This window comes from Pseudomonas sp. NFIX28 (genome assembly GCF_900107395.1).
In the GTDB taxonomy this organism is placed as follows: domain Bacteria; phylum Pseudomonadota; class Gammaproteobacteria; order Pseudomonadales; family Pseudomonadaceae; genus Aquipseudomonas.
The window spans coordinates 272,447-384,521 of record NZ_FNPW01000003.1 but is presented as its reverse complement, the minus strand read 5'-3'; the positions used below and the strand labels follow the sequence as shown (position 1 = coordinate 384,521).

Sequence of the window (112,075 nt, the reverse complement as noted above, 5' to 3'; positions counted from 1 at the left end):
GATCGGCGCGGTTCGCTGGATGCCGAGCTCAGCGCCAGCCTCAATCAGCTCAGCGAGGACGAATTGCTGCCGGTGGCGCGGGCGTTCAACCAGTTCCTCAACCTGGCCAACATCGCCGAGCAGTACCAGCTGATTCACCGCCGCGAGGAGTCGCAGCCGGCGCCGTTCGAGTCGCGGGTGCTGCCGGAACTGCTGGCGCGCCTGCGAGCCGAAGGCCATGGCGCCGAAGCGCTGGCGCGGCAGTTGGGGCGGCTGGAAATCGAGCTGGTGCTGACTGCCCACCCCACCGAAGTTGCCCGCCGCACGCTGATCCAGAAATACGATGCCATCGCCGCGCAACTGGCCGCCCAGGACCATCGCGACCTGACCTCGGCCGAGCGCGCGCAGATCCAGGCGCGCCTGCAGCGCCTGATCGCCGAAGCCTGGCACACCGAGGAAATCCGCCGGACCCGGCCAACGCCGGTGGACGAAGCCAAGTGGGGCTTCGCGGTGATCGAGCATTCGCTGTGGCAGGCCATCCCCAACTACCTGCGCAAGGCCGACCAGGCCTTGCACGCCGCCACCGGCATGCACTTGCCGCTGGAGGCGGCGCCGATCCGCTTCGCTTCGTGGATGGGCGGCGACCGCGACGGCAATCCCAATGTCACCGCGGCCGTGACCCGCGAGGTGCTGTTGCTGGCGCGCTGGATGGCCGCCGACCTGTACCTGCGCGATGTCGATCAGCTGGCTGCCGACCTGTCCATGCAACAAGCCAACGCGGCGTTGCAGGCCCTGGCCGGCGACAGTGCCGAGCCGTATCGCGCGGTGCTCAAGCAGTTGCGCGAGCGCCTGCGGGCCACCCGCAATTGGGCGCAGGCCTCGTTGAGCGGCACCGCGCCGGCGACTGCCCAGGTCTTGCAGAACAACCGCGAGCTGCTGGACCCGCTGGAGCTCTGCTATCAGTCGCTGCACGAATGCGGCATGGGCGTGATCGCCGACGGTCCGCTGCTCGACTGCCTGCGCCGCGCGGTGACCTTCGGCCTGTTCCTGGTGCGCCTGGACGTGCGCCAGGACTCCACGCGCCATACCGCGGCCATGACCGAAATCACCGATTACCTGGGCCTGGGGCGCTACGGCGACTGGAGCGAGCAAGAGCGCATCGATTTCCTGATGCGTGAACTGGGCAACCGCCGGCCGTTGCTGCCTGGTTATTTCAAGCCATCGGCCGACACCGCCGAAGTGCTGGCGACCTGCCGGGAAATCGCCGCGGCCCCGGCGGCTTCGCTGGGCTCCTATGTAATCTCCATGGCCGGCGCGGCTTCCGATGTGCTTGCCGTGCAGCTGCTGCTCAAGGAAGCGGGCGTGCTGCGGCCGATGCGCGTGGTGCCGCTGTTCGAAACCCTGGCCGACCTGGACAACGCCGGCCCGGTGATCGAGCGGTTGCTGCTTTTGCCGGGGTATCGCGCGCGCTTGCAAGGCCCGCAGGAAGTGATGATCGGCTATTCCGACTCGGCCAAGGACGCCGGCACCACGGCCGCCGCCTGGGCGCAGTACCGGGCCCAGGAAAAGCTGGTGGACATCTGCCGCGAGCAGCAGGTCGAGCTGCTGTTGTTCCACGGTCGCGGCGGCACCGTGGGCCGCGGCGGCGGTCCGGCTCATGCGGCGATCCTGTCGCAGCCGCCGGGGTCGGTGGCGGGGCGCTTCCGCACCACCGAGCAAGGGGAAATGATTCGTTTCAAATTCGGGCTGCCAGACATTGCCGAGCAGAACCTCAATCTCTACCTGGCGGCGGTGCTGGAGGCGACCTTGTTGCCTCCGCCCCTGCCGCAGCCAGCCTGGCGCGACTTGATGGACGAACTGGCCGCCGATGGGGTGAAGGCCTATCGCGCGGTGGTGCGGGAGAACCCGCAGTTCGTCGAGTACTTCCGCCAGTCCACGCCAGAGCAGGAGCTCGGCCGCCTGCCCCTGGGCAGCCGGCCGGCCAAGCGCCGCGCCGGCGGCATCGAAAGCCTGCGGGCCATCCCGTGGATTTTCGGCTGGACCCAGACCCGCCTGATGTTGCCGGCCTGGCTGGGCTGGGAAACCGCCTTGAGCAAGGCCCTGGAACGTGGGGAAGGCGAGTTGCTGGGGCAGATGCGCGAGCAGTGGCCGTTTTTCCGCACGCGCATCGATATGCTGGAGATGGTGCTGGCCAAGGCCGACGCGGATATCGCCCGTTCCTACGACGAGCGCTTGGTCGAGCCGGCACTGCTGCCGTTGGGTGCGCATTTACGCGACTTATTGTCGCAGGCGTGTTCGGTGGTGCTGGGGCTGACCGGGCAGTCGCAGTTACTGGCACATAGCCCTGACACCCTGGAGTTCATTCGCCTGCGCAACACCTACCTCGACCCGCTGCATCTATTGCAGGCTGAACTGCTGGCCCGTTCGCGACGCCAGGATGGCGCCCAGGACAGCCCGGTGGAACAGGCGCTGCTGGTGTCTGTGGCAGGGATTGCCGCCGGTTTGCGCAACACCGGCTAAGGTATTTGCCGGGCTTTTCAGTGGTTTGGCGCGGTACTTCGGTCGCTGTCCCGAAAGGCTCGGCGACCGTCGCCAGGCGACACTTTGTTACGGGGTTGCGACCAGCAATACCTTGTCGCCAGGGCATAAAGGCGGTGGGTTGCTCCGACTTTCGGCTGCTTGTGTGCGCTGTGTCGGCTGTGTATCTTGATCAGCCTTTGGCCGTTTGGGCGGCCACTATCCCATTTCCGAGATTGGCCCCACGAGGCGAATCCGAGCGTTTCTAAATAAAAAATTGAGGAGCACATCGATGCGCGTAATTCTGCTGGGAGCTCCCGGGGCCGGTAAAGGTACTCAGGCAAAGTTCATCACCGAAAAATTCGGCATTCCGCAAATCTCCACCGGCGACATGCTTCGCGCAGCGGTCAAGGCCGGCACCGAGCTGGGCCTGAAGGCCAAGAGCGTGATGGACGCCGGTGGCCTGGTCTCCGATGACCTGATCATCAACCTGGTCAAGGAACGCATCAGCCAGGCGGATTGCGCCAAGGGTTTCCTGTTCGATGGCTTCCCACGCACCATTCCTCAGGCCGAAGCGCTGGTCAAAGCCGGCGTCGAGCTGGACAACGTGGTCGAGATCGCCGTCGACGACGAAGAAATCGTCCAGCGCATTGCCGGTCGCCGCGTGCACGAGGCCTCTGGCCGCGTTTACCACACCGTCTACAATCCGCCGAAAGTCGCCGGTAAAGACGACGTCACCGGTGAAGACCTGGTCCAGCGTAAAGACGACACCGAAGAAACCGTGCGTCATCGCCTGTCGGTCTACCACTCCCAGACCAAGCCGCTGGTGGAGTTCTACCAGAACCTGGCCGCTACCCAGGGCAAGCCGAAGTACAGCCACATCGCGGGCGTCGGTTCGGTTGAGTCGATCACCGGCAAGGTGCTTGAAGCGCTGAGCTGACAAGTCGTACCGGCTTCATCTTCAACGGCCCGCTTGCGGGCCGTTGCTGTTTATAATGCGTCACTTTTTTCAACTCCCTCTGCCTTATGGATACATCGATGAGCACCTTGCTGGCCCTGGACACCGCGACTGAAGCTTGCTCCGTTGCCTTGCTGCACGACGGCAAGGTGACGAGCCATTACGAGGTGATCCCGCGCCTGCATGCGCAAAAGCTGCTGCCGATGATCCAGAAACTGCTGGCCGATGCCGGCACCAGCCTGCAGGCCGTCGACGCCATTGCCTTCGGGCGCGGGCCGGGGGCCTTTACCGGTGTGCGCATCGCCATCGGCGTGGTGCAGGGCCTGGCCTTCGCCCTGGAGCGCCCGGTGCTGCCGGTGTCGAACCTGGCGGTGCTGGCGCAGCGCGCATTGCGCGAGCACGGCGCGACCCAGGTGGCTGCCGCCATCGATGCGCGGATGGATGAGGTTTACTGGGGCTGCTACCGCGAAGTCGCGGGTGAAATGCGCCTGGCAGGCGTTGAAGCGGTGCTGCCGCCGGAAGCCGCCGCATTGCCGGCGGACGCCAGCGGCGACTGGTTCGGCGCGGGCACCGGCTGGGGGTATGCCGAGCGTATCGGGGTGCAGACCAGCGGCCAGGACGCGGGCATGCTGCCCCATGCCGAAGATTTGCTGGCCCTGGCGCGTTTTGCCTGGGAACGCGGCGAGGCAATCCCCGCGGACCAGGCGCAGCCGGTGTATCTGCGGGACAAGGTGGCCACGCCGAAAGCGCGCTGACAGGCCGTTGCAGAGCTGTTCGCCACTGCCAGCGCGCGTGGCGAGCGTGTCAATCGTCAGGTTTTCGTGCCAGTTTCCGGCAGCTTTTAAACCTTTCGCATTTTCTGTGTTCTAGTTATCACTCGGCATTTGCGTAGTCGGCGAGGTGCCGCTAAATTGCCATCATCGATATCGAGCATGTGATTATGCGCATAGACGGCATTTCCTCTCAGTCCTACCCCATCAAGCGCAAGCCTCGCAAAGGCAGCGTGCTGCTGGACGACTCCCTCGAGGATGCAGATGCCGTCGAAGTCCAACCCGACACGCCAGCCCAGTCGCGTTCCCAGGCTTCGGCCGGGCGCACCAGCAACCTGCCAGCCCGTCCGCAGGACATGATCTTCCAGCGCGCCATGAAAAGAAGCGTGGCCAATGCCTTGGCCAGCTACCTGACCACCGCCGGTTTCGTCGATTGGGATATGGAAGTGGTGGGTCTCGACCTGCACATCTGATGGTGCTGCCTTATTACCTCGGTTGTCCTTCCTGGAGCGAAAACGCCTGGCGTGAGTACCTGTACCCGGAAAGCGCGCGCCCGACGGATTTCCTCGGCCTGTATTGCCAGGTCTTCAATGCGGTGGAAGGCAATACCACCTTCTACGCGCGCCCCGCGCCGGCCACGGTGCAGCGCTGGGCGCAGACCATGCCCGAACATTTTCGCTTCACGGCCAAGTTTCCCGGCGACATCAGCCACGGCGGCGACCTGCGCGAGCAACTGAGCGCGGCGCAGAGCTTCCTGCAGTTGCTCAGCCCGCTGGGCGAGCGTGTGTCGCCGCTGTGGCTGCAACTGCCCGCGAGTTTCACGCCGCAACGCTTGGCGGAGCTGGCGGGCTTTATCGACGCCCTGGAGCGGCCGCTGGCGGTGGAAGTCCGGCATCGGGATTTCTTCGCCAAGGGCGATGCCGAGCGCATGCTCAATCGCCTGTTGCTGGAGCGTGGCGTGGAGCGCATCTGTCTCGACCCGCGCGCCTTGTTCAGTTGCACTTCCAGCGAGCCTTCGGTGCTCCATGCGCAATCGAAGAAGCCCAAGGTGCCGCCGCGTCCGGCGGCGTTTACCCGGTTTCCCCAGGTGCGCTTTATCGGCCATCCGCAGCTCGAGGCCAACGACCCGTTCCTGGTGCCCTGGATCGACAAGGTTGCCAGCTGGATCGAGGAAGGGCGAACGCCCTACATCTTCCTGCACACCGCCGATAACCGCCTGGCCGCTGAGCTGGCGCGGCGTTTTCACACGCGCCTGATGGCGCGCCTGCCTGGATTGCCAGCCTTGCCTGAGCTATACAGAGAGCCCGCTGCGGAGCAACTCGGCTTGCTCTGAGCGGGATCATTTCCCTGCCCAGGAGTCCGCCAATGGATGCGCAAACCCTTCGTGCCCACACCTTCAAGGCCCTGCATGAACGTGATCGGGCTTTCGTGATTCCCAATCCCTGGGATGCAGGCTCCGCCAAGATGCTGGCGAGCCTCGGCTTCGAGGCCCTGGCGACCACCAGCGCCGGTTTCGCTTTTTCCCTGGCACGCCCCGACGCTGAAGGCGCCTTGTCCCTGGACGACACCCTGGGCAATGTGCGCGCCATCGTCGGGGCCAGCAGCCTGCCGGTGGCGGTCGACCTGGAAAACGGTTTTTCCGACAGCCCGGCAGGTTGTGCCAACACCCTGCGCCAAGCGGCTGCCTGCGGCGCGGTGGGCGGCTCCATCGAAGATGCCACGGGCCGGGCCGACGATCCTATCTATGACTTCACCCTGGCGGTCGAGCGTATCGAGGCTTCGGTCGCCGCGGTCCGGCAATTGCCTTTTCCCTTTGTGCTCACGGCGCGGGCGGAGAACCTGCTGCATGGCCGGCAGGATCTGCCGGACACTATTCGCCGCCTGCAAGCCTACGCCGAGGCCGGTGCCGATGTGCTGTATGCGCCCGGGCTGCGCTCGGCCGAGGAGATCGTCGCGGTGGTTCGTGCGGTGGCGCCCAAGCCGGTCAACGTGCTGATGTCCGGCGGCTTGAAACTGACCCTGGCACAGCTGAGCGAGCTGGGGGTGAAGCGGATCAGCGTTGGTTCGGCCCTGGCGCGAGCGGCCTACGGCGCCTTTTACCAGGCGGCCCGGGAAATCCGTGACCACGGCAGCTTCGACTTTGCCGACCGGGCCTTGCCGTTCGGGCAGATCAACGATTTGTTCAAGGGCTGAGCAGGGGAGGCGCTGTGCGGGCGGGCAAAGTAGGGGCGCTGTTGTTGCTGCTGGTCGCGGCCGGGCTGGTGAGTGTCTGGCGCGGCTGGCTGCCGCTGCCTGCTGCATTGAATCCCTGGGCGCCGTTGCAGGTCAGCGACCCGCCCAACCTGTTGACGCGCTTCAAGCTCATGCGCCTGCGCGATGACCCGCAGTTATGCGACCAGGTGCTGAGGAATTCAGGCTTGCGGGTGAGCCGCCAGCAGGACAGCCCTCCAGACGCGGCCTGCCCCTTGTGCAATGTGCTGCGCGTGCAGGGCGGGGATATCGCCCTGAGCAGCAGCTTTGTTGCCAGCTGCCCGCTGGCCGTGGCTTTTGCCCTGTACCAGCGCCATGGACTGCAGCCCGCGGCCCAGGCCGTGTATGGGCAAGCGGTAAGCCGTATCGAGCATTTGGGCAGCTTCGCCTGCCGCAACATGTACAGCCGCGAGAACGGTTCCCGCAGCCAGCATGCTACGGCCAGTGCCCTGGATATTTCGGCTTTTCGCCTGGCCGACGGGCGCCGTATCAGCGTGCTTAAGGATTGGTCGGGAGACGATGCGGATGCGCGTTTTCTGCGCCTGGCCCGGGACGGGGCCTGCGATGCGTTCAATGTGGTGCTGAGCCCGGATTACAACGCCGCCCATCGCAACCATTTCCATCTGGATGTGGGGCCCTGGTGGATCTGTCGTTGAGTCGGGCTTGAGGCTTAGGCGGCGATCCGCAGGTTCTGCAGGATCAGCGGGCGCGCCCAGCCAGTATCGAAATCGAACTGTTTCTGCTGCTCGATGAGTTCTTCTGGCGGGAAGGGCGGAAAGGGTTTGTCCAGCAGGTCCAGCTCGAACTCGGCGATCGGCAGGTGCAGCGGCCGTGGTTGCGGCGCCGGGCCCGGTTCGGGCTGAGGGTGGCCGGCATTCAGGACGATGGGCCGCACCCAGTCGCTTTCGAAGTCTTGCTGGCGTTGCTGGGCGACGATCTCTTCCACGGGGAAAGGCGGGGCCGGCTTGTCCAGCAGCTCGGTCTCGAATTCGGCGATCGGCAGGAACAACGGCTCCGGTGGGCGGATCTCTGTGTCCTGGACGTCGCAGTGACGCTGGGTCACGATTTGCGCCAGCAGGTCGCTGCCACCGTGGGGTTCGATCGGGCCGTCCACCGCCACCGGGGCGCTGTCGTCAGTGACCTGCGTGCCATCGCCGCGTTGCTCGGCCAGCGCCTGGGCAAAAAAATCCTGCCACAGATGGCTGACGCCGCTCAGTGCCTGGGAATTTTTGAGGCCGTAATCGCCGTGGGGCGATATGACGCCAATGGATAGGCTTCGAATGTCTGACATTTCTCTCGGGTCGACGCTCAGCTCTGGCAAAATGCCGGATAGTTCTTTTATCGGCAGTTTTTGCCGATCATTAATTTTTTGAGCGTGTTTTCAGATGAGTGAGCAACCAGCGGCCTGCCGCATCAAAGTCGAGGCCTTGGCCGAGGCATTCCAGCCGCAGGCGGCGCACTGGGCCGAGCGACTGGGGTTGCCGTTGCGGATCGACGAGGCGGAGTTCGCCCTGCAGGTCGGCGAGCAGGGCTTGCAGTTGCAGCAGCTCGGCGCGGATGCGCCAGGGCCGGTGCGCGTTGACTTTGTCGAGGGCGGCGCGGCGCACCGGCGGCTGTACGGCGGCGGCAGCGGGCAGATGATCGCCAAGGCGGTGGGCATCGCCCAGGGCGTGCGTCCGCGGATCCTGGATGCCACGGCGGGGCTCGGCAAGGATGCGTTCGTCCTGGCTAGCCTGGGCTGCGAGATGAGCCTGATCGAACGCCAGCCGCTGATCGGCGCCTTGCTCGAAGACGGCTTGGCCCGGGCGGGAGAGGATTTCGACGTGGCGCCGATCGTGGCGCGCATGCGCCTGCTCAAGGGCAATTCGATCGAGGTCATGCGCAATTGGGAAGGCGAGCCGCCCCAGGTGATTTACCTGGACCCGATGTTCCCGCATCGGGAAAAGACCGCGCTGGTGAAGAAGGAAATGCGCCTGTTCCGACCGCTGGTGGGCGACGATCCGGACGCCCCGGCGCTGCTCGAGGCCGCTCTGGCACTGGCCAGCCATCGGGTGGTGGTCAAGCGTCCGCGCAAGGCGCCCTGTATCGCCGGCCCCAAGCCGAGCCACGCGCTGGACGGCAAATCCAGCCGTTACGACATCTATCCGAAAAAGGCGCTCAAGGGCTGAGGCCCTGAGCGCGCCCGGCTCAGGCCGGCTCCGGCCGGTAGGCGCGCATGAACAACCCCACCACTTCCTGCACATGCGCCTCGGCGGCTTCGTCGCTCAATGGCTCGCCGTAGCCGTAGAGCAGGCGAAAGTTCGCCGCGCCCTTGAGCAGGCAGAAGAAGTGCTCGGCGGCATTGCGCGGTTTGTCGATGCTCAGGGCGCCGCTCTGGTCGATCCTGGCCAGCAACCGCTCCATGCCTTGCAGCATGCGCTGCGGTCCCGCCTCGAAGAAAATCTGCGATAGCTTCGGATCCTGGCTGCCCAGGGCCATGATCAGGCGGTGCAGGTTCAAAGACTCCTCGCTATTGATCAGCAAATGAAAGCCCCGGGCGATGTTCAGCAGCACGCTTTCGATCGGCATGCCGGCCGGCAGTTCGAAGATCAGCGTCGGCAACTGTTCTTCGCATTTGGCCATCACCGCGGCGGAGAAGAGCGTCTCCTTGTCGTTGAAATGGCTGTACACGGTCAGCTTGGAAACACCGGCTTCGGTAGCCACCGCATCCATGCTGGTATTGGCGTAGCCATTGCTCAGAAACAGCGCTTTCGCGGCTTCGAGGATGGCCTGGCGTTTTGCCAGGTCCTTGGGGCGGCCGGGGCCGTTTGAGGTGGAAAGATTGTCGGACATTCTTCGCTTTTAATACTGGACTGGTGAGTTTGCTATTAATAACATACCCGCCAGTATAATTATTTGAAGCACCCTTAGCGAAAGGTCCCTCACCATGTTCCGCTATGCCTTACCCCTCGCGTTGCCAGTCAGCCTGGCCGTTCTGCTGTCCGCGTGCGGGCATGAAGAAGCGGCGCAGACCACCGTTCGCCCGGCCATGGTGGTACAGCCAGAACCCGCGGCACAGTCAGTAGACAGCTACCCCGGCGAAGTTCGCGCGCGTTACGAACCGGACCTGGCTTTCCGGATTGGGGGCAAGGTCAGCCGACGACTGGTCGAAGAGGGGCAGCGAGTGAAAGCCGACCAGCCGTTGGCCGAGCTCGATCCGCAGGACGTGCGGCTGCAACTGGAGGCTACCCGCGCCCAGGTGGCGGCGGCCGAGGCCAACCTGAACCTGGTGCGTTCCGAGCGCGACCGCTACAAGACCCTGATGGAGCGGCAACTGGTCAGCCGCTCCCAATACGACAACGCCGAAAACCTGTATCGCTCGGGCCTGGCCCGGCTCAAGCAGATCAAGGCCGAGTTCGACGTGGCCAGCAACCAGGCCGGCTACGCGGTGCTGCGCGCGCCCCAGGATGGTGTGGTGGCCCGGCGTACGGTCGAGGTCGGCCAGGTGGTCGCCGCCGGCCAGACCGTCTTCACCCTGGCCACCGACGGCGAGCGTGAAGTGCTGATCAGCCTGCCGGAGCAGGGTTTCGGCCGTTTCCGCATCGGCCAGCCGGTGTCGGTGGAGTTGTGGAGCCAGCCCGACCAGCGTTTCGCCGGGCAGATCCGCGAGCTGTCGCCGGCCGCCGACCCCCGCTCGCGCACCTTCGCCGCGCGCATCGCCTTTACCGCCGGCAAGGTCCCGGCCGAGCTGGGGCAGAGCGCCCGGGTGTTCATTCAAGCCGCGGCCCACGTGCCGTTGTCGGTGCCGCTGTCGGCGGTGACCGCGGAAAACGGCGCCGCCTATGTCTGGCGGGTCGATGCCAACAACACCCTGAAAAAGACCCCGGTGCGCCTCGGCGCCTTCGGCGAGAAGAACGTGCCGGTGCTCGAGGGCCTAGGGGCCAATGACTGGGTGGTGGCGGCGGGTGTGCATGTGCTCCATGAGGGGCAGCAGGTACGCCCGGTGGATCGCTCCAACCGCGTGGTCAATCTGGCGGCCAAGGAGTAATCCCCGATGGGTTTCAATCTTTCCGAATGGGCGTTGCGCAATCGCCAGATCGTGCTGTTCCTGATGTTGCTGCTGGCCATAGTCGGGGCGCTGTCCTACACCAAGCTGGGCCAGAGCGAAGACCCGCCCTTTACCTTCAAGGCCATGGTGATCCGCACCAACTGGCCGGGCGCCACGGCCCAGGAAGTTTCCCGGCAGGTCACCGAACGCATTGAAAAGAAGCTGATGGAAACCGGCGAGTACGAGCGCATCGTCTCGTTTTCCCGCCCGGGCGAGTCCCAGGTGACGTTCATGGCGCGCGATTCGATGCATTCGGACCAGATCCCCGAACTCTGGTATCAGGTGCGCAAGAAGATCAGCGATATTCGCCATACCTTGCCGCCGGGCATCCAGGGCCCGTTCTTCAATGACGAGTTCGGCACCACCTTCGGCAATATCTACGCGCTGACCGGCGACGGTTTCGACTACGCCGTGCTCAAGGATTACGCCGACCGCATCCAGATCCAGCTGCAACGGGTCAAGGACGTAGGCAAGGTCGACCTGCTGGGTTTGCAGGACGAGAAGGTCTGGATCGAGCTGTCGAACGTCAAGCTGGCGACCCTCGGCTTGCCGCTGGCGGCGGTGCAGCAGGCCCTGGAGGAACAGAACGCGGTGTCCACCGCGGGGTTCTTCGAGACCAGCAGCGAGCGTCTGCAACTGCGGGTGTCGGGTAACTTCCAGAGCGTCGAGCAGATCAGCAATTTCCCGATCCGGGTGGCCGACCGCACGTTCCGTATCGGCGATGTGGCGGACGTACGTCGCGGCTTCAACGATCCACCGGCGCCGCGCATGCGCTTCATGGGCCAGGACGCGATTGGCCTGGCGGTAGCGATGAAGGACGGTGGCGACATCCTGGTGCTGGGCAAGGCGCTGGAACTGGAGTTCGCCCGGATCCAGAAAAACCTCCCCGCCGGCATGGAGTTGCGCAAGGTTTCCGACCAGCCGGCCGCGGTGAAGACCGGTGTCGGCGAGTTCGTCCGGGTGCTGGTGGAAGCCCTGGCGATCGTGCTGCTGGTGAGCTTCTTTTCCCTGGGCGTGCGCACTGGCATGGTGGTGGCCCTGGCGATTCCGCTGGTGCTGGCGATGACCTTCGCCACCATGTATTACCTGGGGATCGGCCTGCACAAGATTTCCCTCGGCGCGCTGGTGTTGGCGCTGGGCCTGCTGGTGGACGATGCGATCATCGCGGTGGAGATGATGGCCATCAAGATGGAGCAGGGCTACGACCGGCTCAAGGCCGCCAGCTACGCCTGGACCAGCACCGCCTTTCCGATGCTCACCGGTACCCTGATCACCGCCGCGGGCTTCCTGCCGATCGCCACGGCGCAGTCCGGTACCGGCGAATACACCCGCTCGATCTTCCAGGTGGTGACCATCGCCTTGTTGGCTTCATGGATCGCCGCGGTGGTGTTCGTGCCCTACCTGGGCGAGAAGCTGCTGCCGGACCTGGCCAAGCTGCACGCGGCCAAGCACGGCACCGCCGACGGCCAGACCGATCCGTACGGCACGCCGTTCTATCAGCGGGTACGGCGGATGGTGGAGTGGTGCGTGCGCCGGCGTAAAACCGTGATCGCCCTGACCGTGTTGCTGTTTATCGCCTCGGTGTTGCTGTTCCGCTTCGTGCCGCAGCAGTTCTTCCCGGCTTCCGGGCGCCTGGAGCTGATGGTCGACCTGAAGCTGGCCGAGGGCGCTTCCCTGAGCAACACCGCCGACCAGGTCAAGCGCCTGGAGGCCATGCTCAAGGATCACGCCGGCATCGATAACTACGTGGCCTACGTCGGCACCGGTTCGCCGCGCTTCTACCTGCCGCTGGACCAGCAATTGCCCGCGGCGAGTTTTGCCCAGTTCGTGGTGCTGGCCAAGACCATCGAAGAGCGTGAAAGCCTGCGCAGCTGGCTGATCGCAACCCTCGATGAAGAGTTCCCGACCCTGCGCTCGCGGGTCACCCGCCTGGAAAACGGCCCGCCCGTGGGCTACCCGGTGCAGTTCCGTGTCACCGGCGAGCACATCGAGGAGGTGCGGGCCCTGGCGCGCAAGGTGGCGGCCAAGGTTCGCGAGAACCCTCATGTGGCCAACGTGCACCTGGATTGGGAAGAGCCGAGCAAGGTGGTTTATCTCAATATCGACCAGGACCGAGCGCGGGCACTGGGCGTGAGCACGGCCAACCTGGCGAAGTTCCTGCAAAGCTCGCTGACCGGTTCCAGCGTCAGCCAGTACCGCGAAGACAACGAGTTGATCGAGATCCTGCTGCGCGGCACCTTGCATGAGCGGACCGAGCTGTCGCTGCTGTCGAGCCTGGCGGTGCCCACCGACAACGGCACGAGCGTGGCGCTGTCGCAGGTCGCGACCCTGGAGTACGGCTTCGAGGAGGGCATTATCTGGCACCGCAACCGCCTGCCCAACGTCACCGTGCGCGCCGACATTTATGGCAAGGAACAACCGGCGACCCTGGTGCAGCAGATCCTGCCGACCCTGGAGCCGATCCGCGCCGAACTGCCGGACGGTTACTTGCTCGACGTCGGCGGCACCGTGGAAGACTCGGCGCGCGGGCAGAATTCGGTGAAGACCGGTGTGCCGCTGTTCATCGTGGTGGTGCTGACCCTGCTGATGCTGCAACTGCGCAGCTTCTCGCGCACGGTGATGGTGTTCCTCACCGCGCCACTGGGGCTGATCGGGGTGACGCTGTTCCTGATGGTGTTCCGCCAGCCGTTCGGCTTCGTGGCAATGCTGGGCACCATCGCGCTGTCGGGGATGATCATGCGCAACTCGGTGATCCTGGTGGATCAGATCGAGCAGGACATCGCCGCCGGGCTCAAGCCGTGGCAGGCGATCATCGAGGCGACGGTAAGGCGCTTCCGGCCGATCGTGCTGACCGCCCTGGCGGCGGTGTTGGCGATGATCCCGCTGTCACGCAGCGTGTTCTTCGGGCCGATGGCGGTGGCGATCATGGGCGGGCTGATTGTGGCGACGGCGCTGACCCTGCTGTTCTTGCCGGCGCTGTATGCGGCGTGGTTCCGGGTCAGGAAAACCTGATTCGCCTGTAGGAGCGAGGCTTGCCCGCGATTTAGACACCGCGGTGTGTCAGGCACACCGCAGCGAGGCCATCGCGGGCAATCGAGCGTCGACCGGCCGCTCCTACGGGTAGGGGTTACAGGGTGCCGAAAACCTTCTTCGCCAGGCCGGTGGCTGCCGCCGCCGGGTTCTCGCGGATGGTCGCTTCCTGCTTGCCGATCATTTCGAACAGGCCGTTGAGCGCCTGCTCGGTCACGTAGCCTTCAATGTTCGCGTTCTTCGTATCCAGTACGCCCAGGGTCGCGGCCTGGCTGGCGAAGGCGTTGTATTGCTGGGCCAGGCCCACCTGGTCGGTGGCCTGTTTGACGATCGGCAGGAACTTCACGCGGATCTGCTCGCGGCTGGTTTTGCTCAGGTACTGGGTGGCGGAGTCCTTGCCACCGCTGAGGATGCCCTTGGCGTCATCCACGCTCATCTTCTTCACGGCATCCACCAGCAGCGCCTGGGCCTGCGGCACGGCGGCCTCGGCGGCCTTGTTCATGCTGGTCTCGAGTTCCTCGACCTGGGCGCCCATGCCGAACTGCTTCATTTTCTTCGCCACTTTGCCGAGGTTGCCCGGCAGGCCGATGCGCACGTCCGGGTTGTTGCTGAAACCGCCCGCGGTGCCCAGCTGTTTGACCGCGACCTGGGCACTCTGGGTCAGGGCGTCCTTGAGGCCGCCGGTGGCGTCTTGCTGCGACAGGTCGCCGAGGGACAGCGCCAGGGCGCTGGCGGAGATCAGCAGGCCAGCGCACAGGCTGGTAAAGCGAAGGGAAGAACGGAGCATGGCAGCTTCCTTGTTCAAGAAAAGGGATTAACGAACCGCGTCGACACGGATTTTCAGTGGTTGCGGATCGCTGCCGTCCAGCTTCACCCCGTGGTGTTCGGTGGTGGTGAACAGCAGCTTGCCGGCCATTTCGATCCGCGCGCTGACCGAGTACCGGTGCCCGGGCTTGACCTGGGCCGGGTCGTAGTTGAGATGGAAGGGCAGTGGCACCTGGCCTTTGACCGGGCCCTTCTGTTCGGCCAGGACCACCGCGGGGGCGTCGGCCAGCGACACATCCTGCAGGCTGACGCTCAGAGTGGCGGCCGGTGGCAGGGCGATGCGCTGCAGATAGAAGACTTCGCCATCGAGGCTGGCTTTGCTGGCAGGTTGCATGCTGTTACAGGCCCCGAGCAGGGTGGTGAGGGCGAGCAGGGTGAGCTTTTTCATGAGGGATCTCCGTATCGGGGGCGCCAGAAACCACCTGGCGCCGATAAGAATTTAGTCGCTTTGCAACGGGGCAGCGACTTGTTCGGCGGCATCTTCGCTGCGATGCAGGGCCACCTGGCGGATCGACAGGCGAATCTCCGCCGGCAGCACGCGCTTGGCCGCGCCCTCGGCCAGTTCGCCGAGCAATTCGTGGTAGCTCAGCTTGCCGGCCTCGTCGCGGCGCAGCACGTCGAGGTCGAGCAGGGTCTGGATGAAGTGGCGGAACAGGCTCTTGTCGAAGAACTCCGGGGCATTCAGGCCATGCAGGATCGACAGGCGCTGGGCCATGACCGTGCACAGGTCTTCCAGCTCTTCGGCGCTGATGCTGCGCTGGCCGCTGTTGAGCAGCAGCGAGATGGCCATGTAGAAGCGCTGCAGGGTCTGGGCGATGCTCTTGGACAGCAGGGTCAACAGCACGAAGTGCCGCGAACTCGGCGCCGGGCGCAGGTACATGTCCTTTTCGAAGCGCAGCAGGCCTTGCTCGACGAAGGCCTCTAGCCATTGGTCGATCACCGCGTCCAGTTCTTCCAGCGGCCAGCGGATGAACAGCTCCGACTGCAGGTAGGGATACAGCGCCCGGGTGTAGCGCAGGATCTGTTCGCGGCTCATGCGCGACGAGCTCTGGAAGAAGCTCGCCAGCAACGCCGGCAGGGCGAAGATGTGCAGCACGTTGTTGCGGTAGTAAGTCATCAGGACGGCGTTCTGCTCGTCCAGATAGAGGATCTTGCCCAGGGCATCGCTCTGCTCGGACAGCAGGTCCATGTCCTTCACATGCTCGATCAAGGCCCGGCCGTCGCCTTCCGGCAGGGTGGTGTGGGGCGAGTAGGGGACCTTGCGCAGCAGCGCCAGGTACAGGTCCAGGACCCGGGCCATGGCGCGATCGTCGAGGGCCAGGCGGCTGGTGGACAGCAGCGCCAGGGCCACCAGGTTGACCGGGTTGATCGCTGCCGCCTCGTTCAGGTGCTGGGCGACTTTTTCACCCAGGCGGTTGGTGGTCTCGTTGAGCCACGCCGGCTTGAACTGCGGGCCCAGTTCCTGGGCGCGCCAGCCTGGCTGTTCCTGGTCGAGGAACTCGGCCAGCTTGATCGGTTCGCCGAAGTTCACCGCCACCTGGCCGAAGCGCTGCTTGAGGGCGCCGATGACCTTGAAGATGTCGAAGATCGACTCTTTCTTCTTGCTCGCGCCGCGCAGTTCGCCCAGGTAGGTACGGCCTTCCAGCACGCGTTCGTAGCCGATGTACACCGGCACGAAGACGATCGGCATGCGCGAGGAGCGCAGGAAGCTGCGCAGGGTGATGGCCAGCATCCCGGTTTTCGGTTGCAGCATGCGCCCGGTGCGCGAGCGCCCGCCCTCGACGAAGTACTCCACCGGGAACCCCTTGGTGAACAGGGTGTGCAGGTATTCATTGAACACCGAGGTGTACAGCGGGTTGCCCTTGAAGGTGCGGCGCATGAAGAACGCTCCCCCCCTTCGCAGCAGGCTGCCGATCACCGGCATGTTCAGGTTGATCCCGGCGGCGATGTGCGGCGGGGTCAGGCCATTGCGGAACAGCAGGTAGGACAGCAGCAGGTAGTCGATGTGGCTGCGGTGGCAGGGCACGTAGATCACTTCGTGGCCCTGGGCGACTTTCTGCACGCCTTCGATGTGGTTGACCTTGATCCCGTCGTAGATCTTGTTCCAGAACCAGCTCAGCACCACTTCGAGGAAGCGGATCGCGGTGTAGGTGTAGTCCGAGGCGATCTCGTTGCCGTAGCGCAGGGCCACGGCCTTGGCTTTTTCCGGGGAGATCTTTTCCCGTTCGGCTTCGTCGAGGATCGCCTGCTTGACCAGCGGCTGGTTCAGCAGGCCCTTGACCAGATTGCGCCGGTGGGAAATGTCCGGGCCGATCACCGCGGCCTTCAGGTTGCGAAAGTGCACCCGCAGGATGCGCTGGGCCATGCGCACGGTGCGCTCGTGGCCCTTGTTGTGTTCGATCAGTTCGCGCAGGTGGATCGGCGCGGAGAATTGCACCCGGGTCTTGCGGCCCAGGATCATGATGCTCAGCAGCCGGCGCAGGCGCCCGGTGACTGCCCAGCTGTCGGCGAACAGCAGCTTCCAGGGGCTCGATTCGCTGTCGGGCGATTGGCCCCAGAACACGCTGACCGGAATGATCTGCGCGTCTTCGGCGGCATTCTGGCTCAGAGCGCTGACCAGGCGGGTCAAGGTGGGGGGCGCGCCGCGCTTGTCCTGGCGACCGAGCCAGTCCGGCGCTGGGGTCAGGTAGAAGAACGCGGCCGGCTCCAGCAGGTTGCCCACCGAGACGGGCAGCACCGGGCGCGGCAGCCCGGCCTTGGTGCATTCGGTATCGACCACGGCGAGGTCGGTGAGGGAAGGATTTTGCAGGACGTAGAACACCGGACGGCTGCGGTCGAGGTTGAGGGTGAAGGACGACTGGTTGATCGTCTCGGAGCGAACCCAGAGGTACAACAGTCGGCGCAAGGTGCCAAACACAAGACGGCGGAACGGGGAGCGGGTCATACGGCTTCTGCTTTAGTGGAAAAAACCGAGCAGTTGCTCGGGGCGGCTAGTGTGCCGGATTCGCCGAAAATCGGCAAAAAAGCAGCAAACAAGATTGAGTTGAGAGTTTTTGCGCCTGTCATATACTCGGCCGACTGACGCATGGGCATGCAGGGTCCCTCAATAGACCCAGGCCCAGGTGAAAGTTCTCACGGCTTCGTTTCAGTAAGCCGACTGATAATAAAAAGACGGAGGATGGATTGATGGCAACTCGCGAGACCGGCAGCGTGAAGTGGTTCAACGACGCCAAGGGCTACGGCTTCATTCAGCGTGAAGGTGGTGCCGATGTGTTTGTCCACTACCGTGCTATTCGTGGTGAAGGCCACCGCTCGCTGACCGAAGGGCAGCAAGTTGAATACGCCGTGGTAGAGGGGCAGAAAGGTTTGCAGGCAGAGGATGTAGTCGGCTTGTAAGCGCTGCGCCTTGTAGGAGCGAGGCTTGCCCGCGATCGCGTGGTATCAGGTAAAACGCTATCGCGAGCAAGCTTCGCTCCTACAGTAATCCGAGTCAGGCGGTACGCCAGGTAATCTCTTCTTCGCCGTCGGCGCTGATGCGAATCCAGCGGTCGGCCGATTCCTCACCTTCTTCCTCGACCCAACTGCCCGGTGCGCAGCGCACCTCGACATTCAGCGCGGCGAAGGCGGCGCGGGCACAGGCGATGTCGTCGTCCCACGGCGTCTGGTCGCTTTCCAGGTACAGGCTGTTCCACTTGCCCACGGCTTTGGGCAACCAGGTCACGGGCACGTTGCCGGCCTTGCATTTGTAGGTCTGGCCTTTCTGCACCCAGTCGCTGCATGGGCCCAGGGCCGCGCCGAGCCAGGCAGCAATGGCTTTGTGGTCGACGTCGGCGTCTTTCAGGTAAATCTCGATATCCGGTTGGCGCATGGATGTCCTCACTGCGGGTCTGAAAAATCCATTCGCGGATTTATTCGGCCTCGGATCGGTGTTCGAGGCCGTGGATTAATGGGTTATTGCAATACGAAGTAATCGTAGCGCATCGACACGCTGACCTCGAAGGGCTCGGCCTGCTCGATCACGCTGGCCCGGCGTTCGGCGCTGGCGCGCCAGCCGTGGGGCGTCATGGCCAGCAAGTTGGCGCGATCTTGCGGATTGCTCAACGTCAGCTTGAAGTCCAGGGTTTCGCTGTGTTGCAGGGCCATGCCTTCAGGCACCAGCGCCAGGTGTTTGTCGTCGGTGTATTGGCGAACCTCGTCGTACAGGCGTTCGCGCAATTCCATCAGGTGGCCGCTGGTCGGCCCGACTTTCATCAGGCCGCCGCCCGGGCTGAGCAGGCGCTTGGCTTCCTGCCAGTCCAGCGGGCTGAAGACACTGGCGAGGAACTGGCAACTGGCGTCGGCCAAGGGCACCCGGGCCATGCTGGCGATCAGCCAGGTCAGCTGCGGGGCGCGGCGACAGGCGCGCTTGACCGCTTCGCGGGAGATGTCCAGGGCGTAACCGTCCGCCTGGGGCAGGGCCTGGGCGATCTGCGCGGTGTAGTAACCCTCGCCGCAACCGATATCGACCCAACGCTGCGGGGCGCGCTCGGCGGCCAGCTCGGCCAGGCGCTTGGCCACCGGTGCGTAATGGCCGGCATTGAGAAAGTCGCGGCGGGCTTCGACCATGGCCTGGTTGTCGCCCGGGTCGCGGCTGTTCTTGTGCTGCACCGGCAGCAGGTTCAGGTAACCCTGGCGGGCGCGGTCGAAGCGGTGCCCGGCCGGGCAGGCTACGCCGTTGTCGACGGCGCTCAAAGGCGCCGCGCAGATAGGGCAGGCAAGCATCAGGCGAGCAACTTGATCAGGGTCTGGTAGTAGATTTCGGTCAGCACATCGAGGTCGCTGGCCAGCACTCGCTCGTTGACCTGGTGAATGGTGGCGTTGACCGGGCCCAGCTCGACCACCTGGGTGCCCAGGGTGGCGATGAAACGCCCGTCGGAAGTGCCGCCGCTGGTGGAAGCCTTGGTCTCGCGGCCGGTGACGTCCTTGATGCTGGCCGACACCGCGTCGAGCAGGGCGCCCGGTTCGGTGAGGAACGGCAGGCCCGACAGCGCCCACTCCACGTGCCAGTCCAGGCCGTGCTTGTCGAGGATGGTGGCCACGCGTTGCTGCAGGCCTTCGACCGTGGATTCGGTGGAGAAACGGAAATTGAACACGGCCACCAGCTCGCCGGGGATCACGTTGGTGGCGCCGGTGCCGGAGTTCAGGTTGGAGATCTGGAAGCTGGTCGGCGGGAAGAAGGCATTGCCATCGTCCCAATGTTCCGCGGCCAGTTCGGCCAGGGCCGGGGCGGCCAGGTGGATCGGGTTCTTGGCCAGGTGCGGGTAGGCCACGTGGCCCTGCACGCCGCGCACCGTGAGCTTGGCGCCGAGGGAGCCGCGACGGCCGTTCTTGACCACGTCACCGACCAGGCTGGTGCTCGACGGTTCGCCGACGATGCACCAGTCCAGGCGCTCCTTGCGCGCTGCCAGGCGCTCGACCACGGCCTTGGTGCCGTGGTGGGCCGGGCCTTCTTCGTCACTGGTGATGAGGAAGGCCACCGAGCCTTTGTGGTCCGGGTAATCGGCGACGAAACGCTCGGCGGCCACCAGCATTGCCGCCAGGCTGCCTTTCATGTCTGCCGCGCCACGCCCGCAGAGCATGCCGTGCTCGTCGATCACGGCATTGAACGGGTCGATCTGCCAGGCGCTCACCGGACCGGTCGGTACCACGTCGGTATGGCCGGCGAAACACAGCACCGGGCCTTCGTGCTTGCCGTGGCTGGCCCAGAAGTTATCCACATCCTCGATGCGCATCGGCTCCAGCTTGAAGCCGGCATCGCCCAGGCGCTGCATCATCAGCTTCTGGCAGTCGGCGTCGACTGGCGTCACCGACGGACGGCGAATCAAATCACAGGCGAGTTGCAGGGTCGGCGAAAGGTCGGCGTGGGCCGTCATGGGGAAACTCCGGTGCAAGGCGTTATAGGTAGGAGCGAGGCTTGCCCGCGATGGCCGCGACACGGTTTGCCTGTGGCAGCGCAGGATTTCCATCGCGGGCAAGCCTCGCTCCTACGGTAATGGGCAAGGCGCGCAAAATGGCGGATATCTTAAAGCAAAACGGCGGCCAGAGGCCGCCGTTTAGTGCTTTGCAGCGATTTATGCCGCCGCCACCGGCTCGCTTTGGGCAGCAGGTTTTGGCAAGGATGACAGGAACGCCATGACCAGCGCCGCCACATATGGCAGCGACTGCACCAGCAGCATGGCCACCCAGAAGCGCATGTCGTTGCTCGGCAGGCCGCCTTGCACCAGGTAGATGCCCAGCGCAGCGCCCCACAACAGCAGCATGATGAACAACTCTTCCCGAGCTTCCGAAATCGCCACCCAGAAACCGTGGTTGTCGGCGTTCTTCGGTGTGCGGAAGAATGGAATGCTGCTGGTGAAGAAGCCGTACAGCACTGCCTTGGCGATGGTATGGGACAGCGCCAGGCCCGCCACGGCCGCGCAGAACGCGTCCTTGAGGTTGACCCCGACCGCCCGGCGGTAGAGGAAGATGATCTTGCCGACCTTGAACACGAACAGCGCCAAAGGCGGGATCGCGAAGATCAGCAACGGCGGATCGACGCGCTGCGGCACGATGATCATCGCCGCCGACCAGAGCAGGGCGCCGAGGGTGAAGAAGATATTCATGCCGTCCGCCACCCACGGCAGCCAGCCCGCGAGGAAGTGGTAGCGCTGGCCACGGGTCAGCTCGGTGTCCTTGCCGCGCAGCAGGCTGGCGGTGTGGCGCTTGATGATCTGGATCGCCCCATAGGCCCAGCGGAAACGCTGTTTCTTGAAGTCGATGAAGGTATCCGGCATCAGGCCTTTGCCGTAGCTGGTGTGGTAATACGCTGCCGACAGGCCTTTCTCGAACACCCGCAGGCCCAGCTCGGCGTCTTCGCAGATGCACCAGTCGGCCCAGCCCAGTTCTTCCAGGACCGAACGACGGGTCATGGTCATGGTGCCATGCTGGATGATCGCGTCACGGTCGTTGCGGGTGACCATGCCGATATGGAAGAAGCCTTTGTATTCCGCGTAGCAGAGCTTCTTGAAGGTGCTTTCGTTCTGGTCGCGGTAATCCTGCGGCGATTGCACCACGGCGATTTTCGGGTCGGCGAAGTGCGGCACCATGTGCTTGAGCCAGTTGCGGTCGACGCAGTAATCCGAGTCGATCACCGCAATCACTTCGGCGTCCTTGGCGGTATGCGGGATCAGGTAGTTCAGCGCGCCGCCCTTGAAGCCGGCCAGGGGCGCGACGTGGAAGAACTTGAAGCGCGGGCCGAGGGTTTCGCAATAGGCCTGCACCGGCTCCCAGACCGCCGGGTCCTTGGTGTTGTTGTCGATGATCAGGACTTCGAAGTCCGGATAATCGAGGTTGGCCAGGGCATTGAGGGTCTGTTTGACCATCTCCGGCGGCTCGTTGTAGCACGGCACGTGGATCGAGACTTTCGGCCGATAGCTGGAATCGCCCTCGACCGGCAGGAACTCGCGCCGGCGCTTCTTGACCCAGACCGCCTCGGCCAGCTCATGGGCTTCAGTGAGCAACACGATGAACACCCCGAGTGCACCCAGGGCGAGCAGGAAGCCCACCGTCAGGCTGAACCAGGTGCTGTATTGCTGGCTGTAGTCGTAGCCGATCCACACCAGCACCGAGCCGCAGAGGAAGGCGATGAAGGTCAGGAAGGTCCGGCCACGCTGGCGCAGGGCCGAGCCGTCGATCATCAGCAAGGTCAACGACAGCAGCGCCAGGACCACCGAGCCAATGGCCAGTACGCGCCATTGCGGGATTGCCACCACCGGGCCTTCGAAGTTGAATTTCTGCTGGCGCGCCGCGTTGAACACGCCCCAGTAGGCGCCCACCGAACCTTCGTCGCTGGCCTTCCACGGCTGGTCGAAGGCTTCGATCACGAAGTAGTTGTAGCCCTGGCGGTTGAGTTTGTTGACCAGGGTACGCAGGTAGATCGCCTGGTCCGCCGGGCTCGCGTCGGCACCGCCACGCATGCGGCCGTTGCTCGGCCAGCCGACTTCGGACAGCAGCAGCGGTTTTTTCGGGAACATTTTTTTCAGGTCGCGGGCGCGGTCGAGGACGAACTGCCCGGCCTCGTTCATCGGGATGAATTCCCAGTAGGGCAGGACGTGGGCGGCGATCAGGTCGACGTGCTGGGCCAGTTCCGGGTGTTCCTGCCAGACGTGCCACTGCTCGGAGGTGGTGACCGGTACCTTGACCGCGGCCCGCACGCGATCGAGCAGGACGCTCAATTGGTCGGCGGTGATTTCCTTGCGGAAGATCGCTTCGTTACCGACCACCACGCGCACGACACTGCGCGAATTGTTGGCGATATCGATGGCGCGGGTGATTTCACGCTCGTTGCGCTCCAGGTCCGGGCTGATCCAGATCCCCAGGGTCACGCGCAAGCCGAACTCTTCCGCCAGCTTGGGGATGTTCTCCAGTGCGCCGTCGACCGAGTAGGTCCGAATGTTGTCGGTCAGCTTGCTCATGATCTCCAGGTCGCGACGCATTTCATCGTCGGTCGGGAACTGGTCTTTCTGCGGGAACTGGCCCAGCTGGAAAGGCGAGTAGGAAAAGCCGGAGATTTGTGCGGGCCAATTAGGGGCGGAAACCGGGCGGTTGACCAGTGCCCAGAAACCGGTGAACAGGGCGGCGATTGCCAGAACCACCACCAGGTTGAGTCCAAATTTACGCGATGACATAGCTATTTCGGGTTCCAAAGGGTGTGGAACGGGGGAACGGTCGGCATGCGCCAAGCGGCGCGCATCCTACACTGGCCTTCGACTGAGCGTATAGCGGACAGGGAAAAGCCGCAGGTTGGGCAATTCAACTCGGTTTAAGTTCTCGGCGACGAAACTTTCAGATTGTTCTCTCATTAAAGCAGCCTGACTGCCGTTCACAGGCAAAGATGCTCTTGGCGGGCATCGGCCCTATAATGCGCGCCGGTTTTTGGGGTAATGGTCATGAGTACAGAAGATCCGCGGTTTGCTGGCGTCGCCCGTTTGTATGGCATCGAGGGGCTGGAACGCTTGCGCGCCGCCCATGTGGCGATCGTCGGCGTCGGCGGCGTCGGTTCCTGGGCGGCGGAAGCCATCGCCCGCTGTGGCGTGGGCGAGATCTCGCTGTTCGACCTGGACGACGTCTGCGTCAGCAACAGCAATCGGCAGTTGCATGCTCTGGACAGCACGGTCGGCAAGGCCAAGGTCGAGGTTATGGCCGAGCGCCTGCGCGGTATCAACCCGGATTGCACCGTGCATGCGGTAGCGGACTTCGTCACCCGTGAAACCATGGCCGAATACATCACGCCGAACATCGACTGCGTGATCGACTGCATCGACAGCGTCAATGCCAAGGCGGCGCTGATTGCCTGGTGCAAGCGGCGCAAGATCCAGATCATTACCACCGGCGGCGCGGGCGGGCAGATCGACCCGACGCTGATCCAGGTCTGCGACCTGAACCGGACCTTCAATGACCCGCTGGCCTCGAAAGTGCGTTCGACCCTGCGTCGCGACTACGGTTTTTCCCGCACCGTGACCCGTCATTACAGCGTGCCTTGCGTGTTTTCCACCGAGCAACTGCGCTACCCGAAACCGGACGGCAGCATCTGCCTGCAGAAGAGTTTTGTCGGCGATGGCGTGAAGCTCGACTGCGCCGGCGGTTTTGGCGCGGTGATGATGGTGACCGCGACCTTCGGCATGGTCGCCGCGACCAAGGCGGTGGACAAGCTGGTGGCTGGCGTGCGGCGCCCCGCGGACCGGGCCAAGCCCGCAGGCTGATACCGTAGGAGCGAGGCTTGCCCGCGAAAGCTGTGGGTCAGGCACACCGCTATCGCGGGCAAGCCTCGCTCCTACGGGGGGCTGGCCAGCTGGCGCATCCGTTGCAATACCGCATTCAGGCCATTGCTGCGCGATGGCGACAGCTGGCGCGACAGGCCCAGCTGATTGAACCAGTCCGGCAAATCCACCCGTTGCAACTCCTCGGCGGACAAGCCGTTGACCCGCGCCAGCAGCAGGGCCACCAGGCCACGGATCAGGCGTGCATCGCTGCTGGCGGCAAATTGCCAGTGACCATCCTGCAAAGTGCCCACCAGCCAGACCTGGCTTTCACAGCCATGCACCCGGTTGGCCTCGACCTTGTCGGCTTCCGCCAGCGGCGCCAGGCGCTCGCCCCATTGCATCAGCAAGCGTGCGCGCTGTTCCCAGCCGGGAGCGTCCTGAAAACTCTCGAGGGCGGCCAGGGCTTCGGCGGGCAGGCTCATCGCAACAGCTCCAGGGCTTGGTCGAGGGCGTCGAAGAAGCGCTCCAGGTCCTCGGAGTCGTTGTACAGCGCCAGCGACACGCGGATCGCACCCGCCAGGCCGAAGCTTTTCAGCAGCGGCATGGCGCAGTGGTGACCGGCGCGCACGGCGATGCCTTGTTCGGTCAGCAGGTGCGCCAGGTCGGCATTGTGCACGCCATCGACCACGAAACTGACCAGCGCCAGCTGCGGCTTGCCCAGCAAGCGCAAGCCTTTGCGCGCCAGCAGGCCGTGCAGCAGGTAGTCATGCAGCGCGGCTTCGTGGGCGTTGACGGCGTCCTGATCCAGGCCGCTGAGGTAGTCGAGGGTCGCGCCCAGGCCAATCACGCTGGCGATCGGTGGCGTGCCGGCTTCGAAACCCAGGGGGGCAGGGCGGAAACTGGCGTGCTGGTAATCGGCCTGCTGGACCATCTCGCCACCAAACTGCCAGTGACGCAGGCCGCGCAGCGGCTCATTGCGCCCATAGAGCACGCCGAGGCCGTCCGGGCCGTAGAGCTTGTGGCTGGAGAACACATAAAAGTCGCAGCCCAGCGCCTGTACATCGTGGCGACCATGGACCACGCCCTGGGCGCCGTCGATCACGCTCAAGGCGTCATGTGCCTTGGCCAGGGCCAGCAGTTGCGGCAAGGGCTGCCAGGCACCGAGCACGTTGGACAGCTGGCTGACCGCCAGCAGGCGGGTGCGCGGTCCGATCAGGCCAGCTGCAGCGTCCAGATCGATCAGGCCGTCGTCGTCCAGGGGTAGGACCACCAGGTTGAGGCCGCGCCGTTGCGCCAGTTGCTGCCAGGGCAGCAGGTTGGCGTGGTGTTCCAGGGCGCTGATGACGATGTCGTCGCCCGGGTTGAATTGGTGTTCCAGGCCATAGGCCAGGAGGTTCAGCGCGGAGGTCGCGCCGTGGGTAAAGATGATCTGCCCGCTGTCACCGCTATTGAGCCACTGCGCCACCTTGTGCCGGCTGTTCTCGAACGCCTGGGTGGCGTGGGCGCCGGGCAGGTGCTGCGCGCGATGCACATTGGCCGCGCCATTGGCGTAGTAGTACGCCAGGGCGTCTAGCAGGGCTTGGGGTTTCTGCGTGGTGGCGGCGTTGTCCAGGTAAGTCTGGTCCTGCCGTTGCAGGGCGGCGATGGCCGGGAAGTCGGCACGCCAGGGAGAAGGAATCATCATGCTGTCGGGCCCTGGTGAACTTGGGCGGGTATACGCCGGACCTGTAACCGGAAGAAGCGAGGCTGGCCCTGAAGGGGGCCTTGAGGCAGCCCAAGGTTTCGCGGGCAAGCCTCGCTCCTGCCGATATAGGTACGTGACGCTTAGTTGTGAGCGTGCAGCGCTGCGTTCAGTTCGATGGCCGATTTGTGGGTCTTGCATTCCACGGCACCGGTCTCCGAATTGCGACGGAACAGCAGGTCAGGCTGGCCGGCCAGCTCGCGAGCCTTGACCACCTTGACCAGCTGGTTGTTCTCGTCGAGCAGTGCCACCTTGGTCCCGGCGGTCACGTACAGGCCCGACTCCACGGTATTGCGGTCGCCCAGCGGGATACCGATACCGGCGTTGGCGCCGATCAGGCAGCCTTCGCCGACCTTGATCACGATGTTGCCGCCGCCCGACAGGGTGCCCATGGTCGAGCAGCCGCCGCCCAGGTCGGAACCCTTGCCGACGAATACGCCAGCGGAAACCCGGCCTTCGATCATTCCCGGGCCTTCGGTGCCGGCGTTGAAGTTGACGAAACCTTCGTGCATCACGGTGGTGCCTTCGCCCACATAGGCGCCCAGGCGGATACGCGCGGCGTCAGCGATACGCACGCCAGCCGGCACCACGTAGTCGGTCATTTTCGGGAACTTGTCCACCGAGAACACTTCCAGCAACTCGCCGCGCAGGCGCGCTTCCAGTTGGCGTTCGGCCAGCTCGGCAAGGTCGACCGCGCCCTGGTTGGTCCAGGCCACGTTCGGCAGCAGCGGGAAGATCCCGGCCAGGTTCAGGCCGTGCGGCTTGACCAGGCGGTGGGACAGCAGGTGCAGCTTCAGGTAGGCCTCCGGCGTGGAGGTCAGTTGCGCGTCCTCGGCCAGCAAGGTGGCGACCAGTGGCTTGTGGCTCTCGGCCAGGCGGGTCAGCAGCGCGGCCTGGGTGGCGTCGATGCTTTTCAGTGCATCGGCCAGTTGCGAGGCCTGGGTGGTGGTGAAGGCGATGGCCTGGTTGCCTTCGCTGTAACCCAGCAGCGGAGCGATGGCGGCAACGATCTCGGCCGATGGCTTGAGCAGTGGCGCGGCGTAAAACACTTCCAGCCATGCGCCTTGACGGTTTTGAGTGCCGACACCAAAGGCCAGGCTGAACAGGGTAGTGGACATGCTGTTACCTCTTACAAAAATTGAACGGGCAGGCGTTATTTGATTTCTGCCGCGTAGATATCGGGCTTGAAGCCAATCAGGGTTCGGTCGCCGAGATCGAGCACCGGGCGCTTGATCATCGAAGGTTGTGCGAGCATCAGTTCGATTGCTTTCGCCTGGTCGAGATCGGCTTTGCGTTCGTCGTCGAGTTTGCGAAAGGTCGTGCCCGCACGGTTCAACACCACCTGCCAACCGTGCTCGTTGCACCACTGGGCCAGGTGTTCACGGTCGATTCCGGCCGCTTTGTAGTCATGGAAGTCATAGCTGACAGCGTGTTCATCGAGCCAGGTGCGCGCCTTTTTCATGGTGTCGCAGGCTTTGATGCCGAAAAGGTGCAACGTTTTGCTTGAAGCGGTCAAGGAATTGCCCCCTTTTGAGATGCTGAAGTCAAAGGTCACGGATTATGCCATGCCCGCGCCGGTTCGGCGTCGGCGAAGGCCCGGCTTTGTAGCTTTGTGTGACAGCAGCTTGGGTCGCTTGCGACTTTTGTGCAGCGGCAGGGCGCCAGCTTAAGCGGCTAATATGGCACTTCGACGGTAACCTGTTGCCTGAAGCCTGCTGTTGATCGATGGGGAAAACCGCTTTATGCAAACCGCTTATACCGTCCTTATCCTGCTGATGCTGGTGAGTCTATCGCGGCTGGTCGGACGGGTGATTCCGCTGCCGTTGCCGCTGCTGCAGATCGCCGCCGGAGCCTTGCTGGCCTGGCCCACGCTGGGGCTGCACGTGGCCCTGGACCCGGAATTGTTTCTGTTTCTGTTCCTGCCGCCGCTGCTGTTCTCCGACGGCTGGCGCATGCCCAAGCGCGAGCTGTGGCGCCTGCGTGGCCCGATCCTGACCCTGGCCGTGGGCCTGGTGTTGTTCACCGTGGTAGGCGCCGGTTACTTCATTCACTGGTTGCTGCCGACTATTCCCTTGCCGGTGGCCTTCGCCCTGGCGGCAGTGCTGTCGCCGACCGACGCCGTGGCGGTCTCGGCGATTTCCCAGAACCGTCTGCCGACGCCCCTGATGCATATGCTCCAGGGCGAGGCGCTGATGAACGACGCCTCCGGCCTGGTGACCTTCAAGTTCGCCCTGGCGGCCGCCGTGACCGGAGTATTTTCCCTGGCCAATGCCAGCCTGACCTTCGTCCTGGTGGCCGTGGGCGGCCTGGCGGTCGGCGTGGCCCTGAGTTGGCTGGTGGGGCGCTTGCGGGCCTGGATGATCGCCCGTGGCTGGGATGACCCGGCGACCCATGTGGTGTTCATGCTGTTGCTGCCGTTTGCCGCCTATGTATTGGCCGAGCGCCTGGGGGCCTCGGGCATTCTCTCGGCGGTGGCGGCGGGGATGATGCAGAGCTGGCTCGATCTGTTGCCCCGGCAGACCAGTACCCGCTTGCTCAACCGCAGCGTGTGGTCGCTGCTGGAGTTCGCCTTCAACGGGTTGATCTTTCTGTTGCTGGGCCTGCAACTGCCCGACATCGTCAAGGCCGTGGTCAGTCACGAAACCACGTTGTGGCCGACGCTTTTTTATCGCTGCCTGGATGTAGGGGCTATCTTCCTGGTCCTGCTGGTGCTGCGTTTTATCTGGGTGCAAAGCATCTGGCGCCTGTCCGGGCTGTTGCGGCGCTGGCGCGGCAAGGGCGAACTGACCCTGGTGCCGACCGCGCGTTCTTGCTGGTTGCTGACGGTGGGCGGGGTACGCGGCGCGGTGACCCTGGCCGGCGTCATGTCGGTGCCGCTGTTGCTGGGGGCGGGCGAGGCCTTCCCCGAGCGCGATCTGCTGATCTTCATTGCCGCCGGGGTGATCCTGTTGTCGCTGGTGGCTGCCTGTATCGCCTTGCCGCTGTTGCTGCGCGGCATCCAGAAGAGCCCTGACGAGAAGCGGCATGCCGAAGTGCGCGATGCCTGGCGCAAAACCGCCGAGGCGGCGATCCATGCCCTGGAGGCCGAGGAAGTGGCCGATGGCGCCAACTCAGCGGACGCCGCCCAGGCTGCGCTGGCCACCGAGCTCAAGGGCCGGCTGATGTCGGAATATCGCCATCAACTGGAGGTGTTCAACGATTCCGCCGAAGCCCAGGCGCTGGCGTTTCAGATGGACTTGCTGGAGCGCAAGTTGCGTTTGAAGGCGCTGCGGGCGCAGCGGTTGGAGTTGTATCGGTTGAGCCGCCACCACCAGATCGGCGACGACGTGCTGCGCGAGGTATTGGGCGAACTGGACCTCAGCGAGGCCAATCTGGGGCAGGTGAAATGACCCCAGCTTTGTAGGAGCGAAGCTTGCTCGCGATGAACGATAACGCGGTGTATCAGTTGTACGGCGTTGTCTTTATCGCGGGCAAGCCTCGCTCCTACGGGGCGTGAGTTATTTGCGGCGCTGAACGAAATCGCGAATCCGCTCGGCCGCTTCCACGCATTCGGCCAATGGCGCCACCAGGGCCATGCGCACCCGACCGGCGCCCGGGTTGCTGCCGTCGACGTCGCGTGACAGGTAGGAGCCCGGTACCACGGTCACGTGCTCCTCTTCGTACAGGTCGCGGCAGAACGCCGTATCGTCGCCCGCCACGTTCGGCCACAGGTAGAAGCTGCCGTCCGGGCGCTGCACGTCGAGCACCGGAGCGAGGATCTGCAGCACCGCATCGAACTTCTCGCGATACAGCGCACGGTTGGCCCGCACATGCACTTCGTCGTTCCAGGCGGCGATGCTGGCCAGCTGGGTCTGCACCGGCATGGCGCAGCCGTGGTAGGTGCGGTACAGCAGGAAACCCTTGAGGATCTCCGCGTCGCCGGCGACGAAACCGGAGCGCAGGCCCGGCAGGTTGGAGCGCTTGGACAGGCTGTGGAACACCACGCAACGCTTGAAGTCCCGGCGGCCCAGCTCGGCGCAGGCGCTGAGCAGGCCGGGGGGTGGAGTCTGTTCGTCGAAATACAGCTCGCTGTAGCACTCGTCGGCGGCGATCACGAAGTCATGTTCGTCGGCCAGGGCAATGAGTTTTTTCAGGGTTTCGATCGGAATCAGCGCGCCGGTCGGGTTGCCCGGGGAGCACAGGAACAAAATTTGGCAACGCTGCCAGATGTCGGCCGGTACCGCGTCGAAGTCCGGGTTGAAGCCGTTTTCATCCAGGCAGGGCAGGTAGTGCGGCTTGGCCCCGGCAAGGAAGGCCGCGCCTTCGTAGATTTGATAGAAGGGATTCGGGCTGACTACCAGCGCGTCGTCGCCACGGTTGACCACGGTCTGGGTGAAGGCGAACAGCGCTTCGCGAGTGCCGTTGACCGGCAACACATTGCGCGCCGGGTCGATCCAGCCTGCGGGCACGCTAAAGCGCCGTTCGCACCAGCTGGCGATGGCCTCGCGCAGGGCTGGCAGGCCCAGGGTGGTCGGATATACCGCCATCTGGTCGAGGTTATTGGCCAGGGCTTCGGCGACGAAGCTTGGCGAGCGGTGCTTGGGTTCGCCAATGGACAGCGCGATAGGGCGCTTGGCGGGGTTGGGCTGGACGCTACCGAGCAGGGCGCGAAGTTTCTCGAACGGGTAGGGCTGCAGCTGGTTCAGGGCGTTGTTCATCGGTGCGGTGTCTCACTCAAAGCGGGTCGTGGCGCGTGGTCAGATGCTCAGGCGCGTCAAGGCGGTAGGCGGTTCGTGGCTGACGCTCAGCTGTTCGACGATGGCGTCCTGCAGTCGGCTGCACAGCTGGGGATCGGACAGCTGCTGGTTGTTCGCGTCGGTAATGAAGAACACGTCTTCCACGCGTTCGCCCAGGGTGGCGATCTTGGCATTTTGCAGCGACAGGTCGAATTCCAGGAAGATCTTGCCGATGCGCGCCAGCAAGCCGGGGCGATCGGGTGCGCTCAGTTCGAGCACGGTGACCGGGCGCTGGGCGTCGTTGTGGATAGTCACTTGCGGTGGGAAGGCAAAGTGCTTGAGCTGACGCGGTACCCGACGCTGGATGATGGTCGGGTAGTCGTCAGGGTTGCGCAGGGCCTCGGTAAGGCCGTCGCGGATTTGCTTGACGCGTTCCGGGTTATTGCCGATGGAGCCGCCGTCATTGTCGAGCACGATGTAGGTGTCGAGGGTGAACTGGCTGCTCGAGGTGATGATCCGGGCGTCGTGGATGTTCAGGTTCAGCTGGTCCATCGCGGCCACGGTCACGGCGAAGAAGTCGTGCTGGTCCGGAGCGTAGATGAAGATCTGCGTACCGCCCTCGAACTCGCGCTGGGTGGTTTCCTTGATCAGCACCAGCGGGCCGCCGTCGGCCGGTTGCTGGAGGATCGCGTCACTGTGCCAGGCGACGTCGCCAGCGGTGTGGCGCAGGAAATAGTCGTCACCCAGCTGTGCCCAGAGCTGCTCGACGTCGTCCGGATCGGTGCCGGCGCGGACCAGGATGTCCAGGGCCGCGCTTTGGGTCTGGCGGATCTGCTCTTCGCGGTCCACCGGGTTTTCCAGGCCGCGGCGCAGGGCGCGCTTGGTCTCGGTGTAGAGCTGGCGCAACAGGCTGGCGCGCCAGGAGTTCCACAGCGTCGGATTGGTCGCGTTGATGTCGGAAACCGTCAGTACATAGAGATAGTCCAGGCGGGTCTGGTCGACCACGATCTGGGCGAAGTCATGGATGACCTGCGGGTCGGACAAGTCCTTGCGCTGGGCGGTGGTCGACATCACCAAGTGGTTCTGCACCAGCCAGACGATCAGGCGGGTGTCCCACAGCGGCAACTGGTGGCGGATGCAGAAGGCTTCCGCGTCCACGGCGCCGATATCCGAGTGGTCGCCGTGCCGGCCCTTGCCAATGTCGTGATAGAGCCCGGCCAGGTAGATCAGCTCGGGCTTGGGCAGCTTGGCCATGAGCTTGCTGGCCAGCGGGAATTTTTCCGACACCTGGGTGTACTGCAGTTTGCGCAGGTGCTTGATCAGGTTCAGGGTGTGGGCGTCGACCGTGTAGATGTGGAACAGGTCATGTTGCATCTGCCCGACGATATGCCCGAACTCCGGCAGATAAAGCCCGAGAATACCGTAGCGGTTCATGCGCCGCAGGTTGCGGTGGATGCCGATTTCGCACTTGAACAGTTCGATGAACAGGCTGGTATTGCGGATGTCATTGCGGAAATCGTCGTCGATCAGGTAACGATTCTCGCGTAACAGGCGGATGGTGTCGGCGCGTACGCCCTTGATCTCCGGGTGCTGGGCCATGAGCACGAAGATTTCCAGCATGGCGAATGGCGTGCGGCGGAACACATTGGCGTTGATCGCCTCGATATAGCCGTCGTGCAGCTGGAAGCGCGAGTTGATCGGCTGCGGCGGCGCTTCGTCTTCCGGAGCGAGGATGACTTCCTCGAAGTGCTGGATGATCAGGTCGCTAAGCTGGGCGATGCTCATCACCACCCGGTAATACTGCTGCATGAAGCTTTCGATGGCCTGCTTGGCGTCATTGCCTTCGAAGCCCAGCAACTTGGCGATCGAGCGCTGGTGATCGAACAGCAGGCGGTCTTCGGCGCGCCCGGCCAGCATGTGCAGGGCGTAGCGGACTCTCCACAGGAACTCCTGGGAAGAGGCCAGCAGCGAGTTTTCGCTTTCCACCAGGAAACCTTCGCCGGCCAGGGCTCGCAGGTTCAGCGTGCCGTACTGGCGACGGGCGACCCAGAGAATGGTCTGGATATCCCGCAGGCCGCCGGGCGAGCCTTTGACGTTGGGTTCCAGGTTGTACTCGGTGTCGTTGTACTTGTGATGCCGCGCTTTCTGTTCCGCGCGCTTGGCCAGGAAGAAGTCCTTGCTCGGCCACATGTGCGCCGTGCTGGTGACATCCAGCATGCGCTGGCGCAGGCGCTCGGGGCCGCAGATGGTGCGGCTTTCCATCAGGTTGGTGACCACCGTCAGGTCGGCGCGCGCCTCTTCGGCGCATTCCTCCACCGAGCGCACGCTTTGCCCGACTTCCAGGCCAATGTCCCAGAGCAGGGTCAGGAAGCGTTCGATGGAATCGCGAAAAATCTCGTGGTCGGCGCTGTCGAGCAGGATCAGCAGGTCGATGTCCGAGTAGGGGTGCAGCTCGCCGCGACCGTAGCCGCCGACCGCCACCAGGGCGATGTCGGCGTCTTCGCTCCAGTCGAACTGGTCCCAGGCCTTTTGCAGGATGTTATCGATGAACCAGGCGCGGTCCTCGATGAGCCGGCGGATGTCCCGTCCGCTGCGAAAGCGTGCGTCGAGCACTTCACGTGCCTGGCGGATAGCTTTCTTGAAGGCGGCGATAGGGCTTGCCTTCAGGGCCAGTTCCGCCTGGAACTGGCCGCGGTCGAACAATTCGGGATCCACCTGCGGCATCGATTGGCTTTCCTTTCTATCTATAAGGTCAGGGCGCAGCTGCGTGGGTCAGGCCGAAACGCGCGCGATGGTGTCATCGCTGCGCAGGGTGAAGATCTCGTAGCCGGTCTCGGTGACCAGCAGGGTGTGCTCCCACTGCGCGGAAAGCTTGCGATCCTTGGTGATCGCGGTCCAGCCATCGCCCAGCACCTTGGTGTCGGCCTTGCCCTGGTTGATCATCGGCTCGATGGTGAAGGTCATGCCGGCTTTCAGTTCCATGCCGGTGCCGGCGCGGCCGTAGTGCAGGATCTGCGGCTCTTCATGGAACACCTTGCCGATACCGTGGCCGCAGAACTCGCGAACCACCGAGAAACCGTTCTTCTCGGCATGCTTCTGGATGACTTCGCCGATGTCGCCCAGGCGGCAGCCCGGCTTGACCAGTTCAATCGCCTTGTACATGCATTCCTGGGTGATCTGCGACAGGCGCTCGGCCCAGACCGGCACGGTGCCGACATGGAACATGCGGCTGGTGTCGCCGTGGTAGCCGTCCTTGATGACGGTCACGTCGATGTTCAGGGTGTCGCCATCCTTCAGCGGCTTCTCGTTCGGGATGCCGTGGCAAACCACATGGTTGATCGAGGTGCAGATGGACTTTGGGAACCCCTTGTAATTCAAGGGCGCAGGAATCGCATGCTGCACATTGACGATGTAGTCGTGGCAGATGCGGTCCAGCTCTTCGGTGGTCACGCCGGGTTTGACATGCTCGGCAATCATTTCCAGCACTTCGGCGGCCAGTTTGCCGGCGACACGCATTTTTGCGATGTCCTCGGGAGTTTTGAGGGTGACGGTCATACAGGCTCTCTTGACGCTCAGTGGCGCGGATAAACACGGAATGGCTTGAATACGGCGTATCGAAGGCTGAACCCGCTTTGGGGGTCGCCGCGCATTCAAAATGCCTCAAAAGTGCGATTCTAACAGAGGCCCGGGGTAAATCTGAGGCTCTGTGCATCGCTTCTTTCTATAACAGTGGCGCATTCTGGCCCGATTCCAAGGGGGGAGTAAAAAAGCGCTCCGGGGGAAATGAGAATCCGGGTTCCGTTTTTGCCCTCCTTGTGGTATAAAATGCGCCGCTTTCCGGGGATGCCCCGAAAAGCCTAAACCCACACACGTGTCGACACGATGACCTGGGTGCCCTCAGCACAAGCTGTTGGTTGGTCATTGGGATACGTGGAGGCCTAACCCGACTTATTAAGGAACTATCATGTCCCAAGTCAACATGCGCGATATGCTGAAGGCCGGTGTGCACTTCGGTCACCAAACCCGTTACTGGAATCCGAAAATGGGCAAGTACATTTTCGGCGCGCGCAACAAGATTCACATCATCAACCTTGAAAAAACCCTGCCAATGTTCAACGAAGCTCTGACCTTCGTAGAGCGTCTGGCCCAGGGCAAAAACAAGATTCTGTTCGTCGGCACCAAGCGTTCCGCTGGCAAGATCGTTGCTGAAGAAGCAGCACGTTGCGGTTCGCCGTACGTCGATCACCGCTGGTTGGGTGGCATGCTGACCAACTACAAGACCATCCGTGCTTCCATCAAGCGTCTGCGCGACCTGGAAGTTCAGTCGGAAGACGGCACTTTCGCCAAGCTGACCAAGAAAGAGGCGCTGATGCGCACTCGCGATCTGGAAAAGCTGGATCGTAGCCTGGGTGGTATCAAGGACATGGGCGGTCTGCCTGACGCGCTGTTCGTGATCGACGTTGACCACGAGCGCATCGCAATCACCGAAGCCAACAAGCTGGGCATCCCGGTCATCGGCGTTGTCGATACCAACAGCAGCCCGGAAGGCGTTGACTACATCATCCCAGGCAACGATGACGCCATTCGCGCCATCCAGCTGTACATGGGTTCGATGGCTGACGCCGTGATCCGTGGCCGCAACAACGTTGCTGGCGGCACCGAAGTATTCGCTGAAGACGCTCCAGCGCCGGCAGCTGAAGCCTGAGTAGCTAACGCTTAGCGTTTACTCAGTACGCAAAAAGGGGGCTTGGCCCCCTTTTTGCCACCTCGAAAATCATTTGCCGATGGCGCCCCAGTAGTTCTTGTCATGTGTGGCGGCTATCAAGGGTTTTCGAGAGCGCAGCTCAAGAATTGATCGCCCGTTGAGTCGGGTGGAATGGTTGAAAACCTATCCAAGAGGAATTTGAAAATGGCAGAGATTACTGCAGCGTTGGTTAAAGAACTGCGCGAGCGTACCGGCGAAGGCATGATGGACTGCAAGAAAGCCTTGACCAAGGCTGGCGGCGACATCGAGAAAGCCATTGATGACATGCGTGCTTCGGGCGCCATCAAGGCTGCCAAAAAAGCAGGCAACATCGCTGCTGAAGGCGCCATCGCCATCAAGGACGACGGTAAAGCCGCCGTTCTGCTGGAAGTCAACTCGCAGACCGACTTCCTGGCTCTGCAGGACGACTTCAAGGCATTCGTTGCTGCCAGCGTGGAAAAAGCTTTCGCTGACAAGCTGACCGACGCCGCTCCGCTGATCGAAGCTCAAGAAGCCGATCGTCTGGTTCTGGTTGGCAAGACTGGCGAGAACGTCAACATCCGTCGTCTGGCTCGCGTTGAAGGTGACGTGGTCGGTACTTACCTGCACGGTAACAAGATCGGTGTTGCGGTTGTCCTGAAAGGCGGTTCCGTAGAACTGGCCAAAGACATTGCCATGCACGTTGCTGCAAGCAACCCAGAGTTCCTGCTGCCATCGCAAGTTTCCGCTGAAGCCATCGAACGCGAGAAAGCCGTGTTCCTGCAGCTGAACGAAGACAAGATGAAAGGCAAGCCAGCTGAAATCGTTGAAAAAATGATCGCTGGCCGTATCAGCAAGTTCCTGGCCGAAGCCAGCCTGGTTGAGCAAGCTTTCGTCAAGGATCCAGAAGTCACCGTAGGTGCCCTGGCCAAGAAAGGCGGCGCAGAAATCGTTTCGTTCACCCGCTTCGCGGTAGGTGAAGGCATCGAGAAGAAAGAAGACAACTTCGCTGAAGAAGTTGCCGCACAACTGGCTGCTGCCAAGCAACAGTAAGACGGTTTTTCAACTGTCGCCCGAAAGAGGCTGCCCGCTCACGCGCGCAGCCTCTTTTCAAATGGGGTAACCAATTTATTGGGTTGCCTTCGGAACCGGTTTACAAAGTCGTGTTCTGATGGCGCTGTGACAGCGTCAAGCTAGAGTGAACGCAGGCTGTAAACAGCTTGCAAAGAATTTTTAAAATACGCCGCAGGAGAGATTCGCAATGGCTCAGCAGGGCAGTGGTTATCAGGCTCGCTATAAACGCATTCTACTCAAGCTTAGCGGCGAGGCCCTGATGGGCTCGGAAGAGTTCGGCATCGACCCTAAGGTCCTCGATCGCATGGCGCTGGAAGTCGGCCAGTTGGTTGGCATCGGTGTTCAGGTCGGCCTGGTCATCGGCGGTGGCAACCTGTTCCGTGGCGCGGCGCTCAGTGCGGCCGGCATGGATCGGGTAACGGGCGACCACATGGGCATGCTGGCCACTGTGATGAACGGCCTGGCCATGCGCGACGCGCTGGAACGTGCGAATATCTCCGCTATCGTCATGTCGGCCATTTCCATGGTGGGTGTGACCGATCACTACGACCGTCGCAAGGCGATGCGTCACCTGAACTCCAAGGAAGTGGTGATCTTCGCTGCCGGTACCGGCAACCCGTTCTTTACCACCGATTCCGCGGCATGTTTGCGGGCGATCGAGATCGATGCCGACGTAGTGCTCAAGGCAACCAAGGTTGACGGTGTGTACACCGCGGACCCATTCAAAGACCCGCATGCCGAGAAGTTCGATCATCTGACCTACGATGAAGTACTGGATCGCAAGCTGGGTGTGATGGATCTGACGGCGATCTGCCTGTGCCGTGACCATAAAATGCCGTTGCGCGTATTCAATATGAACAAGCCCGGCGCCCTGCTGAACATCGTGCATGGCGGCGCTGAAGGAACCCTGATCGAGGAAGGCGAACAATGATCAACGAAATCAAAAAAGACGCTCAAGAGCGCATGAAGAAGTCCCTGGAATCCCTGGCGCATGCATTCAGCCGCATCCGTACCGGCCAGGCTCACCCAAGCATCCTGGCGGGTGTGATGGTGCCTTACTACGGCGCTGATACCCCGATCAACCAGGTGGCCAACGTCACGGTAAAAGACGCTCGCACCCTGCAGGTCGTTGCTTTCGAGCGCAACATGCTGGCGGCTGTGGACAAGGCGATCCAGAGCTCCGGCCTGGGCTTCAACCCGACCAACCTGGGTGAGCTGCTGCTGATCAGCATGCCGGCACTGACCGAAGAAACCCGCAAGGGCTTCACCAAGCAGGCTCGCGAAGCGGCCGAAGATGCTCGTATTGCCGTGCGCAACGTGCGTCGTGACGCGCTGAGCCAGTTAAAGGACTTGGTCAAAGAGAAAGAAATCAGCGAAGACGACGAGCGTCGCGCAGCCGATGAGATCCAGAAACTGACTGACAAGTTCGTGGCGGAAATCGAAGTCGCTGTGAAGCAAAAAGAAGCGGACCTGATGGCCGTATAAGGGTCAGGACGTTTTCATGGACAAGACCAAGCAACCTGTACCGTCTTCGGTGCCGCGCCATGTCGCGATCATCATGGATGGGAACAATCGCTGGGCAAAAAAACGCTTTATGCCGGGTGTTGCCGGGCATAAAGCGGGTGTCGATGCTGTTCGCGCGGTCATCGAGGTGTGTGCCGAGGCCAAGGTCGAGGTGCTGACGCTGTTCGCCTTCTCCAGTGAAAACTGGCAGCGACCGGCCGATGAAGTCAGTGCCTTGATGGACCTGTTCTTCAAGGCGTTGCGCCGCGAGGCCAAGCGCCTCAATGAAAACAACATCAGCCTGCGCATCATCGGCGACCGCTCGCGCTTTCATCCCGAGTTGCAGGCGGCGATGCGCGAAGCGGAGTCGATGACGGCGGGCAGCGAGCGTTTCATCCTGCAGATCGCTGCCAACTATGGCGGCCAGTGGGATATTGCCCAGGCCGCTCAGCGCCTGGCGCGGGAAGTCCAGGCAGGGCACCTGCGTCCTGACGACATTACCCCGGAGCTGTTGCAAACCTGCCTGGCGACGGGCGATTTGCCATTGCCGGACCTCTGTATCCGTACGGGGGGCGAGCATCGCATCAGCAATTTCCTGCTTTGGCAGCTGGCTTATGCCGAGCTGTATTTCTCCGACCTGTTCTGGCCGGACTTCAAACACGATGCCATGCGCGCTGCGCTGGCCGATTACGCTTCTCGCCAGCGCCGCTTCGGTAAAACGAGCGAGCAGGTCGAGGCTGGAGCCCGGGTTTAATGCTCAAACAACGAATCATTACTGCGCTGATCCTGCTGCCGATCGCCTTGTGCGGTTTTTTCCTGCTCGAAGGTTCCGCCTTCGCCCTGTTTATCGGGCTGGTGGTGACCCTTGGGGCCTGGGAATGGGCGCGCCTGGCGGGTTTCGAGGCTCAGCCGACCCGTATTGCCTATGCGGTAGTGGTCGCTGCGCTGTTGTTCCTGATGCATCTGCTCCCGGGTATCGCGCCTTGGGTGCTCGGTGCAGCAGTGCTCTGGTGGGGGCTGGCGACTTTCCTGGTGCTCACCTATCCGCGTACCAGCGAACATTGGGCCGGGGCCGCGGCCAAGCTGGTCATCGGCCTGCTGATTCTGCTGCCGGCCTGGCAAGGCCTGGTCTTCATCAAGCAGCAGCCTTTGGGCAACTGGTTGATCATGGCGGTGATGGTGCTGGTCTGGGGGGCTGATATCGGTGCCTATTTCTCCGGCAAGGCTTTCGGCAAGCGCAAGCTGGCGCCGCAGGTCAGTCCGGGCAAAAGCTGGGAAGGGGTGTACGGCGGCCTGCTGTTGAGCCTGCTGATCACGGCCGTGGTTGGTCTGGTTACGGACTGGTCGGCAGGACAGATCATCCTTGGCCTGCTCGGAGCGGCTGTCGTGGTATTCATCTCGGTGGTTGGCGACCTGACCGAAAGCATGTTCAAGCGCCAGGCCGGGATCAAGGACAGCAGTAACCTGCTGCCGGGCCATGGAGGTGTGCTCGACCGTATCGACAGCCTGACCGCGGCCATTCCGGTATTCGCCGTGCTGTTGTGGATGGCCGCATTGTGAGCCGCCCACAACAGATAACCGTCCTGGGGGCTACCGGCTCCATCGGCCTCAGTACCCTGGACGTTATTGCCCGTCATCCCGAGCGCTATCAAGTCTTCGCCTTGAGCGGCTTCAGCCGTCTGGCCGAACTCCTGGCCCTGTGCATTCGTCACGCTCCGCGTTTTGCCGTCGTCCCGCATATCTCCGCCGCGCGCAGCCTGCAGGAAGATTTGCGTAACGCCGGCTCGCGCACCCGGGTGCTGGTGGGCGAGGAGGGCTTGTGTGAAGTCGCTTCCGATCCTGAGGTCGATGCAGTCATGGCGGCCATTGTCGGCGCCGCCGGCCTGCGTCCGACCCTGGCTGCCGTCGAGGCTGGCAAGAAAATCCTTTTGGCCAATAAAGAAGCGCTGGTCATGTCCGGCGCCTTGTTTATGCAGGCGGTCGGCAGGAGCGGTTCAGTGCTGCTGCCCATCGACAGCGAACACAACGCCATATTCCAGTGCATGCCCACGGACTTCTCCCGCGGCTTGAGCAGTGTGGGTGTGCGGCGCATTCTGCTGACCGCTTCCGGTGGCCCATTCCGGCAAACCCCGCTGGCTGACCTGGAGCAGGTGACGCCCGAGCAGGCATGTGCCCATCCCAACTGGTCCATGGGGCGCAAGATTTCGGTCGACTCGGCCAGCATGATGAATAAAGGGCTCGAGTTGATCGAGGCCTGTTGGCTGTTCGATGCCAAGCCTGCCCAGGTCGAGGTGGTGATTCATCCGCAAAGCGTGATTCACTCGCTGGTCGATTATGTGGACGGTTCGGTGCTGGCCCAACTGGGTAATCCGGATATGCGCACGCCTATCGCCAACGCCCTGGCCTGGCCGGAGCGGATCGACTCGGGAGTGCCACCGCTGGACCTGTTTGCCGTGGCGCGCCTGGATTTCCAGGCGCCCGACGAAGAGCGGTTCCCCTGCTTGCGCCTGGCGCGTCAGGCTGCCGAGGCTGGCAACAGTGCTCCGGCCATGTTGAATGCCGCCAACGAGGTGGCTGTTGCCGCGTTTCTCGAACGGCGCATCCGCTATCCCGAGATCGCGAGTATCATCGAAGAAGTTTTAAACCTTGAGCCGGTTGTTGCAGTCGATGAACTGAGCGCCGTGTTCGCGGCGGACGCCAAAGCCCGTGCCCTGGCTGAGCAGTGGCTGGGTCGCAATAGACGGTAAATTGCGACAAGCCCGAGCGTATCGGTACTGGATAGGATTGCGGAGAAAGTAGATGAGCGCGCTCTATATGATTGTCGGCACCCTGATTGCCCTGGGTGTGCTGGTCACCTTCCATGAATTCGGTCACTTCTGGGTGGCTCGTCGTTGCGGCGTCAAGGTTCTGCGTTTCTCCGTGGGCTTCGGCATGCCGCTGCTGCGTTGGCATGACCGGCAAGGTACCGAATTCGTGATTGCCGCCATTCCTCTGGGTGGCTACGTGAAGATGCTCGACGAGCGTGAAGGCGAAGTGCCGGTCGATCAGCTCGATCAGTCATTCAACCGCAAGTCGGTGCGCCAGCGTATCGCCATCGTCGCTGCCGGGCCTGTCGCCAACTTCCTGCTGGCACTGGTGTTCTTCTGGGCCCTGGCGATGATTGGTACCGAGCAGGTGCGTCCGGTCATTGGTGGTGTCGAGGCTGGAAGCATTGCCGCCAAGGCTGGCCTGAGTTCCGGCCAGGAGATCGTCGCAATCGACGGCGAGCCGACCGTGGGATGGTCAGCGGTCAATTTGCAGTTGGTTCGGCGCCTGGGCGAAAGCGGTACCTTGCAGTTGTTGGTGCGCGAGCAGGGTTCGACTGCCGATTCGCCCCGTGAACTGGTGCTCGATAACTGGCTCAAGGGCACCGATGAGCCTGATCCTATTCGTTCCCTGGGTATTCGCCCTTGGCGCCCTGCGCTGGTTCCTGTTCTGGCCGAGCTCGACCCGAAAGGTCCGGCCCAGGCGGCTGGCCTGAAGACCGGCGATCGGTTGCTGGCGCTCGATGGTCAGGCGCTGACCGATTGGCAGCAGGTCGTCGACTGGGTACGTGTACGTCCTGATACCAAAATTGTGCTGCGCATCGAGCGTGATGGTGCTCAAATCGACGTCCCGGTGACCCTGGCCGCACGCGGCAAAGAGAAGGTCGCCAGTGGTTATCTGGGGGCTGGGGTGAAGGCGGTCGATTGGCCGCCGGAAATGCTGCGCGAAGTCAGTTATGGTCCGCTGGCTGCCATTGGCGAGGGTGCCCGGCGTACTTGGACCATGAGCGTGCTGACCCTCGATTCACTGAAGAAAATGTTGTTCGGCGAGCTCTCGGTAAAAAACTTGAGTGGACCGATAACCATTGCTAAAGTGGCGGGCGCTTCTGCCCAGTCGGGCGTTGCTGATTTCTTGAATTTCCTTGCTTATCTGAGTATTAGCCTAGGGGTTCTGAACTTGCTGCCCATTCCTGTATTGGATGGGGGGCATCTGTTGTTTTATCTGATCGAGTGGGCGCGTGGTCGTCCCTTGTCGGATCGGGTGCAAGGTTGGGGGATACAGATCGGTATCAGTTTGGTGGTCGGGGTGATGTTGCTTGCCTTGGTCAACGATTTGGGTCGTCTGTAACGCTTCGCTGAATTGCGAATCTGCCGCATTTTGCGGCAGTTTCTTTATTGCCAGTTGGAATAAGAAAGGACTTCATGAAACGTCTGCTGCTAACTGCGGTTCTCTCCGTATTGATGATCGCCGAAGTTCACGCCGAGTCCTTCACTATCTCCGATATCCGCGTCAACGGCCTCCAGCGGGTCTCCGCGGGTAGCGTCTTTGGTGCCTTGCCGTTGAACGTCGGTGAGCAGGCGGACGATCGTCGTCTGGTGGAATCCACTCGTGCGCTGTTCAAAACCGGCTTCTTTCAAGATATCCAGCTGGGCCGCGATGGCAATGTCCTGGTCATCACGGTAGTCGAGCGTCCATCCGTCGCCAGTATCGAAATCGAAGGCAACAAGGCGATTTCCACTGAAGACCTGATGAAAGGCCTCAAGCAATCCGGTCTCGCGGAAGGCGAAATCTTCCAGCGTGCGACCCTTGAAGGTGTTCGTAACGAACTGCAGCGCCAGTACGTGGCACAGGGTCGTTATTCGGCCACCGTCGATACCGAAGTGGTCCCGCAGCCGCGCAACCGTGTGGCGTTGAAGGTCAATATCAACGAAGGCACCGTAGCGGCCATCCAGCACATCAACGTCGTGGGCAATACCGTATTCCCGGACGAAGACCTGGTCGAACTGTTCGAACTCAAGACCACCAACTGGTTGTCGTTCTTCAAGAACGACGACAAGTATGCCCGTGAAAAACTCTCCGGTGACTTGGAGCGCCTGCGTTCCTACTACCTGGATCGTGGCTATATCAATATGGATATCGCTTCGACCCAGGTTTCGATCACTCCAGACAAGAAGCATGTCTACATCACTGTGAACGTCAACGAAGGCGAGAAGTACAGCGTTCGTGACGTGAAACTCAGCGGTGACCTCAAGGTGCCTGAGGAGCAGGTCAAGTCGCTGTTGCTGGTCGAGAAGGGCCAGGTGTTCTCGCGTAAATTGATGACCACCACTTCCGAGCTGATCACTCGTCGTCTGGGTAACGAAGGCTATACCTTCGCCAACGTCAACGGCGTTCCACAGCCTCACGATGAAGATCACACCGTCGATATCACTTTCGTGGTCGATCCTGGCAAGCGTGCCTACGTGAATCGCATCAACTTCCGTGGCAACACCAAGTCCGAAGACGAAGTGCTGCGCCGTGAAATGCGTCAGATGGAAGGTGGCTGGGCTTCGACCTACCTGATCGATCAGTCCAAGACCCGCCTGGAGCGTCTCGGCTTCTTCAAGGAAGTCAACGTCGAAACCCCGGCCGTGCCAGGTGTGGACGACCAGGTAGACGTCAACTACGCAGTAGAAGAGCAGGCTTCCGGTTCGATTACCGCCAGCGTCGGTTTCGCCCAGAGCGCTGGTCTGATCCTCGGTGGTTCGATCACCCAGAACAACTTCCTGGGTACCGGTAACAAGGTCAGCATCGGTCTGACCCGAAGCGAATACCAGAGCCGCTACAACTTCGGTTATGTCGACCCCTACTGGACTGCCGATGGCGTGAGCCTGGGCTACAACGCCTTCTATCGCACCACTGACTACGACGACCTCGATGTCGACGTGGCGAGCTATGCGGTAGACAGCCTCGGTGCCGGCGTGAGCGTTGGCTACCCGATCAGCGAGACTTCGCGTCTGACCTTCGGCCTGACCGCGCAACAAGACAAGATCAAGACCGGTCGTTATACCGTCGACGAGATCTTCGACTTCGTGAATCGCGAAGGTGACAACTATCTGAACTTCAAGGCTTCGGCCGGTTGGTCCGAGTCGACCCTGAACAAAGGTGTCCTGGCGACTCGTGGTCACTCGCAAAGCCTGGTGCTGGAAGCCACTACTCCAGGTAGCGACCTGTCGTTCTTCAAGCTCGACTACCGCGGCCAGTTGTTCCAGCCGCTGACCGATACCTACACCATGCGCCTGCACACCGAGCTGGGTTATGGCGACGGTTACGGTTCGACCGACGGCTTGCCGTTCTATGAAAACTACTATGCTGGTGGCTTCAACTCGGTTCGTGGTTTCAAGGACAGCACTTTGGGTCCTCGCAGTACTCCGAGTCGTGGTGTGCTTGAGACCGGTAACGCCGGTACTTCGGCTGACCCGGACCAGGATCCGCTGCCATTCGGTGGCAACGTGCTGATCCAGGGCGGTGTCGAAGTGCTGTTCCCGATGCCGTTCGTCAAGGACCAGCGTTCGCTGCGCACTTCCGTGTTCTGGGATGTGGGTAACGTGTTCGACTCCAAGTGCGAGAAGACCATCAATACCAATGGCTCCTCGTCCAACACGCAGTGTAACGACGTCAGCCTGAGCAATCTGGCCAGTTCCGTGGGTGTCGGCGTGACGTGGGTAACCGCTCTGGGTCCGCTGAGTTTCGCTCTGGCGATGCCGATCAAGAAACCTGACGACGCTGAAACCCAGGTGTTCCAATTCTCCCTCGGTCAGACTTTCTAATAGCCTGACCCAAGATAACGACAATGGATTTTGTAGGAGTGCATCGTGCGTAAGTTGACTCAATTGGTTCTCCTGGCGACTGTCCTGGTAGCAGGCCCTGCCTTCGCCGACATGAAAATTGCCGTACTGAACTATCAGATGGCTCTGCTGGAATCCGATGCTGCGAAGAAGTACGCAGTGGATGCGGAGAAGAAGTTCGGCCCGCAGTTGAACAAGCTGAAAACCCTGGAAAGCAGCGCCAAGGGCATCCAGGATCGTCTGGTTGCCGGTGGCGACAAGATGCAGCAAGGCGAACGTGAGCGCCTGGAGCTTGAGTTCAAGCAGAAAGCCCGCGACTTCCAGTTCCAATCCAAGGAGCTGAACGAAGCCAAGGCCGTTGCCGATCGTGAAATGCTCAAGCAACTGAAGCCAAAGCTCGACAGCGCAGTGGAAGAAGTCATCAAGAAAGGTGGTTTTGACCTGGTGTTCGAGCGTGGTGCAGTGATTGATGTCAAGCCTCAGTACGACATCACTCGCCAGGTTATCGAGCGCATGAATCAGCTGAAGTAACCCATGACAGCGACTATAAAGCTCGGCCAGCTGGCCGAGTTCCTCGGAGCCACCTTGCGTGGTTCCGCAGAGAAGGAAATCACTGGGCTAGCCACCTTGCAGGAGGCTGGCCCAGCTCAGTTGAGCTTTTTGGCAAATCCCCAATACCGCAAGTATCTGGCTGACAGCCAGGCTGGAGCCGTGCTGCTGAAGGCGGCGGATGCCGAAGGTTATGCCGGCGATGCCTTGGTAGTGGCCGATCCCTACCTGTCGTATGCGCGGATTTCCCACCTGTTCGATCCCAAGCCCAAGGCCGTGGCCGGTATTCATCCGACCGCAGTTATCGCCGAGGATGCACAGGTCGATGCGGCGGCCAGCATTGGTGCCTTTGCGGTCATCGAGAGCGGTGCGCAGATTGCTGCCGGTGTCACTATCGGTGCTCATTGTTTCATCGGCGCCCGCTGCCAGATCGGCGAGGGTGGCTGGCTCGCTCCACGCGTGACGCTTTACCACGATGTGCGCATCGGCAAGCGTGTGGTGATTCAGTCCGGTGCGGTACTTGGTGGCGAAGGTTTCGGTTTTGCCAACGAGAAGGGCATCTGGCAGAAAATCGCGCAGATTGGTGGCGTCACCATTGGCGACGATGTCGAGATTGGCGTGAATACCGCTATTGATCGCGGGGCACTGGCCGATACCGTTATTGGCAATGGCGTGAAGCTGGACAACCAGATTCAAATTGCCCACAACGTCCAGGTCGGTGATCACACCGCCATGGCCGCCTGCGTGGGTATTTCCGGCAGCACCCGGATCGGCAAGCATTGCATGCTCGCTGGTGGTGTCGGGCTGGTTGGCCACATCGATATTTGCGACAACGTTTTCCTGACCGGGATGACCATGGTGACCCACTCGATTACCGAGCCGGGTTCCTACTCTTCCGGTACAGCCATGCAGCCTGCAGCCGAGTGGCGCAAAAGCGCGGCACGCATCCGTCAGCTCGATGATCTCGCGCGACGCCTGCGACAGCTGGAAAAGCGCGTAGGGGACGTGACCCCCGACGGTAAAGCTTCATCAGATGGCTGATACCATTTCCATATCAAGTGTGCACAGCCGTTAGACTGCCTCCTTGATTTGCTAGAGGAGTGTGCGTTAGTCGCATGCTCCCAATCTTTACTACAGGCTTCCCCCCGAAATGATGGACATCAACGAGATTCGCGAATACCTGCCTCACCGTTACCCGTTCCTGTTGGTGGACCGGGTAGTGGACCTGGATGTTGAGGGCAAGTGCATTCGTGCCTACAAGAATGTCAGCATCAACGAACCTTTCTTCAATGGTCACTTCCCCGCGCATCCAATCATGCCGGGCGTGCTGATCATCGAAGCCATGGCTCAGGCTGCGGGCATTCTTGGTTTCAAGATGCTGGACGTGAAGCCGGCTGATGGCACCCTTTATTACTTCGTCGGTTCCGACAAGCTGCGCTTCCGCCAGCCGGTACTGCCAGGTGACCAGTTGATCCTGGAAGCCAAGTTCATCAGTTGCAAGCGCCAGATCTGGAAATTCGAATGCCAGGCTTCGGTCGACGGCAAGCCAGTCTGCTCTGCTGAAATCATCTGTGCGGAACGCAAACTATGAGTTTGATTGACCCTCGCGCAATCATCGATCCGACGGCCATCCTGGCCGACGACGTTGAGGTTGGCCCGTGGTCGATCGTTGGCGCCGGTGTGGAAATCGGCGAGGGTACGGTGATCGGGCCTCATGTGGTTCTCAAAGGCCCGACCCGGATCGGTAAGCATAATCGTATCTACCAGTTCTCCTCGGTAGGCGAAGACACTCCCGATCTGAAATACAAAGGCGAGGAAACCCGCCTGGTGATTGGTGACCACAACGTCATTCGTGAAGGCGTGACCATTCATCGTGGCACTGTCCAGGATCGCTCCGAAACCACCCTTGGCGATCACAACCTGATCATGGCATATGCCCATATCGGTCACGACAGTGTAATCGGCAACCATTGCATCCTGGTCAACAACACGGCGTTGGCCGGCCATGTGCATGTGGACGACTGGGCCATCCTGTCCGGCTTCACCCTGGTTCACCAGTATTGCCATATCGGCGCCCACAGCTTCTCCGGCATGGGGACGGCGATCGGCAAGGATGTGCCGGCCTTTGTCACAGTGTTCGGCAACCCGGCCGAGGCACGCAGCATGAACTTCGAGGGCATGCGCCGTCGTGGTTTCAGCGAAGACGCGATTCACGCCCTGCGTCGAGCCTACAAGGTGGTATACCGCCAAGGCTTGACCGTCGATCAGGCGCTCGCCGAGCTGGTAGAAGCTGCTGCACAATTTCCCGAAGTCGCGGTATTTCGTGACTCGATCCAGTCTTCGACTCGCGGCATCACCCGTTAATCATGGACAAACTGCGTATTGCGCTGGTGGCTGGCGAAGCTTCCGGCGACATTCTTGGCGCCGGTTTGATGCGCGCGCTCAAGGCCCAGCATCCCGCCGTTGAATTTATCGGTGTCGGTGGCCCGCTGATGCAGGCCGAGGGGCTGACCTCCTATTTCCCCATGGAACGCCTGGCGGTCATGGGACTGGTGGAAGTCCTTGGGCGCTTGCGTGAACTGCTGGCCCGGCGCAAGAAGCTGGTTCAGACGCTGATTGCCGAGAAGCCGGATGTATTCATCGGCATCGATGCCCCCGATTTCAACCTGAACATCGAGCTCAAGCTGCGCCAGGCCGGCATCAAGACCGTGCACTACGTCAGCCCTTCGGTCTGGGCCTGGCGGCAGAAGCGTGTCCTGAAGATCCGCGAAGGTTGCGATCTGATGCTGACGCTGTTTCCGTTCGAAGCCAGATTCTATGAAGAGAAAGGTGTGCCGGTACGGTTCGTCGGGCACTCCCTGGCCGATGCCATTCCGCTGGAGGCTGATCGGGCCGCGGCTCGCGCCGAGCTGGGCTTGCCCGATGGCCCGCTGGTAGCTCTGATGCCGGGTAGCCGTGGCGGCGAAGTCGGGCGCCTGGGGGGCTTGTTCCTCGATGCCGCGCAGCGCCTGCGCGCCTTGCGTCCCGGGGTGCGTTTCGTCATGCCTTGCGCCAGCCCTGAGCGGCGTATTCAGCTGGAAGAACTGCTGGCCGGTCGCGACCTGCCGCTGACCCTGCTCAACGGCCAGTCGCACCAGGCGTTGGCGGCTTGCGATGCGGTATTGATCGCGTCCGGCACTGCAACCCTCGAGGCGCTGTTGTACAAGCGGCCGATGGTTGTCGCCTATCGCCTGGCGCCGCTGACCTTCTGGATTCTCAAGCGCATGGTCAAGAGCCCTTATATTTCCCTGCCGAACCTGCTGGCTCAACGCCTGCTGGTTCCCGAGCTGCTGCAGGACGATGCTACTGCACAAGCCCTGGCCCAGACCTTGTCGCCCCTGATCGAAGACGGCCAGGAGCAGACGCGCGGGTTTGACGAAATTCATCGCACCCTGCGCCGGGATGCCTCCAACCAGGCGGCTGAAGCGGTGTTGAACCTGATTGGCAAACCGGTATGAGTAACGAAAAGATGCAGTTGGGACTGGATTTCTCGCTGGTAGCTGATGCTGAAGACCTGGTTGCCGGCGTCGACGAAGTAGGACGCGGCCCCTTGTGTGGCGCGGTAGTCACCGCTGCGGTCATTCTCGATCCGAAGCGGCCGATTCTCGGCCTGGACGATTCGAAGAAGCTCACCGAGGCCCGGCGCGAAAAGCTCTACGATGAAATTTGCGAAAAAGCCCTGAGCTGGTGCATCGGCCGCGCCGAAGTCGAGGAAATCGACGAGTTGAATATCCTGCATGCCACCATGCTGGCTATGCAGCGCGCCGTGGAAGGGCTGAGCGTGACCCCGAAACTGGCGATGATCGATGGAAATCGTTGCCCGAAACTGTCGATGCCTGCCGAAGCCGTGATCCAGGGCGATGGCAAGGTTCCGGCGATCGCCGCGGCGTCGATTCTGGCCAAGGTCAGCCGGGATCGCGAGATGGCGGCGTTCGAGCTGATCTATCCCGGTTATGGCATTGGCGGGCACAAGGGCTACGCGACGCCGGTGCATCTGGAAGCGCTGGCCCGCCTGGGGCCGACACCGATTCACCGACGTTCGTTCGCGCCGGTGCGCGAAGCCTACGAAGCGCGTGAGAGTGCGGGCGAGGTTCAGTCCTGAGGCTGATGTTTTAGCCAAGGCCCGGTACAATCCGGGCCTTGTTGTTTTTGCGCTCATTACAGGATCACTATGCCGGCTTCATTCGTTCATCTACGCCTGCACACTGAATATTCCCTGGTTGACGGTCTGGTGCGGATCAAGCCGCTGGTCAAGACGTTGGCCGGCATGGGCATGCCCGCGGTGGCGGTTACCGACCAGAACAACATGTGTTCGCTGGTCAAGTTCTACAAGGCCGCCATGGGCGCCGGGATCAAGCCGATCTGTGGTGCCGACCTGTGGCTGTCGAACAAGGATCCCGATAACCCGCTGAGCCGCATCAGCCTGCTGGCAATGAATGCCGTTGGCTATCGCAACCTGACTGAGCTGATTTCCCGAGGCTTCATCGACGGTCAGCGCAACGGCCAGATCATTATCGAGCGCGAGTGGGTGGCCGAGGCCGCCGAAGGCCTGATCATGCTCTCGGCCGCGAAGGAGGGCGAGATTGGTATCGCCCTGATCTCAGGTGATCTGCAAGAAGCGGAAACCCTGGCTCGAGAGTGGATGGCAGTCTTCCCGGACCGTTTCTACCTGGAAGTCCAGCGCACCAACCGTCCTAACGATGAAGAGCAGTTGCACGCCGCTGTGGCGCTGGCGGACAAGATCGGCGCGCCGCTGGTGGCGACCAACGATGTGCGCTTCATCAAGCGAGAGGACTTCGAGGCCCATGAAACCCGGGTCTGCATTGGTGAAGGCCGCGCCCTCGACGACCCGCGCCGCTCCAAGAACTACAGCGATCAGCAATACCTGAAAAGCGCCGAGGAAATGGCCGAGTTGTTCAGCGACCTGCCTGAAGCCCTGGAAAACACGGTCGAGATCGCCAAACGCTGCAATATCGAAGTGAAGTTGGGCAAGCACTTCCTGCCGGACTACCCGATTCCCGATGGCATGACCATCGACGAGTATTTCCGCAAGGTGTCGTTCGACGGGTTGGAAGAGCGCCTCAGCGTGCTGCTGCCCAAGGACACCACCGAAGACTACGAAGCCAAGCGCCAGGTGTATGTCGACCGGTTGAATTTCGAGCTGGATATCATTATCCAGATGGGGTTCCCCGGTTACTTCCTGATCGTTATGGACTTTATCCAGTGGGCCAAGAACAACGGCGTGCCTGTAGGCCCCGGCCGTGGATCGGGTGCCGGGTCGCTGGTGGCCTATGTGCAGAAGATCACCGACCTCGATCCGCTGGAATATGACCTGCTGTTCGAACGTTTCCTCAACCCGGAACGGGTTTCCATGCCCGACTTCGACGTCGACTTCTGCATGGACGGTCGTGACCGCGTCATCGACTATGTGGCCGAAAAATATGGCCGCAACGCGGTAAGCCAGATCATCACTTTCGGTTCCATGGCGGCGAAGGCTGTGGTCCGGGACGTGGCGCGCGTGCAGGGCAAGTCTTACGGCCTGGCTGACCGTCTGTCGAAGATGATCCCCTTCGAAGTCGGCATGACCCTGGAAAAAGCCTACGAGCAGGAAGAAATCCTGCGCGACTTCATCAAGGTCGATGAAGAAGCGGCGGAAATCTGGGAAATGGCGCGCAAGCTCGAAGGCGTGGTGCGTAACGTGGGCAAGCACGCCGGTGGTGTGGTTATTGCGCCGACCAAACTGACTGACTTCTCGCCGATCTATTGCGACGAAGAAGGCGATGGCCTGGTAACCCAGTTCGACAAGGACGATGTTGAGGCCGCCGGCCTGGTGAAGTTCGACTTCCTCGGTCTGCGGACCCTGACGATCATCGACTGGGCGCTCAAGACCATCAATCGCGATCGCGCCAAGGTGGGCGAAGAGCCGCTGGATATCGCCTTTATCCCGCTCGACGACAAGCCGACGTACAGCCTGCTGCAAAAAGCTGAAACCACTGCGGTGTTCCAACTTGAATCCCGCGGTATGAAGGAGCTGATCAAGAAGCTCAAGCCCGACTGCCTGGAAGACTTGATCGCACTGGTGGCCCTGTTCCGTCCGGGGCCGCTGCAATCGGGCATGGTGGATGACTTCATCAACCGCAAGCACGGGCGGGCCGAGCTGGCTTACCCACACCCGGACTATCAATACGAAGGCCTGCAGCCAGTATTGGCGCCGACCTACGGCATCATCCTGTACCAGGAACAGGTGATGCAGATCGCCCAGGTCATGGCCGGCTACACCCTTGGCGGTGCGGACATGCTGCGTCGCGCCATGGGTAAAAAGAAACCCGAGGAAATGGCCAAGCAGCGTGGCGGCTTTATTGAAGGCTGCGCCGGCAATGGCATCGATGCCGACCTGGCCGGTAACATTTTCGACCTGGTGGAAAAATTCGCCGGTTACGGCTTCAACAAGTCCCACTCCGCCGCCTACGGCCTGGTTTCCTACCAGACCGCCTGGCTCAAGGCTCACTACCCGGCGCCTTTCATGGCCGCGGTACTCTCGGCGGATATGCACAACACCGACAAGGTCGTGACCTTGATCGAGGAAGTGCGGACCATGAAGCTGCGTCTGGATGCCCCGGACGTGAATACTTCCGAGTTCAAGTTCACGGTGAACGACGAAGGCCGCATCGTGTACGGTCTTGGCGCAATCAAGGGCGTAGGCGAGGGCCCGGTGGAGGCGATCACCGAGGCGCGCGAGGACGGTCCGTTCAAGGATCTGTTCGATTTCTGCGCCCGGGTGGACCTCAAGCGCATCAACAAGCGCACCCTGGACGGCTTGATTCGAAGCGGCGCCCTGGATCGCCTGGGCCCGTATTTCCACGACGAACCGAAAGCCTATCAGGCGAGCATCGACCAGAACCGTGCAGTGCTGCTGGCGGCCATGGAAGAAGCGATCAAGGCGGCGGAACAGACCGCCCGCACCCATGACAGTGGGCACGCGGACCTGTTTGGCGGCCTGTTTGTCGAAGAGGATGCCGACGTCTACGCCAGCCATCGCAAGGCCAAGGAGCTGACACTCAAGGATCGCCTGCGTGGGGAAAAAGAAACCCTGGGCCTGTACCTGACCGGGCACCCAATCGACGAATACGAAGGCGAGATCCGCCGTTTCGCCCGTCAGCGCATTGTCGACCTGAAGCCGGCGCGCGATACCCAGACTGTCGCGGGCATGATCATTGCCCTGCGGGTGATGAAGAACAAAAAGGGCGACAAGATGGGGTTCATTACCCTTGACGATCGTTCGGGGCGGATCGAGGCGTCGCTGTTTGCCGATGCCTTCCATTCGGCGCAGTCCCTGCTGCAGACCGACGCGATGGTGGTGGTCGAAGGCGAGGTCAGCAACGACGACTTCTCCGGCGGCCTGCGCCTGCGGGTCAAGCGGGTGATGAGCATGGAAGATGCCCGCACCAACCTGGCGGAAAGCCTGCGCTTGAAGGTGCATACCGAAGCGCTCAAGGGCGATCAGCTACGCTGGCTGGGGGAATTGTGCAAACGCCATCGCGGCGCTTGCCCGATCTCCATGGAGTACACCAGGGAGGACGCCAAGGCCTTGCTGCAGTTCGGCGAAGCCTGGCGGATCGACCCGGCGGATGCCTTGATTCAAGCCCTGCGTGACCAGTTCGGGCGAGACAACGTCTTCCTCCAATACCGTTGACGGTCAGGCGCCATTAAAGGCGCCGACCTCGACCCAAATTTTTAATCTCGACCTGAACGCGCCTCTCCCTTAAGGTAGGGCGCGAATAGACAACCGGCCGGCCCAAGCTCTCTTGGACGTCGACCCAAGACGGACGCCTATGAACCCGAATTTTCTTGATTTCGAACAGCCGATCGCCGACCTGCAAGCCAAGATCGAAGAGTTGCGCTTGGTCGGTAATGACAATTCGCTGAATATCGGCGATGAGATCTCCCGCCTGCAAGACAAGAGCAGCACCCTGACCGAAGACATCTTCGGCAAGCTGACCAGCTGGCAGATCGCTCGCCTGGCGCGTCACCCGCGTCGTCCGTACACCCTGGACTACATCGAGCACATCTTCACCGAGTTCGACGAACTGCATGGCGACCGTCATTTCTCCGACGACGCCGCGATCGTTGGCGGTGTTGCTCGCCTGGACGACCAGCCGGTAATGATCATCGGTCACCAGAAAGGCCGCGAAGTGCGCGAGAAAGTCCGTCGCAACTTCGGTATGCCGCGTCCTGAAGGCTATCGCAAGGCCTGCCGCCTGATGGAAATGGCCGAGCGCTTCAAGATGCCGATCCTGACCTTTATCGACACCCCAGGCGCCTACCCGGGCATCGACGCCGAAGAGCGTAACCAGAGCGAGGCGATTGCCTGGAACCTGCGGGTCATGGCGCGCCTGAAAACCCCGATCATCGCTACCGTGATCGGTGAAGGTGGTTCGGGCGGTGCGCTGGCCATCGGTGTGTGCGATCAACTGAACATGCTGCAGTACTCCACTTACGCGGTGATCTCGCCGGAAGGCTGCGCTTCGATTCTGTGGAAAACCGCCGAAAAAGCGCCGGATGCCGCCGAAGCCATGGGCATCACCGCCGAGCGCCTGAAAGGCCTGGGCATCGTCGACAAAGTCATCAGCGAGCCGCTGGGTGGCGCGCACCGTGATCCGGCTGCCGCTGCCGCACTGATCCGCGCCGAGCTGACTTCCCAGCTGGCGATGCTCAAGAAGATGGATAACGACACCCTGCTGGCTCGTCGTTACGATCGCCTGATGAGCTACGGTCTCTGATAGATCGACGCTCCGTGTAGGGGCGGGCTTGCTCGCGAGATGGATGCCTTGGCCATTCAGGTCGAGGCTTTTCAGGCATTGCGAGCAAGCTCGGTCTCTACTCAGGATTCAGTCCAGTCATGAGCTCATTCGATACATCCCTCACGCAAAAACTGCTGCAACGCCTTCTGCCCTGGCTGGATCGATCGGCCTGGCGCATCGCATTCTCTGGTGGCCTTGATTCCACCGTCCTGCTTCACCTGCTTGCCGAACTCAGGCAGCGACACACGCTTCCCCCCGTGACCGCGATCCATGTGCATCATGGCCTTCAGGCTGCGGCTGACGCTTGGCCGGCGCATTGCCAGGCGCAATGCAAAGCGCTGGGGATCCCGCTGCAGATAATGACGGTGCAGGTGCAACCCGGGGCCAGTCTCGAGCGGGCGGCGCGGGAAGCGCGTTATGCCGCATTCGAGGCGGTAACCGGCAGCAATGAATTGTTGCTGACGGCCCAGCACCGTGACGATCAGGCGGAAACCCTGTTGTTCCGATTGCTGCGCGGGGCGGGGGTCAGGGGCCTTTCCGCCATGCCGGCGTCGCGGGCGCTGGGGCAGGGGGATTTGCTGCGGCCCTTGCTCGACGTCTCCCGCGACGAGCTGGAGCGTTATGCCCGGGATCATCAGTTGCACTGGATCGACGATCCTTCCAACCAGGATCGGCAGTTCTCCCGCAATTACCTGCGCCATCAAGTGTTCCCGTTGTTGACTGCGCGCTGGCCACAGGCGGCCAATAGCATGGCGCGTAGCGCGGCGCACCTGCGCGAGGCGCGAGAGTTGCTGGATGAGTTGGCGGCTATCGACCTGCAAGAGGCCGCCAAGGGCGTTGAGTTTGAATGGCTGGGCTTGCCATCCCTCGCCCTGGCGCCTTTGCTCGATTTGTCGGAAGCGCGCCAGCGCAATGCCCTGAGCCACTGGCTGAGCCGGTTCACGCCGCTGCCCGACAGCGAGCACTGGGTGGGTTGGCAGACGCTGCGCGACGCGGCGGGCGACAGCCATCCGGTATGGCGGTTGGGGCAGGGCGAGTTGCAGCGGGCGGCGGGGCGTGTCTGGTGGTTGGCGGGTAGCTGGCTGCAACCCCCGCTATCGACGCCAAGTTGGGCCGATACCGCTGGGCCTTTGCAGTTACCCGGCAATGGTCAATTGCAATTCAGCGGTCGTGCGCCGCAAGGGCCGTTGCAGGTGCGTTACCGTCAGGGGGGAGAGGTGATGCAATTGCCAGGGCGCGGCCACCGAGACCTCAAGCGCCTGCTCAACGAGGCCGGCCTGCCAGCCTTCGTCCGTGGCAGATTGCCGCTGCTGTATCGAGGCGAGCAATTGCTTGCAGTGGCGAATCTGCCAGGCCTTGACGCAAATGCCCAGGAAGGGTGGCAATTGCATTGGCAGCCGCCTTCGAGCGATCAAGGTTTGAGCTGAAAGTCCCTTTCCGGTAGACTACGCTCCCTTCTTGATACAACTTCTGTGGATTCGCCTGAATTGCAGGAGTTGCCGATTACCAAGCAGTCTTTGCTGGGCGATTCCAAAAAATGTGTAGCGAGCAACGTACCGGTGTTTTCTCTTCCGGTCTGTCCCAACGCGGCGGTTTTTTTGAAAGGTGCACTGTGATTAATGCAGGTGATCGGGGGCTTCGGCCTTCCTTCGCTTTCCCCGGCGGCTCGGACCGCTTTAACGCAGACTTCTAGGGTTTTTCATGACGCGCTACATATTCGTCACGGGCGGTGTTGTTTCTTCATTGGGGAAAGGCATTGCCTCGGCTTCATTGGCGGCCATCCTGGAGGCGCGGGGACTTAAGGTCACCATGCTCAAGCTGGACCCGTACATCAACGTCGACCCGGGCACCATGAGCCCGTTCCAGCACGGTGAGGTGTTCGTCACCCACGACGGCGCCGAGACCGACCTGGACCTGGGCCACTACGAGCGGTTCATCCGCACGACCATGACCCAGAACAACAACTTCACCACCGGCCGTGTCTACGAGCACGTGCTGCGCAAAGAGCGCCGTGGTGACTACCTGGGCGCCACCATCCAGGTGATTCCGCACATCACCGACGAAATCAAGCGTCGCATCATCAAGGGCGCCGGCGATGCCGACGTGGCCCTGGTGGAAATCGGCGGCACCGTTGGCGACATCGAGTCGCAACCGTTCCTCGAGGCTATCCGCCAGTTGCGCGTCGAAGTCGGTTCCAAGCGCGCGATGCTGATGCACCTGACCCTGGTTCCGTACATCGCTACCGCTGGCGAGACCAAGACCAAGCCGACCCAGCACTCCGTGAAGGAACTGCGCTCCATCGGCCTGCAGCCAGACGTGCTGATCTGCCGTTCCGACCACCCGGTAGACGTTTCCTCGCGTCGCAAGATCGCGTTGTTCACCAACGTTGAAGAGCGCGCGGTGATCTCCCTGGAAGACGTTGACACCATCTACAAGATCCCGGCCGTGCTGCACGCCCAGGGCCTGGACGATTTCGTCGTCGAGCGTTTCGGCCTGCAATGCAACGGTGCCGATCTGTCCGAGTGGGAAAAGGTGGTCGACGCCAAGCTCAACCCCGAGCACGAAGTCACCATCGCCATGGTCGGCAAGTACATGGAATTGTTGGACGCCTACAAGTCGCTGATCGAAGCGATGAGTCACGCCGGCATCACCAACCGCACCAAGGTCAACCTGCGCTACATCGATTCCGAAGACATCGAGAACCAGGGCACCGCGTTGCTCGAAGGCGTCGATGCGATCCTGGTTCCAGGCGGCTTTGGTCTACGTGGCGTGGAAGGCAAGATCACCGCCGTTCAGTACGCTCGCGAAAACAAGGTGCCTTACCTGGGTATCTGCCTGGGTATGCAAGTGGCCGTGATCGAGTTCGCTCGTAACGTCATGGGCTGGAAAGATGCCAACTCCACCGAGTTCGATCGCGCCAGCGGTCATCCGGTTGTCGGCCTGATCACCGAGTGGGCTGATGCCACCGGCGCCGTCGAAACCCGTACCGAGGCCTCCGACCTGGGCGGCACCATGCGTCTCGGCGCTCAGGAATGCCTGCTCGAAGCCGGCTCCAAGGTGCACGACTGCTACGCCAAGGACGTGATCGTCGAGCGTCACCGTCACCGCTACGAAGTGAACAACAACCTGCTGCCACAACTGATCGACGCCGGCCTGAAGATTTCCGGTCGCTCCGGCGATGGCGCGCTGGTTGAAGTGGTCGAGGCGCAGGATCATCCATGGTTCGTCGCTTGCCAGTTCCACCCTGAGTTCACCTCGACCCCGCGTGACGGCCATCCGCTGTTCAGTGGCTTCGTCAAGGCAGCTTTGGCTCAACACCAGAAGAAGGCGTAACCCCGATGGCACAGAAGATCATCCGCGTCGGCGACATCGAGATTGCCAACGACAAGCCCATGGTGCTGTTCGGCGGCATGAACGTGCTGGAAAGCCGTGACATGGCCATGCAGGTCTGCGAAGAGTACGTGAAGGTCACCGAAAAACTCGGTATCCCTTATGTGTTCAAGGCCAGTTTCGACAAGGCCAACCGGTCTTCTGTGACCTCTTATCGCGGTCCTGGCCTGGAAGAGGGCATGCGCATCTTCCAGGACATCAAGCAAGCCTTCGGTGTGCCGGTCATCACCGACGTCCACGAGCCGCACCAGGCCGCGGTCGTCGCCGAGGTCTGCGAAATCATTCAACTGCCGGCCTTCCTGTCGCGCCAGACCGACCTGGTGGTCGCGATGGCCAAGACCGGCGCAGTGATCAATATCAAGAAAGCCCAGTTCCTCGCACCCCAGGAAATGAAGCACATCCTGAGTAAATGCGAAGAAGCGGGCAACGATCAGTTGATCCTCTGCGAGCGTGGTTCGAGCTTCGGCTACAACAACCTGGTGGTGGACATGCTCGGCTTCGGCATCATGAAGCAGTTCGAATACCCGGTATTCTTCGACGTGACCCACGCGCTGCAAATGCCCGGTGGTCGTGCCGATTCGGCCGGCGGTCGCCGCGCCCAGGTCACCGACCTGGCCAAGGCCGGCATGAGCCAGTCCCTGGCTGGCCTGTTCCTGGAAGCCCATCCGGATCCGGACAACGCCAAATGCGACGGTCCATGTGCCTTGCGCCTGGACAAGCTCGAACCTTTCCTGGCCCAGCTCAAGGCCCTGGACGAACTGGTTAAGAGTTTTCCGACGGTAGAGACCGCGTAAAGCCGATTTCTCCGGTAAAGTACCGCACGATTAATTGCTCGGGCCCTTGGGCCTGAGCCTTTTCGTCCGCAAGTCTGCCCCTTGTTCCCTGCTTGCCGGCGATAAAGAGATTCCCTTCAGCTGCGTCGTTTTCGTCAACTTTGGAGTGTTTACAACAATGGCAAAAATCGTCGACATCAAAGGTCGTGAAGTTCTCGACTCCCGTGGCAACCCCACCGTCGAAGCGGACGTGCTTCTCGATAACGGCATCATCGGCAGCGCCTGCGCGCCGTCCGGTGCCTCCACCGGCTCGCGTGAAGCGCTGGAGCTGCGTGATGGCGACAAGAGCCGTTACCTGGGCAAGGGCGTACTGAAGGCAGTAGCCAACATCAACGGTCCGATCCGTGACCTGCTGCTGGGCAAAGACCCAAGCGACCAGAAAGCCCTCGATCAGGCGATGATCAAGCTGGACGGTACCGACAACAAGGCAACCCTGGGCGCCAACGCGATCCTCGCTGTTTCCCTGGCCGCGGCCAAGGCGGCTGCACAGGACCAGGACCTGCCGCTGTACGCGCACATCGCCAACCTGAACGGTACCCCGGGTGTCTATTCGATGCCGGTGCCGATGATGAACATCATCAACGGTGGCGAACACGCCGATAACAACGTCGATATCCAGGAATTCATGGTGCAGCCGGTTGGCGCCAAGTCCTTCTCCGAAGGCCTGCGCATGGGCACCGAGATTTTCCATCACCTCAAAGCCGTGCTGAAGGCCCGTGGCCTGAGCACCGCCGTGGGTGACGAAGGTGGTTTCGCGCCGAACCTGGCTTCCAACGAAGACGCCCTGAAAGTGATCTCCGAAGCCGTGGCCAACGCCGGTTACAAGCTGGGCACCGACGTGACCCTGGCTCTGGACTGCGCGGCCAGCGAGTTTTTCGAAGACGGCAAGTACAACCTGTCCGGCGAAGGCCAGGTGTTCACCGCTGAAGGTTTCGCCGACTATCTCAAGGGGCTGACCGAGCGTTACCCGATCATCTCCATCGAAGACGGCCTGGACGAGTCCGACTGGGCTGGCTGGAAGATCCTCACTGACAAGATCGGCGAGAAGACCCAGCTGGTGGGCGACGACCTGTTCGTGACCAACACCAAGATCCTGAAAGAAGGCATCGACAAGAAGATCGCCAACTCGATCCTGATCAAGTTCAACCAGATCGGCACCTTGACCGAAACCCTGGAAGCCATCCAGATGGCCAAGGCCGCCGGCTACACCGCGGTGATTTCGCACCGTTCCGGCGAAACCGAAGATTCGACCATTGCCGACCTGGCCGTGGGCACTTCGGCTGGCCAGATCAAGACCGGTTCGCTGTGCCGTTCCGACCGCGTTTCCAAGTACAACCAACTGCTGCGTATCGAAGAGCAGTTGAATGGCAAGGCCAAGTACAACGGTCGCAGCGAGTTCCGCGGCTAAGCGGCAGATGGTACAAAGACACCGGATTGGGTCAGAAAAATCGCATCAGCGATGTTTTTGCCACTAATCTGATGCCTTAAGAGCACAAGCCTGGTTCTTCCAGGCTTCGTGCTGTCAGTAGGACCGAAGTTTGTTGGCATGGCTGTCTTTTTTCACTGGATACCCGATATTCGATGCGCAGTCCCAATTGGTTGTTCCTCGTCTTGCTCTTGCTGCTGGCTGGCCTGCAGTACCGCCTGTGGGTGGGGAATGGCAGCTTGGCGCAGGTAACCGACCTGACTCAGCAAATTGCCGATCAGCGCGCTGAAAACGAGCGCCTGCTGGAGCGCAATCGTGTACTCGATGCGGAAGTCATGGAATTGAAGAAAGGCATGGAGACCGTGGAAGAGCGGGCTCGTCATGAACTGGGCATGGTCAAGGAGGGTGAAACCCTCTACCAGTTGGCCCAATGATCCAGTCGCTGCCGGCCTTCTGGGCCGTTATTCCTGCCGCGGGCGTCGGTGCCCGCATGGCCGCGGACCGTCCCAAGCAGTATTTGCAACTGGGCGGACGCACTATTCTCGAACACAGCCTCGGCTGTTTCCTCGACCATCCTTCCCTGAAGGGGCTGGTGGTCAGCCTGGCGCTTGACGATCCTTACTGGCCGACCCTGGCCTGTGCCCACGATCCGCGGATCCAGCGGGTCGAAGGTGGCGCAGAGCGTTCCGGATCGGTCCTCAATGCCTTGCTCCATCTGCACGCCCAGGGCGCTGCCGATGAAGACTGGGTGCTGGTCCACGACGCCGCGCGGCCGAACCTGTCCCGGGATGACCTGGACAAGTTGCTGGACGAGCTGGCGGATGACCCCGTGGGCGGTCTGCTCGCGGTGCCGGCGCGGGACACCCTGAAGCGCATCGACAAGCGCGGGCGGGTGTTGGAAACCGTCGACCGCAGTCTGATCTGGCAAGCTTATACGCCGCAGATGTTCCGTCTTGGCGCCTTGCACCGCGCCCTGGCCGACAGCCTGGTGGCGGATGTGGCGATTACCGATGAGGCCTCGGCGATGGAATGGGCCGGCCAGGCGCCACGCCTGATCGAAGGGCGTTCGGATAACCTCAAGGTGACCCGTCCGGAAGACCTGGAGTGGTTGCGCCAGCGCTGGGCCAATCGCCGCTGAGCATAGCTTTTCGCGGCCCCCTGCAGCCGCTGCCGCAGGCTGCGAACGGCCCGGAACGGGACGCGCTTTTTGCAGTCGTCCTGTACTTCAAATCGATCGACCGCGTTGTCCGCTATGACGGCTACTGCATAGCCGATCGCAGCCTGCCGCAGCGGCTACGGATCAATCCTTGTATTCCGGCCGCTTGGCCAACCCCTCCTTGAGATAGTCCACCAGCTTGCGCACCTTGGGCGACAGATGCCGTTGTTGCGGATACAGCGCCCACACCGCTGTATTTGGCGGTTGGTGTGCCTCGAGCAGGGAAATCAGCGTGCCCTGATGTAAATGCTCCAGCACGTAGTAATCCGGTAGCTGGCACAGGCCAACGCCCTGTAACGCGGCATCCAGCACGGCTTGCCCGCTGTTGCAGCGCCAGTTGCCTTGCACTCGCTGGGAAAACTCGCGCCCGTCCTGCTCCAGTTGCCAGATGTCCGAACTGCCGATCAGGCAGTTGTGTCGGCTCAGCTCCGACAGGCTGTGGGGGCGGCCGTAGCGTTCCAGGTAGGACGGCGAGGCGCAGAGGTACATGCGCCTTGGCGCCAGGCGGGTCGCCACTAGCCGCGAGTCTTGCAGGCGGCCAAGGCGGATGGCCAGGTCCAGCCCTTCGTGCACCAGGTCCAGGGGCCGGTTGCTCAGTTCGATATCCACCCGCAGCTGCGGGTAAAGCCCCATGAAGCTGGTGACCAGCGGCACGATAAAACGCTCCCCATAGGCCACCGCGCAGGTCATGCGCAGCATGCCCTTGGGTTCGCTGGTCAAGTCGCCGACGGCGCGCAGCGCTTCCTCGCGTCCGTCCTGCAGGCGCTGGCAATGCTGCAAGAAGGTCTGTCCGGCTTCGGTCAGGGTCACCCGGCGGGTACTGCGGTACAGCAGGCGGGTTTGCAGCCGCTCTTCCAGGCGTACGATCTGCCGGCTGATATGCGAAGACGACACGCCGAGGCGTTCCGCGGCGGCAGTGAATTGGCTGCACTCGGCCACGGCGACGAACTCATCGATGCCTTCCCAGCGGTTTTCGTTCATGGCGATTATCCCTGTGCAGCAATAATGTTTTGCTTTTGTCCGGATTATTTATCGCTGGGCGCTGTTTTACACTCCCTGTCTCGTTTTTATTCGCTGGAGACCCAGGATGATCAAGTCGCGCGCTGCCGTTGCCTTCGAGGCCAAGAAACCCCTTGAGATCGTTGAAGTCGATGTCGCCATGCCCAAGGCCGGCGAGGTGTTGTTGCGGGTCGTTGCTTCCGGCGTTTGCCATACCGACGCCTACACCCTGTCCGGGGCGGATCCGGAAGGTATCTTTCCATCGATCCTCGGCCATGAAGGTGGCGCCGTGGTCGAGGCCATTGGCGAGGGCGTGACCTCGGTGGCCGTGGACGATCATGTGATCCCGCTGTACACCCCGGAATGCGGCAAGTGCAAATTCTGCCTGTCGGGCAAGACCAACCTGTGCCAGGCGATCCGCGCCACCCAGGGCAAGGGCCTGATGCCGGACGGCACTACCCGTTTCTCCTATAAAGGCCAGCCGATTTTCCACTACATGGGCACCTCGACCTTTTCCGAGTACACCGTGCTGCCGGAAATCTCGGTTGCCAAGATCCAGAAGGAAGCGCCGCTGGAGAAAGTCTGCCTGCTCGGTTGCGGCGTCACTACCGGGATCGGCGCGGTGATCAACACCGCCAAGGTCAAGGCCGGCGATACCGTGGCGATCTTCGGCCTGGGCGGCATTGGCCTGTCGGCGGTGATTGGCGCCGTGAAAGCCAAGGCCGGCCGGATCATCGCCATCGACATCAACCCGGCCAAGTTTGAAATCGCCAAACAGCTGGGCGCCACCGATTGCGTGAACCCGAAAGACTTCGACCGGCCGATCCAGGAAGTCATTGTCGACATGACCGACGGTGGCGTGGACTTCTCCTTCGAATGCATCGGTAACGTGCAATTGATGCGTGCCGCGCTGGAGTGCTGCCACAAGGGTTGGGGCGAGTCGGTCATCATCGGTGTCGCCGGTGCCGGCCAGGAAATCTCCACCCGTCCGTTCCAGCTGGTTACCGGCCGCGTCTGGCGCGGTTCGGCGTTCGGTGGCGTACGTGGCCGTTCCGAACTGCCAAGCTACGTGGAAATGGCCCAGACCGGCGAAATCCCGCTGGATACCTTCATTACCCACACCATGGGCCTGGAGGATATCAACAAGGCCTTCGACCTGATGCACGAAGGCAAGAGCATCCGCAGCGTCATCCACTTCTGAGGTCGGCCATGAGTCTGGAAAACCTGTCCTGCCAGAAAAGCTTCGGCGGCTGGCACAAACGCTACAAGCATCATTCCGAGGTGCTGGGCTGCGACATGGTGTTTGCCGTGTACCTGCCGCCGCAGGCGGAGCAGGGCGGCAAGCTGCCGGTGCTGTACTGGTTGTCCGGCCTGACCTGCACCGACGAGAACTTCATGCAAAAGGCCGGCGCCCAGCGCCTGGCCGCCGAACTGGGGTTGATCATTGTCGCACCGGATACCAGCCCGCGCGGTCCTGGCGTGCCGGGCGACCCGGATGGCGCCTGGGATTTCGGCCTGGGGGCCGGGTTCTACCTGAACGCCACCCAGCAGCCCTGGGCCGAGCATTACCGCATGCATGACTACGTGGTGCAGGAGTTGCCGGCATTGGTCGAGGCGCATTTCCCGGCCTCGGACAAGCGCGGCATCAGCGGACATTCCATGGGCGGTCACGGTGCCCTGGTCTGCGCGCTGCGCAATCCGGGGCACTATCAGTCGGTGTCGGCCTTCGCGCCGATCAGCAACCCGATGGATTGTCCCTGGGGCCAGAAAGCCTTTTCCCGCTACCTGGGCGAAGAGCGTTCCCGGTGGCGCGAATGGGATGCCAGCGTGCTGATCCAGGAAGCCAGCGAAAAACTGCCGTTGCTGGTGGACCAGGGCGATCGGGATGATTTCCTGGCCAATCAGCTCAAGCCCGAAGTGCTGCAACAGGCGGCGAAAGCCGCGGCTCACCCGCTGACGTTGCGCCTGCAACCCGGCTACGACCACAGCTATTTCTTCATCGCCAGCTTCATTGGCGACCACCTGCAACATCATGCACGCGCGCTGAGCGCCTAATGTCCGCCAAAGCAGGTAGAATCACGCCCTGACTCAATCAGGGCGTTTTTTTATGCGTATTGGCCACGGCTATGATGTGCACCGTTTCGCTGAAGGCGATTTCATCACTCTGGGCGGCGTGCGTATTGCACACAGTTTCGGGCTGCTCGCCCACTCCGACGGCGACGTGCTGTTGCATGCTCTGAGCGATGCCTTGCTGGGTGCTGCCGCACTGGGCGACATCGGCAAACATTTTCCCGACACCGATCCGCAGTTCAAGGGCGCCGACAGCCGTGCGCTGTTGCGTCATGTCGTCGCACTGATCCATGCCAAGGGCTGGAAAGTCGGCAATGTCGATAACACCATCGTGGCCCAGGCGCCGAAGATGGCTCCCCATATTGAAATGATGCGCGCGCTGATTGCCGCGGATCTGCAAGTCGAGCTCGATCAAGTGAACGTCAAGGCCACCACCACCGAAAAGCTCGGTTTTGTCGGGCGCGAAGAAGGCATCGCCGTACATTCCGTTGCCTTGTTGCTGCGCGCATGAACGAACTGCAACTGTTGGGCCCACGGGCCTATGGCGAAGCCCTGGGCAGCGCGGTACTGAAGGCCACGGCCGAAGACTTCCAGGTTGACGAAGTACTGGATATTCCGCTGACCGGCGAAGGCGAGCACCTGTGGTTGTGGGTGGAAAAGCGCGGCCTGAACACCGAAGAAGCGGCGCGGCGGATTGCCAAGGCCGCGGGCGTGCCGTTGCGCACCGTCAGCTATGCCGGCTTGAAGGATCGCCAGGCGCTGACCCGGCAATGGTTCAGCGTGCAATTGCCCGGCAAGGCCGACCCCGACCTGTCGGCCGCCGAAAATGACACCTTGAAGATCATCAAGCTGACCCGGCACAAGCGCAAGCTGCAACGCGGCGCCCATGCAGCCAATGGCTTCACCCTGCGCCTGACCGAATTGAAGGCAGACAAGGCGGGGCTCGAAGAGCGCCTGCAATTGATCGCCAAACAGGGCATCCCCAATTATTTCGGCGCCCAGCGTTTTGGCCATAACGGCGGCAACCTGGCCGATGCCCGCGATTGGGCCGCCCGCAAGGCCCTGCCGGAGCAGCGCAACGTGCGTTCGCGGCTACTCTCGACCGCCCGCAGCTATCTGTTCAACCGAGTGCTGGCGGCGCGTGTGGTCGACGGCAGTTGGCAGCGGGCCCAGGTTGGCGACTTGCTGGCTTTCACCGACAGCCGCAGTTTCTTTCCCGCCGGCGAAGCCGAATGCAGTGATCCGCGCCTGGCCATCCTCGATTTGCACCCGACCGGCCCACAGTGGGGCGAAGGCGAATCGCCTGCCTCCGGTGCGACTCAGTTGCTCGAACAGCAGGTGGCTGCCGACGAAGCGGATCTGCGCGATTGGTTGATTAAAGCCGGAATGAACCACGAACGTCGCATCCTGCGGCTGCCCATTGGCGGGTTGACGTGGCATTATCCCGAGCCTGACATTCTGCAACTGGAATTCGTCCTGCCGGCCGGATGTTTCGCCACCGTATTGGTGCGTGAACTCGTCGATCTGGTGCCGGTGGGGCAGACGGACAGCCCATGCGTATTCTGATTTCTAACGACGATGGTGTAACAGCACCCGGTCTCGCTGCGCTTCATGCTGCGCTGGCGGATTATGCCGAGTGTGTGGTGATCGCCCCGGACCAGGACAAAAGCGGCGCCAGCAGCTCGCTGACGCTCGACCGGCCGTTGCATCCGCATACCCTGAATAACGGGTTCATCAGTATCAATGGCACTCCCACCGATTGCGTGCACCTGGGCCTCAACGGGTTGCTGGAGCGCGACCCGGACATGGTGGTGTCCGGTATCAATCTCGGGGCGAACCTGGGGGACGACGTGCTGTATTCCGGCACCGTCGCCGCAGCCCTGGAAGGGCGTTTTCTGAATCTGCCGGCGTTTGCCTTTTCCTTCGTTTCGCGCCAAGTGGACAATTTGCCGACCGCTGCCTATTTCGCCCGCAAACTGGTCGAGGCCCACGGGCAGCTGGATCTGCCCCCCCGTACCGTGCTGAACGTGAATATTCCCAACCTGCCCCTCGAGCATATCCGCGGCATTCAGCTGACCCGCCTGGGCCATCGCGCCCGGGCATCGGCGCCGACGAAGATGGTCGATCCGCGCGGCAAGGCCGGTTATTGGATCGCTGCGGCCGGGGACGCCGAGGACGGCGGCCCAGGTACGGATTTCCACGCCATCATGCAGGGCTATGTCTCGATTACGCCGTTGCAGCTCGATCGCACCTTCAATGACGCCTTCAGAAGTCTGGATGGCTGGCTGGAGGGGCTGCGCTGATGGCTCGCGAGCAGGACGATTTGTTGCGCCGCGGCATCGGGATGACTTCCCAGCGGACCCGCGAACGCTTGATCCAGCGTCTTTACGACGAAGGCCTGTCCAACGCCCAGGTGCTGGAAGTCATTCGGCGCACGCCGCGGCATCTGTTTGTCGACGAGGCCCTGGCGCATCGCGCCTATGAAGACACGGCCTTGCCGATCGGCCACAACCAGACGATCTCGCAGCCTTATATGGTGGCGCGCATGAGCGAGTTGCTGCTGGCGGCGGGCCCGTTGGACAAGGTGCTGGAGATCGGCACCGGGTCGGGTTATCAGACGGCGGTATTGTCGCAACTGGTGGAGCGGGTGTTTTCGGTCGAGCGGATCAAGGTGCTACAGGACCGGGCCAAGGAGCGCCTGGTCGAGCTGAACCTGCGTAACGTGGTATTCCGCTGGGGCGATGGCTGGGAAGGCTGGCCGGCACTGGCGCCGTACAACGGGATTATCGTGACGGCGGTCGCTACCGACATACCTCAGGCCCTGCTGGACCAATTGGCGCCAGGTGGCCGGATGGTGATTCCGGTCGGTTCCGGCGAAGTACAGCAACTGATGTTGATCATTCGTGAAGAACAAGGGTTCTCGCGACATGTTCTCGGGGCGGTTCGCTTCGTTCCTTTGCTCAACGGGCCGTTGGCCTGAGCATTTGTTTGGGGCGGGTGAATTCTGTTTGATCGGCCTGGTCTTACAGCTGATCAATCGGTTAAGTAACGTTGAACTTCTGATCGATACTCCAATGCCTGCCGATTTCGCTTTGCCGGGAGTAAAGCGCGGGTGGCCGGTTATACTTGCGACATTTCATGCCTGAGCCAGGCACTATTTATTTTCAACCACCACAAAGGGAGCGGCGGGTGAGTCTCACAGTCATTGCGCAGCGTATGGGTACAAAAAGCTTTCAGCGACTGGTGATTGGCCTTGTCTTGAGTTCCCTGTTGGTCGCGTGTTCCAGCAACAAGTCCAGCAGTGCCCGGGTCGTCGATCGCAATACCGCGGTGCCGCAGCGTCCGACTGTGACCACGGGGCAATACACGGTTCGTCGCGGCGACACCCTGTTTTCGATCGCCTTCCGTTATGGCTGGGACTACAAGGCCCTGGCCGCACGCAACAATATCGCCGAGCCCTACACCATCCATCCGGGGCAAACCATCCGCTTCGACGGTCGCTCGGGTTCGGCCCCGACAGCCGTGGTTACAAAGTCGGTTTCCAGTGCATCTTCCTCAAGTAAAACCACGGTAATTCGTCGTCCGGCAGGGGCCACGCCAACGATTGCGAGCCAGCCCGCGCCAGCTCCATTACCGCCTGCAGGCCCCGCGCCAAAGGGCTGGGGCTGGCCTGCGAACGGTATTCTGATTGGAAAATTCTCTTCAAACGGTAGTTTGAATAAAGGCGTTGATATCGCCGGGGATTTGGGACAGCCTGTTTTAGCTGCGTCTGATGGGACGGTGGTTTACGCCGGGAGTGGCTTAAGGGGCTACGGCGAATTAGTCATCATCAAACACAGCGATACCTACGTAAGTGCTTACGGCCACAACCGTAGGCTGTTGGTTCGGGAGGGGCAGCAGGTCAAAGTCGGACAGACAATTGCCGAAATGGGGTCAACTGGTACAGACCGGGTGAAACTGCACTTTGAGATTCGCCGACAAGGTAAACCTGTAGATCCGCTGCAATTCCTGCCACGTCGTTGATCCGTTACCAAGCCTGTTCCGTCACGTAGAGGGAACAGGTTCCAGCGCTGCCAAGGATAAAGGCGTCGCTTGAGCCTGAGGTCGAACTCACCAAAGGACTATAACAATGGCTCTCAGTAAAGAAGTGCCGGAGTTTGACATCGACGATGAAGTTCTCCTTATGGAGACGGATATCGCCGCTGATTCGATGTCGAATGAGGGATCTGCTGTACCTTCAGTTCGTGCCAAATCCAAACACTCCGCTTCATTGAAACAACATAAATACATTGATTACACGCGGGCGCTTGACGCGACGCAGCTGTATCTCAATGAAATCGGCTTTTCCCCATTGCTCTCTCCGGAAGAAGAAGTTCATTTTGCGCGTCTTTCGCAAAGTGGCGATCCGGCCGGGCGCAAGCGCATGATTGAAAGCAACCTGCGTCTGGTGGTGAAAATCGCCCGACGCTATGTCAATCGCGGGCTTTCGCTGCTGGACCTCATCGAAGAGGGCAACCTCGGTTTGATCCGGGCGGTGGAGAAGTTCGACCCGGAGCGCGGTTTCCGCTTCTCGACCTATGCCACCTGGTGGATCCGTCAAACCATCGAACGGGCAATCATGAACCAGACCCGGACTATCCGGCTGCCGATTCATGTGGTCAAAGAGCTCAACGTCTACCTGCGGGCAGCACGTGAGCTGACTCAGAAACTCGACCATGAACCTTCCCCTGAAGAAATCGCCAACCTGCTGGAGAAACCGGTAGGTGAGGTCAAGCGCATGCTGGGTCTCAATGAGCGGGTGTCTTCAGTCGACGTCTCGCTGGGTCCGGATTCGGATAAAACCCTGCTGGACACCCTCACCGACGATCGCCCAACCGATCCGTGCGAGCTGCTGCAGGATGACGACCTGTCGCAAAGCATCGATCAGTGGCTTTCCGAACTGACCGACAAGCAGCGTGAAGTAGTGGTTCGCCGCTTCGGCTTGCGCGGCCATGAAAGCAGCACCCTGGAAGATGTGGGCCTGGAGATCGGGCTTACCCGAGAGCGGGTACGCCAGATCCAGGTCGAAGGTCTCAAGCGCCTGCGCGAGATCCTCGAAAAGAACGGCCTTTCCAGCGAGTCGCTGTTCCAGTAACGGCACGAGCAATCCTGCCGTGAAGAGCCCCGACAAGTTCGGGGCTTTTTATTGGGTGATCAATAAGAAAGTGAGTGAAGTTTTCCAGTGAACGCTCAATAGCTGAAAGAGCGTGTAAGTAAAGGCTTACTCTTTCGTAAGTGTTCGGTTTTTATACTGTATGAAAGTTGTCTGCTTGGCCCTAAGATTTTAATCATCCTATTGATTAATAAGGGTTTATTCCAAGGCGGAACGCAATGTACGACAGTTTTCCTGGCTGTCAGTGCCATTGCTCTGTCATGGAAACTCTCTAATATCAGCCCTGTGTCGACGGATAGACACAGCCATCAAGGATGATGGTCAGGACATCGCAGGACGCGATTCATCAGGACGATGAAAAGGAACACAGGGACTAGGGAAAAAAGGTGGGCGGGTCATACCGCCCCTTTTTTTTGCCTGCGCAAAAGCGAATCCGGAACAGCAAAAAGGCCCGTAACGGGCCTTTTTTGGGAACGCGGGGTAATCAGCGTTCGAGATCCTTGATCTTGCCTTTGACGCCATCCCACTCTTCTGCGTCGGGCAGGGGATCTTTCTTCTCAGTGATGTTGGGCCAGATTTCGGCCAGCTCAACGTTCAACTGAATGAACTCCTGCATCTCTTCCGGAACTTCGTCCTCGGAGAAAATCGCTACAGCGGGGCATTCAGGCTCGCACAGCGCGCAGTCAATGCACTCATCCGGGTGAATCACCAGGAAGTTCGGGCCTTCGTAAAAGCAGTCCACCGGACAGACTTCTACGCAGTCGGTGTACTTGCACTTGATGCAGTTGTCGGTGACGACGAAGGTCATTTCTAATTCTCTCCTCAGGCGGCGGCAGCGGAGCCCCTTCACGACGGGGTCGCCAGGTTCGGGAGCGATAATCTGCGAACCAGGCTAATAGTCCGCAGCATCCCAAACCGCGCGAGATTCTAACAGCTTGAAAGCATCAGCGTTAGATGCGTGTCTTCAATGTATAGAGCATTTCCAGTGCCTTGCGCGGGGTCATGTCATCCAGGTCGAGCTTGGCCAGGTCGTCGAGCACCGGGTGCGGCAGGCTGGCGAACATGTCGCTTTGCTGGGGAACCGATGGCTTGCCCGCTACCGGAGACGGCGCTTCATGGGGCAGGCTGGTGGTCTCCAGGCGACTCAGGTGCTCGCGAGCACGGACGATCACATTGCTTGGAACCCCCGCCAGCTGGGCCACGGCCAGGCCATAGCTCTGGCTGGCAGGACCCGGCAGCACATGGTGCAAGAACACGATGCGCTCATTGTGCTCGGTGGCGTTGAGGTGGACGTTGGCCACCAGAGGTTCGCTTTCCGGCAGGACAGTAAGCTCAAAGTAATGGGTGGCGAACAGGGTGTAGGCGCGCAGTTGGGCGAGACGTTCTGCCGCAGCCCAGGCCAGGGACAAACCGTCGAAAGTACTGGTGCCGCGGCCCACTTCATCCATCAGCACCAGGCTGCGGTCCGTGGCGTTATGCAGGATGTTGGCGGTTTCGCTCATTTCCACCATGAAGGTGGAACGGCCGCCGGCCAGGTCATCGCTGGAGCCGATCCGGGTAAAGATGCGGTCGACCAGCGACAGCTCGCAGCTGGCCGCCGGGACGAAGCTGCCGATATGGGCCAGCAGCACGATCAACGCTGTTTGCCGCATATAGGTGGATTTACCGCCCATGTTCGGTCCGGTAATCACCAGCATCCGGGTGTGATCGTCCAGGCTCAGGTCGTTGGCCACGAACGGCGTGGTCAGGACCTGCTCGACCACCGGGTGACGGCCCTGGGTGATACGCATGCACGGTTCGCTGACGAAACGTGGGCAATTGAGGTCGAGGTTCAGTGCGCGCTCGGCCAGGTTGCTCAATACATCCAGCTCGGCCAGCGCTCCGGCGGTGTCCTGCAGCGGTGGCAGGTGGCCGATCAGGGTTTCCAGCAGGGCTTCGTAGAGCATCTTTTCGCGAGCCAGGGCGCGGCTCTTGGCGGACAGCGCCTTGTCCTCGAAAGCCTTGAGCTCCGGGGTGATAAAGCGTTCGGCACCTTTAAGGGTCTGGCGCCGGATGTAGTCCGCCGGGGCCTGTTCGGCCTGCTTGCTCGGCAATTCGATGAAGTAGCCGTGAATCCGGTTGTAGCCGACTTTCAGGTTGGCCAGGCCGGTACGGGCTTTTTCCCGGGCTTCCAGGTCGATCAGGAACTGGCCGGCGTTTTCGCTCAGCGATTGCAACTCGTCCAGCTCGGCGTCGTAACCGGTCTTCAGCACGCCGCCGTCGCGGATCACTGCTGGCGGGTTATCGATGATGGCTTTTTCCAGCAGCGCGGCCAGTTCCGGGTAGGTACTGGTGGTCACCGCCAGTTGAGCCAGGTGCTCGGCCTCGAGCTCGGTCATTGCCACTTGCAGTTCCGGCAGCGCCGCCAGGGCATCGCGCAGGCGCGCCAAGTCTCGGGGACGAGCGTTGCGCAGGCCGATACGGGCAAGGATCCGCTCGATATCGCCGATTTCCTTGAGCTGCGGTTGCAGCCTTTCGAAGCGGTAACCGTCCAGCAGGCAGCCAATCGAAGTCTGCCGCGCCTGCAGGACCTTCAAGTCGCGCAGCGGGCGGTTCAGCCAGCGGGTCAACAGGCGGCTGCCCATTGCGGTTTGGCAACGGTCGACCACCGATTGCAGGGTATTGTCGCGGCCACCGGCGAGGTTGGTGTCCAGTTCCAGGTTACGCCGGCTAGCACCGTCGAGCACCACGGTGTCGTCCAGGCGTTCGTGGCGCAGGCTGCGCAAGTGGGGCAGGGCGGTGCGCTGGGTTTCCTTGGCATAGCTCAGCAGGCAGCCCGCGGCGCCGATGGCCAGGGTCAGGTTCTCGCAGCCGAAACCCTTGAGGTCCTGGGTAGAGAACTGCTGGCACAGACTCTTGTGGGCCGAGTCGCGTTCGAAGTCCCAGGGCGCGCGACGGCGTACGCCACGGCGTTTTTCCGCCGGCAGGCCTTGTGGCCAGTCATCCGGGATCAACAGTTCCACCGGGTTGATGCGTTCCAGCTCGGCCAGCAGGTTTTCCCAGCCCTTGATTTCCAGGACCGTGAAATTGCCACTGGTGATGTCTAGCACCGCGAGGCCGAACAGGCGCTCGTCGCCCAGCACTGCCGCAATCAGGTTATCCCGACGTTCGTCGAGCAGCGCTTCGTCGCTGACGGTGCCCGGGGTGATGATGCGCACCACCTGGCGCTCCACCGGGCCTTTGCTGGTGGCCGGGTCGCCGACCTGTTCACAGATCACCACCGATTCGCCGAGCTTCACCAGCTTGGCCAGGTAGCCTTCGGCGGCGTGATAGGGAATCCCGCACATCGGAATCGCCTGGCCCGCCGACTGCCCGCGCGCGGTCAGGGTGATGTCCAGCAATTTGGCGGCCTTCTTCGCGTCTTCATAGAAGATTTCGTAGAAGTCGCCCATGCGATAGAACATCAGCTGATCGGGGTGCTGGTTCTTGAGGCGCCAGTATTGCTGCATCATCGGCGTGTGGGAGGACAGATCGGTGAGCGCTTTATTCATCGGGTCGTCAGATTGATTCGTTGAAAGGGTGAGCAAAAGCAGAGGGCATGGGCCCGGCTTTTTCGCGATGGGCGCAAGGTTAACATGGGCGGTCCGACCTTCGCAGGGATGAACCCAGGCGGATTTTAGGTGCTTTATGCATTGATATGCATTTTAGCATTTGTCATCGGCGAAAATAACCCGCAATATGCGCGTTATGCAAAAGCGCAACGTTTCTACCGTCTTAAGAGAGCTGCTCGATCGCGATGGCATTTCCCCCACGGAACTCCATCGGCGTACCGGCGTGCCTCAATCCACCCTTTCGCGGATCCTCAGCGGCAAGATTGTCGATCCTTCGGACAAACACATCTCGCGGATCGCCGAGTACTTCCAGGTGAGCACCGATCAACTGCGCGGGCGCGCGGTTGTCACGCCTGCCCGGTCAGTTGCCGTGCACGACGATCCGCATTCGCAACTCAAGGACATAAGCCTGTGGGACGACGATACGCCCGTCGATGACGACGAGGTGTCGGTCCCCTTTCTTCGCGAGGTTGAATTGGCTGCGGGATCAGGAAGATTCGTCATCGAGGAAAGCGAGCGCTCCAGCCTGCGCTTCGGCAAGCGCAGCCTGCGGCACAACGGTGTGCAGTTCGACCAGGCCAAATGCGTGACGGTACGCGGCAACAGCATGCTGCCGGTGCTGCGCGACGGTGCCACGGTGGGGGTCAATGCCGGCAAGTGCGGTATTGGCGACATCATCGACGGCGACTTGTATGCCATCAACCATAACGGTCAACTGCGGGTGAAGCAGCTCTATCGCCTGCCGTCCGGTATTCGCCTGCGCAGTTTCAACCGCGACGAACATCCGGATGAGGACTACAGCTTCCAGGAAATGCAGGAAGAACAGATCGTCATCCTCGGCCACGTCTTCTGGTGGGGCATGTACGCCCGATAACCGCGCCCCATAACAGCAAAGCCCGCCATCGAGCGGGCTTTTTTGTGCCCCACGAAAAACTCCCGCGCCTTTGTTTATGCGGCTTCCATGCGCACGCGCATTTCTCATGCATAAATAAATGCATTTGTGCATTGACTGTATATGCATCCATGCATATTATTCGTTCCAAGCCGCCCGACAGCGGCGAGCAACACCGCTCTTTAGTGGCAAAAGCAAAGGCAGCGATGAACCGGCCTCGACGGTTCAGAGGGTTGGCAACTGACCCGGGTGTGCAGCGTAAAGCACCGTGAACAGTTATCCGGCGGGCAGGGACCGCGGTCGGAGGAACAATTTGAATGGACTCGTACCGCGCCAGTAGCGCCGAAAAGTCAGTTTCCTTTTTGTGTAGCCACTTAAAGGAAAGCGAAGGACCGCATTACTGAAAAGCCCGGGCAACCGGGCTTTTTGGAATGCCTACCTATCGTGGGTCACACCGGGATATGCACGATTGATACACAAGCCAATTGAATACCAGGCCAGCCCATTGGCCTTTTCCACTCAGGAGGAGTGACATGACAAACGAGCAACAAGCGTTGCTGGACATGCCCATCTGGCTTGTCATCGTCCTTGCCCTGGTGGGTGGGGTGTCCGGCGAAATGTGGCGCGCCGACAAGGAGGGCGCTCGCGGCTGGTTGCTGATACGGCGTCTGGCTCTGCGCTCCGGGGCCTGCGTGATCTGCGGGGTCTCGACCATCATGCTGCTGTACGCCGCTGGCGTGTCGATCTGGACCGCCGGCGCGTTCGGTTGCCTGACCGCCATGGCCGGCGCCGATGTGGCCATCGGCCTTTACGAACGCTGGGCCGCCAAGCGGCTTGGCGTCTGCGAGGTTCCGCCCAAGGATCCCCGCTCGGACGCCTGAGCAACTGCCACACGCATTCGCCAACCCACTGCGTCGCCCTTTGCGCCCTGTAGCTACCTGCCCGAGGCAGGCCACCGACTCGTGCGCCACGACACCTCATCAATCCTTCCGCCGAGGAGGAGCCAGGTACGGCCCAGCGTCGTACGCCAATTCGCTGCAAAGAGAGGCAAGCCATGATCCCAATCGACTACAACAGCTATCGCACCCTCGCGCCCTACAACAAGCGGGTGCGGTTCCTGGTGCTGCATTACACCGCCTTGAACTTCGAGGCATCGGTCAAGGCCCTGACCACTGGCGCGGCGAGTGCCCATTACCTGATCCCCGCGGTACAGGACCCTACGTACCAGGCGGCGGGTTTCCAGGAGCAGAGGATTTTCAACCTGGTGGCCGAGGAAGACCGCGCCTGGCATGCCGGCGTCAGTGACTGGGCCGGCCGCAGCGGCTTGAACGACACTTCCATCGGCATCGAGATCGTCAACGAGGCCACCGACGTCAATGGCGTCTTCACCTTCCCGGAATACCAACGCTCGCAGGTCGAGGCGCTCAAGCAGTTGGCCTTGAACATTCTCCAGCGTTATCCGGACCTGTCGCCGAAAAACGTGGTGGGCCACGCCGATATCGCCGTGGGCCGCAAATCCGATCCGGGTCCCAAGCTGCCGTGGAAAGAACTTTACAAGGCCGGTATTGGCGCCTGGTACGACGAACCGACCAAAAAGAAATACGCCCAGCAATTCCGCGCCGCAGGGCTGCCCGAACGTGCCGAAGTGCTCAAGGCTTTCGCCACCTACGGCTATGGCGTGCCGGCCGAGGTGACGGATGACTTCTTCCAGTCGCTGGTACGGGCATTCCAGATGCACTTCCGGCCGAAGAACTACGCCGGGAAACTGGATGTGGAAACCTGCGCGATTCTGTATGCGCTGAACGAGAAATACGCCTGATCCAGAGCGATCGGTTGACCCTTCGCGGCGAGCAAAAGCACTGCTCAAGCGCACTGTCCCCTCGGCTATTCCAAGCCCTGATACCTGAACAGGAAGCCCCCCTATGCCTGCTGTCATCGACAAGCCGTCGCAGCTGTTTTCCGCCATTGCCGAGACCCTGCGAGGGGCGGGCCTGGGCCTCAAGGTCGGCAGTCAGCAGGACTTCGATGCTGCGCTCGACCAGCCCTGGGTGCTGATTGCGATCGAACGCGATGCCCCGGGCATGCGCAGCCAGGAAGGGCGTATTGCCCATGTCCTGACAGTCTCGCTGCAAGGCGTGGCGGCCGTGGGGACCGAGCGTTCCGGGTTCGAGGCCTGTGATTTGGCCAGCGCGCTGAAAGACCTGGCCACGGATAACCGCTGGGGCCTGCCGGCAGCGCAATGCGATCTGCCGATGAACCTCGAGGGCTTGCCCTCGACGCTGATTCGCGGCGAGCAGCGGTACGCCGCCTGGACCCTGTCGTTTACCCAGACGCTGTATCTGGGGCCGCCATTGCTCGACGACCCGACCGGCATACCGAAGTTCGCCCGCACCTGGGAAGTGTCGAATATCGACGATCCCGACCAATACCAAGCACTGGAGGGCTGAGCCATGTTTGACGAGCTGCTGCGCCTGCAGCTGGGTCCGATCATCGAGCGGCTGGCCGAAATGGAAACCGAACTCGATGACTTGCACCGGCGCGCGGAAAACCATTGCCGGATCGGTGTGTGCCAGGCCGTCGATGCGGCCAGCAATACCTGCCGGGTCAGCCACGGAGAGCTGCTGACGCCGGCGATCCCCTTCTTCAACCCCAGCGCCGGGGCGCAAAGCGAATCGCGCATTCCTTCGGTGGGCGAGCAATGCCTGCTGCTCAATTACGGTGGCGGCGACGGCGGTGCGCAGTCGGTGGCGCTGTTCGGCCTCAACTGCGACCGCTTTCCACCGGTGTCGACCCTGGCCGCGCTGACCCGCCGCCAATACGCCGATGGCACCCAAAGCAGTTACGACGATGCCGGCCATGTCTTGAGCTGGAGCAACGGCCCGACCGCGCTGACCGCCTCCCGCGAGGCGGTCGAGTTGAGCATCGGTCCCGCCCGGCTGGCGATGAGGCCCGAGGCGATCGAGCTGCGGCTGGGCGCGGTCGGCATCTTGCTCGACAGCGCCGGCATCCACTTCAGCGGCCCCTTGGTGGAACACCAGGGCCGCGTTATCAGCCCTTGATTAAGAGGCTTCCCATGATTGGAGTCGATAGAAACACCGGCGCCGCGGTCGATGACTGGCTGCAGTTCGTGCAGCGCGCGACCCGCGCCCTGACCACGCCGCTGGGCACGCGGCAGAAGCGTCCTTTATACGGTTCGCTGATTCCCGACCTGCTGGGCCAGAACCTCGGCGATGACCTGCTGATCCTCGCCCAGAGCCATGCCGCGCAGGCGTTCTACAACGAGCAGAACGGCATCGGCGATTTCGAACCGCAAGTCATAGTCGCCAGCCGCCGCGGCGCCGGGCTGCTGCTGCGCTTCGCCGGCACCTGGAAAAACCGCCAACAGACGTTCGAGGTCGTGACATGAGCATGCTGATACCCGGTGAACACCAGTTGGCCGAGCCGGCCATTGTCACCGTCGAAGAGTTCGAGCCGCTGCTGGCCGAGTTCAAGGCCTTCGTCATCGACTACGTGGCCCAGCGTTCCCCCGCCAACGCGCAGAAACTCCAGGCCAGCCTGGCCAATGAAAGCGAGTTGCTGACCCTGGCGCTGGAAGCGTTCTGCCTGCGCCTGCAAACCCACGAGCGCAAGTACAACGCCCGCATCAAGCAGATGCTGGCCTGGTGGGCCACCGGCAGCAATCTCGATGCGCGCCTGGCGGACATGGGCCTGGAACGGCAGTTGCTCGACCCGGGCGATCCGGCGGCTTTTCCGCCAGTCCCCGCGGTCTACGAAAGCGACGAGGATGCCCGGCTGCGCTACTACCTGGCGCCTCACGCGCCGGCCGCCGGTTCGCGCATGCAGTACCGCCGCGAAGTGTTCACCCTCGGCGAGCGGCCGACAGTAAAGGTGGATTCCACCGACGCAGGCGTGGTGACCGTCACCTACACCTTCGACCCGGACGGCTACGCGGCGCGGATCAAGGATGGCAACGGGCGGCGTACTGCGCCGGGCGAAGTCCAGGTCACCGTGCTCTCGCGGGAAGGCGACGGCACGCCGTCCGAAGACTTGCTCGAAGGCGTGCGCCAGCACTTTGCGCGACCGGATGTGAAGCCGGAAACGGATCGGGTGACGGTACAGGCGGCGCAGATCAAACCCTACAAGATCCGCGTGGTGGCCAAGATCAACCCGGGGCCCGATTCGGGACTGACCCAGGTCGCTACGCAGCAGCAACTGCAGGCTTATGCGGACAGCTGCCATCGCCTGGAAGGACGGGTGGATCCGAGCTGGATCGATTACACGTTGCATACGGCAGGAGCGGTACAGCTGGAAATTCTCGAACCGTTGCAACCGATCGTGACCACGGCTTTCCAGGCACCGTATTGCACGGGTGTCGAGGTTGAGGTGCAGACGCTATGAAGGATGAAGCCGTTCACCTGAGCCTCCTACCGGTCAACAGCTCGCCTCTGGAAAGAGCGCTCGACCTGGGTTTTGCCCGCTTGCTCGAACGTGTCGCGCCGCCGTTTCCGCAGCTGATGAGTCCCGCTGCAACGCCGGTGGAGTTCTTGCCTTATCTCGCGGCTGATCGTGGCGTTGGCGAGTGGCGCTCCGAAGCGCCCGAGGCCGAAAAACGCTTGACGGTCGAACTGGCCTGGCCCACCGCCCGTCAGGCCGGTACACGCAAGGCGCTGGAAAATGCCGCCAAGGGCCTGCAATTGCGGCCCGAGGTTCGCGCCTGGTACGAGCAGAGTCCGCAGGGGGCGCCTTACAGCTTTTCGGTCAAGGCCTTTACCGAGCAGCCTTATAGCGAAGAGATCGACGCGCGCCTCGATCGGCGCCTGGCGGATGCCAAAAGTGAACGCGACACCTTGGCAATATCCGTGGGCCTGAGCGCATTCGGTTCCCACTCCATCGCGGCTGCGACCGTCTGCGGTGAGTTGACCACTATCTATCCGATCGTTGTCGAGGGGCTCGAAGCCTCGGGCCAGGCCTTCATGGCCGCCGGGCTGTACAGCGTCGAAACATCCACTATTTATCCTCAGGGGTCCTAAATGGCCGACTATTACACCCTGCTCACCAATGCGGGGATCGCCTACGAAACTGCCTGCAAGGCGGCAGGCGTACCGATCAAGCTGTCGCAGATTTCCGTCGGTGACGGCGGTGGCGCGGTTTACAACCCGGCGGCGACCGCCACCGCACTCAAGCGCGAAGTCTGGCGTGGCCCGTTGAATGCCCTGTTCCAGGACGAGAAAAACCCCAGCTGGCTGTTGGCCGAAGTGACTATCCCGCCCGAGGTCGGCGGCTGGTATGTGCGCGAGGCCGGGCTGTGGACCGATACAGGAATCCTTTACGCCATCGTCAAGTACCCGGAGTCGTTCAAGCCGGTGCTGGCGACTTCCGGGTCGGGGAAAGAGTTCTACATCCGCTCGATTTTCGAGACCAGCAATGCGTCGCTGGTGACGTTGTTGATTGACGATACGGTGGTAAAAGCGACGAGGGCTTGGGTGGCGGGTTATGTCGCTGATGAATTGGCGAAGCTCGACAGTAAACAATCGGTGCGGGCAGCTACTACGGCCAATATCGTGTTAAACGGAGCTCAAACGATCGATGGCGTCGCCGTGGTTACCGGGGACCGTGTGCTGGTGAAGGCGCAATCGCTAGCCAAGGACAATGGCATTTATGTTGTTGCCAACGGTGCCTGGACCCGTTCAAACGACGCTGATGCAAGTGTCAAGGTTACGTCTGGGCTAATCGTTTCCGTCGAGGAAGGAGCCTTGTTGGCGGACACTATCTGGCAACTGGTTACAGACGGCTCTATCGTTCTGGACACCACGGCCCTGACCTTCCAGAACATCACCAAAGGATTTGCGCCACTCAACTCACCGGTGCTGACCAACCCAACGGCGAATACCGCGCCGCAGTTCGACAATTCAAAAGCACTCGCCACTACGGAATTCGTTACGCGTGCGCTCGGGAACTTCAGAGGAGGTACCGGCATTTCAGCAAGCCGGACATTGACTGGCGATGATCTCGGTAAGCGTTTGGAATTGGCCGGCGGTGTCACGGTAGCATTGCCTGCAACTTCAACTGTACCTGATGGGGCTGCGATGTTGATATCGGCGGGGCCGCAGTCCACAAGCTCGCGGGTGACTGTCGCCGCCGGGGATCAACTGGCAATGAACAACCTAGCTGTGACAGTTCCCTACACGTTGTCGCCTGGCGGGGACTTCATTGCGATACGAGAGGCGAATGTTTGGCGTTGCCACTCAGGCAGTGAAACTCTGCGAACGTCTCCGCTCTTTGCTTCCTCATTCGGCATAACTGGATATTCAAAGGCCCCTAATGGCGCAATTGAAATGTGGGGGCTGACGGGTGGGTCAGCACCGGGTGCTGTGACGCCGATAACATTCCCGCAAGCGTTTCCCAATCGTTGTTGGAATATCCAGATGACCTACGTCGATAGCGGTGTGCAATCACCTGCAACACGCGGTGGTCCGGTACAAGTTGGTAGCTTCACGAATACGGGTTTTAGCTATTCCCACTCGGGCAGTAGTAGCGCCTCTCAACATTTCTGGCTGGCCAAAGGTAACTAAGGGGTAGTTATGAATCATTACTGTGCAGCGGATGGTGGGTTTTACAACTTGAAATTTCACGGATTTATTCCGGCCGGATCTGTTGAAGTCTCTGATGAGGATTATCAGGCGTTAACGGCTGGCCAAGAGCAAGGCAAATGGTTGGTGGCAAATGATCAAGGATATCCAGTCCTTATCGATCCTCCTCTGCAATCCCCAGAGTTTTTTGCGGGGATTGAGCGAGCTTGGCGGGACGCCCAACTTGCAGCTACCGACGGTGTTGTTTCGCGCCATCGTGATGAGCAAGAAGAGAGCATGGAAACCACATTAACTCTTTCGCAGTACATCGAACTACAGGCGTACCGTCGAGCCCTTCGCAACTGGCCGGAGTCGGGACAATTCCCGCTAAGTGAACACCGCCCTAGCGTGCCCGATTGGCTGGCTGAACAACTCCAATAAACGCCCCGCACCGACGGGGCGTTTTCTTATCTGCAAAGCAATACATAACACCCAACAGCCCCACTCACCTGGGGCTTTTTCGTATCTGGAGAGACTGAAATGGCTAACCGCCAAACCTACACCGTCCTCGTGCCATTCCCCACCGGCGGCGGCCACTGGTCGAAGATCGACCAGCAGCTCGACCTGCTCGACGTCGAGGCCAGTGCCTTGCGTGCCGCCGGCCGGCTGGAACTGACCAGCGTCCTTGCGGCGCGCCAATCGGCCGAAGCGGCCACCCCATCCACCGCGGCTAAAAAAGCTGCTGCCAAGAAGGCTGAATAACCATGGCTGAGGTTCTGAACTTCGAGCACAACGGCATTACCGTCAATGCCACCGAATCCCCCGAGGCCATGGGTGGCCTGGGTGACAACGTCATCGGCCTGGTCGGCACCGCGCCGAAGGCCGACCCGCTGATTCCGCGCAATGCGCCGTTCCGCATCAACAGCTTCACCACCCAGGCCCTGCTGGACCCTACCGGCGCCGAGTCGGGCACCCTGTTCCAGGCGGTGTACCAGATCCTCAAAGTGGTCAAGGTCCCGGTCTATGTGGTGATCGTCGAAGAGGGCGCGACCCCGGCCGACACCGTCAACAATGTGATCGGCGGCGTCGATCCAACCACTGGCCGCAAGCTCGGCCTGGCTGCCCTGGGCAGTGTCCCGGAAGACCTGACCATCATCGGCGCGCCGGGCTTTACCGGCACCAAGGCGGTGGCCGGTGAGTTCGCTGCCTTCGGCAAGCGCATCAAGGCCCGTGTGGTGCTCGACGGCAAGGATGCCGCGGTCGCCGACCAGGTGACTTACAGCAAGGAACTGGGCGGCGCGGACCTGGGTTTCGACCGCTGCCTGGTGGTGCACAACATGCCGGCCGTGTACTCCAAGGCGGCGAAGAAGAACGTGTTCCTGGCGCCGTCGAGCCTGGCCATCGCCGCACTGGCCAAGGTCAAGCAGTGGGAGAGCCCGGGCAACCAGGTGACCTTCGCCGAAGACGTCTCGCGCACTGTGGAATACAACATCCTCGACACCTCGACCGAGGGCGACCTGCTCAACCGCTACGGCGTCAGCTACTACGCCCGCACCGTGCTCGGCGGCTTCTCGCTGCTGGGTAACCGCTCGATCACCGGCAAGTTCATCAGCTATGTCGGCCTGGAAGACGCCATCAGCCGCAAGCTGGTCAAGGCCGGGCAGAAAGCCATGGCCAAGAACCTGACCAAGTCCTTCATGGACCAGGAGGTCAAGCGCATCAACGACTGGCTGCAAACCCTGGTCGCCGACGAAACCATCCCGGGCGGCAGTGTGTACCTGCACCCCGAGCTGAACAGCGTCGAGAAATACAAAAACGGTACCTGGTACGTGGTTATCGACTACGGCCGCTACGCGCCGAACGAGCACATGGTGTATCAGCTCAACGCCCGCGATGAAATCATCGAGCAGTTCCTGGAGGACGTTCTCTAATGTTTACCAACCGCGTAAGACAGGCCATCGCGGCCACCCTGCAAGGCCTGCCGTTGTCGGCGACCGTGGAAGAGTTCACCCCGCCGAAGATCGAATTCGAAATGGAAGCGATGACCGGTGGGCGCTTTATCGCCGAAGAAATGGCCAAGAGCGGCAAGGCACTCACCGCCACCCTCAAGCTGCAGGGCCTGGGGCCGGAAATCATGCTGGCGCTGGGCGTGAAGCTGGGTGACGACATCCTGCTCAATGTCCGCGAGGCGGGCCAGGACCAGGATGGCAAGACCTGGTTCACCTACCACACCGTGGGTGGCAAGCTGAAATCCCTGGCCGAAACGGCCATGAAGATGAATGAAAAACCCACCACCACCCTGGAACTCGCCTGCCGTACCTACAACCGCATCGAGAACGGCGTACCGGTGATCGACATCGATGTGCGGACCCAGAAGTTCGTGCTCAGCGGCGTCGACATCCTCGGCGACGCCCGTCGCGCGGTGCTGATGCCGTAACCCTCGCAACACCCTTTGCAATACCCCCTGCAACACTCTTGTAGGAGCGAGCTTGCTCGCGATGGCAATGCAACAACTACATCACAGTCGTCGCTCAATCCCCCATCGCGAGCAACTCGCTGCTACCCCCTTTATCAAGGAATTCATTCATGTCCTGGACGCCTCCGATCCATGTCCTGCTGTGCCCGATTACCGCTGACGATGAGTCGCAGATCGCGCAGATTCAGCTCAAGCCATTGTTCTACGCCGCGCAGAAAGAAGCGCTGGCCCGCGCCGGCGATGATGAGGACGATCAGTTCTTCGAGCTGGCGAAGCTGGCCACCGGGTTGTCGGCCAATGAACTCGACCAGCTCAAGCGGCCGGACTACGTGAGCATCGCGCAGTACGTCCATGACATGTCGACACGCCCGGCTGCGTACTTCCTCCAGCAGGGCGCCGAGCCTGAAACGGCCAGCGACACCCCTGGCGATACCTCGGCGCAGGGCGACCTGGACCAGGTGAACCTGCTGTTGCCACTTGAAGTGGCGGGCCAGCGCCTGACGTCCCTGACCCTGGAAATGCCCGCGTTGCGAGCGACCAAGGTGATGAAGAAGCTCAAGACCACCAAGGAGCGCGCCGAGTTCATCACCGCGCATTGTACCGGCCTGATGCTGCCCGACCTGGCGCTGCTCAGCGTGCCTGACTGGACGCAGCTGCAAGAGCGCATCGACGATTTTTTAAACAAACCGGCGGCCTTCTTTCGGAACGCGACATCGAAGTGATTCTCGATGTGGTGCCGCTCATTTACTCGGTAAGTGAGGCGGAAATCCTGGAGTGGGACGCTGGCAAGGCCTTGCGCCGCTACGACATCGCGATCACTCGCCTTGGCGTGAAAGAGGAGTAGAGCGAATGGCGAACAATCAGTTTTCGCTCAAGAACGCCACCGTGCAACAGCACGGGCTGGCGCCCGCCGGCGTCATGCAGCCAGGTGCCCCTGTGGCGAGCCCGGCGGATGCCGGCCTGTCATCCAGCAGCTTCGTCCTGGCCCTGAATGCCGCCAGCGTGGACATTCGCTTGCTGACCACGGCCATCGACTCGTTGAAGTTGACGCTGTCGTCGCAACGTTCGTTGCCGCTGGCATTCGCCGGCAGCGCCAAGGCCGAGGCTAAAGCCCCCGACAAGGCCGCTGGCGGGCTTCAAGCACCTGACCTGTTCAAGTCGGCGATGGCGATGGATGCGGTGCTGGCCGATCTGGGGAGAGTGGTTTCTCTCCCCGGCAATGAGCGTGAGGAACTTGCGCAAGACAACTACCGCATGGCCAGTTATCCAGGCATCGCCGCGGGTGGAACCACGGCGGTTGATCTGGCGAAGCTTGAATACGCCGCTGCCAAGGCAGGGATCGAGAACGATAAAGGCGCGTCCCGACGGCAGACCCTGACGGCATTCGGCGGTGATGCCGCGCTCATGGCAACCGCGTTCAAGATGCCGGGCAAGGATGCCGGGGACATGCTGGCCGGTTGGCGCACCTCGATGAAGCTGGACCGCAATCAGGCCCTCGATCTGGCGGATGCGACCAACCACCTCGGCAAGCGTCCGGGAGACGCCGAGGCGGCCGATATCGGGGTGATCCTGCAACGGCATGGCGCTGCCGCCACGACGGCGGGGCTTGCCCCGGAGCAGGCGGCGGCACTGACGGCGGCCTTGCTCAACACCGGCACACAAAAGGCCGATGCTGGAGCCGCACTGAAAGGCATCACTGCCGTGCTGGGCAAGGGCGAACCGAAGTCCCAGGCGCAGCAAGCGGCCTTGCAACGGTTGAATATCGACCCGCTGAAGCTGGAGGGGGCTGGCGCCCTGACCGACCTGCTCAAGGCGCTGCAAGCGCCCGATTTGTCGAGCCGGGAGCGCTCCACGCTGGCCGGCGCGCTGTTCGGCAGCGCGGATGAAGCGGCGTTGCGCCTGGCGCAACAACTGCCTGAAGTTCAAAAGGCCTTGGCGCAGGTCGCCGACAAGCAGCAGTACGCCACCTCGGAGCTGGGCGACAAAGGCTCGGTACGCCAGTCCGCATCGGCCCAGGCGAATACCTTCGACGCCCGCTTGAACCGGATGAACACCACGTTCGGTTCCGCCCTCGCGCCGGTGGCGGAAGGGGCGATGGTGCCTATCGGTGGGGTGGTCGATGGTTTGAGCAGCCTGGCTACGGAGTTTCCGAAGATCGCTGCCGGCCTGGCCTTGGCGGGTGCTGCCATCGCACCGGTGGTGGGCCGCCTGCTCAAGTCGGTGCTGGACGAAGTCTTTACCCAGGTGGCGAAAAAGCTGTTGAGCCTGGCGGCTCCGAGCCTGCCATCGAGTATTGGCAAGCTGTTCGGCGAGGGCGGGGCCTGCTGTGGTGGCCCTCCAGGCGGCGGTGGAACCCGCGGCCAGAACAGACAAGAGCGAAGGCGACAGGAGAGGCAAGCAAAGAAAGAGCAGCAAAAGAAACAAGCCAATGCGGCAAAACCCGCCCCCAAAAACACCTCTGCAACCGCGCCACGCGCCGGGCTGATGTCGCGCATTGGCCGTGGGTTGAGAGGCAGTTTCGCCGTCGTGCGTTCCGTGTCCGGCCGGGTGGCCAGTCGGCCGCTGAAACTGCTCAGGGCCGGCCTGAATGTGTTCAGGGGTGTGCGTAACCGCGACCCCGGGGCCATTGGTTCCGGCTTGGGCACCTTGGGTGGCTCCTGGGCCGGAGGTGCATCCGGCGCCGCGCTGGGCGCGGCCCTGGGCAGCGTCGTGCCGATCCTCGGCACGGCTGTCGGCGGGTTGGTCGGCGGCGCCATTGGCGGATGGCTGGGCGGCGAGGCGCTCGGCCGGCTCGGCGGCGAGGCGGGGAACCGCCTGAAGTCTCCGGATGAAGTGAGCAAGAACCTGGTGGCCAATTCGGCTTCCAGCCAGCAGGTCACTTTCGCCCCGGTCGTCAATATCTATGGCCAGGATCAGGCCACCTCCAGGCAACTGGTGGACATGGTGATCCAGCAAATGCAGATGCAGGTCATGCCCCTGATGATGAGCAACCCGCTCGCGGTACGGCGCGACGCGGCCCTGACCGATGGAGTGATGTGATGCGACAGCAGATGGCATTGGGCAATTTCATTTTTGGCCTGTCCGCCGGGTTCGCCTACGAGCGGCTTGAGCGCAAGACGGACGGTGGCTGGGCCAGTATCGACATCGTTACCAGCAAGCCGAAGTCGCAGCAGGTGGGGCAGAAGCTGGAAACGCTGCAGATCAGTGGCAAGTCGATGTACGCCACGGGCATGGCGCGCCTGGACCAGCTGCGCGAGTTGCAGGCCGCCCGTGTGCCCTTGCCGCTGGTGGATGGTATCGGCCGCAACTGGGGGCGCTGGCGGGTCAACCTGGTGACGGAGGTGCAGACCTCCATCATCGATGACGGCACGGCGCTGGTGATCAACTGGACCATCAACCTCGAGGAGTTCGTCAATGCGTAGGGTTCGAAGTATTGCCGGCGATTCGGTCAACCTGCTGCTCTACCGCGAGGTGGGGCGTTGCGACGATGCGGTCGAGGAAGCGCTCTGGCGCCTCAATCCGCTGCTGGCCGAGAAAGGCCCGGTGCTGCCGGCGGGTGTCTGGGTGATAGTGCCCGAGATCGAGTCGCGGCCGGTGGCTGCAATGCCCGTTTCGGCCTGGGACTAAGGAGGCGTCATGAGCCTGGGATTCACCCCGAGCATTGAGCTCTACGGCGCCAATGCCGCACGCCTCAACGAACGGCTGATCAGCTGGACACACATCGACGCCGCGGGCATCGAGTCCGACCAACTCTCGCTGACCCTCGATATCGAAGGCCTGGAGGGGCTCCCCGAGCTGGGCGGGAAGGTCGGCCTGCGGGTGGGCTATCTGGAGTCGGGGCTGGTGGATCGTGGCGAGTTCGTCATCACCCGCCGCACGCCCAACCTGTTCCCGCCGCGCCTGACCCTGGTGGCTACCGCAGCTCCCTTCAAGGTGGCGGATGCGACCGGCTTCAAGCAGCGCCGCTCCGCCAGCCATGGCCCCACGACCCTCGGCGCGCTGTTTCGCCAGCTGACCTCGCGCCACGGTTTTTCACCGCGGGTGGCGCCTGAACTGGACTCGATCCCGATCCCGCATGTCGATCAGTGCAACGAGACCGACATGGGCTTTCTGACGCGTATTGCCCGCCCGCACGATGCCGTCACCAAACCATTCAACGAGATGTATGTACTGGCGCTGCGCGGGCAGGCGAAGTCGCTCTCCGGAAAGATCCTTTCGCCGGTGCGTTTGAGCGTGACCCGGGATAACCGCCCGGGGGATACGGCGTTCATCTCGGCCAGCATCGATGAAAACGGCCGGGCCAAGCACAAGGGCTGCAAGGCTACCTGGTGGGATTCGGCGGCCGGCAAGGAGCGTGTGGTCAGCCTGGGGCAGGCTCCTTTCCAGGTCCTGCGCCAGCGTTACCCGGCAGAGGGCGAGGCCCGCGGCGCAGCCCAGGGCGCCATGCGCCGCATCGAGCGCGAAGCGATCAAGTTGAAGATCGACTGCCCCGGTGATCCGGCGCTGTCGGCCGAGGGGCTGGTGTCGCTGGACAACAGCTGGCCCGGGTTCATGCAGGGCACCTGGTCGATCGACAAGGTGACCGCCAGCGGCAATCGCGAAAAAAATTATCGCTGCCTGATCGAGGCTACCTGCCTGGAGCAACAGCCCTAGTTACCGGGCCTTGCCCGGCCGTTCTGATCTTGCGCGCCGTTGTTTCCACGACTCCATCCTGTTGCCCGGGCGCCCGCTGCCTGGGCGATCGCTTGTGGCCGCGCCTGAAGGTTTCCCATTCACCCCGTTGTGGAGCTTCTTGATGAAGATCACTCCGATCCTCACGCAACTGCGCGAGCAGTGCCCCGGCCTGGCCAATCAGGTGGCCGTCGGTGTCGATCTCGCGCTTTTACAAAGCAATACCGCCTTGCCCACGCCCAGCGCCCATGTGGCGCCGATTGCCGACCTGGCCAGCCCGGGCACCGGGCAGAACGTTACCCGCCAGGCCATCCGCGACCGCCTGGTAATCACCCTGGTGCTGGATGCCAGCGATGGCCGGCAGGCCCTGGAGCAACTTGAAAGCCTGCGTGCCGAACTGTGGCGGGCGCTGGTGGGGTTCAAGCCGGACGCGCATTACAACCCGATCGAATACGACGGTGGCGAGCTGGTTTCGCTCAGCGCCACGCGGTTGTTCTATCAGCTGCGCTTTTTCGCCGAGTTCCAGCTGGGACGCAACCTGGCCAGCCAGCCGGCGGAAACCTGGCGTGAGCGTGAACTGGATGGCTTGCCGTCCTTTACCGGGGTCACGGTGCGGGTCGATGCCATCGACCCGGCGGACCCCAATTTGAAACGCCCAGGGCCCGACGGGCGCCTGGAGATGACTTTTTCAGGAGACGTAACGCAATGAGCAAACGCATCACTGTGCTGCCGGCCGCGGGCCGCGCCGTGCCGGACCCCGAAGCCGGCGACCTGTTGCCGCTGGAAGGCCGTGAAGTCAACGACAACGCCTGGTGGCGCCGGCGTCTGGCCGATGGCGATATCACCCTCAAGGCCGCGAAGGCGGCCAAACCACAAGGAGCCAAATAATGGCGATCGGATTCAGCAATATTCCGGCGGACATTCGTGTGCCGCTGTTCTACGCCGAGATGGACAACTCGGCGGCCAATAGCGCGTCGTCGGCCATGCGTCGACTGATCGTGGCCCAGGTCAACGACAGCATCGCGCCGGCCGAAACCGGCAAGCTGGTGCTGGTCTCCAGCGTTGCGCTGGCCAAGAGCATTGGCGGCCAGGGCTCGATGCTCGCCTCGATGTACGAGACCTGGCGCAAGACCGACCCGATCGGTGAAATCTGGTGCCTGCCGCTGCACAACGTCGAAGGCAGCGTGGCCAAGGCCGAGCTGAAGTTCACCGGCGTCGCCAGCGAAAGCGGCGTACTCAACCTGTATGTCGGCGGTGTGCGGGTCCAGGCCGCTATCGTCAATGCCGCCACCGCGGCCCAGGCCGCCAGCGCGCTGGCACTGAAAATCAACGCTGCCGCCGACCTGCCGGTCAGCGCCGCCGCCGTTGAAGGCACCCTGACCCTGACCGCCAAGTGGACCGGCGACAGCGGCAACGACATCAGCCTGCAGCTCAACCGCCTGGGCAAGAGCAACGGCGAAGAAACCCCGGCCGGCCTGAGCGTGGCCCTCGGCAAAATGGCCGGCGGCGCCGGCGTGCCGGATCAGGTCGCCGCGCTGGCGGCCCTGGGCGATGAGCCTTTCGAGTTCATCTGCATGCCGTGGACCGACACCGCGACCCTCAACGCCTGGCAAGCCGTCATGGATGACAGCACCGGTCGCTGGTCCTGGGCCAAGCAGCTGTTTGGCCATGTCTACAGCGCCAAGCGCGGCACCGTCGGCACCCTGGTGGCGGCAGGGCAAGCACGCAACGACCAGCACATCACCATCCAGGCCCTGGAGCCGGGCGTACCGCAACCGTTCTGGGTGCAGGCCGCCGCGCTGGCCGCGCGCACCTCGGTGTTCATCTCCGCCGATGCCAGCCGTCCGACCCAGAGCGGCAGCCTGCCAGGCGTCGACCCGGCGCCGGCCAGCGAGCGTTTCACCCTGACCGAGCGTCAGTCGCTGCTCAACTACGGCATCGCCACGGCCTACTACGAAGGCGGTTACGTGCGCATCCAGCGTTCGATCACCACCTACCAGAAGAACGCCTACGGCCAGGCCGACAACTCCTACCTGGACAGCGAAACCATGCACCAGTCGGCCTTTATCGTGCGCCGCCTGCAAAGCGTGATCACCAGCAAATACGGGCGCCACAAGCTGGCCGCCGACGGCACCCGCTTCGGCGCCGGCCAGCCGATCGTGACCCCGAGCACCATCCGCGGCGAGCTGATCGCCCAGTACGCCAAGCTGGAACTGGAAGGCCACGTGGAGAACGCCGAGCTGTTCGCCGAGCACCTGATCGTCGAGCGCGACAGCCAGGACCCGAGCCGCGTCAACGTGCTGTTCCCGCCGGACTACATCAACGGCCTGCGCGTGTTCGCGCTGCTCAACCAATTCCGCCTGCAGTACGACGCGGCGGCTTAAGCCGAGCCTCTTTCACTGCGCTTTTCCAGCCCGCCTCGCGCGGGCTCATTTTTTGGGAGAAACACCATGGGTCAACTGATTGCGGGCACCTGCTACGTCAAAGTGGACGGCGCCCAACTGACCATCAACGGCGGCTGCGAAGCGCCGCTGATGTCCGTGAAACGCGAAACCATCGTGCCGGGTTTCTACAAGGAAACCGACATTGCCCCGTCCTTCAAGGTCACGGCGCTGCACACCCCGGACTTCCCGCTCAAGCAGCTGGTGGCCGGTTCCGACATGACCGTCACCTGCGAATTCAACAATGGCAAGGTCTACGTCCTGGCCGGCGCCTACCTGGTGGAAGAGCCGGTCGCCAAGGGTGACGACGCGACCATCGAACTCAAATTCGAAGGCATCAAGGGGACCTGGCAATGAGCGATAGCGTAAAGCTGCGTGTGGCCATCGAAGCCCACGGCGAACCGCTGGCCGAACTGACCCTGCGCCGCCCGACGGTGCAGGAAGTGCGGGCGATCAAGGCGCTGCCGTACAAGATCGACAAGAGCGAAGAAGTCAGCCTCGACATGGACGTCGCGGCCAAGTACATCGCGGTCTGTGCCGGCATTCCTCCGTCCTCGGTCAACCAGCTGGACCTGGCCGACCTCAACGCCCTGAGCTGGGCAGTCGCGAGTTTTTTCATGAGTGCGGCATCGGAGCCATCAGCGACCTGATCGCGGTTGCCTATGACCTGGCCTGGTTCTGGAAGGTTGACCCCGAACAGATGATGGCCAGGCCACTGGATGTGCTCCGGGAATCCCTGGAGCACGCGCAACGGATCAATGCGATGCAGCAGGTGCAGTGATGGCGAACATCAATCAAAGCTTGAATCAGACGAGCATCAAACAGCGCCTGAGCGTGACCAATGTGCAGAGCACGGTGAACATGCTGGTGGTCATGCAAGGCATGCAGAAACTGGACGCCGAGCTGGGCGAGGTGCGTTCGAAAGTCAGCGGCTTCAAGAAAAGCATCGAAGACAGCGGCCTGGGCGGGCTGGATTTTTCCGGCCTGATCAAGGGCGGCGGCCTGGCCGCGCCGTTCGTGGCGGGGGTCAATTCCGCCATCGAATTCGAGAACCAGGCCGCGCGGGCCAAGCTGGTGGCGCAGGGCATCGAGCCGCCCAAGGATGTACTGGGCGAGACCGGCACCAACCTGAAGGCATTCAGCGATAGCGTCGACAACATCTCGCAGAAGTTCGGCAGCGCGCTGCTGCCCGCGGTCAACTCGGTGGTGACCGCCGTGCAACCGCTGCTGGGCTTTGTGGCCAAGGTCATTGAAAGCAACCCGCAGCTGGTCCAGGGGCTGGCCGCCGGCGCCTTGGCGTTCACCGCGATCCGCGGCGCCATGACCCTGGCCACGTCCGCCGTGACCCTGTTCAGCAGCGGCCTGCTGGCCTCGCCCATCGGCCTGATCGCCCTGGGGATCGCGGTCGCGGCCGGCCTGATCGTGGCCAACTGGGAACCGCTGTCGGCGTTCTTCGTCACGCTCTGGGCAGGCATCAAGGACGCCGCCATGCAGTTGTGGCAAGGGCTGAAGCAGGTCTTCGGCTGGACCCCGCTGGGGCTGGTGATTACCCATTGGGGAGCGATCACCGGCTTTTTTGCCGGTCTCTGGGAGCAGCTCAAGACGATGGCCGCGTCAGTGGTCGACTTCTTCAAGCAGGTGTTTTCCTGGACGCCGCTGGGGCTGGTGATTGAAAACTGGACGCCGCTGAGCGGCCTGTTTTCCGCGTTGTGGGAGTTGCTCAAGGCGCTGGCGGTGCCGGCGATGAGCTTTCTCAAGGGCCTGTTCGACTGGACGCCGCTGGGGCTGGTGCTCAATAACTGGGGCGCGATCGGCGGTTTCTTCGCCTCGCTCTGGGCCGACCTGCAAGGCCCGGCGCAACGGCTCAAGGCCTTCTTCATCGGGCTGTTCGACAGCTCGCCGCTGGGGCAGGTGATCAACAACTGGGGCGCGATCAGCGCCTACTTCGCCGCGCTCTGGGCCGGCCTGCAAGGTCCGGCGCAACGGCTCAAGGCGTTCTTTATCGGGCTGTTCGACAGCTCGCCGCTGGGGCAGGTGATCAACAACTGGGGGGCGATCAGCGCCTATTTCGCCGCGCTCTGGGCCAGCCTGCAAGGCCCGGCGCAACAGGTGAAGGGCTTCTTCGTCACGCTGTTCGACAGCTCGCCACTGGGGCTGGTGATCAATAACTGGGGCGCTATCAGCGCGTACTTCGATTCGCTCTGGGCCACGCTGAAAAGCGCGGCACAGGTCATCAAGGACTTTTTTGTCACCCTGTTCGAGTGGTCGCCCGTGGGGCAGATCATCGCCAACTGGCAGCCCATCAGCGAAGTGTTCGCGGCGCTCTGGGAGGTGTTGAAAGCCCTGGCGGCGCCGGCCATCGAGTTTATGCGCGGGGTGTTCGAATGGTCGCCGCTGGAGCAGATCGTCAAGAACTGGGAGCCGATCACTGAATGGTTCAGTGGCCTGTGGCAACGCTTGCAGGCGGTGATCGCGCCGATCAGGGAACTGTTCGACGGCGGTTTCGCCGGCTTCGTCGCCCGCGTCACCGGCAAGGTCGAAAGCCTGACCGAGGCGCAGCAGCAAACCAATGCCCAAGGCAAAGGCGCGCTGGCGCCGGCGTTTTTCGGGGCCGGCCAGCCGGCGCCGGGTTCTTCGGCGCTTTCCACCGGCCTGCCGCAAAGCTCCGCCTCGCTGCTGCAACAGAGCGCGGCCAACAACCGTACGCAATTGCAGGGCGGGCTGACGGTGAGCTTCGAGAACGCTCCGCCGGGCCTGCGCACCAGCGCGCCGCAAATCAACCAACCCGGCGTGGCGCTGTCGTCGCGTGTCGGCTATCGCTCACTTTCGCTAGGAGGTTCCAATGAGCTGGCGTGATCGTTTGTTGCCGGCGTCTTTTCGTGGCGTCGGGTTCTGGGTCGACCAGGCGAAAACCCCGGTCGGCCACAAGGGCCAGTTGCACGAGTATCCGCAGCGCGACCTGCCGTTCTACGAAAGCCTGGGGCGGCAGGCGCGGACCCACGACCTGACGGCCTTTATCGTCGGCGCCGATTGCCTGGAGCAGCGCGACAAGCTGCTCAAGGCATTGGAGGAGGGCAGCGGCGAGCTGGTGCACCCGTGGCTGGGGCGGTTGCAGGTCAAGGTCGGCGAGTGCGAAATGACCCAGAGCCGCCAGGACGGCGGCCTGGTGACCTTCACCCTGAAGTTCTACCCCGACCAGCCGTTGCAGTTCCCCAGTGCCACGGTCAACACCCGCCAGTTGCTGCTGGTGTCGACCGACAGCCTGATCGGTTCGGCGGTGCGCCGCTTCGAGGAGGCCATGACCCTGGTCAAGGCCGCGCGCATCGGCATCGCCGACCTGCGCAACAGCCTCAAGGAGGTCTACCAGACCATCGAGCAGGAGCTCAAGCCGCTGATCGACACCTACCGCGACCTCAACCTGCTGGTGCGGGCGATCAAGGACTTGCCCAAGGAAGTGAGCGCCGAGTTCAAGGGCTTGCTGGGAGACGTCAAGGACCTCAAGGACTATGCGCGCAACGGCTATCGCGGCGTGCTGGCCAACGTTTCGCAGCAGGTGGAGGCGGTGAAGAAGATCGACACGCCCAAACTCACCACCGGCAAGGACACCACCGCCGCGGCGCAAGCCATGGCCGACCTGGTGCAGGACGCCGTATTGGTGCGGATCGCCCAGGCCGTGGCCTCGCTGCCGGTGGCGACGCCGGCGGTCAAGCTGAGCGGCACGCCGCCTTTGGCCAAGCAGGCGATCCAGCCGGTGACCCGCGCGGAAGTGCCGGTGGCCGACGAAGTGCTGGCGCTGCGCAACAGCATCAACGAGGCGATCTGGCAGGCCGCGGAAAAAGCCGACGCCCTGCATTACGAGGTGCTCAACGGCCTGCGCCAGTTGGTCTACGGCCACCTCACCGCCGTGGCCTCGTCCGGTGTGCGGCTGGTGGTGAAGAACCCGATGCAGAGCCTGCCGACGGTGGTCCTGGCCTATCGGCTGTTTGGCGATGCCACCCGGGCGGCGGAAGTGCAGCAGCGCAACGGCGTGGCCCACCCCGGTTTCCTGCCGCCGACCAACGTCAAAGTGGCGGGGGAGTGAGCCATGGGCAACTTCGATAACCGGGTGCTGCTGACGGTGGACGGCCAGGATTACGGCGGCTGGAAAAGCGTCGAAATCAGTGCCGACCTGGAGCGCCAGTTTCGCACCTTCAAGCTCGACGTGACTTGGCAATGGCCCGGGCAGACCCTGGACCAGCGCATCCGTCCCGGCGCCAAGTGCCAGGTGCGCATCGGCGCCGACCTGTTGCTCAGCGGCCATGTGTTCAAGGCGCCGATCAGCTACGACGGCCGGCAGATCGGCCTGAGCATCGAAGGCAGTTCCCTGACCCAGGACCTGGTGGATTGCGCAGCCATCAACCAGCCCGGCCAATGGCGCGAACAGAGCCTGCTGAAAATCGTCCAGGCCCTGGCCGCGCCCTACGGCGTCGGCGTGGTCAGCGAGATCGCCGAGACCACGCGCTTGAGCAGCCACAGCATCGTGCCCGGGGAAACCGTGTTCCAGTCCATCGACCGCCTGCTGACGCTGTTCCGGGTGTTCTCCACCGACGACGCCGAAGGCCGGGTGCTGCTGGCCCGGCCAGGTAGCGGCGGGCGCGCGGTGGATGCGCTGGAGCTGGGCAAGAACATCCTCTCGGCCAGCGCGCCGATGGACTTCAGCCAGGTGTTTTCCGAATACCGGGTGATCGGCCAGCACAAGGGCAACGACCAGAAAAGCGGCGCCGCGGTCAGCGAAGTGTCGGGCGTGGCCAGCGACAGCACGGCCAGGCGCAAGCGGGTCACGGTGATCAACGAGCCGGCCCAGCTGACCCCGGAACTGGCCCAGCAACGGGCCGACTGGGAAAGCGCGATCCGCACCGGCAAGGCCCTGACCAGCACCTACAAGGTGCAGGGCTGGCGCCAGAGCAACGGCGAGCTGTGGCGCCACAACACCCTGGTCCGGGTGATCGACCCGGTGCTGGGTTTCGACCAGGACCTGCTGATTTCCAAAGTCACCTACTCGCTCTCCGAGCAGGGCTCGATCACCACCCTGCAGGTGGCGCCGCCGCATACCTTCGACGCCAGCCCGGTGCCACCTAAAACCTGATGCCGCGCTTTGCGCAGGAGTCGCTCCTGCACCAAGCGCAGGCTTCGCCGCCAAGGACATTTCCATGAGCCTACTGACACGCCTGTTGGCGCGAGGCACCGTCGTGCTCGCCAACTCGGCCAACAAACTGCAATCGCTGCAAATGCGCCTGACCGCCGGCGAAGTGAACGACGACATGGAGCACTTCGAGCCTTATGGCTTCACCAGCAATCCGCTGGCCGGCGCCGAAGGCATCGCCACCTTTCTTGGCGGCGACCGCTCCCATGCCGTGGTGCTGGTGGTCGCCGACCGCCGTTTTCGCCTCAAGGCCCTGGCCCCCGGCGAAGTGGCGATCTACACCGACGAAGGCGACAAGATTCATTTCAAGCGCGGGCGGATCATCGACATCGAGACCGCCACGCTCAATATCCGCGCCAGCAGTGCGGTGCACATCGACACCCCGACCCTGACCCAGACCGGCAAGATCGTCTCCCAGGGCGACCAGGTCGCTGGCGGCATCAGCCAGATCCAGCACGTGCATGCCGGCGTGCAGCCAGGCAGCGGGCAGACCGGCGCGCCGGCGGGAGGCCAATGATGTTTGTCAGCCAAGACCTGCACCGCGCCCTGACCCGCGCGGTGCTGATCAGCCTGTTCACCTGGCGCCGCGCCGCGGACGACGACCCGCTGGACGACGAGGAGCGCTTCGGCTGGTGGGGCGACAGCTTCCCCACGGTGGCCGACGACCGCATCGGTTCGCGGCTGTGGCTGCTGCGCCGGGTCAAGCTCACGCGCCAGACCCAGCTCGACGCCGAGTTCTATGCCCGCGAAGCCCTGCAATGGCTGATCGACGATGGCCATTGCAGCGCGATCGAGATCATCAGCGAACGTCTCGACGACCAGCGGCTGAACCTGCGCACCACGCTGGTCCTGGCCAACGGCGAACGCCTGGACATCAACCCCGATAACAGTTGGCAGGTGACCTATGCCCTTTGAAACCCCTTCGCTGCCGGTGCTGATCAAGCGCACCCAAAGCGACCTGGCCAGCGATGCGCTGCGCCAGTCCGATGCGCAAGTGCTGGCCCGCGCCCTCGGTGGCGCCGCCTATGGCCTGTATGGCTACCTGGACTGGATCGCCGATCAGATCCTGCCGGACAAGGCCGACGAGTCGACCTTGGAACGCATCGCCGCGCTGCGCCTCAACCAGCCGCGCAAGGCCGCCCAGGCGGCCAGCGGTTCGGTGAGCTTCACCGCGGCGGCTGGCGCGGTGCTGGATGTCGATACCCTGCTGCAGGCCAGTGACGGGCGCACTTACAAAGTCACCGCCGCCCGCACCACCAGCGCCGGCAACAACAGCACCACCGTCCAGGCCCTCGATGCCGGCACCCTGGGCAATGCCGAGGCCGGCCTGAACCTGATCCCGGTGCAACCGATCCAGGGTATCGGCAACACCTTCACCGTGCTCGCCCCGGGCCTGAGCGGCGGTGTGGCCGCGGAAAGCCTGGAATCGCTGCGCGCCCGGGTAATTCGCTCCTACCGCATCATCCCCCACGGCGGCTCGGCCCAGGACTATGAGACCTGGGCACTGGAATGCCCGGGAATCACCCGGGCGTGGTGCCGTGGCAGCTATCTGGGGCCGGGGACCGTGGGGCTGTTTGTGATGCGCGACGACGATGCGCAACCGATCCCGAACCCCGAGCAACTGGCGGAGGTCCAGGCCTACATCGAACCGCTGCGCCCGGTGACGGCCGAGCTGCATGTGCTGGCGCCGCAGCAGGCGCCCGTGACCTACAGCCTGCGCTTGTCGCCGGACACCAGCGCGGTGCGTGCGGCGGTCGAGGCCCAGCTGCGCGATCTGCACAACCGCGAGGCCGGCCTGGGCGACACCTTGCTGATCAGCCATATTCGCGAGGCCATCAGCAGTGCCGCCGGTGAGAACGATCACCGGCTCAGCGCGCCGGCCGCGGATGTTCCCGCCGCCAGTAACCAGTTGCTGACGTTCGGAGGTTGCGTATGGCTGGAGTAAGAACCGCCGCGCAATACCAGAGCCAGCTGCGCAGCCTGCTGCCCAGCGGCCCGGCCTGGGACCCGGAGCGGGTGCCGGAGCTTGAGGAGGTGCTTGAGGGCATTTCCCAGGAGCTGGCGCGCCTCGACGCTCGCGCGGCCGACCTGCTCAACGAAATGGACCCGGCCGGTGCCAGCGAACTGGTCCCGGATTGGGAACGGGTGATGAACCTGCCCGATCCCTGCCTGGGCCCGACCCCGCTGTTCGACGACCGCCGTCTGGCCGTGCGCCGGCGGCTGCTGGCCGTCGGCAGCCAGGCGATCGCCTATTACATCGAGATCGCCCGCAGCCAGGGTTACCCGAATGCCACCATCACCGAGCACGAAGCCCCCCGCATGGGCCGCGCGCGGTTTGGCCAGGCACATTTCGGCACCTGGCAGGCGCAATTCATGTGGACCCTCAACACCGGCGGACGGCTGCTCCTGGGGCGTCGTTTCAACGCCAGTTACTGGGGCGAACGTTTCGGCATGAACCCGGGCTCGGCCCTGGAATGCCAGATCCACCGCAGCGCACCGGCCCATACGCGGGTGCACATCAATTATGACTAGGGGATAGACCGATGGATTATCCGAAAAGCGTGCCCAGCGCGGGCCTGGTCAACGGCAGGTTCGTCGATGAGAACCCGCTGACCGGCACGCCGGGATCGTTGATTCCGGCGGATTGGGGCAATGGGGTGACCCAGGAACTGCTGGCCGTGATCACGGCCGCCGAACTGACCCCCAGCGAGGCAAACCTGACGCAGCTGCTGAGCGCGATTCGCAGCATCAGCCGCAAGAGCGCAGGGCTCGGCATTCAGCGCTTCACCGCCAACGGCAGCTTCACCGTGCCGGAGGGCGTGACGAAGATCTGGCTGAGTGGGTGTGCGGGTGGGGGTGGTGGGGGGGCATGTCCGGGAGGCACGAGCGCGACTGCTTCCGGTGGCGGCGGCGGTGGTGCCGGGCAGCCGGTTATCCGCTTTCCTGTCACCGTGACGCCGGGGCAGGTCATTCCTGTGGTGATCGGGGCGGCCGGGGTGGGTGGCAATGGCGCGGTATTGGCGACCAGTGGGGGCAATACATTGGTCGGCACAGCCGGCTCCCTGTTGTCGCTGTCTGGTGGGAATGGAGGTCCCCCTGGGGTCAATCTCTCTGGTTATGTGCCAGGTCCTCCAGGAGGCAATGGTTTTCCGGCAGGAGGTGATGCTACGGATGTCTCGCCCAATACTGTTGCCGGTATAGGAGGGGCAGGGGCTAGCGGGCCATTCGGTGCGGGTGGAGGCATCGCGAGATCGGGTACGTCCTCCGGGGTCCCAGGTAAGCCAGCCTTTGGTTATGGCGCTGGCGGTAGCGGCGCGGGTGGCTATTACATTGCGGGTGTCGGGCTTGCCCAGCCTGGCGGCAATGGCGTGCCCGGTTTCATGCTGATCGAGTGGTGAAAACATGACGAAGCAAGTTCTTTATTGCCTGGCGACCGGAGTCGTTGTCGAGTGGCAAGACACTGAGCAATTTGCCTATGCGGCCCCTTCCAGCGCCCTGGGTGTTTTGCCGGTCACGGCTGAGCAGTGGAAGTGTAAAGAGGCACTGCACTATGTGTTTGGAGGGGCCCTGAGCAGGGTCGAGACGCCCCAGCCATCAGCGGTTCACGAATGGGATGGCAGTCAATGGACAGCCGATGCCAGCCAGGTCGTGATGCTGGAGCAAGAGAAAGTGGAACATCTTTGTTCCAGGGTCGATGCAGAGGCCGACAGCGTTCGCCAGGTCCTGTTCGGCGATCCGCTGCGTGTCATGGAGTATGCCCAGGCCGCTGCCGAGGCTCGGCTGTTCAAGGAGTCGGGTTATCCAAAAAAGGTCGTGCCTCCTGCGGTCAGTGCCTGGGTGGCCAAAGGCCGGACGGCAAAGCAGGCCGCAGACGAGATGCTCGAAAAAGCGGCCGAGTCCGACAGCAAACTGCTTGCCATTCGCACCCTGCGACTGCAGGCAAAGGAGCGCATCCGAGCGCAGGCCGCCAAGGGTAAGCAGGACGCTGCGCAAGATGCCTGTGAGGCGGCGATCCAGGCGATTCGCCAGGTCGTCGACAGCTGAGCTGAATCCTTGCGCGGCTTTTTCAGGCCGCCCTCTCACAGCCGCCAAGGCAGTCAGTGATTTGATGAGCTTCAGTGCGGCGGCGCCTGCTCACCATGGGCAATCGGCTCGCGACGCACCTCATCGAAATAGCCTGCTGCCTGGAAGCCCCCTGCGCCTCTTTTATCGAAGCCATGTGCCTAGCAGGGCACGTTCGATCATTTCGCCAGCAGGAAAGAGTCATTCACTTTTCCCCCGACAACGGCAGGTATTGCCGGCGCTGCAGGACATGTTCCGGCAGGGCTTCGCAACACCCGATTCAACACAGTTCGACCAGCCCATGGTCTGGTGAACATCAACTATGAGTAGAGATTAGAGCAATGGATTATCCAACGAGGGTGCCCGGTGTCGGGCTGGTGAATGGGAAGTTTGTCGACGAAAACCCGATGGCCGGGACCCCGGGATCATTGATTCCCGCTAGCTGGGGCAATGCGGTGACACAGGAGATCCTGAATGTCATCAAATCGGCCGGTCTGGTCCCCGACGAGGAATCGACCACGCAGTTGCTGCAGGCGATCCAGAGTTTCGCTGCCCGGGATTTCAAGGATTCCGTACGTGTCGCCACCACCGGTTCCGTTGCTTTGAGCGGACTGCAAGCCATTGATGGCGTGCAGCTCACGACCTCCGATCGTGTGCTGGTCAAGGATCAGGCTAATGCGGCGCAGAACGGGCTTTATATCGTTTCGGCCGATTCCTGGTCGCGAGCGCCGGATGCGGCGCTGGATTATCAGGTGACGTCCAACTTTATTGTCGGGACGGACGAAGGGCAGGTTAACAAGTCGCGTATCTGGCAAATGACCACCACAGGACCGATTACCGTCGGGGCCACGCCCCTGGTTTTTGAACTGATGGCTGGGGCCACCGGCGTGGCTGCCGGGGAATATCGGAAAGTAGTGGTCAATGCGCGCGGCCAGGTGACTTCGGGATCGAACCCGACGACCCTGGATGGTTATGCGATTACTGATGCTTACAGCAAAACGGCGGCGAACAATGCCTTCGTCAAGCAGGGTGGGGTCGGTACCCAATTAACCAACTCGGTCTATATCGGCTGGGATGGGCAAAACGTTCTTATCCAGGTCGATGCCACCAACTTCGGCAGCCTGTGGTGTTCGCGAAACTTCGATCCTTCGAAAAAGGCCGATGTTTCCGAGGTGTACAACAAGACGGCGACCAATGGGTTGCTGGATGCCAAGATCAGTTCCGATGCTTGCTCTATTGCTGGTTTTGCCAGCGGCAATTCAGCATCGCCGTATATGCGCAATAAAAACAACAACGAATATGTGGGTCTGGCCAGGGCTGCGACTACTTTGGGTGGGTATGGCATTACCGATGCGTATACCGCGACTCAGGTTAATTCCTTTTTAGGCGACCGGATTTTAAGAGATTCGATTACTTATGCGGGGTTTGCAGGTAATGACCCCAACTCCCCTTACTTCAGAAGGGCTTCCGATAATGGCGTTTATTATCTTCAGCCACGGCTTAGCTTTACTCCGGTACGCCAGGGTGGCGGGAATGGGCAGAGCAACAATCAGGTCATGGTGGGATGGGCGGCCGATGGCTCGGGACTCAGGGTGCAAGTCGATGCTACCGATCTTGGAACCGTCTGGACCGACCATATCGGTAACTGGAAGGCGGTAACTGCGCAGGCCACGGCAGGTGCCGGCGCGGTCGGGTCTTATGCCTTGCTCGTTGTTGGCGGTGGCGGTGGTACCGGGCCCGGCGAGCTGGTAGCCGGCGTGAATTGCCGGTTTACCGCCACCGACGGTTCTGCCTGGGGCGGTGCGCCCGCGGGCACTTGGCGGATCATGGGTGCCGTCCGGAACACCGATGGCGCGAGCCCCGACTCTACAACTCTATGCTTGAGGATCTCTTAATATGATGAAGGTATTGAGTGCTCGTACGCCGTGCTGGAACGACCTGGCTCATACAACGCTTAATTTGTATGTGACTTTCGAAGAGAGCAGGGAGTCGCTTGGCGAAATCATATTTACTGCTTCTCCCGATGACCCGGAATTACATGGTCGTGAATTGTTTGATCGTGCAGTGGCTTTGGAATTTGGTGATATCGCCGAGCCGGGGGTTGATGTGATTAAGAGCAATATGTTGCTACAACGCGCCGAACTGACGGCTGTCGCCAACTCCATGATCGAGAAGTTGCAGGCCGACGTGAATATCCTGCAAGACTCCGTGGAACTTGAAATTGCCACGGATAAGGAGATCGCGGCCTTGGCCACGAAGAAGATCTCTTTGAGTACCTGGAAAAAGTACCGGGTGCTGCTATCGCGGGTGCAGGAGCAAGAGGGGTTTCCAACGGTTATCGAATGGCCCGAGATTCCTGCTGAGTGATGTAATTGAAGAGGTTAGGTGATGGATTATCCGAATAGTGTTCCAAGTGTTGGTTTGGTCGGTGGTCGGTTTGTCGATGAAAATGCGATTTCTGGTGCACCAGGATCATTGATTCCAGCAGCTTGGGGCAATGGTATAACTCAAGAAATATTGGCAGTAATAAAGAACGCAGGAATAGCACCGGATGAAAACGATAACGGTCAGTTGCTGAAGGCATTGCAAGTTATTGTTGGTAAAGCAAGCCCGATGCTTTCAGTGGTGAAAAATGTTGCGGTTTCCAGATTGCTGGAGCCTGACGAACTGGGTTTGTTACTCATCAACGGTGCGGCAGATTCGGTATCGATAACGCTTCCTCCCAGCAATGCAGGCCTGGGAGTGCGTGATGTTATCGTGCGCCGCGTCGACAACAGCGGTAACCGCTTGGTAGTGCAATGTTCGGGAACCGACAACATCAAGTTCCACACTCATTTACGTCCTGCTGGTTATCCCTTCCTGGTGCTTATGGGCGCAGGGGATTGGTGGCATCTGCGCAGCGATGGTGCTGGAAGTTGGTGGCCGGTAGGTCGGTTCGATAGTACGCCTCTGGGGCGTCCGGTCTTTGAAACGACGACCGCTTTCAGCCCCGGTGGTTATGGCGCCTTGAACGGGGCGATTCTCAGTCGCGCCGAATGGCCCTGGCTGTGGGATCACGCCAAGGTGTCGGGAATGATGTGGACCGAGGCTACGCGAGTCGGCGCGGAAGGAGGCTGGACTAGTGGTGATGGCGCGCTGACGTTTCGAGGGCCCGAAGGGCGGGGTGAGTTCCTGCGGGTTCTGGACGAAGGGCGAGGAATCGATCCGGGTCGTAATCCTGGCGTTGTCCAACGAGACCAGAATCGGGCGCACATCCATACGCCGACGGCGGTGGCGGTGGGGGAAGGGGCTGCGAATGGAGCGGTCTTCCAGACGTCGGTCTGGTCTCTGAGGTACACGCTTCCCTACCAGTTGGTTGGGACCACACCTGTGGGTACCGGTTTATCCAACGAAGGAGGCGCAGAGGCGCGTCCCCATAACGTTGCCTACCCTGGCCGGTTGAAACTGATCTGAGACGAAATGATGAACTACCTGATTGATGTATCGGGGGCTCTGATCGGCCCTGTCGAGTTTCCCCTTATTCCTGGTTTGGGCATTCAGTTACCAAATAATGCTGTAACTCTGGACCAGCAGCTCGATGAGCCAATGTCTGGTCATGTATGGGCCCTTATTGGAGGCTGGCCTCAACAAGTTCTTGATTTGCGTGGTGTGGTCTATAGCACCGATACAGGTGAATCCGTGGAGTGGTCCGAGGTGGGTGACCTGCCAGAAGGATTTACGAAAACGGCGCCACCGGGACCGTACTTCAGTTGGCACGAGGGTTCCTGGCAGCTTGATGTAAAAGCACAACAGGCAGCAGCAACACTCGCCGCTCAAAGTGAACGGGACAAACTATTGGGTGAGGCGTCGTTGCGCATGGCGCCCCTTCAATACGCCCTTGAACTGGGAGAAGCCTCATCCGAGGAACAATCTGCCTTACTGGAGTGGAAGCGCTATTGCGTTGCCTTGAACCGTATCGAGCAGCAGCCAGGTTATCCGCTTGAAGTTGAGTGGCCAGTGCTAACTCTAGATGCCCCCCGTGGACGATTGAATGCCTTGCGATCTTTCTTCCGCGCTAAATAAACCCAAGTCAGGGGGACACTAATGTCTGTGACCGAGGGACAACTCCTCAAAATAATGCCCAACGCCCGCTCCCAAGCGGGCGTTTTTGTTTCTGCGCTTAACACTGCCATGGCGCACCGTCATATCAACACACCCAAACGCATGGCCGCTTTCCTTGCGCAGGTCGGTCATGAGTCGGGGCAACTGCGGTATGTGCGGGAGCTGGGCAATGACCAGTACCTGAGCAAATACGACACCGGCAGCCTGGCGGCCCGCCTGGGGAATACCCCGGAGGCCGATGGCGACGGCCAGAAATACCGTGGCCGCGGACTGATCCAGGTCACCGGTCGCGATAACTACCGACAATGCAGCCTCGGGCTGTTCGGCGACGAGCGTTTGCTGGCCTTGCCGGAATTGCTGGAGCAGCCGCAGTGGGCCGCCGAGTCGGCCACCTGGTTCTGGCAGCAGAACGGCCTTAACGAACTGGCCGACCGTGACCAGTTCAACAGCATTACCCGGCGGATCAACGGCGGTTTGAACGGGCTGGAGGACCGCTTGCAGCTCTGGGCGCGGGCGCGGGAGGTGCTATGCCAGCCTTCAGCCTGATGCCCCTGTCTGCCCGGGCGCTCGCTGTCCTCGTGCTGCTGGCCCTGGTGGCGGGTGTCTCGGGGGGCTTGGCCTGGCAGGTTCAGGAGTGGCGCTTTGGCCGGCAACTGGCGGAGCAGGCCAGGCTGCACGGCGAAGCGCTGAATCAGCTGAACCAGGCGGCCGCTGCCCGGCAGCGGGACGAGCAGGACAAACGCCTGGCCCTGGAGCAGCAACTGCAGGCCAGCGACCAAACCCATTACCGAGCCCTGAATGATGCCCAACGTGATCAAGGTCGCCTGCGCGACCGTCTTGCCACTGCTGATCTGCGCTTGTCAGTCCTCCTCGATGCCCAGGACCGCGCCGTCGGCTGCGCAGTGCCTGCCACCGCCGCCACCGGCGGCCTGGTTCATGGAGCCCCGCGAGCCCGACTTGACCCGGCGCATGCTCAACGAATTGTCGGCATCACCGATGCCGGCGACCGGGGACTGATCGCCCTGCGGGCTTGCCAGGCCTATATCAGGGCCCTCGGGCGTTAAAACATTTTGATCCGGTCTGCGCCTTGCAAGCGCGTTGTGCTCGTGTACGGTAAGGCAACCGCCAGCCCCATCAGGAGAGGACCGTGAACGAAATCACCCAGCTTGCCGCTGAACTTGGCAGGCGCTTGCAGGTTCTGAATGCCCACGTCACCACGGCCGAATCCTGTACCGGCGGCGGGATTGCCGAAGCAATCACCCGTATTCCGGGGAGTTCGGCCTGGTTCGAGGCGGGCTATGTGACCTATTCCAATCGTCAGAAGAGTCAGCAGTTGGGGGTGCCGGAGGCGCTGTTCACCTCCGTCGGCGCGGTCAGCCGCGAAGTGGTCGAGGCGATGGCCCGAGGCGCGCAAGACAAAAGCCGGGCGCGTTTTGCCGTGGCGGTCAGCGGGGTGGCCGGCCCGGATGGCGGCTCGCCGCAGAAGCCGGTGGGTACCGTATGGCTGGCCTGGGGCGTTGCAGAGACGGTAACGGCCGAGTGCCGGCACTTTCCCGGGAATCGAGACGAAGTCCGCCGACAAACGGTGAAGGCCGCGCTAGAGGGCTTGCTGCAACATGCCGCCGCAGAAATCTCAAAACAGGGGTAGGCGATCCACGAACGCTGTGGAATAATACTGGCTACTTATACAGGTGTTGGCCGTCAGGCCTTATTGATTACGTGAGGACTTTAATGGACGACAACAAGAAGAAAGCCTTGGCTGCGGCCCTGGGTCAGATCGAACGTCAATTCGGCAAGGGTGCCGTAATGCGTATGGGCGATCACGACCGCCAGGCGATCCCGGCCATTTCCACGGGCTCTCTGGGTCTGGACATCGCACTCGGCATCGGCGGCCTGCCAAAAGGCCGTATTGTTGAAATCTACGGTCCGGAATCGTCCGGTAAAACCACCCTGACCCTGTCCGTGATTGCCCAGGCACAGAAGATGGGCGCCACTTGCGCCTTCGTCGACGCCGAGCACGCACTGGACCCGGAATATGCCGGCAAGCTGGGGGTCAACGTTGACGACCTGCTGGTTTCCCAACCGGATACCGGTGAACAGGCGCTGGAAATCACCGACATGCTGGTGCGCTCCAATGCCATCGACGTGATCGTGATCGACTCCGTGGCGGCACTGGTGCCCAAGGCCGAGATCGAAGGCGAAATGGGCGACATGCACGTGGGCCTGCAGGCCCGCCTGATGTCCCAGGCGCTGCGCAAGATCACCGGCAACATCAAGAACGCCAACTGCCTGGTGATCTTCATCAACCAGATCCGTATGAAGATCGGCGTGATGTTCGGCAGCCCGGAAACCACCACCGGTGGTAACGCCCTGAAGTTCTACGCTTCGGTCCGTCTGGATATCCGCCGTACTGGCGCGGTGAAGGAAGGTGACGAAGTCGTGGGTAGCGAAACCCGGGTCAAGATCGTCAAGAACAAGGTGGCTCCACCGTTCCGCCAGGCTGAATTCCAGATCCTGTACGGCAAGGGTATCTACCTGAACGGCGAGATCATCGATCTGGGCGTGCTGCACGGTTTCCTCGAGAAGTCCGGTGCCTGGTACAGCTACCAGGGCAACAAGATCGGTCAGGGCAAGGCCAACTCGGCCAAGTTCCTGCAGGACAATCCGGAAATCGGTAATGCCCTCGAGAAGCAGATTCGCGACAAGCTGCTGTCTCCAACGGCTGATGTCAAAGCTTCGCCGGTCAACGAGACCATCGATGACATGGCTGACGCGGATATCTGATCGAGCCGATGACCGCCGTACTCGATACCCTCGTCGCGGTGCGGCGAACTGCAATGGACCTGCTCGCGCGACGCGAGCACGGTCGAGTCGAGCTGACGCGTAAACTGCGTCAGCGCGGCGCCTCTCCCGAGATGATCGAAACAGCCCTGGACCGTTTGACGGAAGAGGGGCTGCTATCCGAATCCCGCTATCTCGAAAGTTTCGTTTCCTACCGTGCCCGTTCCGGCTACGGTCCCCTGCGTATTCGTGAAGAACTCAGCCAGCGCGGTTTGCAGCGTGCCGATATCGAACTCGCCTTGCGTGAGAGCGGCATCGACTGGCAAGCCCAGCTGGAGGATGTCTGGCGGCGCAAGTTTGCCGGGCATTTTCCGATAGACGCCAAGGAGCGTGCCAAACAAGGGCGCTTTCTGGGGTATCGGGGATATTCGATGGACATGATCGGCCGCTTGTTGAGCGGCCGAACGGTGGACGACTGACCTGTAGGGCCCGCGAATCGAATGCGCGGGCCGCCGCTTTTCCGCTCAAGTGACCTTGATCGGCTCTCTGTTGCGTTGTGGCGTTCTGGCCTGATGCACCGCCCAGTTTTCCGGCAGGTTGATGAAGTCGATCAGTTCACGCAGGCGACCATTGTCGCGGGCGTTGAAAGTGAACGACAGGCGTGCCAGATGGCTGAACTCCGGTTCGTTGTGTTCTTCGACATTGTAGGCATGTTGATGGAAGCGATCGCTCAGGCACAGATCGGCGAATGCCGTCTGCATCTGCTCGAGCGCCGGTTCGCTGAGCTTGTGATTCATGCGAATGACAAACTGATGTTTCAGCCAGCGACTGGAGTGGAAGTTGCTGTAGAACTGGTTGATTTCCTTCACCGCCTCCTCGGTGTTGTGCACCAGGCGCATCAGCTTCATGTCGGTTGGCAGGATGTAGCGGTTGCTCTCGAGTTGGTTGTGAATAAAGTCCAGGGCCCCTTGCCAGAAGGTTCCTCCCGGAACATCCAGCAGCACGACGGGTACTAGCGGGCTCTTGCCGGTCTGGATCAGGGTCAGTACTTCCAGCGCCTCATCCAGCGTGCCAAAGCCGCCCGGGCATAACACCAGGGCATCGGCTTCCTTGACGAAGAACAGCTTGCGGGTAAAGAAGAAGTGGAAGGACAGCAGGTTCTCGGTGCCGTCCACCGTCGGGTTGGCATGCTGCTCGAAGGGCAGGGTGATGTTGAACCCCAGGCTGTGATCGCGGCCGGCACCTTCGTGGGCCGCGGCCATGATGCCGCCGCCGGCGCCGGTGATGACCATCAGGTCGGAGCGTGCCAGGGCTGCGCCGAGTTCTCGTGCCAGGCCGTACAGCGGATGTTCGATCGGCGTACGCGCGGAGCCGAATACGGTCACCTTGCGTCGTCCTTTGAACTGCTCCAATACGCGGAAGGCATGTTCCAGTTCGCGCAGGGCCTGCAGGGTGATTTTTGCGTTCCAGCGGTTGAGATCGTCCTGGGCCATGCGCAGGACGGTAAGAATCATGTCGCGATAAAGAGGAATGTTTGGGCTGTTGGGAGCGATCAGGTTGAGTTGTTCTTCGACCTTGGTGAGGTCGATACCGTTGCTCTGAAAATGACGACTGAGGAGGTCATTCGGTTCGTAAGGCATTCAACTTCTCCTTCTGCACAGAACCTTTGACACGAACGAAGCATTCGTTGGCATCACGACACTGCCTGTGTCGCTGTCAGCCCGACTTCAACGGCTGATTGGCCAGGGTGGAAAAACCCTGCCGTGGCCAGTGGGCCAGCCATACAGGTTCTGCTATTCCTTGATTTAGAAAGCATTTGCACTGCAAGACGCGCTTGGGCGGCCTCCGGATCCACCCAGGGAAATTCAGCATGGGCATCTTGAAATCTAGACCTTCATGATGAATCGCGCTGACTTGATCATGGGCCTTGAAAGTTGGTGCTGGCAATCACTTATTGCCGGTGGCGCGGAGTGTTGCACCGCCTGTCCGAACGCGTACCGACCGTCGGATGCTCTGATTTACTAAGTTACAACGCCAGCAAGACAGCTTGGCGTCAAAGGCAGGATGCGCAGGCCGGGAATGTCGCGCAGCTCATGGCCAGTGGAGGCATGGAGGCTGGGAATGCACAAAGTCGTGCTGGATATAGATGTGCAGTTGTACCAACTGCTCAAGTCAGCGGCGGACGCCAATCACCTGACGCTTGAAGAGGAATGCCGACGCCGGCTTGAAGGTGGGGAGCGCCGTTCGAGCTATTTGCAGGCTCTGTTGGCGGAGCTGCGGGCCGATGATCAACAGCGACGCGCAGCTGGGCATTGAATTGCTTTTTTCGAATTACTTCTTCTTCGCCGGGGCCGGGCAGTCCGACTCCTGGAAGCGCGCCGAGGCGACCGGGCGGTTGGTCCGGTTTTCGGTGAATTCGTAGCGCATGATCGCGCCCTTGGCCATCAGCTTGCGGTAGTTCGGGTCACGGCAAACGCTGGCGCCCAGCTGCAGGTACACGGCCTTGGGGTTGGCGCGCATTTTTTCAGCGTGTTCGGCCTGGACGCTGAGGTGGTTGATCAGCTCTTTGCCTTGGACGGTGTACCCCTGGTCGAGGATGTTCTCGTTGACTTCCCGAGGCGTGCCGACGTTACTTTCCTCGGCAGTTTTCTGCAGGGTCTTGTTCAGTTCGAAGTCTTGCAGCGATGCAGCCTGAGCACTGAACGGCAAGGCCAGCAGAAGGGCGGCGGTGGGAACGATAAAGCGCAACATGAAACTCTCCTGGTTCAGTGACTGATGCTTCGACCAGTCACGCGACTGTGCGTTCAGTGGCGGCGAATTATAGGGGAGCAGGGGGAGGCGGTACAGGTTTGAGCAGAGAGCTCTGATAAACTTGTGCGACTTTTCAGCTTTCCGAGTTCCTTTCGTGTCGATTCCTTCTTTTTGCCAGGGCGGCTTTTAATGAGTCACGCCGTTTCCCGCCTGCGCGCCCAACGTCTTGCGCGCGCCGTCAGGCCTTTTACCGCACGGGGTTCCCGGGCGGAGCGCTGCCCGGGCTGTCGGGTGATTCCCAGCCACTGCATGTGTGCCTGGCGTCCCAAGGTTTCCGCGCAATCGGCGATGTGCCTGATCATGCATGACGTCGAACCCATGAAGCCGAGCAATACCGGCTGGCTGATCGCCGATGTCATAGAAGACACCATGGCGTTCCCCTGGTCACGGACGGAAGTCGACCCACAATTGCTGGCCTTGCTGGCCGATCCCCAGTGGCAGCCTTATGTGGTGTTCCCCGGAGAGTTCGTCGCGCCACAGCGAGTGGTGAACGAAGTCCGCCTGGAGGCGGGCAAGCGCCCGCTGTTTATCCTGCTGGATGCGACCTGGAGCGAAGCGCGCAAGATGTTTCGCAAAAGCCCTTATCTTGAACACTTGCCGGTATTGAGCCTGGAGCCCGAGCAGTTGTCGCGCTACAAGCTGCGGCGCTCCAAGCGCGATGACCATTTCTGTACTGCGGAGGTTGCGGCGCTGTGCCTGGAGTTGGCCGCGGACCGGCAGGCCGGCGAAGTGCTGGATGCTTATCTGGATGTGTTCAGCACCCATTATCTGTCGGCCAAGTTCCAGCTTGAGATCGATCCTGATGATGAGACGCACACGCGCCTCAAGCCTTTTCTGTAAGACCTGAGGCAAGGGACTGGAAGCATCAAGGCGCAGCCGCGCGGGCGTGGCTTTGCATGATGGCACTGTTATTAGTTAGCAAGCTAAGATGCCGTACAGCCCGAAGCTTGACCACCCCGGCTTCGCTGGGCATGCTTGGCGCCGATTAGGGCGCGACCGATCTTTGAAACGCCGCATTTCCGGGCTCTTGGCGTTGATCGTGCTCTCTGGGTGCAGCATTCTGGCTGGCACCTGTGTTGCCTTGGCGAGGACCGAATGCATCGGTTTTCCCATAAAAAACAGGATCATTTGAAAAATGGCCACATACGAAATCCTGATTGCCGATGACCACCCCCTCTTTCGTAGCGCACTGCATCAAGCAGTGACCCTGGGCCTCGGCCCGGATGTCCGCCTGGTGGAAGTGGCGAGCATTGCCGAACTGGAAGCTCGACTGACCGAAAAGGCCGATTGGGACCTGGTGCTGCTGGACCTGAACATGCCTGGGGCCTACGGTTTTTCCGGCCTGGTGCTGTTGCGCGGTCAATACCCGCAGATTCCGGTGGTGATGGTGTCGGCCCAGGAAGAAGCATCAGTGATGGTGCGTTCACGTGAATTTGGTGCCAGCGGCTTCATTCCCAAGTCCAGTTCTCTCGAAGTCATTCAACAAGCCGTGCGTAGCGTGCTCGACGGCGATGTCTGGTGGCCGCCACAGGCTTTCGAACAGGTCAGCGTCTCCGCCGAGGCCAAGGCGGCCAGCGAAGGCTTGGCGAGCCTGACGCCACAACAGTTCCGGGTGCTGACCATGGTCTGCGAGGGTTTGTTGAACAAGCAGATCGCTTATGAATTGAGCGTTTCGGAAGCCACCATCAAGGCCCATGTGACGGCAATCTTCCGTAAGCTGGGGGTGCGGACCCGCACTCAGGCGGCGCTGCTCCTGCAACAACTTGAGTCAATTTCCAGCCAGTAACTGGCTCTTTCTTCACGCTTTTTTGACTTTTGTTGAACTAGCTTTCCCATTCCTTATTGTTCTAGTTGCCTATTTATGTCGCCTTTCAAAGGTCAAACCGGTCTTAAACGCATCCTCAATGCCTCGGGCTATTCCTTCGATGGCCTGCGTGCGGCCTTCACTGGCGAAGCAGCGTTCCGGCAGTTGGTGCTGCTCAACGTCGTTCTGATTCCTGTGTCTTTCCTGCTGACTGTCAGCCGGGTCGAGCGGGCATTGCTGATCGCGGTCTGCCTGCTGGCGCTGATTGTCGAATTGCTCAATTCGGCGGTCGAGGCGGCAATCGACCGGATCTCCCTGGATCGCCACCCGCTCTCGAAAAATGCCAAGGACATGGGCAGCGCCGCGCAATTCGTGGCCTTGAGCATGATTGCCGTGGTCTGGGCCGTGATCCTTATTTAAGGAATGCTCGGCAGCACGATCTCGTCGCTGCGCTGCACCCCGGCGGTAAAGGCGCGGCAGAGGTCGAGAAATTCGCGCATCGCGGAGGTCTGGTACTTCTGCTTGTGCCAGATGAAATAAAACTGCCGGGCCAGGTCCAGGTCCGGCGTTTCCACCGGGACCAGGCTGCCACGCCGGAAAGCGTCGCGCAGGGCCAGCCTGGAAATGCAGCCAATCCCCAACCCCGATTCCACCGCGCGCTTGATCGCTTCGGTGTGTTCCAGTTCGAGCCGGATATTCAGCGCGCTGCGGTGATGGCGCATGGCCTGGTCGAAGGTCAGGCGCGTGCCGGAACCCTGTTCCCGCAGAATCCAGGCTTCGTGGGTCAACTCCTCCATGCTCGCGTGGCCGCGCTTGGCCAAGGGATGCTGCGGGGCGCAGAACACCACCAGCTCATCCTCGACCCAGGTCTGTACTTCGATGTCCGGGTGGCTGCAGTCGCCTTCGATTAGACCCAGGTCAATTTCGTAATGGGCGACCTGCTGCACGATATGCGCGGTGTTCTGCACATGCAGTTTGACCTGGCTCTCCGGGTGGACCTGCATGAAGCTGCCGATCAGCAAGGTCGCCAGGTAGTTGCCGATGGTCAGGGTCGCGCCCACCGACAATGAACCGAAGCCGGACTTGCCGTTGAGCAGGTCTTCGATTTCCTTGGCCTGGTCCAGCAACGCCACCGCCTGGGGCAGCAGCTGTTTTCCCAGGGCGTTGAGGCTCAGGCGTTTGCCGGCGCGATCGAACAATTGGCAACTCGATTGCCGTTCGAGCTCGGTGATCGAAGTGCTCGCCGCCGATTGGGAAAGGGCCAGCAGGCCGGCAGCACGAGAAACGCTCTCTTGCTGGGCGACGGCGACGAATACTTGCAGTTGACGGAGAGTAAATCGCATATCGATATAACCGATAACCCTTATCTTAATAATCCAGTTAACAGATATTGTCGCCGCCATTAGAATGCTGTGCAATTGCGCTCGGCTCGCCTGCCGCAGAGCGTGCGCCGACAACTTTCCAGGAGTCCCCCGTACATGAGCAACATGAACCACGAGCGTGTCCTCAGTGTTCATCACTGGAACGACACTCTGTTCAGCTTCAAGTGCACCCGCGATCCGGGCCTGCGCTTCGAGAACGGTCAGTTCGTGATGATCGGCCTGCAACAACCCAATGGCCGCCCGCTTATGCGCGCT

113 protein-coding genes (2 of these 113 cut by a window edge) are annotated in these 112,075 nt (G+C 61.9%); 91 read left to right on the top strand and 22 right to left on the bottom strand.

Features of this window, described 5'->3' with window-relative positions; genetic code table 11:
• From ppc to BLV20_RS08130, 7 genes are all read left to right on the top strand, one after another.
• Positions 1-2,499, top strand: partial view of a phosphoenolpyruvate carboxylase gene (ppc, locus tag BLV20_RS08160; RefSeq protein WP_092299476.1) — the 3' portion only. It extends 132 nt beyond the left edge of the window; only the last 2,499 of its 2,631 coding nucleotides appear in the window; its start codon lies beyond the left edge, outside the window; the stop codon is at positions 2,497-2,499.
• A 289-nt stretch (positions 2,500-2,788) separates the two neighbouring features.
• Positions 2,789-3,436: an adenylate kinase gene (gene adk / locus BLV20_RS08155; RefSeq protein WP_092299474.1), complete on the top strand. Its 648-nt coding sequence runs from the start codon at positions 2,789-2,791 to the stop codon at positions 3,434-3,436.
• A gap of 98 nt (positions 3,437-3,534) precedes the next feature.
• Complete coding sequence (gene tsaB / locus BLV20_RS08150; RefSeq protein ID WP_092299471.1) at positions 3,535-4,209, top strand: tRNA (adenosine(37)-N6)-threonylcarbamoyltransferase complex dimerization subunit type 1 TsaB; 675 nt, start codon at positions 3,535-3,537, stop codon at positions 4,207-4,209.
• Positions 4,210-4,394: 185 nt separating this feature from the next.
• Positions 4,395-4,697 (top strand): hypothetical protein, encoded by a 303-nt coding sequence (locus BLV20_RS08145; RefSeq protein WP_092299468.1) that lies wholly within the window; start codon positions 4,395-4,397, stop codon positions 4,695-4,697.
• Positions 4,697-5,557, top strand: a complete 861-nt coding sequence (locus BLV20_RS08140) for a DUF72 domain-containing protein (RefSeq protein WP_092299465.1) — start codon at positions 4,697-4,699, stop codon at positions 5,555-5,557. The genes BLV20_RS08145 and BLV20_RS08140 overlap by 1 nt, the downstream gene beginning before the upstream one ends.
• Positions 5,558-5,589: 32 nt before the next feature.
• On the top strand, positions 5,590-6,417 hold the full coding sequence (locus BLV20_RS08135; protein WP_092299462.1) for an isocitrate lyase/PEP mutase family protein: 828 nt from the start codon (positions 5,590-5,592) through the stop codon (positions 6,415-6,417).
• Between the two features lie 14 nt (positions 6,418-6,431).
• Positions 6,432-7,130 carry an extensin-like domain-containing protein gene (locus BLV20_RS08130; RefSeq protein WP_092299459.1) on the top strand — a complete coding sequence of 233 codons (699 nt, stop codon included), beginning with the start codon at positions 6,432-6,434 and terminating at the stop codon, positions 7,128-7,130.
• 14 nt (positions 7,131-7,144) lie between these two features.
• Here BLV20_RS08130 and BLV20_RS08125 read toward each other — a convergent pair whose 3' ends face one another.
• Positions 7,145-7,765, bottom strand: coding sequence for an energy transducer TonB (locus tag BLV20_RS08125; protein ID WP_175540154.1), 621 nt, complete (start codon positions 7,763-7,765; stop codon positions 7,145-7,147).
• Positions 7,766-7,859: 94 nt separating this feature from the next.
• On the opposite strand from BLV20_RS08125, the gene BLV20_RS08120 reads away from it, so the two are divergent.
• Positions 7,860-8,642, top strand: coding sequence for a class I SAM-dependent methyltransferase (locus BLV20_RS08120; RefSeq protein WP_092299453.1), 783 nt, complete (start codon positions 7,860-7,862; stop codon positions 8,640-8,642).
• 19 nt (positions 8,643-8,661) lie between these two features.
• Here the strand turns inward: BLV20_RS08120 and BLV20_RS08115 are convergent, their stop codons facing one another.
• Positions 8,662-9,306 (bottom strand): TetR/AcrR family transcriptional regulator, encoded by a 645-nt coding sequence (locus tag BLV20_RS08115; RefSeq protein WP_092299450.1) that lies wholly within the window; start codon positions 9,304-9,306, stop codon positions 8,662-8,664.
• 94 nt (positions 9,307-9,400) lie between these two features.
• Here BLV20_RS08115 and BLV20_RS08110 point away from each other — a divergent pair, with 94 nt between their 5' ends.
• Positions 9,401-10,501 (top strand): efflux RND transporter periplasmic adaptor subunit, encoded by a 1,101-nt coding sequence (locus BLV20_RS08110; RefSeq protein WP_092299447.1) that lies wholly within the window; start codon positions 9,401-9,403, stop codon positions 10,499-10,501.
• 6 nt (positions 10,502-10,507) lie between these two features.
• Positions 10,508-13,573: an efflux RND transporter permease subunit gene (locus BLV20_RS08105; RefSeq protein WP_092299444.1), complete on the top strand. Its 3,066-nt coding sequence runs from the start codon at positions 10,508-10,510 to the stop codon at positions 13,571-13,573.
• A gap of 115 nt (positions 13,574-13,688) precedes the next feature.
• On the opposite strand, the gene BLV20_RS08100 is transcribed toward BLV20_RS08105, so the two are convergent.
• Genes BLV20_RS08100 through plsB form a run of 3 tightly spaced genes read right to left on the bottom strand, consistent with a single transcriptional unit; the run spans position 13,689 to position 17,360 of the window.
• Positions 13,689-14,378, bottom strand: a complete 690-nt coding sequence (locus BLV20_RS08100; protein WP_092299441.1) for a DUF4197 domain-containing protein — start codon at positions 14,376-14,378, stop codon at positions 13,689-13,691.
• 27 nt (positions 14,379-14,405) lie between these two features.
• Entirely contained in the window at positions 14,406-14,804 is a 399-nt protein-coding gene (locus BLV20_RS08095) for a YbaY family lipoprotein (protein WP_092299438.1), read from the bottom strand.
• A gap of 51 nt (positions 14,805-14,855) precedes the next feature.
• The gene (gene plsB / locus BLV20_RS08090) at positions 14,856-17,360 is read right to left on the bottom strand and encodes a glycerol-3-phosphate 1-O-acyltransferase PlsB (protein ID WP_092299435.1); all 2,505 of its coding nucleotides are present in this window, start codon (positions 17,358-17,360) and stop codon (positions 14,856-14,858) included.
• 242 nt (positions 17,361-17,602) lie between these two features.
• Between plsB and BLV20_RS08085 the strand changes: the two genes are divergently transcribed.
• The gene (locus tag BLV20_RS08085; protein ID WP_007927922.1) at positions 17,603-17,812 is read left to right on the top strand and encodes a cold-shock protein; all 210 of its coding nucleotides are present in this window, start codon (positions 17,603-17,605) and stop codon (positions 17,810-17,812) included.
• A 94-nt stretch (positions 17,813-17,906) separates the two neighbouring features.
• Here the strand turns inward: BLV20_RS08085 and BLV20_RS08080 are convergent, their stop codons facing one another.
• The 4 genes from BLV20_RS08080 to BLV20_RS08065 all read right to left on the bottom strand — a co-directional run bounded on the left by BLV20_RS08080 (position 17,907) and on the right by BLV20_RS08065 (position 23,121).
• On the bottom strand, positions 17,907-18,284 hold the full coding sequence (locus tag BLV20_RS08080; protein WP_038581802.1) for a hypothetical protein: 378 nt from the start codon (positions 18,282-18,284) through the stop codon (positions 17,907-17,909).
• A gap of 83 nt (positions 18,285-18,367) precedes the next feature.
• Positions 18,368-19,177 carry a putative RNA methyltransferase gene (locus BLV20_RS08075; RefSeq protein WP_092299432.1) on the bottom strand — a complete coding sequence of 270 codons (810 nt, stop codon included), beginning with the start codon at positions 19,175-19,177 and terminating at the stop codon, positions 18,368-18,370.
• Positions 19,177-20,328, bottom strand: a complete 1,152-nt coding sequence (gene dapE, locus BLV20_RS08070) for a succinyl-diaminopimelate desuccinylase (RefSeq protein ID WP_092299430.1) — start codon at positions 20,326-20,328, stop codon at positions 19,177-19,179. Before dapE ends, BLV20_RS08075 begins: the two co-directional genes overlap by 1 nt.
• A 198-nt stretch (positions 20,329-20,526) precedes the next feature.
• Positions 20,527-23,121: a glycosyltransferase gene (locus BLV20_RS08065; protein WP_092299427.1), complete on the bottom strand. Its 2,595-nt coding sequence runs from the start codon at positions 23,119-23,121 to the stop codon at positions 20,527-20,529.
• A gap of 261 nt (positions 23,122-23,382) precedes the next feature.
• Between BLV20_RS08065 and tcdA the strand changes: the two genes are divergently transcribed.
• A complete protein-coding gene (gene tcdA / locus BLV20_RS08060; protein WP_175540153.1) occupies positions 23,383-24,195 on the top strand; it encodes a tRNA cyclic N6-threonylcarbamoyladenosine(37) synthase TcdA in 813 nt (270 codons plus the stop codon).
• Between the two features lie 71 nt (positions 24,196-24,266).
• Here tcdA and BLV20_RS08055 read toward each other — a convergent pair whose 3' ends face one another.
• The 4 genes from BLV20_RS08055 to BLV20_RS08040 all read right to left on the bottom strand — a co-directional run bounded on the left by BLV20_RS08055 (position 24,267) and on the right by BLV20_RS08040 (position 27,398).
• Positions 24,267-24,677: a SufE family protein gene (locus tag BLV20_RS08055; protein ID WP_092299421.1), complete on the bottom strand. Its 411-nt coding sequence runs from the start codon at positions 24,675-24,677 to the stop codon at positions 24,267-24,269.
• On the bottom strand, positions 24,674-25,879 hold the full coding sequence (locus BLV20_RS08050; RefSeq protein ID WP_092299418.1) for an aminotransferase class V-fold PLP-dependent enzyme: 1,206 nt from the start codon (positions 25,877-25,879) through the stop codon (positions 24,674-24,676). Before BLV20_RS08050 ends, BLV20_RS08055 begins: the two co-directional genes overlap by 4 nt.
• Before the next feature lie 140 nt (positions 25,880-26,019).
• Positions 26,020-27,054, bottom strand: coding sequence for a 2,3,4,5-tetrahydropyridine-2,6-dicarboxylate N-succinyltransferase (gene dapD, locus BLV20_RS08045; RefSeq protein ID WP_092299415.1), 1,035 nt, complete (start codon positions 27,052-27,054; stop codon positions 26,020-26,022).
• Positions 27,055-27,089: 35 nt separating this feature from the next.
• Positions 27,090-27,398, bottom strand: coding sequence for an arsenate reductase (locus BLV20_RS08040; protein WP_238437447.1), 309 nt, complete (start codon positions 27,396-27,398; stop codon positions 27,090-27,092).
• A gap of 280 nt (positions 27,399-27,678) precedes the next feature.
• Between BLV20_RS08040 and BLV20_RS08035 the strand changes: the two genes are divergently transcribed.
• A complete protein-coding gene (locus BLV20_RS08035) occupies positions 27,679-29,325 on the top strand; it encodes a Na+/H+ antiporter (RefSeq protein ID WP_092299815.1) in 1,647 nt (548 codons plus the stop codon).
• Positions 29,326-29,433: 108 nt separating this feature from the next.
• On the opposite strand, the gene dapC is transcribed toward BLV20_RS08035, so the two are convergent.
• The 3 genes from dapC to map are packed head-to-tail and all read right to left on the bottom strand — an operon-like array spanning position 29,434 to position 34,206.
• A complete protein-coding gene (gene dapC / locus BLV20_RS08030; protein ID WP_092299412.1) occupies positions 29,434-30,633 on the bottom strand; it encodes a succinyldiaminopimelate transaminase in 1,200 nt (399 codons plus the stop codon).
• Positions 30,634-30,672: 39 nt separating this feature from the next.
• Positions 30,673-33,375: a [protein-PII] uridylyltransferase gene (locus tag BLV20_RS08025; RefSeq protein ID WP_092299409.1), complete on the bottom strand. Its 2,703-nt coding sequence runs from the start codon at positions 33,373-33,375 to the stop codon at positions 30,673-30,675.
• A 48-nt stretch (positions 33,376-33,423) separates the two neighbouring features.
• Entirely contained in the window at positions 33,424-34,206 is a 783-nt protein-coding gene (map, locus tag BLV20_RS08020; protein ID WP_009042382.1) for a type I methionyl aminopeptidase, read from the bottom strand.
• Between the two features lie 409 nt (positions 34,207-34,615).
• On the opposite strand from map, the gene rpsB reads away from it, so the two are divergent.
• The 23 genes from rpsB (at position 34,616) to ispD (ending at position 60,759) form a co-directional block, all read left to right on the top strand.
• Positions 34,616-35,356, top strand: a complete 741-nt coding sequence (gene rpsB, locus BLV20_RS08015; protein ID WP_007924078.1) for a 30S ribosomal protein S2 — start codon at positions 34,616-34,618, stop codon at positions 35,354-35,356.
• Positions 35,357-35,560: 204 nt separating this feature from the next.
• A complete protein-coding gene (gene tsf / locus BLV20_RS08010) occupies positions 35,561-36,427 on the top strand; it encodes a translation elongation factor Ts (RefSeq protein WP_025806623.1) in 867 nt (288 codons plus the stop codon).
• A gap of 208 nt (positions 36,428-36,635) precedes the next feature.
• Positions 36,636-37,379 (top strand): UMP kinase, encoded by a 744-nt coding sequence (gene pyrH, locus BLV20_RS08005; RefSeq protein WP_007924076.1) that lies wholly within the window; start codon positions 36,636-36,638, stop codon positions 37,377-37,379.
• The gene (frr, locus tag BLV20_RS08000; protein WP_092299406.1) at positions 37,376-37,933 is read left to right on the top strand and encodes a ribosome recycling factor; all 558 of its coding nucleotides are present in this window, start codon (positions 37,376-37,378) and stop codon (positions 37,931-37,933) included. The genes pyrH and frr overlap by 4 nt, the downstream gene beginning before the upstream one ends.
• Before the next feature lie 16 nt (positions 37,934-37,949).
• Positions 37,950-38,705, top strand: a complete 756-nt coding sequence (gene uppS / locus BLV20_RS07995; RefSeq protein ID WP_092299403.1) for a polyprenyl diphosphate synthase — start codon at positions 37,950-37,952, stop codon at positions 38,703-38,705.
• Complete coding sequence (locus BLV20_RS07990) at positions 38,705-39,511, top strand: phosphatidate cytidylyltransferase (protein ID WP_092299400.1); 807 nt, start codon at positions 38,705-38,707, stop codon at positions 39,509-39,511. Before uppS ends, BLV20_RS07990 begins: the two co-directional genes overlap by 1 nt.
• On the top strand, positions 39,508-40,698 hold the full coding sequence (ispC, locus tag BLV20_RS07985) for a 1-deoxy-D-xylulose-5-phosphate reductoisomerase (RefSeq protein ID WP_092299397.1): 1,191 nt from the start codon (positions 39,508-39,510) through the stop codon (positions 40,696-40,698). The genes BLV20_RS07990 and ispC overlap by 4 nt, the downstream gene beginning before the upstream one ends.
• 52 nt (positions 40,699-40,750) lie before the next feature.
• On the top strand, positions 40,751-42,103 hold the full coding sequence (rseP, locus tag BLV20_RS07980; protein WP_092299394.1) for a sigma E protease regulator RseP: 1,353 nt from the start codon (positions 40,751-40,753) through the stop codon (positions 42,101-42,103).
• Between the two features lie 74 nt (positions 42,104-42,177).
• A complete protein-coding gene (gene bamA, locus BLV20_RS07975) occupies positions 42,178-44,565 on the top strand; it encodes an outer membrane protein assembly factor BamA (RefSeq protein WP_092299391.1) in 2,388 nt (795 codons plus the stop codon).
• A 45-nt stretch (positions 44,566-44,610) separates the two neighbouring features.
• Positions 44,611-45,114, top strand: coding sequence for an OmpH/Skp family outer membrane protein (locus BLV20_RS07970; RefSeq protein WP_007924063.1), 504 nt, complete (start codon positions 44,611-44,613; stop codon positions 45,112-45,114).
• Between the two features lie 3 nt (positions 45,115-45,117).
• Entirely contained in the window at positions 45,118-46,173 is a 1,056-nt protein-coding gene (gene lpxD / locus BLV20_RS07965) for a UDP-3-O-(3-hydroxymyristoyl)glucosamine N-acyltransferase (RefSeq protein ID WP_092299388.1), read from the top strand.
• A 109-nt stretch (positions 46,174-46,282) separates the two neighbouring features.
• Positions 46,283-46,723, top strand: coding sequence for a 3-hydroxyacyl-ACP dehydratase FabZ (gene fabZ, locus BLV20_RS07960; RefSeq protein ID WP_007924058.1), 441 nt, complete (start codon positions 46,283-46,285; stop codon positions 46,721-46,723).
• Positions 46,720-47,496 (top strand): acyl-ACP--UDP-N-acetylglucosamine O-acyltransferase, encoded by a 777-nt coding sequence (gene lpxA, locus BLV20_RS07955; protein ID WP_092299385.1) that lies wholly within the window; start codon positions 46,720-46,722, stop codon positions 47,494-47,496. The genes fabZ and lpxA overlap by 4 nt, the downstream gene beginning before the upstream one ends.
• Positions 47,496-48,629 (top strand): lipid-A-disaccharide synthase, encoded by a 1,134-nt coding sequence (gene lpxB, locus BLV20_RS07950; RefSeq protein WP_175540159.1) that lies wholly within the window; start codon positions 47,496-47,498, stop codon positions 48,627-48,629. The genes lpxA and lpxB overlap by 1 nt, the downstream gene beginning before the upstream one ends.
• Before the next feature lie 11 nt (positions 48,630-48,640).
• A complete protein-coding gene (gene rnhB / locus BLV20_RS07945; protein ID WP_092299812.1) occupies positions 48,641-49,273 on the top strand; it encodes a ribonuclease HII in 633 nt (210 codons plus the stop codon).
• Between the two features lie 69 nt (positions 49,274-49,342).
• Positions 49,343-52,864 carry a DNA polymerase III subunit alpha gene (gene dnaE, locus BLV20_RS07940; protein ID WP_092299379.1) on the top strand — a complete coding sequence of 1,174 codons (3,522 nt, stop codon included), beginning with the start codon at positions 49,343-49,345 and terminating at the stop codon, positions 52,862-52,864.
• A 139-nt stretch (positions 52,865-53,003) separates the two neighbouring features.
• A complete protein-coding gene (locus tag BLV20_RS07935) occupies positions 53,004-53,951 on the top strand; it encodes an acetyl-CoA carboxylase carboxyltransferase subunit alpha (RefSeq protein WP_016705313.1) in 948 nt (315 codons plus the stop codon).
• A gap of 119 nt (positions 53,952-54,070) precedes the next feature.
• Positions 54,071-55,399, top strand: a complete 1,329-nt coding sequence (gene tilS, locus BLV20_RS07930; protein ID WP_092299376.1) for a tRNA lysidine(34) synthetase TilS — start codon at positions 54,071-54,073, stop codon at positions 55,397-55,399.
• 274 nt (positions 55,400-55,673) lie between these two features.
• On the top strand, positions 55,674-57,305 hold the full coding sequence (locus BLV20_RS07925) for a CTP synthase (protein ID WP_007924045.1): 1,632 nt from the start codon (positions 55,674-55,676) through the stop codon (positions 57,303-57,305).
• 5 nt (positions 57,306-57,310) lie between these two features.
• Positions 57,311-58,156 carry a 3-deoxy-8-phosphooctulonate synthase gene (gene kdsA / locus BLV20_RS07920; protein WP_092299373.1) on the top strand — a complete coding sequence of 282 codons (846 nt, stop codon included), beginning with the start codon at positions 57,311-57,313 and terminating at the stop codon, positions 58,154-58,156.
• A 157-nt stretch (positions 58,157-58,313) separates the two neighbouring features.
• Positions 58,314-59,603, top strand: coding sequence for a phosphopyruvate hydratase (gene eno, locus BLV20_RS07915; protein ID WP_009042397.1), 1,290 nt, complete (start codon positions 58,314-58,316; stop codon positions 59,601-59,603).
• Positions 59,604-59,776: 173 nt separating this feature from the next.
• Entirely contained in the window at positions 59,777-60,055 is a 279-nt protein-coding gene (gene ftsB, locus BLV20_RS07910; protein WP_007924039.1) for a cell division protein FtsB, read from the top strand.
• Positions 60,052-60,759, top strand: a complete 708-nt coding sequence (gene ispD / locus BLV20_RS07905; RefSeq protein WP_092299370.1) for a 2-C-methyl-D-erythritol 4-phosphate cytidylyltransferase — start codon at positions 60,052-60,054, stop codon at positions 60,757-60,759. The genes ftsB and ispD overlap by 4 nt, the downstream gene beginning before the upstream one ends.
• A 162-nt stretch (positions 60,760-60,921) precedes the next feature.
• Here the strand turns inward: ispD and BLV20_RS07900 are convergent, their stop codons facing one another.
• Complete coding sequence (locus tag BLV20_RS07900; RefSeq protein WP_009047227.1) at positions 60,922-61,818, bottom strand: LysR substrate-binding domain-containing protein; 897 nt, start codon at positions 61,816-61,818, stop codon at positions 60,922-60,924.
• A gap of 106 nt (positions 61,819-61,924) precedes the next feature.
• Between BLV20_RS07900 and BLV20_RS07895 the strand changes: the two genes are divergently transcribed.
• From BLV20_RS07895 to rpoS, 8 genes are all read left to right on the top strand, one after another.
• Entirely contained in the window at positions 61,925-63,037 is a 1,113-nt protein-coding gene (locus BLV20_RS07895; protein ID WP_092299367.1) for an S-(hydroxymethyl)glutathione dehydrogenase/class III alcohol dehydrogenase, read from the top strand.
• An 8-nt stretch (positions 63,038-63,045) separates the two neighbouring features.
• Complete coding sequence (fghA, locus tag BLV20_RS07890) at positions 63,046-63,891, top strand: S-formylglutathione hydrolase (protein ID WP_092299364.1); 846 nt, start codon at positions 63,046-63,048, stop codon at positions 63,889-63,891.
• Between the two features lie 52 nt (positions 63,892-63,943).
• Positions 63,944-64,417, top strand: coding sequence for a 2-C-methyl-D-erythritol 2,4-cyclodiphosphate synthase (gene ispF, locus BLV20_RS07885; RefSeq protein WP_092299362.1), 474 nt, complete (start codon positions 63,944-63,946; stop codon positions 64,415-64,417).
• Positions 64,414-65,472, top strand: coding sequence for a tRNA pseudouridine(13) synthase TruD (gene truD / locus BLV20_RS07880; RefSeq protein ID WP_092299359.1), 1,059 nt, complete (start codon positions 64,414-64,416; stop codon positions 65,470-65,472). The genes ispF and truD overlap by 4 nt, the downstream gene beginning before the upstream one ends.
• Complete coding sequence (gene surE, locus BLV20_RS07875; protein ID WP_092299356.1) at positions 65,460-66,209, top strand: 5'/3'-nucleotidase SurE; 750 nt, start codon at positions 65,460-65,462, stop codon at positions 66,207-66,209. Before truD ends, surE begins: the two co-directional genes overlap by 13 nt.
• A gap of 41 nt (positions 66,210-66,250) precedes the next feature.
• A complete protein-coding gene (locus BLV20_RS07870) occupies positions 66,251-66,886 on the top strand; it encodes a protein-L-isoaspartate(D-aspartate) O-methyltransferase (protein ID WP_175540158.1) in 636 nt (211 codons plus the stop codon).
• Positions 66,887-67,095: 209 nt separating this feature from the next.
• Complete coding sequence (locus BLV20_RS07865) at positions 67,096-67,929, top strand: peptidoglycan DD-metalloendopeptidase family protein (protein WP_092299350.1); 834 nt, start codon at positions 67,096-67,098, stop codon at positions 67,927-67,929.
• Positions 67,930-68,035: 106 nt separating this feature from the next.
• Positions 68,036-69,040 carry an RNA polymerase sigma factor RpoS gene (gene rpoS, locus BLV20_RS07860; protein WP_092299347.1) on the top strand — a complete coding sequence of 335 codons (1,005 nt, stop codon included), beginning with the start codon at positions 68,036-68,038 and terminating at the stop codon, positions 69,038-69,040.
• A gap of 502 nt (positions 69,041-69,542) precedes the next feature.
• Here the strand turns inward: rpoS and fdxA are convergent.
• Together fdxA and mutS are read right to left on the bottom strand one after the other, a co-directional pair.
• On the bottom strand, positions 69,543-69,866 hold the full coding sequence (fdxA, locus tag BLV20_RS07855; protein WP_011059555.1) for a ferredoxin FdxA: 324 nt from the start codon (positions 69,864-69,866) through the stop codon (positions 69,543-69,545).
• 142 nt (positions 69,867-70,008) lie between these two features.
• Positions 70,009-72,588 (bottom strand): DNA mismatch repair protein MutS, encoded by a 2,580-nt coding sequence (gene mutS / locus BLV20_RS07850; protein WP_092299344.1) that lies wholly within the window; start codon positions 72,586-72,588, stop codon positions 70,009-70,011.
• A gap of 196 nt (positions 72,589-72,784) precedes the next feature.
• Here mutS and BLV20_RS07845 point away from each other — a divergent pair, with 196 nt between their 5' ends.
• The 42 genes from BLV20_RS07845 (at position 72,785) to recX (ending at position 106,302) form a co-directional block, all read left to right on the top strand.
• On the top strand, positions 72,785-73,522 hold the full coding sequence (locus BLV20_RS07845) for a LexA family transcriptional regulator (protein ID WP_092299809.1): 738 nt from the start codon (positions 72,785-72,787) through the stop codon (positions 73,520-73,522).
• A 551-nt stretch (positions 73,523-74,073) separates the two neighbouring features.
• The gene (locus tag BLV20_RS07840) at positions 74,074-74,421 is read left to right on the top strand and encodes a phage holin family protein (protein ID WP_092299341.1); all 348 of its coding nucleotides are present in this window, start codon (positions 74,074-74,076) and stop codon (positions 74,419-74,421) included.
• Positions 74,422-74,594: 173 nt separating this feature from the next.
• Positions 74,595-75,359 carry an N-acetylmuramoyl-L-alanine amidase gene (locus BLV20_RS07835; RefSeq protein WP_092299338.1) on the top strand — a complete coding sequence of 255 codons (765 nt, stop codon included), beginning with the start codon at positions 74,595-74,597 and terminating at the stop codon, positions 75,357-75,359.
• A 103-nt stretch (positions 75,360-75,462) separates the two neighbouring features.
• Positions 75,463-75,987: a hypothetical protein gene (locus BLV20_RS07830; protein ID WP_092299335.1), complete on the top strand. Its 525-nt coding sequence runs from the start codon at positions 75,463-75,465 to the stop codon at positions 75,985-75,987.
• 3 nt (positions 75,988-75,990) lie between these two features.
• Positions 75,991-76,599, top strand: coding sequence for a phage baseplate assembly protein V (locus BLV20_RS07825; RefSeq protein WP_092299332.1), 609 nt, complete (start codon positions 75,991-75,993; stop codon positions 76,597-76,599).
• A 14-nt stretch (positions 76,600-76,613) separates the two neighbouring features.
• Positions 76,614-76,946, top strand: coding sequence for a phage baseplate protein (locus tag BLV20_RS07820; RefSeq protein WP_007924012.1), 333 nt, complete (start codon positions 76,614-76,616; stop codon positions 76,944-76,946).
• Entirely contained in the window at positions 76,943-77,938 is a 996-nt protein-coding gene (locus tag BLV20_RS07815; RefSeq protein ID WP_092299329.1) for a baseplate J/gp47 family protein, read from the top strand. The genes BLV20_RS07820 and BLV20_RS07815 overlap by 4 nt, the downstream gene beginning before the upstream one ends.
• On the top strand, positions 77,935-78,570 hold the full coding sequence (locus BLV20_RS07810; protein ID WP_092299326.1) for a phage tail protein I: 636 nt from the start codon (positions 77,935-77,937) through the stop codon (positions 78,568-78,570). Before BLV20_RS07815 ends, BLV20_RS07810 begins: the two co-directional genes overlap by 4 nt.
• On the top strand, positions 78,571-80,112 hold the full coding sequence (locus BLV20_RS07805) for a phage tail protein (RefSeq protein WP_092299323.1): 1,542 nt from the start codon (positions 78,571-78,573) through the stop codon (positions 80,110-80,112).
• A 9-nt stretch (positions 80,113-80,121) separates the two neighbouring features.
• Positions 80,122-80,550 carry a phage tail assembly chaperone gene (locus BLV20_RS07800; protein ID WP_092299320.1) on the top strand — a complete coding sequence of 143 codons (429 nt, stop codon included), beginning with the start codon at positions 80,122-80,124 and terminating at the stop codon, positions 80,548-80,550.
• A 99-nt stretch (positions 80,551-80,649) separates the two neighbouring features.
• Positions 80,650-80,871 (top strand): hypothetical protein, encoded by a 222-nt coding sequence (locus BLV20_RS07795; protein ID WP_092299317.1) that lies wholly within the window; start codon positions 80,650-80,652, stop codon positions 80,869-80,871.
• Between the two features lie 2 nt (positions 80,872-80,873).
• A complete protein-coding gene (locus BLV20_RS07790; RefSeq protein WP_092299314.1) occupies positions 80,874-82,040 on the top strand; it encodes a phage tail sheath protein in 1,167 nt (388 codons plus the stop codon).
• A complete protein-coding gene (locus BLV20_RS07785) occupies positions 82,040-82,546 on the top strand; it encodes a phage major tail tube protein (protein WP_009042415.1) in 507 nt (168 codons plus the stop codon). Before BLV20_RS07790 ends, BLV20_RS07785 begins: the two co-directional genes overlap by 1 nt.
• 149 nt (positions 82,547-82,695) lie before the next feature.
• The gene (locus BLV20_RS07780; RefSeq protein ID WP_092299311.1) at positions 82,696-83,307 is read left to right on the top strand and encodes a phage tail assembly protein; all 612 of its coding nucleotides are present in this window, start codon (positions 82,696-82,698) and stop codon (positions 83,305-83,307) included.
• Positions 83,304-83,429, top strand: coding sequence for a hypothetical protein (locus BLV20_RS31680; protein ID WP_009042417.1), 126 nt, complete (start codon positions 83,304-83,306; stop codon positions 83,427-83,429). Before BLV20_RS07780 ends, BLV20_RS31680 begins: the two co-directional genes overlap by 4 nt.
• A gap of 5 nt (positions 83,430-83,434) precedes the next feature.
• The gene (locus BLV20_RS07775; protein WP_092299308.1) at positions 83,435-85,624 is read left to right on the top strand and encodes a phage tail tape measure protein; all 2,190 of its coding nucleotides are present in this window, start codon (positions 83,435-83,437) and stop codon (positions 85,622-85,624) included.
• Positions 85,624-86,007, top strand: a complete 384-nt coding sequence (locus BLV20_RS07770) for a phage tail protein (RefSeq protein ID WP_009042419.1) — start codon at positions 85,624-85,626, stop codon at positions 86,005-86,007. Before BLV20_RS07775 ends, BLV20_RS07770 begins: the two co-directional genes overlap by 1 nt.
• Positions 86,000-86,212 carry a tail protein X gene (locus BLV20_RS07765; RefSeq protein ID WP_085529970.1) on the top strand — a complete coding sequence of 71 codons (213 nt, stop codon included), beginning with the start codon at positions 86,000-86,002 and terminating at the stop codon, positions 86,210-86,212. The genes BLV20_RS07770 and BLV20_RS07765 overlap by 8 nt, the downstream gene beginning before the upstream one ends.
• Before the next feature lie 9 nt (positions 86,213-86,221).
• Positions 86,222-87,238: a phage tail protein gene (locus BLV20_RS07760; RefSeq protein WP_092299305.1), complete on the top strand. Its 1,017-nt coding sequence runs from the start codon at positions 86,222-86,224 to the stop codon at positions 87,236-87,238.
• 142 nt (positions 87,239-87,380) lie between these two features.
• Positions 87,381-87,965, top strand: coding sequence for a phage tail terminator protein (locus tag BLV20_RS07755; protein WP_092299302.1), 585 nt, complete (start codon positions 87,381-87,383; stop codon positions 87,963-87,965).
• Complete coding sequence (locus BLV20_RS07750) at positions 87,962-88,144, top strand: DUF2635 domain-containing protein (RefSeq protein WP_092299299.1); 183 nt, start codon at positions 87,962-87,964, stop codon at positions 88,142-88,144. Before BLV20_RS07755 ends, BLV20_RS07750 begins: the two co-directional genes overlap by 4 nt.
• Positions 88,144-89,640, top strand: a complete 1,497-nt coding sequence (locus BLV20_RS07745; protein WP_092299296.1) for a phage tail sheath subtilisin-like domain-containing protein — start codon at positions 88,144-88,146, stop codon at positions 89,638-89,640. Before BLV20_RS07750 ends, BLV20_RS07745 begins: the two co-directional genes overlap by 1 nt.
• A 66-nt stretch (positions 89,641-89,706) precedes the next feature.
• Positions 89,707-90,054 carry a phage tail tube protein gene (locus BLV20_RS07740; protein WP_092299293.1) on the top strand — a complete coding sequence of 116 codons (348 nt, stop codon included), beginning with the start codon at positions 89,707-89,709 and terminating at the stop codon, positions 90,052-90,054.
• The gene (locus tag BLV20_RS07735) at positions 90,051-90,347 is read left to right on the top strand and encodes a phage tail assembly protein (protein ID WP_092299290.1); all 297 of its coding nucleotides are present in this window, start codon (positions 90,051-90,053) and stop codon (positions 90,345-90,347) included. Before BLV20_RS07740 ends, BLV20_RS07735 begins: the two co-directional genes overlap by 4 nt.
• Positions 90,348-90,477: 130 nt before the next feature.
• Positions 90,478-92,553, top strand: coding sequence for a phage tail family protein (locus BLV20_RS07730; protein WP_092299287.1), 2,076 nt, complete (start codon positions 90,478-90,480; stop codon positions 92,551-92,553).
• Positions 92,540-93,778, top strand: a complete 1,239-nt coding sequence (locus BLV20_RS07725) for a DNA circularization protein (protein WP_092299284.1) — start codon at positions 92,540-92,542, stop codon at positions 93,776-93,778. Before BLV20_RS07730 ends, BLV20_RS07725 begins: the two co-directional genes overlap by 14 nt.
• Before the next feature lie 3 nt (positions 93,779-93,781).
• Entirely contained in the window at positions 93,782-94,822 is a 1,041-nt protein-coding gene (locus tag BLV20_RS07720; RefSeq protein WP_092299281.1) for a phage baseplate assembly protein, read from the top strand.
• A gap of 64 nt (positions 94,823-94,886) precedes the next feature.
• A complete protein-coding gene (locus BLV20_RS07715) occupies positions 94,887-95,396 on the top strand; it encodes a phage baseplate assembly protein V (RefSeq protein WP_092299278.1) in 510 nt (169 codons plus the stop codon).
• Positions 95,396-95,794 carry a phage GP46 family protein gene (locus BLV20_RS07710; protein WP_092299275.1) on the top strand — a complete coding sequence of 133 codons (399 nt, stop codon included), beginning with the start codon at positions 95,396-95,398 and terminating at the stop codon, positions 95,792-95,794. The genes BLV20_RS07715 and BLV20_RS07710 overlap by 1 nt, the downstream gene beginning before the upstream one ends.
• On the top strand, positions 95,784-96,824 hold the full coding sequence (locus BLV20_RS07705; RefSeq protein WP_092299272.1) for a baseplate J/gp47 family protein: 1,041 nt from the start codon (positions 95,784-95,786) through the stop codon (positions 96,822-96,824). Before BLV20_RS07710 ends, BLV20_RS07705 begins: the two co-directional genes overlap by 11 nt.
• The gene (locus tag BLV20_RS07700) at positions 96,812-97,411 is read left to right on the top strand and encodes a YmfQ family protein (protein ID WP_092299269.1); all 600 of its coding nucleotides are present in this window, start codon (positions 96,812-96,814) and stop codon (positions 97,409-97,411) included. Before BLV20_RS07705 ends, BLV20_RS07700 begins: the two co-directional genes overlap by 13 nt.
• Before the next feature lie 11 nt (positions 97,412-97,422).
• A complete protein-coding gene (locus BLV20_RS07695; RefSeq protein ID WP_092299266.1) occupies positions 97,423-98,277 on the top strand; it encodes a glycine-rich domain-containing protein in 855 nt (284 codons plus the stop codon).
• Between the two features lie 4 nt (positions 98,278-98,281).
• Positions 98,282-98,923, top strand: coding sequence for a hypothetical protein (locus tag BLV20_RS07690; protein WP_092299263.1), 642 nt, complete (start codon positions 98,282-98,284; stop codon positions 98,921-98,923).
• A 359-nt stretch (positions 98,924-99,282) separates the two neighbouring features.
• Positions 99,283-100,836 (top strand): phage tail protein, encoded by a 1,554-nt coding sequence (locus tag BLV20_RS07685; protein ID WP_092299260.1) that lies wholly within the window; start codon positions 99,283-99,285, stop codon positions 100,834-100,836.
• Between the two features lies 1 nt (position 100,837).
• The gene (locus BLV20_RS07680) at positions 100,838-101,308 is read left to right on the top strand and encodes a tail fiber assembly protein (protein WP_305883256.1); all 471 of its coding nucleotides are present in this window, start codon (positions 100,838-100,840) and stop codon (positions 101,306-101,308) included.
• A 21-nt stretch (positions 101,309-101,329) separates the two neighbouring features.
• Entirely contained in the window at positions 101,330-102,394 is a 1,065-nt protein-coding gene (locus tag BLV20_RS07675; RefSeq protein WP_092299257.1) for a phage tail protein, read from the top strand.
• Positions 102,395-102,400: 6 nt separating this feature from the next.
• A complete protein-coding gene (locus BLV20_RS07670; protein WP_092299254.1) occupies positions 102,401-103,003 on the top strand; it encodes a tail fiber assembly protein in 603 nt (200 codons plus the stop codon).
• A gap of 21 nt (positions 103,004-103,024) precedes the next feature.
• A complete protein-coding gene (locus tag BLV20_RS07665; RefSeq protein ID WP_092299251.1) occupies positions 103,025-103,588 on the top strand; it encodes a glycoside hydrolase family 19 protein in 564 nt (187 codons plus the stop codon).
• On the top strand, positions 103,570-104,106 hold the full coding sequence (locus BLV20_RS07660) for a lysis system spanin subunit (protein WP_092299248.1): 537 nt from the start codon (positions 103,570-103,572) through the stop codon (positions 104,104-104,106). The genes BLV20_RS07665 and BLV20_RS07660 overlap by 19 nt, the downstream gene beginning before the upstream one ends.
• 83 nt (positions 104,107-104,189) lie before the next feature.
• Complete coding sequence (locus tag BLV20_RS07655; RefSeq protein WP_092299245.1) at positions 104,190-104,690, top strand: CinA family protein; 501 nt, start codon at positions 104,190-104,192, stop codon at positions 104,688-104,690.
• Between the two features lie 83 nt (positions 104,691-104,773).
• Positions 104,774-105,826: a recombinase RecA gene (gene recA / locus BLV20_RS07650; RefSeq protein WP_092299242.1), complete on the top strand. Its 1,053-nt coding sequence runs from the start codon at positions 104,774-104,776 to the stop codon at positions 105,824-105,826.
• A gap of 8 nt (positions 105,827-105,834) precedes the next feature.
• Entirely contained in the window at positions 105,835-106,302 is a 468-nt protein-coding gene (gene recX, locus BLV20_RS07645) for a recombination regulator RecX (protein WP_092299239.1), read from the top strand.
• A 45-nt stretch (positions 106,303-106,347) separates the two neighbouring features.
• On the opposite strand, the gene BLV20_RS07640 is transcribed toward recX, so the two are convergent.
• Positions 106,348-107,463: an LOG family protein gene (locus BLV20_RS07640; protein ID WP_092299236.1), complete on the bottom strand. Its 1,116-nt coding sequence runs from the start codon at positions 107,461-107,463 to the stop codon at positions 106,348-106,350.
• 481 nt (positions 107,464-107,944) lie between these two features.
• On the opposite strand from BLV20_RS07640, the gene BLV20_RS07635 reads away from it, so the two are divergent.
• Entirely contained in the window at positions 107,945-108,139 is a 195-nt protein-coding gene (locus BLV20_RS07635) for a hypothetical protein (RefSeq protein ID WP_092299233.1), read from the top strand.
• A 15-nt stretch (positions 108,140-108,154) separates the two neighbouring features.
• Here the strand turns inward: BLV20_RS07635 and BLV20_RS07630 are convergent, their stop codons facing one another.
• Positions 108,155-108,574 (bottom strand): PA3611 family quorum-sensing-regulated virulence factor, encoded by a 420-nt coding sequence (locus tag BLV20_RS07630; protein ID WP_092299230.1) that lies wholly within the window; start codon positions 108,572-108,574, stop codon positions 108,155-108,157.
• A gap of 189 nt (positions 108,575-108,763) precedes the next feature.
• Here BLV20_RS07630 and BLV20_RS07625 point away from each other — a divergent pair, with 189 nt between their 5' ends.
• The 3 genes from BLV20_RS07625 (at position 108,764) to BLV20_RS07615 (ending at position 110,858) form a co-directional block, all read left to right on the top strand.
• Positions 108,764-109,474 carry a tRNA-uridine aminocarboxypropyltransferase gene (locus BLV20_RS07625; RefSeq protein WP_092299227.1) on the top strand — a complete coding sequence of 237 codons (711 nt, stop codon included), beginning with the start codon at positions 108,764-108,766 and terminating at the stop codon, positions 109,472-109,474.
• Positions 109,475-109,769: 295 nt separating this feature from the next.
• Positions 109,770-110,420 carry a response regulator transcription factor ErdR gene (gene erdR, locus BLV20_RS07620; RefSeq protein ID WP_009047330.1) on the top strand — a complete coding sequence of 217 codons (651 nt, stop codon included), beginning with the start codon at positions 109,770-109,772 and terminating at the stop codon, positions 110,418-110,420.
• A gap of 75 nt (positions 110,421-110,495) precedes the next feature.
• On the top strand, positions 110,496-110,858 hold the full coding sequence (locus BLV20_RS07615; protein ID WP_092299224.1) for a diacylglycerol kinase: 363 nt from the start codon (positions 110,496-110,498) through the stop codon (positions 110,856-110,858).
• Here BLV20_RS07615 and BLV20_RS07610 read toward each other — a convergent pair.
• On the bottom strand, positions 110,855-111,781 hold the full coding sequence (locus BLV20_RS07610) for a LysR family transcriptional regulator (RefSeq protein ID WP_092299221.1): 927 nt from the start codon (positions 111,779-111,781) through the stop codon (positions 110,855-110,857). The genes BLV20_RS07615 and BLV20_RS07610 overlap by 4 nt on opposite strands.
• Positions 111,782-111,916: 135 nt before the next feature.
• On the opposite strand from BLV20_RS07610, the gene fpr reads away from it, so the two are divergent.
• On the top strand, positions 111,917-112,075 hold the 5' end (the start) of the coding sequence (fpr, locus tag BLV20_RS07605; RefSeq protein ID WP_007923929.1) for a ferredoxin-NADP reductase. It continues 621 nt past the right edge of the window; 159 of the gene's 780 nt are visible here — the first part of the coding sequence; it begins with the start codon at positions 111,917-111,919; its stop codon lies beyond the right edge, outside the window.

Coding starts and splice junctions, on each gene's coding strand:
- adk (WP_092299474.1), top strand. CDS start 2,789: ATGCGCGTAATTCTGCTGGGAGCTCCCGGGGCCGGTAAAGGTACTCAG.
- tsaB (WP_092299471.1), top strand. CDS start 3,535: ATGAGCACCTTGCTGGCCCTGGACACCGCGACTGAAGCTTGCTCCGTT.
- BLV20_RS08145 (WP_092299468.1), top strand. CDS start 4,395: ATGCGCATAGACGGCATTTCCTCTCAGTCCTACCCCATCAAGCGCAAG.
- BLV20_RS08140 (WP_092299465.1), top strand. CDS start 4,697: ATGGTGCTGCCTTATTACCTCGGTTGTCCTTCCTGGAGCGAAAACGCC.
- BLV20_RS08135 (WP_092299462.1), top strand. CDS start 5,590: ATGGATGCGCAAACCCTTCGTGCCCACACCTTCAAGGCCCTGCATGAA.
- BLV20_RS08125 (WP_175540154.1), bottom strand. CDS start 7,765: ATGTCAGACATTCGAAGCCTATCCATTGGCGTCATATCGCCCCACGGC.
- BLV20_RS08120 (WP_092299453.1), top strand. CDS start 7,860: ATGAGTGAGCAACCAGCGGCCTGCCGCATCAAAGTCGAGGCCTTGGCC.
- BLV20_RS08115 (WP_092299450.1), bottom strand. CDS start 9,306: ATGTCCGACAATCTTTCCACCTCAAACGGCCCCGGCCGCCCCAAGGAC.
- BLV20_RS08110 (WP_092299447.1), top strand. CDS start 9,401: ATGTTCCGCTATGCCTTACCCCTCGCGTTGCCAGTCAGCCTGGCCGTT.
- BLV20_RS08105 (WP_092299444.1), top strand. CDS start 10,508: ATGGGTTTCAATCTTTCCGAATGGGCGTTGCGCAATCGCCAGATCGTG.
- BLV20_RS08100 (WP_092299441.1), bottom strand. CDS start 14,378: ATGCTCCGTTCTTCCCTTCGCTTTACCAGCCTGTGCGCTGGCCTGCTG.
- BLV20_RS08095 (WP_092299438.1), bottom strand. CDS start 14,804: ATGAAAAAGCTCACCCTGCTCGCCCTCACCACCCTGCTCGGGGCCTGT.
- plsB (WP_092299435.1), bottom strand. CDS start 17,360: ATGACCCGCTCCCCGTTCCGCCGTCTTGTGTTTGGCACCTTGCGCCGA.
- BLV20_RS08085 (WP_007927922.1), top strand. CDS start 17,603: ATGGCAACTCGCGAGACCGGCAGCGTGAAGTGGTTCAACGACGCCAAG.
- BLV20_RS08080 (WP_038581802.1), bottom strand. CDS start 18,284: ATGCGCCAACCGGATATCGAGATTTACCTGAAAGACGCCGACGTCGAC.
- BLV20_RS08075 (WP_092299432.1), bottom strand. CDS start 19,177: ATGCTTGCCTGCCCTATCTGCGCGGCGCCTTTGAGCGCCGTCGACAAC.
- dapE (WP_092299430.1), bottom strand. CDS start 20,328: ATGACGGCCCACGCCGACCTTTCGCCGACCCTGCAACTCGCCTGTGAT.
- BLV20_RS08065 (WP_092299427.1), bottom strand. CDS start 23,121: ATGTCATCGCGTAAATTTGGACTCAACCTGGTGGTGGTTCTGGCAATC.
- tcdA (WP_175540153.1), top strand. CDS start 23,383: ATGAGTACAGAAGATCCGCGGTTTGCTGGCGTCGCCCGTTTGTATGGC.
- BLV20_RS08055 (WP_092299421.1), bottom strand. CDS start 24,677: ATGAGCCTGCCCGCCGAAGCCCTGGCCGCCCTCGAGAGTTTTCAGGAC.
- BLV20_RS08050 (WP_092299418.1), bottom strand. CDS start 25,879: ATGATGATTCCTTCTCCCTGGCGTGCCGACTTCCCGGCCATCGCCGCC.
- dapD (WP_092299415.1), bottom strand. CDS start 27,054: ATGTCCACTACCCTGTTCAGCCTGGCCTTTGGTGTCGGCACTCAAAAC.
- BLV20_RS08040 (WP_238437447.1), bottom strand. CDS start 27,398: ATGAAAAAGGCGCGCACCTGGCTCGATGAACACGCTGTCAGCTATGAC.
- BLV20_RS08035 (WP_092299815.1), top strand. CDS start 27,679: ATGCAAACCGCTTATACCGTCCTTATCCTGCTGATGCTGGTGAGTCTA.
- dapC (WP_092299412.1), bottom strand. CDS start 30,633: ATGAACAACGCCCTGAACCAGCTGCAGCCCTACCCGTTCGAGAAACTT.
- BLV20_RS08025 (WP_092299409.1), bottom strand. CDS start 33,375: ATGCCGCAGGTGGATCCCGAATTGTTCGACCGCGGCCAGTTCCAGGCG.
- map (WP_009042382.1), bottom strand. CDS start 34,206: ATGACCGTCACCCTCAAAACTCCCGAGGACATCGCAAAAATGCGTGTC.
- rpsB (WP_007924078.1), top strand. CDS start 34,616: ATGTCCCAAGTCAACATGCGCGATATGCTGAAGGCCGGTGTGCACTTC.
- tsf (WP_025806623.1), top strand. CDS start 35,561: ATGGCAGAGATTACTGCAGCGTTGGTTAAAGAACTGCGCGAGCGTACC.
- pyrH (WP_007924076.1), top strand. CDS start 36,636: ATGGCTCAGCAGGGCAGTGGTTATCAGGCTCGCTATAAACGCATTCTA.
- frr (WP_092299406.1), top strand. CDS start 37,376: ATGATCAACGAAATCAAAAAAGACGCTCAAGAGCGCATGAAGAAGTCC.
- uppS (WP_092299403.1), top strand. CDS start 37,950: ATGGACAAGACCAAGCAACCTGTACCGTCTTCGGTGCCGCGCCATGTC.
- BLV20_RS07990 (WP_092299400.1), top strand. CDS start 38,705: ATGCTCAAACAACGAATCATTACTGCGCTGATCCTGCTGCCGATCGCC.
- rseP (WP_092299394.1), top strand. CDS start 40,751: ATGAGCGCGCTCTATATGATTGTCGGCACCCTGATTGCCCTGGGTGTG.
- bamA (WP_092299391.1), top strand. CDS start 42,178: ATGAAACGTCTGCTGCTAACTGCGGTTCTCTCCGTATTGATGATCGCC.
- lpxD (WP_092299388.1), top strand. CDS start 45,118: ATGACAGCGACTATAAAGCTCGGCCAGCTGGCCGAGTTCCTCGGAGCC.
- fabZ (WP_007924058.1), top strand. CDS start 46,283: ATGATGGACATCAACGAGATTCGCGAATACCTGCCTCACCGTTACCCG.
- lpxA (WP_092299385.1), top strand. CDS start 46,720: ATGAGTTTGATTGACCCTCGCGCAATCATCGATCCGACGGCCATCCTG.
- rnhB (WP_092299812.1), top strand. CDS start 48,641: ATGCAGTTGGGACTGGATTTCTCGCTGGTAGCTGATGCTGAAGACCTG.
- dnaE (WP_092299379.1), top strand. CDS start 49,343: ATGCCGGCTTCATTCGTTCATCTACGCCTGCACACTGAATATTCCCTG.
- BLV20_RS07935 (WP_016705313.1), top strand. CDS start 53,004: ATGAACCCGAATTTTCTTGATTTCGAACAGCCGATCGCCGACCTGCAA.
- tilS (WP_092299376.1), top strand. CDS start 54,071: ATGAGCTCATTCGATACATCCCTCACGCAAAAACTGCTGCAACGCCTT.
- BLV20_RS07925 (WP_007924045.1), top strand. CDS start 55,674: ATGACGCGCTACATATTCGTCACGGGCGGTGTTGTTTCTTCATTGGGG.
- kdsA (WP_092299373.1), top strand. CDS start 57,311: ATGGCACAGAAGATCATCCGCGTCGGCGACATCGAGATTGCCAACGAC.
- eno (WP_009042397.1), top strand. CDS start 58,314: ATGGCAAAAATCGTCGACATCAAAGGTCGTGAAGTTCTCGACTCCCGT.
- ftsB (WP_007924039.1), top strand. CDS start 59,777: ATGCGCAGTCCCAATTGGTTGTTCCTCGTCTTGCTCTTGCTGCTGGCT.
- ispD (WP_092299370.1), top strand. CDS start 60,052: ATGATCCAGTCGCTGCCGGCCTTCTGGGCCGTTATTCCTGCCGCGGGC.
- BLV20_RS07900 (WP_009047227.1), bottom strand. CDS start 61,818: ATGAACGAAAACCGCTGGGAAGGCATCGATGAGTTCGTCGCCGTGGCC.
- BLV20_RS07895 (WP_092299367.1), top strand. CDS start 61,925: ATGATCAAGTCGCGCGCTGCCGTTGCCTTCGAGGCCAAGAAACCCCTT.
- fghA (WP_092299364.1), top strand. CDS start 63,046: ATGAGTCTGGAAAACCTGTCCTGCCAGAAAAGCTTCGGCGGCTGGCAC.
- ispF (WP_092299362.1), top strand. CDS start 63,944: ATGCGTATTGGCCACGGCTATGATGTGCACCGTTTCGCTGAAGGCGAT.
- truD (WP_092299359.1), top strand. CDS start 64,414: ATGAACGAACTGCAACTGTTGGGCCCACGGGCCTATGGCGAAGCCCTG.
- surE (WP_092299356.1), top strand. CDS start 65,460: ATGCGTATTCTGATTTCTAACGACGATGGTGTAACAGCACCCGGTCTC.
- BLV20_RS07870 (WP_175540158.1), top strand. CDS start 66,251: ATGACTTCCCAGCGGACCCGCGAACGCTTGATCCAGCGTCTTTACGAC.
- rpoS (WP_092299347.1), top strand. CDS start 68,036: ATGGCTCTCAGTAAAGAAGTGCCGGAGTTTGACATCGACGATGAAGTT.
- fdxA (WP_011059555.1), bottom strand. CDS start 69,866: ATGACCTTCGTCGTCACCGACAACTGCATCAAGTGCAAGTACACCGAC.
- mutS (WP_092299344.1), bottom strand. CDS start 72,588: ATGAATAAAGCGCTCACCGATCTGTCCTCCCACACGCCGATGATGCAG.
- BLV20_RS07845 (WP_092299809.1), top strand. CDS start 72,785: ATGCAAAAGCGCAACGTTTCTACCGTCTTAAGAGAGCTGCTCGATCGC.
- BLV20_RS07840 (WP_092299341.1), top strand. CDS start 74,074: ATGACAAACGAGCAACAAGCGTTGCTGGACATGCCCATCTGGCTTGTC.
- BLV20_RS07835 (WP_092299338.1), top strand. CDS start 74,595: ATGATCCCAATCGACTACAACAGCTATCGCACCCTCGCGCCCTACAAC.
- BLV20_RS07830 (WP_092299335.1), top strand. CDS start 75,463: ATGCCTGCTGTCATCGACAAGCCGTCGCAGCTGTTTTCCGCCATTGCC.
- BLV20_RS07825 (WP_092299332.1), top strand. CDS start 75,991: ATGTTTGACGAGCTGCTGCGCCTGCAGCTGGGTCCGATCATCGAGCGG.
- BLV20_RS07820 (WP_007924012.1), top strand. CDS start 76,614: ATGATTGGAGTCGATAGAAACACCGGCGCCGCGGTCGATGACTGGCTG.
- BLV20_RS07815 (WP_092299329.1), top strand. CDS start 76,943: ATGAGCATGCTGATACCCGGTGAACACCAGTTGGCCGAGCCGGCCATT.
- BLV20_RS07810 (WP_092299326.1), top strand. CDS start 77,935: ATGAAGGATGAAGCCGTTCACCTGAGCCTCCTACCGGTCAACAGCTCG.
- BLV20_RS07805 (WP_092299323.1), top strand. CDS start 78,571: ATGGCCGACTATTACACCCTGCTCACCAATGCGGGGATCGCCTACGAA.
- BLV20_RS07800 (WP_092299320.1), top strand. CDS start 80,122: ATGAATCATTACTGTGCAGCGGATGGTGGGTTTTACAACTTGAAATTT.
- BLV20_RS07795 (WP_092299317.1), top strand. CDS start 80,650: ATGGCTAACCGCCAAACCTACACCGTCCTCGTGCCATTCCCCACCGGC.
- BLV20_RS07790 (WP_092299314.1), top strand. CDS start 80,874: ATGGCTGAGGTTCTGAACTTCGAGCACAACGGCATTACCGTCAATGCC.
- BLV20_RS07785 (WP_009042415.1), top strand. CDS start 82,040: ATGTTTACCAACCGCGTAAGACAGGCCATCGCGGCCACCCTGCAAGGC.
- BLV20_RS07780 (WP_092299311.1), top strand. CDS start 82,696: ATGTCCTGGACGCCTCCGATCCATGTCCTGCTGTGCCCGATTACCGCT.
- BLV20_RS07775 (WP_092299308.1), top strand. CDS start 83,435: ATGGCGAACAATCAGTTTTCGCTCAAGAACGCCACCGTGCAACAGCAC.
- BLV20_RS07770 (WP_009042419.1), top strand. CDS start 85,624: ATGCGACAGCAGATGGCATTGGGCAATTTCATTTTTGGCCTGTCCGCC.
- BLV20_RS07765 (WP_085529970.1), top strand. CDS start 86,000: ATGCGTAGGGTTCGAAGTATTGCCGGCGATTCGGTCAACCTGCTGCTC.
- BLV20_RS07760 (WP_092299305.1), top strand. CDS start 86,222: ATGAGCCTGGGATTCACCCCGAGCATTGAGCTCTACGGCGCCAATGCC.
- BLV20_RS07755 (WP_092299302.1), top strand. CDS start 87,381: ATGAAGATCACTCCGATCCTCACGCAACTGCGCGAGCAGTGCCCCGGC.
- BLV20_RS07750 (WP_092299299.1), top strand. CDS start 87,962: ATGAGCAAACGCATCACTGTGCTGCCGGCCGCGGGCCGCGCCGTGCCG.
- BLV20_RS07745 (WP_092299296.1), top strand. CDS start 88,144: ATGGCGATCGGATTCAGCAATATTCCGGCGGACATTCGTGTGCCGCTG.
- BLV20_RS07740 (WP_092299293.1), top strand. CDS start 89,707: ATGGGTCAACTGATTGCGGGCACCTGCTACGTCAAAGTGGACGGCGCC.
- BLV20_RS07735 (WP_092299290.1), top strand. CDS start 90,051: ATGAGCGATAGCGTAAAGCTGCGTGTGGCCATCGAAGCCCACGGCGAA.
- BLV20_RS07730 (WP_092299287.1), top strand. CDS start 90,478: ATGGCGAACATCAATCAAAGCTTGAATCAGACGAGCATCAAACAGCGC.
- BLV20_RS07725 (WP_092299284.1), top strand. CDS start 92,540: ATGAGCTGGCGTGATCGTTTGTTGCCGGCGTCTTTTCGTGGCGTCGGG.
- BLV20_RS07720 (WP_092299281.1), top strand. CDS start 93,782: ATGGGCAACTTCGATAACCGGGTGCTGCTGACGGTGGACGGCCAGGAT.
- BLV20_RS07715 (WP_092299278.1), top strand. CDS start 94,887: ATGAGCCTACTGACACGCCTGTTGGCGCGAGGCACCGTCGTGCTCGCC.
- BLV20_RS07710 (WP_092299275.1), top strand. CDS start 95,396: ATGTTTGTCAGCCAAGACCTGCACCGCGCCCTGACCCGCGCGGTGCTG.
- BLV20_RS07705 (WP_092299272.1), top strand. CDS start 95,784: ATGCCCTTTGAAACCCCTTCGCTGCCGGTGCTGATCAAGCGCACCCAA.
- BLV20_RS07700 (WP_092299269.1), top strand. CDS start 96,812: ATGGCTGGAGTAAGAACCGCCGCGCAATACCAGAGCCAGCTGCGCAGC.
- BLV20_RS07695 (WP_092299266.1), top strand. CDS start 97,423: ATGGATTATCCGAAAAGCGTGCCCAGCGCGGGCCTGGTCAACGGCAGG.
- BLV20_RS07690 (WP_092299263.1), top strand. CDS start 98,282: ATGACGAAGCAAGTTCTTTATTGCCTGGCGACCGGAGTCGTTGTCGAG.
- BLV20_RS07685 (WP_092299260.1), top strand. CDS start 99,283: ATGGATTATCCAACGAGGGTGCCCGGTGTCGGGCTGGTGAATGGGAAG.
- BLV20_RS07680 (WP_305883256.1), top strand. CDS start 100,838: ATGATGAAGGTATTGAGTGCTCGTACGCCGTGCTGGAACGACCTGGCT.
- BLV20_RS07675 (WP_092299257.1), top strand. CDS start 101,330: ATGGATTATCCGAATAGTGTTCCAAGTGTTGGTTTGGTCGGTGGTCGG.
- BLV20_RS07670 (WP_092299254.1), top strand. CDS start 102,401: ATGATGAACTACCTGATTGATGTATCGGGGGCTCTGATCGGCCCTGTC.
- BLV20_RS07665 (WP_092299251.1), top strand. CDS start 103,025: ATGTCTGTGACCGAGGGACAACTCCTCAAAATAATGCCCAACGCCCGC.
- BLV20_RS07660 (WP_092299248.1), top strand. CDS start 103,570: ATGCCAGCCTTCAGCCTGATGCCCCTGTCTGCCCGGGCGCTCGCTGTC.
- recA (WP_092299242.1), top strand. CDS start 104,774: ATGGACGACAACAAGAAGAAAGCCTTGGCTGCGGCCCTGGGTCAGATC.
- recX (WP_092299239.1), top strand. CDS start 105,835: ATGACCGCCGTACTCGATACCCTCGTCGCGGTGCGGCGAACTGCAATG.
- BLV20_RS07640 (WP_092299236.1), bottom strand. CDS start 107,463: ATGCCTTACGAACCGAATGACCTCCTCAGTCGTCATTTTCAGAGCAAC.
- BLV20_RS07635 (WP_092299233.1), top strand. CDS start 107,945: ATGCACAAAGTCGTGCTGGATATAGATGTGCAGTTGTACCAACTGCTC.
- BLV20_RS07630 (WP_092299230.1), bottom strand. CDS start 108,574: ATGTTGCGCTTTATCGTTCCCACCGCCGCCCTTCTGCTGGCCTTGCCG.
- BLV20_RS07625 (WP_092299227.1), top strand. CDS start 108,764: ATGAGTCACGCCGTTTCCCGCCTGCGCGCCCAACGTCTTGCGCGCGCC.
- erdR (WP_009047330.1), top strand. CDS start 109,770: ATGGCCACATACGAAATCCTGATTGCCGATGACCACCCCCTCTTTCGT.
- BLV20_RS07615 (WP_092299224.1), top strand. CDS start 110,496: ATGTCGCCTTTCAAAGGTCAAACCGGTCTTAAACGCATCCTCAATGCC.
- BLV20_RS07610 (WP_092299221.1), bottom strand. CDS start 111,781: ATGCGATTTACTCTCCGTCAACTGCAAGTATTCGTCGCCGTCGCCCAG.